The sequence below is a fragment of the Paenibacillus sp. Soil750 genome (assembly GCF_001428045.1).
Classification (GTDB): Bacteria; Bacillota; Bacilli; order Paenibacillales; family NBRC-103111; genus Paenibacillus_E; species Paenibacillus_E allorhizoplanae.
Genome location: NZ_LMSD01000013.1, coordinates 1 through 108071, shown reverse-complemented (window position 1 = coordinate 108071; position 108071 = coordinate 1). Strand labels below are relative to the sequence as shown.

The following is a 108071-nucleotide window of genomic DNA, read 5'->3' as shown; positions in this document are numbered from 1 at the left end:
CGGATAAGAGCCGTAGTATCATCGTATCGGTATGTCCGCGGAGCAGGTCGGATGTAATTTTGTTCTCGCTCATATCATCACCTCACATTTATTATAATAAGGCATAGTACTATGATTGTCAAGGTACTATTTTAAATAAAATACCTTGTTTGAAATAAAGCTCAATCCACCTGCCCATCGCCGAGCGGATAGGGCTTCTCCTCGTCTTTTCTTCTTCCCCTCATCACGAGTATAACAATGACTATACGGTGTTTGATGATGACTACCATGCGGCGAAAACCCTTGGTATGACAGGCTTTGCACGTTCGCATGAAACACGTGCAGGAATGACTATGGACGGCAATGGCGCGTGTTCCCTATGATGCAGAGGTAGCAATTGACGTGTTCGAACATGAACATCACCACTTCAGTCTGATAGGAAAGGAAGTGCAGTTATGCACACGGAATCAGCCCTAGCCGCGAGCAAGGCGTCCGCGACATCCGCGAGAGGGATACATCGTAAGCAACATGTGAAACGCTTGCTGCGTAACCGATGGCTGTATCTGATGCTGCTCCCTGGCATCTTATATTTTCTCATTTTTAAGTACGTACCTATGTACGGCGTTCTTATCGCTTTCAAGAATTACCAGCCGTTTCTCGGCTTCTGGGGCAGCGAATGGGTGGGGATGAAGCACTTTGATCGTTTCTTTGGAGACCCGCTGTTCTGGCGGCTGCTCAGCAACACGTTCATATTAGCGATCTATAATATTGTTTTCTTTTTCCCATTACCCATTATTATCGCGCTGATGCTGAATGAACTTCGCATTGAGCTGTTCAAAAGAACGATTCAAACCGTGGTGTACATCCCACATTTCATGTCCTGGGTCGTCATCGTATCCATTGTCTACTTGTTCTTCACAACCGAAGGGGGACTGGTGAATGAGGGGATTAAGTCACTTGGTGGTGAAAAGATTAACTTCTTGCTCAGCGCGGATTGGTTCCGAACGTTCATCACAGCAGAGGTGATCTGGAAGGAAACAGGCTGGGGGACGATCATTTTCCTAGCTGCGTTGTCGGGTGTGGACCCCCAGCAATATGAAGCTGCTCGCATCGATGGTGCGAACCGCATGCAACAAATGATGCATGTGACGTTTCCGGCTATTCGCTCCACGATTGTGATTCTGCTCATCCTGCGGCTTGGACATTTCCTGGACACCGGATTTGAACAAATTTGGCTCATGCTGAATGCGATGAATCGCGAGGTAGGCGAAGTGTTCGACACGTATGTGTATTCGACAGGGATTTCGGAAGGACAGTATAGCTATAGCACGGCTGTAGGATTGTTCAAATCAATTGTTGGACTGGTGCTTGTGGCAGCTTCGAACTTTATCGCCAAGCGAATGGGCGAGGAAGGTGTCGTGTAAGACAATGGAACGGAGGTTATCCCATGGTAAAAGATCGTTCGTTTGGCAGTAGACTGTTTGATACGGTCAATATCACATTGTTAACGGTGTTTGCATTAGTGACATTGATCCCTTTTATTTATATCGTTGCGGGATCGTTTGCGACCCAAAAAGAATTACTGCAGAGAGGCTTTATCCTGTTCCCGACGGAATTTTCGATGAGTGCCTATGAGTACATCTTCTCCACCGGTACGTTGATGCGCAGCATGGGCGTCACAATTTTCATCACGATTGCAGGTACGCTCATTAATATCATAATGACGTGTTTGATGGCCTACCCGCTGGCGCGGAAGGATTTGGATTACCGCAAACCGATTCAGATCGCTGTCATTTTCACCATGTTGTTTAGCGGCGGTATGATTCCTACGTTTCTGGTGATTAAGCAGCTGGGCCTGATTGATACGTATTGGTCTTTGTTGATTCCAGGCGCGATTAGCGCATTCAATCTTATCATTATGCGGAATTTCTTTCAGCAGCTGCCCGATGGCTTAGAGGAATCTGCCAAGATCGATGGCTGCTCCGATCCGGGAATTTTGTTCCGCATTGTCATTCCGCTTTCCCTGCCGGCCATTGCCACCTTCTCACTGTTCTACGCGGTGGGCCATTGGAACACTTTTTTCAGTGCCGTGCTCTATATTAATGATTCCACGAAATGGCCGATTCAGGTGCTGCTCAGACAGATTGTCATCATGTCAGATGGCGGCGGGCTGGGGGATTCGACTTCACTCGCAGCTGATTTCGTACAACCGCCTGAGCAAAGTGTGAAGATGGCTGTTATCGTTATTTCCACATTGCCAATCCTCATTGTGTATCCGTTTTTGCAAAAACATTTCGCCAAAGGCGTGTTGCTGGGTTCTGTTAAAGGGTAAACTGTTTCCACAGTTTCTCGATAGATGTATCATATAAAAAGGGAGGACGTTTATCATGAAAAAAAGGTTACATCCGAAAATGAGTAAGTCCATCGCATTAGCTTCTCTTCTAACACTGACTGCTGGGGTTGCTGCAGGTTGTGGCGGAGGAAGTAAGGAAGCGGTAAGTACCGATGCAAGCGCGAAGCCATCCGGTGCAACAACGGAAGCCGCGAAGCCCACAGCTCCTTATAAAATGTCGATCATGATGCCGAGCTTCAATCCGGAGCCGATGGCAACTGATGGTGAGATTTTCAAGAAAATTCAAAGCGTGACGAACACAGAACTGAAATTGAATTGGGTGCCATCTGCGACCTATTCGGATAAATTGAGTGCAACGGTGGCTTCAGGTGAGCTGCCGAGTGTAATTACCGTTTTGAATCAGAAGGTACCTTTCATCGTGAATTCCGTCCGCTCAGGCATGTTCTGGGAGCTCGGTCCTTACTTGAAGGATTACAAAAACTTGGGCCGCATGAACCCGATTGCCTTGAACGCGATTTCTATCGATGGGAAAGTGTACGGGATTTATCGAGAGCGCGATTTGGCAAGAGACGGGATTACCCTGCGTAAGGATTGGTTAGACAATCTGGGCCTACAGGTACCGAAGACGATTGATGATTTTTACAATGTGCTGAAAGCTTTTACGAATAATGATCCAGATAAAAATGGTAAAAATGATACGGTCGGACTCGTCGAGCAGCAAACGCCAGCGGGTTGGAGAGACATGTTGGCTTGGCATGGTGGACCAGCAGACTGGGAATTGAAAGATGGCAAGATGAGCCCAGCGCACCTGTCACCGGCGTATTTGGAAACGATGAAGTTCTACAAAAAGCTGTACGATGAGAAGCTGATCAATCTCGATTTCGCTGTAGTCAAAGACGGTCGCCAAGTGATGAACAAAGGAACAGCTGGAGCTTGGGTTGCTAACTTGAATGATGCGAACGGAATTGAAGAACAAGCGAAGAAGGTAGATCCGAAAGCTAAAGTCACAATAATTGGTGCATTGGAAGGGCCGAAGGGACTTCGCAGTATTGCTGGAACAGGATCCTATGGGATTTTCATGATTCCCAAAACATCTGTAAAAACAGAAACTGAACTGAAAGCGATTTTGAACTATTTCGATAAATTATCCGATAAAGACATGCAGAATATGCTCTATAACGGAATTGAAGGCCGTCAATACACGGTTGAAAACGGGGAATACAAGAAAACAGCAGATCCTAAATTACTCGTAGAATACGGGATGGGCGATTCTTCTCAGCTTGCTGTATTGAGAGATCAAGTGACAACCTTCGGTCCTGAGCTTGTTCACCAACGGGACAATGTATGGAAAGAAAATGCGAAAATCGCGATTGAGAATCCGGTAAATGCTTTTATTTCGGACACGGCTAGCGAAAAAGGCAAGGAACTGGATAAATTGATCGAGGACGCGAGAACGAAATTTATTATGGGCGCGATTGATGAGAACGGCTGGAACAAAGTAGTGGAACAATGGAAGCAAAATGGCGGCAGCAAGGTAATCGAAGAGTACACAGCCGAATATAACAAATCAGCCAAGAAATAATAAAAGTCTTGTGCCCCGCTGTCAGGGTCTGTGGTTTTCCCCATGACACAGATCCTATTTGTTATACTAGAGGAATTGGCAGTAACCGAGACTAGCCTGCTGAAGGAGACAACCGGGGCATGAAGACACATACTTACTTACGCAAATTAATCGTGCTGACGCTCGTTGTGGGGGCTTTTCCAGTTCTTATTTTGGGGTGGTACTCCTATACGTATTCCTCTCATACCGTTCTGGAAAAGGTAAACGAAAGCAACGCACAAATCTTGCGTCAAACGCAGCTGCGCGTCGAGCAAACCTTGAAGACTATCGATTACACGGCGTCGCAATTGCTGAATACCCCCCTGATGGCGAGCGCGATTGGCAAGCGGCTTACCATCACGGATGCGGAGCTTATCAACGATCTCTATGATAACCTTCTGGGGATACAGACCTTCGAGCTTGGGATCAAGGACGTCTTCCTGTATAGCCTGGAGAATGACTGGTTAATTAACAATTCAGGTTTTAACGAATATAGTCATGTGAAAATGAAGGATCTGTTGCGTGAGTTCGCTACGATGCAACCTGGCTCCAAGTGGGTCAGCATGGACTTATCCGAGCGCTATGATGCGGAATCATTGGTCGTGAGCAATAACTATACGATTATGAATGTGAAAAAGTGGCCGATCAACTCCCTGAAGCCTCAGGGGATGATGGCGGTTCTGTTGTCAGGGAAGGAAACGAACAACCTGATCGATTTAGAAGACGACAACATGGGGCAAATGTACATCGTGGATGAAATGAACAAGCTCGTTGCTCATCGGGATCGAACGTTGATCGGTCAGGATATGTCGCAAGAGGTGTTCATTCGGCACATTGCGGAATCTAGCGAGCCAACAGGACTGTTCAAGTCCAAAGTGCAAGACGAGGACATGTCTATTTCTTATCGTAAATCAGCCTACAATGGTTGGACTTACGTATCTGTGCTCCCAATCAGCGAGATGACGAAGCGGGCCAAAAGCATTGCATGGACGTCCTTATGGGTCAGTGTCATCGCTTTATGTACGTCTGTAATCATCGCGGTACTTGGTACACGCAGCGTGTATAGGCCTGTAAGGAGCATTTATCGCTCCCTTGCAGATGCCAAAACTTCCCGTGAGGCGAAGGACGAATTAGGCGTTATCAGCGAAGGCATACAATCGCTTTTGTCCAATCAATCGCGTATGCAATTTCAGTTAGAAGGCCAACAGGAGCATATGACGGAGCTGCTTGTTCGTAAAATGCTCACGGGCGAGGCGAAGTCATCCGAGATTCAAGAGCGACTCCAGTATTATGGCTATACCTTGGAATGGGATAAAATGCGCGTGCTGCTCTTCCAAATCGATGATTTAGCGGAAAGTCGGTTTGATGAGAAGGACCGTGATTTACTGCTCTTCGCTATCAGCAATATTGTTTCGGAACTAGTGCCAAGTCAAGAGCGACTAGCTCCAATCGTTTTTCAAGATGCGGTGCTATTGATTGCTGGGACGCAGACAGGTTCTGAAGAAGCCTTCAAGAATAAAGTGTTCGATATGGCCGTAGCGATTCAAGAAGCGGTGAAAGGTTACTTATCCGTAGAAGCGAGCGTAGGCATTAGCCGGAGCTTCACGCATTGGATGGATGCGGAGCAAGGCTACGCGGAATGCGTAGTAGCGCTGAAATACCGCGTACAGCTTGGGAGGGAGGCGGCATTGTTCATTGAGGACGTGCAGCCTAAGAAAGGCAAGGAGAGTCAATATCCGAAGGAAGCTGCAGCGCAGTTAATAGATGCGATTCAGTCGTCAGATAAGACGCGTGCACATGAGTCGTTAGCGACATTCATTGAGAATGCCTCCAAATCCGTCGATAACCACAATGATTATCAGCTTTCACTCGTGCGTCTGTTGGTCGATTTGATCCGTCTGTTACAAGATTCCGGCATCTCGTTATATGCGCTGAATCAGAAGGAGCGTTCCTTGTTCGATGAACTGCTGCACCTTCATGCTGCCCGCGAGATTGAAGCTTGGTTCTATGAGCAAATTGTGGAGCCTAGCATCGGCTTGCTGGAAGAGCGGAGAGATACGCAGTTCCGCACGATTTCGGATGAGGTGAAGCGACTAATTGAGGAAGCGTTTGATACGGATTTAACGTTGGAAAAATGCGCTGCACGCATTAATTATCACCCACAGTACATCAGTCGGGTGTTCCGTCAGGAGACGGGGATTAACTTTGCCGAGTACTTGGCTCAATACCGTCTCGATATTGCCAAACGTTGGCTGCGTGAGACGAATATGACGGTCACGGATATCGCCGAGAAGCTCAAATACAACAATCCGGCGAATTTCATTCGCTATTTCCGCAAAATGGAAGGCATAACCCCTGGACAGTATCGGGGTAAACCAGAGAAGTAATGGAAAGGACTTTAGGAACAGGTAGTCTGCTGACCTAAAGTCCACCTTCATCACGATTTGGAAAGCGCTTCCTTATTATATATCCAACTATTTTGATGGGAACAGGAGGTAATTTGGTGTTAATAAAACGATTAACAAGTATGCTATTGCTCTTCGTATTGCTCTTCACGGGAAGCATTGTCGATGCAGCTGAGCCCTCAACGAGCCTTGCTGCGATCGGACAGAAAAAGCAGGGCGAATCGTTGACGATTCAAGGAATAACGAGCTTGCAGGAAGTCCTCGTTCAGATTATGCGACCGAATCAAACGATGTTGGAAATGGACCAACTGACGAAGGCGGAGCTGCTCGCGGGAATGACGGTAACATTGCCGACGAATGCACCACTGGGGGGTTATACGGTGAAGGTTGGTTCTGGAAGCGATGTGAGTGTGGCAACGTTCTTAGTCATTGCAAGTGGGGGCGGTGATCCAGATCCAGGGACGGATCCGGGAACAGATCCAGGTACAGACCCAGGAACAGATCCAGGTACAGACCCAGGAACAGATCCGGGAACGGACCCAGGTACAGATCTAGGAACAGATCCTGTAACAGATACCACGACAAAGCCTGAGCTTCCTGCCGTGAGGCCTGACGGCATCGGTGAGCTGAAGCTTCAAGCTGTGAGTAGACCTGACGCAGCTGGCGTGGCGAAAGCGGCTGTGACACTCGAAGCGCTAGACAAGGCCTTCGCCAACGTGCAGGGCGCTGCTTCGTCCAAACTGACGCTGAACGTGCAGAAAGTAGATGGTGCGCTAGCCTATGAGACGACCCTTCCGGCGGCTGCACTAACCGCAGGAGGCAGGGTCCGACAGCTGACGCTTCAAACCGAGTTCGGTACGATAACTTTGCCTAGCAACATGTTTACGACAGAGGAAATGGCAGGGAAAGCAAATGTGTCTATCACATTGCGTCATATCCAAGCAGATAGCTTCTCGGGGCAAGTGAGGGAAGCAATTGGCAATCGGCCCATCGTGGACGTTCATGTGAAGCTTGATGGTAAACCTGTGCCTTGGACTAATGTCCAAGCGCCTGTCAACGTATCGATCCCGTACCAACCTACGGTAACGGAGCGGAATCACCCGGATAACATCACGGTTTGGTATCTTGATGAGAGTGGAAAGCCCGTACCTGTGACAAGTGGCAAATACGACGCGGGCACTGGGCTAGTGACGTTTACCACCACACATTTTAGCCAATATGCCGTCGTCTACGTGACGAAGACGTTTGGAGATATCGCCAAATTTCCATGGGCTCAGAAGCAGATAGAGGCCCTCGCAGCCAAAGGAATCATAGCAGGAACTTCGGAGCAGGATTTTTCTCCAGCGGCCTCGATCAAACGGGCTGATTTTGTCCTGCTTCTCATGCGGACATTAGGAATGACAGCGCCAGCTGGGGAAAGCTTCGCAGATGTTAACGCCAGTGATTACTATCACGATGCGATTCAGACGGCAAGAACGCTTGGCATTACCCATGGCTTTGGCGATAACCAGTTCAAGCCGAACCAAACCATTTCCAGACAGGAAATGATGACGTTTACAGCGAGAGCACTGACCATCGCGGGTAAGCTGAAGTCTGCCGGATCTGGTATGAATTTGGCCGCATTCAAGGACGCAGCTGATGTAGCGGGCTATGCTTCAGAGAGCATCAAAGCACTGATTCAGCAAGGGATCATCGAAGGCAGCGATGGCTTGCTGTTACCGTTGGCTAGTACGAGCAGAGCGGAAGCAGCCGTTATGCTGTACCGGATTTATCATTTATCGGGAGGTAGGTAAGGATGGGATTATTTAAAAAGCATTGTGCTGCGCTGACCGCAGCCCTCATGCTCAGTTCAGTTGCCATTAGTTTTGCCCCGCAATCTGTCCATGCAGCGAGTGTAAACATGGAGGCGGACTATGCGGTCTCCGAAGGGCCGCTCGTAAGAACGGAGCAATTTAATAATACGAATTACACCCCTTTGCCTGTTCATGTCGTGGATGAATTGAAAGGGATTAAGACGAAGGTCGTAAGGGATTTTGTCAAAATCAACTGGTATTACAATAAAGATAGTGCGAACAGTGATTATTTGGCCTACTCCATCGACGATGCACGAAATGCGACGAATCCAGATTTGCTGAGCGCACGCAAAGAAACGTATGATTTCATGTCACAATTTTCTGATTCCCTCCTCATCTCCCTGGCGTATTCCTATGGCGGCGATGCGAATCCGGAGAAGAACCGTTTGATCGCGGGCGAAACGACGATGAATTGGCCGGAATTTGACAAGGCCATGAAGAAAATTATTTATACGTTGAAGGAAAAGAATCCAGAACTTGAGTACATCGAGGTCGGCAACGAACCTAACCTAGAGCCAGCATTTTACGGGCATACGAAGGATGACATTCCCGGTTATATGCGCATGTATCAAGGCATGTCGGAAGCTGTGAAATGGGTCAATACACAAGGACTCACGGGCCATTCCGTTAAGGTTGGAGGACCGGTGTTATCCGGATATAACTTTGACAAGCAGAAGCAGTTTGTTGATATTGCTTATGCCAATGGGTATCAAGTGGATTTCGTTTCTTGGCACCGCTATCAAGAGGATGTGCGGATGAATGAGACACAGGAAATTCAGATGAAGGGCTACCTGCATCAGTTTTATCCGAATGCGACCACGATCGTGAGTGAGTACGGTTGGAAGGGCGGTGGAGGCTTAAGCGATGCGACGAACAATGTCGGCCTCGCCAAGCAAGCGGCGTTCATGACGGATTCGGCCTACTTCTATGCGCGTGGAGGCACTGACATCCCGATGAACTGGGTCGCAGTGCACACGCTTAACGCCTATTTCAAAAACCAATTCGATGTCGACTATGCGTTAAGCAACGGGGATACGATGAATTGGCAATCTTTTACCAATAGCGATCCTAGATCCTTGCAGTATTTGAACTTACGCGGTTGGCGTGAATCCGCTTCGACCTCGAAGCCGATGAAGATCAAAGAGATTCGTTTCTTTGACAGCAGCAATAATCTAATCCCGATACCGAATGCGCTAAATGATCCTAGCATTGCTGCTGTAACAGACAATGACGATGCCACACAATTTACGCAATCCGACTATTGGACGTGGTTGAAGTTTGATTTAGGCTCCAATGCACCAGCTATCGCGAGAGTTGATATTAAATGGGGGAACACGGATATCAATACGTTTCAACTCATCGGAACGAGTGATAAGCTGAAATATTACGAGGTGCTCGGTCATACCTTTTTCACACCTTATTTCAACACAATGCGCATGTTTGCTCAGTTGGGGGATACGCGCGTTAAAGCTAGCGGCGGAAGTACGGACATCTATGGGACACGGATGTTAGCCACGAAGAATAACGATACCAAGGCTACGATGATGGTTTGGAACAAGCAAGGTGACGGCACAGCATCCGCCAATGTGGATATTAGCGTGAAGAATTTACCTGCGGGCTTCCAAGGGAAAAGTGTGCGGTACAAAAAAATGCTTGTTGATGAGTCCCACAGTAATCATGCGTATAACAAAATAGATGACCTGCAAATGGTTGATGAAGGGATCGTCAATCTCACTGACACAATCGTGCTAAGCCAAACGCTAGAGAAAAACGCGGTCATGCTCATCGAGCTGGAAGCCGTGGATCCGAGCATTAAGAATATCGTGTCCGCAGGTAAAACGGTAACCCTATCTCCCGGCATGACGGGCGGGGCCAACCTGGTTGATGGCTATGAGACAACGGCAGCGGTCGCCGCCACCAACACGTATCCGCAAACGGTAACCGTCGATCTAGGGAAGTCTTACCAGCTTGCGGGGATGGGCATCGATTGGACGAGTAGTGCTTCTAGAGGGTACACCTATAAAATCGAGACTAGTTTGGATGGTGTCAATTTTACACTAGCATCGGATATGACATTTAGCTCGAACCCCGCCTACGTGCCGCCTTTGGGAAATAGTCTGGCGTGGTTCACCGGGAAAGCGCGTTATGTCAAGCTAACGGTAACAGGCTCTACGTACGATGGCCCGCTATCGATCAATGAAGTAAAAGTATTTGCAGATGGGATGTACAAAAATGGCTTCGAATCCGTCGCGGATCGGGATACTTCCGCTTGGACGATGACAGGGTATAGCAGCGCCTCCACACCGTGGACATTCGCAACCGACAGCGTGACGAACAACACTTACGCAATTCCGGTAAATACGTATGGCACAACGCCTAGCTTTGCTATCCTTGGGGATGACTTAAAGGACTACGGGGTGGAAGCGCGTGTAAAGGTGACGAATAGCAGTTACACAGGTAATGTGCAGATGGGGTTGCTGGCTAGAGCGAGCACGTATAATAGTCAGTATTATTTTAAATTAATGAGAACGAGTACGACGAATCAAGCTATTCTGGAAAAAAGAATCAGCGGAACGACGACGGTTCTTGCGACGATTGATTTATCAACACCGATTGACTCGTCGAAATGGTATAAGCTCAATCTGGAAACGATCGGTACGACAATTAAAGGGTATGTCGATGGTGTTCTTGTCATTGAAACGACGGATACAAGCCGTACGAGTGGTAAATTCGGATTGCGCAGTCATGATGCTTTAGCGAGCTTTGATGATGTGAGGGTATATCCGATCGTACCGTTGCTTGGCAGTATCCAAGTAGATGGCGTGACGATCAATGGCTTTGATCCTAAAATCAACAGCTACACGGTACTTGTGCCTTCTTCGACGAGCACGGTGACGGTTACTGGCTCAGCCTATGGGACTGGCAGCATCTCCGTTTCGCCAGCTTCAGGGCAAGTGACGTTTGATGCGGTAGGACAAGAGAAAACCTACACGATTGCTGCCTTATCCAGTGAAGGGAATGGCGCGAATTATTATTCGCTTAGGCTTAAGCAAGCCAGCTCTGATGCGACGCTAAGCAGCTTGAGGCTGTCCGTTGTCACTGATCCATTGACATCTCCAGGTCAGAAGCTGCCAGCCATGAGTATTGCACTCATCCCAGGGCAAACGGAATATACGATTCACGTACCTTCCAGAACGAATTATGTCAAAGTCGTTGAGGCTGTACCGACAGCGAGCAATGTGTCAACAGCGCAGATCTCAGATGGCGTTATGGTAAATGGAACAGGTACTGCGAAGGTGACGGTTACCTCGGAGGCCGGCACAACTACGGTATATACGCTGCATTTGGTAGCGAATGCAGAGGCTCCGACCGGAGCGGTGCTTTATCAAGAAAATTTTGAAAATGGCAGCTTCAATTCCGATCCTTCTACAGGGTGGAACAATGGGGCAACACCGAATGGTGCCTCCTCGCATTTGCGAGTCGTGGATGAAGATCAAGGTAAGGTGGTTGAGAAATATACAACGACGAGTATGGCCTTTACCGTGGGCCAAAGCGCATGGACGAATTACGATGTGCGGGCAAGAGTCAAAGCGCAAGTCGGGACGTCACTGCCAGGCGTGATTGCGCGGGCTTCTGATGATGCGAAGAACTTCTATATGCTGCGTATTCACAATGGCACCAATGGCTTAGCGGGCGGCAGTACGGGCTATGTGTCCTTGGGCCGCATGGTGAATGGCAGTCTGAAGGAGCTGGATAGCAAAAAAATTCCTTATCCTTACATCGTCGGGAATTGGTATCAATTGAGGCTGGTCGTGGATGGCAGTCATCTTAAGGGCTATGTCGATGACAACCTCATTTTCGATGAAATCGATAATGGCGCCTTGTTTTCCGTGAATCCGCCTGCATTAACACAAGGGAAGGCGGGTATCCGAGTCGCCAACCAAGCAGCTAGAATCGACGATTTTCTTGTGACCGAATTGACAGATGACGTCGTTGTCGTGCCGCCAGTTGAAACGCCAGTACCATTTTCCATAGAAGGTCAATTGAACAGAAGTAATGGGCTTAGTGCGAGTGTACTTGTTAGCCGTACACCAAATGCAACTGATCATGCGGGTACGGAAGTTGTCTTTTTCCAACTGCTCAAAGGCACAACACCTGTTTCTTATGTCGCAATGGAAAACGATATTGGCACCGGGAATCGTGTAGTTGGACACTTTGATGTAGCGGACCCTGATAATCTGAGCTATCACGTGCATGCATTCGTGGTTAGTTCATGGGATCTTCTGAATGAAAGCTTGCCGGTTTCGTTATCGAATAAGCTGGACATGAAATAAATGAAATAGACAGGCTGTAATCCGACATAAGCGTCGTGGTTACGGCCTGTTTCTGATGAAAGTCGTGATATGACTATAGACGACTACATTTGAATCCGCTTACAATTACGTTGTCTTCAGCGGTACGCGCGGCCGAGGGAGTACGCTATAGGTGAGGAGTGGTAATCAATTGAACATGAATCGTTCGAGCTTTTCGATCAAAGTAGTGATGATGCTTTTTACTGTTATGATAGGCTTCACGTGCTTACCGCTCAGTATCCCGATTGCCGCAGCAGCCGATACGATTACCCTTACGAAAGGGACGACATACCAGGCGATTGATGGTTTTGGAGCGGCGGCGAATAAGCCCGTGTACGACTTGCAGCACACTATGAGCACGGCGAATCAAAGCGCCATTCTAGATAAACTTTTTCTCAATAGCGGCTCTAATGCTGGACTTACGATGATTCGTTGGGAAATCAATCCTTACAAGCTAAGTGAAGATTCATCAGGCATTGAGATTTCCTATTGCGGATGGAACAATTGTACAGAGGACTGGACCACGGATTCTCACCAACGGTGGTTTGCAGACCAGGCGTTGTCGCGCTACAGTGCTATGCAGTTCTATGCCGTTCCATGGAGCCCTCCTTCGTGGATGAAAGACACAGCTACTGTAAAAGGCGGCCATTTGCTTTCTGCCCGCTATGCGGATTATGCGAACTATGTGGCGAGATGGGTCCAGAAATATCGGGGAGATTTTGGATACAACATTAAATGGTTAAGCGTTCAAAATGAACCGGATTATGAGAATCCCCTATGGGCAACTGCACGGTACTTTAACGCAGAAATGGACAGTGTCATTGGTGAGGTTGACAGCGCTCTAACCAGCAAAGGGATTAGGTCGCAGGTCAAGCTAACGTCTCCTGAGGCCACATCGGAGAATGTCGCGATGAATTTTCTGAACAATATGCCAACGAACAAAAGCCTCGTGGACTATGTGGCCTATCATAATTATGGCAATGACAATAGCACGCTTTATGCTGAAACAAAGCCAAAATTAATGTCGGAATATAATTTTAAGGACGAGACGAATAATCTTTGGGATCCTGGCAACACGACCTACGATAACCAACAAGCGATTGATCTCGCAGTCCGTATTCATCGTGCACTGACCACCGGCGGCTCGAATGCGGCCAAAGGGTTCTTGTATTGGTGGAGTGTTGGCAGCAATGAGAGCCTGGCACAACAGTTGATTAATCTGGACACGAGCGGAGGCACGTACGAAACGAGTAAGGTTTTGTATGCGATGGGCAATTTCAGTCGAGTAATGAGGCCTGGCTATGTTCGTATTCAAACGGTATCCAGCAACCCGTCTTTATTGGTCGTGGCGACGAAAATCAACTCAACCAGCAAAGCGCAGCTCGTCGTCATCAACACCTCATCGTCGGATATCACGGCTACCGTGAGTGGGTTCAGTACATCCGCTACTGCAGCCTCCAAGCTTAAAACCAGTGCTACCGATAACCTTACCAACATGACCGATGTGACACTTGTAGGGGGATCGTTTACGCAAACCTTTTCAGCCAAATCGGTCTATTCTTTTTCGGAGAAATAGGATCAGTTAGTCCTTCCGTACCTTTCGTTGCGGGCCAACTGCTGCCGACAAAAAGCGCAGACTTTAACGCATCAAGCCAAAGGCTGCTTGGCCAGCGGTATGCGGATGAAATTTTGAATTCATAGTAAAGGGTTATGGGGCTGCTCCTTTGGGGTAGCCTCTTTTGCTTATTGTTCAACAAGTCGAGGTATTGGTAAAATGAGAAATATAGGAAATATTCAAGACATATATGGAAAATATAATAAAAGCCGGAGTGGTTCTATAGGGAGGTAAGATGCGAATTCATATAATGATTATTCTTTTTCTAATTATAATTACTGGGTGTATTACTACAACCAAAGCATTGACCCTTGAGCAAGTAATTGCAGCTTTTCAGGATGAGGGGATGCAACTCCATAAAGCAGATGGAAATGAAGAGAACATATTCCAGCAAGGCATAAACGAGGTAACTCCGAGCTTTTACCAGTTGTCTGATGGCGTAATTTACTTTTATATATTTAATTCAGAGAAAGAACGGATGAAAGGTCTTGAAGATTTTTATCATAGACCCGTTGATTTTGTAAAACATAAAGCGTTCGTTATCAATAATGTGCTTATATTTTATGTCTATGGGAAGAATCAAGGCAATGAAATGGATGAAAAAATTAATGTTACTCTCGCAAAACTGAAGAGAACTAATTAGCTAGTATGAATAAACAAGCCACTCCATTGGAGTGGTTTTATCTTTATATACGGATGATGTGAAAAAGTCAAAATTTTGGAGTGAAATGTCATATTATTGGAGCCTACCAGGAAAAATCATAAAATATAATGAAAAAGCGCATTGGAAAGCGCTTTCTTATTTGGGGCGATACCAACATTTTAGGGAGGGGAAAAATTGAGCAAGAACTTACAGCAGTTATTCGCATTTATCCTCATCGTAGCGCTCATGTGCAGTGCTATTCCGAGTGGCAAAGCTTATGCTTTGGAGAAAAGCGAGGAGCCAGGATTGCTGGCTTGGTACAAACTGGATACACCTTATGATCTTAACGGCAAGAACGTGGCAGAGGATTCCTCCGGACAAGGCCATCATTCCATCACTGCAAACGGCACTTGGGTCGAGGATGGCGGTGTACACGGAGGAGCTCTATCGTTTAACGGCGTATCCGATCTGATTCAGCTGAATTTGGGGTCGACGCCAGCAGGATCGTACCTGAAAGATGCCTTCACTGAGCATTCCGCTTCGTTATGGTTTAAAGCCAACGATACGCAAAAGCTGCAGGTACTGTACGAACGTGGAGGCAATGCGTCGGGTATGGCGTTGCAATTGAATGCGAACAGGCTAGAAGCCGCAGTTGCGAGCGCCGACGTGAGGGGTATTGTATCGGTCGATTTTACGGATACTGCCTCTTGGCATCATGTGATGGTTACATTCAATAATGGCGTGTTCACACTGTACCTGGATGGGAAGGTAGCGGCCACTAAGACCGTGCCATTTACAAAAGTGAACACGGCGCTTAACGAAGCGGCCATCGGTGCAAAATTCGCGGTCTATGCATTCGGTGGGGATAACCAGACTGGGGGTTGGTTCAATGGGATGATCGATAATGTACGTTTGTACGACAAAGCGGTTACACCATCGATCGAAGTGACCGGTGTAAGCTTGAATAAGGCGCAGTTGACCACGACGGTTGGCGAATCGGTGTATCTGGGCGCTTCTCCCCAGCCGTCATTCGCGACGAATCGAAATATCACCTGGACTTCCAGCGATGAATCTGTCGTGACGGTTGCCGTTTACGGTTCAACACAAGCAGCTATTGAAGGCAAAAAAGCGGGCAGTGCAACCGTTACCGTGACAACGGAGGATGGAAATTATACGGCTGCAAGCGTTGTAACCGTACTTCCTGCACGGATTTCCATGCCCTTCGAGGGATTGGACGCCTGGTACAAGCTGGATGCGCCATACAGTTATAACGGCAAGCAAGTTGCAGAGGATTCCACAGGTAATGGGCATCATTCTGTAAGCGCTATCGGATCTTGGCTGCCGGATGGTGGTGTTGACGGGGGAGCCTTCTCTTTCAATGGATCGACAAGCACCATTCAACTCAATACAAATACAATGTCCTTCTTGAGGGATGAGTTTTCCGCATTCACCGCTGCGATGTGGTTCAAGCCGACAGATTTGAACACCAGACAGGTATTGTTCGAGCGCGGAGGCAATGGGGCAGGATTGGCTATTCAAATTAACGGAGGGAAGCTCGAGGCAGCGATTGTGAATAACAAACCTGCTATTGATCGCGTCATTCTTTCCACAGCGCTGACTGGTGCAGACCAATGGCATCACGTAGCTGTCGCATTTGGCAACAAATCCTTTAAGTTATTCCTAGACGGACAATTGGCGAAAGAAACCACGACGTCTTTCGATAAAGTTGCCGCAGCCGCTAACGAAGGGGCGCTCGGTGCGAGATTCGCCGTTGACGCTTTCGAAGGACCGGCAACCGGGGCCTATTATAACGGGGTTATCGATGATGTACGATTGTACAATGCCGCTGTCGAGCCTATCTTAGGTGCCGTCCACCCGCAAAGCGTCAGTCTGGATCGGGCAGCGGTCACGGTTGGGGCCGGCCTTACGCAGGTTCTGACTGCAACAGTTTTCCCGAGGCATGCGACGATTCAGGATGTAATCAGGACTTCCAGCAATGAATCCATTGCGAAGGTGATGTCGAAGGGCAGTCTGAAGGCATCTGTGCAAGGGGTATCGGTAGGTACAGCGACAATCACCGTGACGACGGTCGATGGGAAATACTCGGCGCAGAGTAGCGTAACCGTTGAGAATATTCCGGTAGCGGGGGTCGGTCTTACACCTGCGGCAGCAGAAATTCTGATAGGAACGACACAGGCCTTAACATCGACAGTCACACCGACGAATGCAACGAACCAGAGGGTGAATTGGTCTTCTGACAACCCAACTATCGCATCGGTTAACGAAGCGGGTGTCGTTACGGCACTTCAGCCAGGTACAGCGACGATTATCGTAACGACAGTAGATGGCGCTTATACGGCTTCTGCGGTTATGACAGTTAAGGGGATCTCGGTCTTGACGATCTCTCCGAATCATTCGAAAGTTGAGTTATCGGTGGGGGGGACGCATTTGTTGTCAGCCGTCATCTGGCCTAAGAACGCCACGAATCGGAATGTATCCTGGTCAACCTCCGATGCTTCTGTGGCAACGGTTGATATGAACGGCTGGGTGACAGCTGTCGGACTGGGCAGAGCGTTCATCACGGGAACAGCGGAGGACGGAGGCTTGTCGGCGAGCAGCGAAATTACTGTAATCCCTTCCGCCATTGAGAAAGTAGATAACCTGTTCAGAGTCGGTTCGGGGTCCGACCTTGGCAAGAAGGCTACCCTCTATGATGGAACGATTGAGAAGTATAACGGTTACTATTATGCGATGGGAACCGGAACTTTGGGGAAGGTGTATCGCTCGAAGGATATGATTCACTGGGAAAGCCCGTATCGGTTAATTTCGAATGACCCGAGTACGATGCCGCAGGCGGTGACTCCATCCGATCACAACGAATTAGGCGCATCCGATTTGTTCTTCCATAACGGGGTGATGTTCTATATCTACAATGGTACCTCACTGATCTACGGGGACCCTAGCAAGATGAATACGTCGCCGAATTTCGAGTATGCCCTCAAGGATAAGAAATATGATGATGGGATTGACCCACAATTATTCGTTGCGCACAACGGAGATTTAATCTTACTGCGCAAGGTAAATCCGGACGAGGTAGACCCTAATACCGGGGCAGCAAAGCCGGCGAATGCCGGTGCATGGCTCTGGGACGTGCAATCCTTCTTTAATGAGAAGGGCAATCCGGGCCGAAGCAAAGCGATCGAAACGGTTCATACACAGAAGGGCCACTGGGCTAATGTGAACTTCGTGAATTTCGAAGGACCGGAGTTATTTTACCATAATGGCGAGTATTACATGCTGTATGTCGGAAATCAAATGTTCCCGGAAACAGGACTGTATGAGACCGGGGTAGCGCAAGCCGATAGCTACGATAAAATAACGAATGCTTCCAAATATCCAGGTAAGCTGCTGGCACGCAATATTGAGGGGCTGCTCCTGAAATACAACGTCATCCTGCCGACGGCCGAGCATGGCAGCCAGCCATATCAATATACCTTTAATGCGCCTCAGGTAGGCTGGAACACGGTTGGCTCAGATATGAACGGTTGGACGACTGGAGAGGGCGGCTTCGGCTGGCCGGATACGAGAACGGGGAAAATCCCAACTATTTATAACAACGGGAAAACAGCGCCATCCGAGATTTGGGCACACCCGAGCGGTCAAGACTCCATGTGGGCAAAACGCTCCTTCCATCTGGATGTAGTACCTGAGACCACGGTCCTTCGCTACCGTCTGGAAGGGTATGGCAAGTTGTATGTAAACGGCAAGCCATTCTACACATTCGGTGGTCAGCAGCGAGCCTATAAAATGGTTGAAGTTCCCGCTGATATGCTTCAGCCCGGCGAGAATGTGATCGCCGTAGAGATCAGTAAAAATGGCGGGGCATCTTTGAATTACTACCATCTAGATTTTGGTCTGTATGATACGAACGGGCATCCTGTGGAACCCGACATTATCGGACCATCGCAACCGAATATGATTAAGGGGCCGAATGGTTTTGAGGATTGGGTTACCTATAAAGCTTTTTGGAACAGTGATGAAGGGCAAGGGAAGGATCGTGTCTACTTCTGGGATCAAGAGATGGTCGTTGATGGACCAACCTCCTATGATTCGGAAGGCATTCATCCGGAGGCTTGGACACCAACGTTCCAAGACAGGTTCGATTCGGAAGACAGCTTGCAGCATTACGAAATGCCGGAGACTGGCGTATCGATCGATAGCGAGGCGTTATATGTGAATGCGCCTGGCGATTCGAAACAAGTGCTGCTGAACGGATACGAAGCGGAAAATGTGTTTGTAGAGGCTAATCTTCGATTCAATGACAACGATTTTGGAGATGAGGGGCAAGCCGGTATTGTTGCCTGGCATCAGGATGAGAACAACTATGTGAATGTGTTGATCGATCGCAATGACCGGAAACTTATCGTCGATTCTCGCATAGACGGTGTTTCGGAAAGTGCGATCACAGATTTACCTTCGAAGTTCGCGTTCATGGAAAATGACTCGCGTGTTAAAGACTTTGCAGAGCAATATCATACGCTCAGAGTGTACAAGAACGGGTCCAAATTGTTTGCGGAATTGGATCATTACACGCTTAACGACGATCGGCCGGTGTTTGAGCAGGAGGCAATGGCTGCTCCTGGGCGAATCGGCTTGATCAGCAACAAGGCGAACGTTCGGATGGATAACGTAACCGTAACGACTGGTTGGAGCGAATACGGTACGTACATCAACGGTTGGGATGAATCATGGTCGGTTTCGGAGAAAGGCTTGCAGTCCCCTGCTGCCGGGGAAGCGATCACGGTCAAGGGTGATCGGACGCTCGGCCATGAACTTTCGGTCAATGTAAATTCGGGAGCCTTGCCAGACAGTGGGAAAGCGGGCGTCATGCTGGAGTATGTCGACGACCAAAACTACGTGACGGCAAGTACGAACTATGCCACGAACGAATTCGAGTTGCGCAAGGTCGTGGATGGTCAGGAGGAGGTCATGGCCGTCGCTCCCACAGCGAGAGATACGATCTATGGGCACAGCAACTACGCAGAGAACGGCCAGCGTGAGTATGTGTACGATCTGCGTGCAGAAGCGGAAATTTCATCGGCAAAAATTTTGTGGTTCAATGGCTTGTTCCCATACATGAACAAGAACTTTGAGCTGCCCGATTCAACATCGGCAAATTTCAAGTTCGACAGTCAGAAGGACGGTTGGAACTCGGTACCATTTGCGTATCAAGAAAAGGGAAAAGGCGCGTATCATATCGCCGACTTTACGGATCCTGTAAAAACTAGTCAACTTCGACTGAGCGTGCCTTCAGATTTGAATCGCCCGTTCTCCTTCGCCCTTCGGGAAGAGATTAGCGCGCAAAACTTCTATAAGGTGGTTCGGTCAAAGGGGAAAATCTATGTCTGGGTGAACAACAATCTAATCTTTGATGCAGAGGATCCTTTCGAAAATAGACCCGCACAGGCTGGCCTTTATTCAGATGGGATTCAGGCGACTTACAACGCCTTTACCAGCTTCGACGTATCGGGACAACTCTCCACTAGCGACAACGGCGGTGCTTCCTTGGCCGTGAAAGCGGAGGTTACCGGTGAATCCGGTAGCAACAGATGGTACGTTTCGGATGTACAGGTTACTTTGCGTCCGGAAGGCGAAGGCTCGGAACGTGCCAACATGTTCTACAGCCTAGATGCGGGAGACACATGGCAAGCGTATAGCGAGCCGATAACGATTTCCGCTGAAGGCCTCAATGAGCTTCGCTATCACGCTGATGATGGAGCCGGTAATAAAACGGAGACCGCAACGTTGACCATCAGCATTGATAAGACGGCGCCGGTCATCACGTTAAATGGACAGTCCAACGTGACCGTACCATTCGGCAGTACTTATCGCGATCAAGGCGCAACGGCAACAGATAATATCGGTCCAGTAGGCGAGATTATTGTCACAGGCGAAGTGAATACCAGCACAGCAAGTACCTATACGCTGCGATACAATGTCATCGACCAAGCAGGGAACGCTGCTGTGGAAGCGGTACGCAAGGTGACGGTCGAGGAGGAAGAGGATTCTTCCGGAACAGAGGAGCCTGTCGACGAAGGCAACCAAGCGGAGGAAACCCCTGTCGGAGAAAGTACTGCGCCCCCATCTTCCGGGAGCAAGGAACAGCAAACGGATGTGAGCCCGGAAGAAAGCAAACAGTTGGAGCTGGAAGGCGGAGTAAAGATTCAAATTCCTGCTGGCGCCGTGTCATCGAAGGGGACGATCCATATCGCGGTCGTCGCACCAGACCAGATTCCCGCGAATGGCGATCTTCAATCGGTCAGTCAAATTTTCGAATTATCCAGTACGACGGGCGATCGGTTTTCAAAGCCGCTTGAGCTTTCATTCGTCTACGAAGCCAAGCAATTGAAGCCAGGGAGCCAACCGGCAGTCTACTATTATCACGAAAGCCAGAAGCGTTGGATATTCATCGGCGGAACCGTAAATGAAGACGGAACGATTAGGGTGAATGTCGATCACTTCACAAAGTTCGCTGTCTTCTCCCATGAACCAGCAGAGATGAAGGATATGGCGAATCATTGGGCAACAAGCTACGTTCGTCGTCTCGCAGGGATGAATGTCGCAGCCGGATACCCTGATGGAAGCTTCCGACCGGACGCAACCGTGACGAGGTCCGAATTCACTAAGATGCTGGTTTCGGCATTAGGTGTTGAAGTGGCTTCCCGCGACACGAACTTTTCGGATGAAGCGGTTATCCCATCTTGGGTGAAGCCGCACATCGTGGCCGCAGTGGAAGCGGGCCTGATTCAAGGTTACGAGGAAGCCGGCACGATTAGCTTCAAAGGCGATCTCACCGTGACGCGGGCGGAAGCAGCCGTGATGACGGCAAGAGCTTTGCAGATTTACGGAAACGGTACCGCGGGCTTGACGAGTAAAACATTGAGCCTGAAAGACGCTTCGGACATTCCGTTCTGGGCGAAACCATCGATCGATAGGGCTCTATCCGCGGGCATCCTGAATGGTTACGAGGATGGCACTTTCCGTGCGGGCCAAACAACGACGAGAGGCGAAGCAGCTGCCATGATTTACAAATTGCTGGCCGCGTTGGGAATATAGTTTTAAGCAACACACATACACACACATAGAGACCATCTCCACTAAGGAGATGGTCTCTAACGTTTGAATACATAACAAGGTGCAAATACAAACTGGATGATCCTATTCTAAGACTTTGGAACCCCAAGGTAGAACAGCATCCTTATCGACTGCAATAATTCCTACCCCTCCTGGGATATAAACGGCTACCGTATCTTCATCAACATTTGTATAACGGCCAGGAACCAGAACACCATGGACAAGGGTGTGAACAACGCCATTCTGATAAGTGTAGTATGGTGCATCAGTCTCGGTTGCGGCGCTAATGACGCTTGGAACCATTAAACACGATGTTGCAAGAAGCACAGCCAATTTTGTTTTAAGGAATTTCATTTGAACCACTCTCCCAGTCTGTAATATTTATTTTAACTTTATACAACATAAGTAAACCAACTAGATATAATTGAATCATCGTATTACGAATAAATTATTGAAGGAGCCGAATTATCTCTTTTTTGGCAATTAGGTGATGTACAAATCTATCCCGGCACATTATTATAGTAAAGTGGTAAACTATTAACGCAGTGAAATAAAGGAGCGTGTTTTTATCTATGTATAAAGCAGTATTTCTTGATTTCTACGGTACACTCGTGCACGAAGATGATGTTTTTATTGAGGATATATGCCAAAGGATTTTGACATCGACATCAACGCAAACTACGACAAGAGACATTGGGAACTATTGGTGGAATTCTTTCTCTAGCAATTTTCAATCATCTTATGGTGATAACTTTAAAACCCAACGTGAGATCGAAATTTGTTCTTTAGCGGATACAGTAGCTTTCTACAAGTCGTCTGAAAATCCAAAAGAACTTAGTGAAATTTTATTTAAACACTGGCAATGCCCACAACTATTTGAGGATGCAAAGACTTTCTTGGATAGTATTAGAACTCCGATAATCATACTGTCTAATATCGACCGAAAAGACATTCTATCGGCAATTCGTCATCATGGATTATTCTTGGAGAACATGATTACGAGTGAAGACGTTAAATCATATAAGCCAAGACCTGAAATGTTTCAGAAAGCACTTCAGAAATATAATCTTCACCCCACAGAGGTTCTTCATGTTGGTGATTCTTTGACTAGCGACGTTGCAGGTGCCCAGAGAGCAGGAATTAAGGTTGCATGGATTAATCGAAGAAATAAAGAGTTACCACAATACGTTTCTCCAGATTATGTTGTTAATTCGTTAGAAGAATTGATACCTTTGTTGGCGTAAGGACTCCAACATGCTTGAAGTCTGCAAATTGAATTTGCAGGCTTTTTAGTCATATGCTGCTTGCGAGTGGTTGGAATGTGGGGAGTGGAAGTGAGATTTCCATTTAGAATGATTCACATGATAAGTCGGAGGACTCCAAAAGGTTCACAGACTGTTCACTTATGAAGAGGGTCCTGCTACCGCTATACTAACAAGGGAAAACAGAAAGGATGATGGAACGTGCCAACAACGAAGAAAGAAGAATTTTATTTTGGATTGATGATGTGCTTTGGCATGGTTGTATTCATGACATTTTATAATCTATTTACACACGGTTTGCTGGGTAGCATATCAGTGAGGGGGATTTTCGCTCAACTTTTACAAATCTTTATTATTGCAACCTTATTGGAATTATTTATTGTTGGTCCAGTGGCCAAAAAAATGGCTTTCTCGTTACCCTATGACAAATCTAACAAGCTGTATGTGATTCTCTTCCTAGCCTTTTTTATGGTGAGCGGAATGGTTCTTTGTATGTCCTTGTATGGATTGGGGAGTGCTTATTTTTCTAATAGCTTGCAGGGAGAGTCTTTGCTGGGAAGTTATTTTACTTTAGTATGTCAAAATTTTATTTTCGCTTTTCCGCTTCAACTCATCATTGTAGGGCCTCTTGTTCGGTATGCCTTTATAAAGTTAGTTAAAACGACTTCTTTTAGCGGAAAAACGATCTGAGGTTCGTTGCCGCGAATTTGACTCCACGTGGTCTGATCCATCCAGCCGCATTCGGTCCATATGGGAAATCTGTCCTAATGCCGAACTGGTTGGCTTGACACTCGTAACCATGGTACATGATGAATCGACATGGAGATCAGCACCTCGAAGATTCTTGAAAACGGGGGGTGCTCGCGGGGGAATAAATCTGGAGGAGTTTGAAGCTAGAGTGAAGAAAGCAGCCGGTTATGGCTGCTTTTTTTGCTGGAGATAGTCGATAAAACCGACTATCTCCAGTGAAACCGAGGTCTACAGTCCGGAGATAGTCGATAAAACCGACTAACTCTAGTGAAACCCAGGCTGCGGCCCGGAGATAGTCGATAAAACCGACTAACTCTAGTGAAACCCAGGCTGCGGCCCGGAGTTAGTCGATAAAACCGACTAACTCCAGCGAAACCCAGGGCTACAGCCCGGAGATAGTCGATAAAACCGACTCACTCCAGTGAAACCGAGGTCTGCGGCCCGGAGATAGTCGATAAAACCGACTAACTCCAGTGAAACCGAGGTCTACAGCCCGGAGATAGTCGATAAAACCGACTAACTTCAGTGAAACCGAGGTCTCCGGCCCGGAGTTAGTCGATAAAACCGACTAACTCCAGCGAAACCCAGGGCTGCGGCCCGGAGATAGTCGATAAAACCGACTAACTCCAGTGAAACCCAGGGCTACAGCCCGGAGATGCACTGCTTTGCTTGATTCAACTTACCAGGGGAACGAAAATCGGTGGCGCGTACTTTTTCGACTCAGTGTACCCGTGAATACGAGTGTGGCGAAATAGAGAAACAGGGAACAGACGATGGAAGTGATTACGCACCATAATTGTGGCATACCATTGCTGACAAAATAGTGATAGGTCCAGTTTCCGCAAAGCATCATCAGTATCATGGAGAGCGCAACCTTGACATATGGACGAATACTCCAATAAAATCCGATCGAGCTTGAGATGGAAAAAAAGTTCAGCAGTGTTTGTAACACAATGCCGATACCGATGCCGTACGCAACGCCAATAATACCATATTGGCTGCCGAACACGAAGATCGAGACGCTCTTGAATAGGGTGGCTATTACGTAGTTCCACAGGGTAGCTTTCGCGCGGCCGAGCCCAAGTAGAATCGCATGAAGTGGCGCGTCGAAATAATGCAGGAAAAACATCGGCGCCAGTATTTGTAGCAGCACACCTGCTTCCGGCGCATGATAGACAAGTGTGGTTAGTGGAGTTGCCCACACGTACAGGATAACGGTCGCTGGTGCGCCGATCAGGAGTCCCAAAATCATCGCTTGATTCATCCGCTCATGTATGAGCAGACTGTTCTTGTTCGCTGCGGCCTCGCCAATTGCAGGAATGAGAGCGGTGGACAAGGACTGCGTGATAAAACTTGGCATGAACAGCAGCGGAAACGCATAGCCAGCCAACATCCCAAATTGCTTCGTGGCTAACGCTGTGCCGATGCCGGCCAGTGCTAGGCTGGTCGTAATGAGCAGCGGTTGGAAGGTGCTGTACAACGAATGAATAACGCCGTGCCCCGTCGTTGGCAATCCGATTTGAAGCAGCTCGCCGAGCGTGCTTCTTCCTTGTTTCAAGTGGCTTGCCCAAGTCTCTCCAGGCATCTTGGATTCGCCGTAAAGCTTGTAGCTTGCCACTAGAAATAAGAGGCTGATTGCTTCGCTGACGACAGAGGCAGCCATCGCTCCGGCAGCCGCATAAGCGACGCCATAAGGGAGCAAGAGGTGGACTAGTGCAAGTACGCAGGCAATTTGAACCGTATGCTCCAGTACATCGGAAGCGGCAATGGTTTTCATTTGCTGCATACCGCGGAAATATCCTTTCAAAACGGCTGAAACAGCGACAATCGGCGCGATCGGCGTAATGGCCAGCATCGCGTAATACGCGCGTTGGTCGCTAAGCAGAATGGATGCGATCCACTCCGATCCGAATAACGATATGGTCGTGAGTGCTACGCTTAAGAAGCCCGTGACTGCGAGAGAGACATGCAGGATGCGCCTTACCTTCATCCGTTCGCCGCGAGCGTTGGCCTCTGCGACCAATTTGGAAATGGCGACCGGCAATCCAAGCTCCGTAATCGTAATGACGAGCGGGACGAGCGGATGAGCCATCATCAAGATGCCGATTCCCTCTGCGCCCAGCACGCGAGCGATATACATGCCGCTGATAAAACCGAGAATACGGTTGATGAAAGCAGCGACAGACAAGACGAACGTTCCTTTCATGAACGATTGCCCATGTTGTGACATGATTTGTGTCCTCCTGGTTATCGAATACTTACATATGTATTCAATAATTGGAAAAGCATGCGAACAAGCCGATGATGATGTATTTTTTGCCTAGTTATTTACGACGATCGCGGGTTGCCATGCGGAAGATAACATGTTATCATTGTCCTGACGAACGTTCGGAAGGAATGATGATATGACGGCAACACGGATCAAAGAAGTAGCGCGCACTCATTTTGCTAAAAATGGCTATGAAGGTGCATCGCTTGCAGATATTGCTACGGATGTAGGAATCAAAAAACAATCCATTTACACGCATTTTAAAGGGAAAGATGAATTGTTTCTTGCTCTGTTTGATGAGGTGCTAGCGAAAGAATTGCATTTTGTTCATACGTATCTCGACAACAATAAGCATCTTTCAATTGATCAACTTCTTTATGAATTTCTGATCCAATATCAAGACCGTTATGAACAGGATGATAACACGAAATTTTTCTTGCGCGTGGCCTTTTTCCCGCCGTCCCATCTCTATGATGAGATCGTTAAGCAAGGTTACGATTATCTAGATAAGATTGAAACCATGATAATGCCGCTATTTGATCAGGCTTTGTACAATGGGAGCATTAGCCCTGAAGTTAGCAGCGATACGGCCACGGTTGCTTTCTCTGCGGTATTAGATGGCATGTTTGTGGAATTATTATTTGGGGGTTCTGCTCGGTCGATGAAAAGGATTGAATCTTCCTGGTTCGTCTTTTGGCGTGGTATCAAAAAGTAAAAGCAACAGGGGGTTTGTACACATGAATCGTTATTGGATCTATATTTTCGTTGGTGTCATTTTTGAAGTCATATGGGTGACAGGATTAAAACATTCGGATACAACATGGACGTGGATCACTACGGCCGTTGCCATATATATTTCATTTCATCTTGTTATTAGTGCGTCTACCAAGCTTCCAGTGGGAACCGTATATGCCGTATTTACAGGGATGGGGACAGCCGGGACAGTTATTGTGGAAATGCTATTTTTCGGAGAGCCATTCCAGTTTCTTAAAGTATTCCTAATTCTACTTCTTTTATCCGGTGTATTTGGATTGAAATTTGTGACAAACGGTGAGAAAGGAGCTGCAGCCTAATGGGTTGGTTTTTTCTAGTATTTGCTGGGATGTTCGAAGTTGTAGGTGTTGTCGGTATGAATCAAATCAATAAAGCGAAGAATATTCGTAGCTTTGCTATTTTCATCGTAGGTATCATTATGAGTTTTGGATTTCTAAGTCAAGCAATGAAAAGCTTACCAATGGGTACCTCTTACGCGGTCTGGACAGGGATTGGGACGGTTGGAGGTGCAGTCGTAGGAATGCTGTTCTATGGGGAATCTAAGAACTGGAAGAGAATGGTGTTCATCGCGATGGTGCTAAGTGCTGCAGTAGGATTGAAATTAATAGCTTAACCATTAGATTGATAATGTGAAAAGACTAGGCACTCCGAGAGGTGAGGCTTGGTCTTTTTTGCGTTGGCAGTGGCTTGTTGGTGCTATTTGGTGCTATTCAGCTGCATGAATTCCTTCAGAATCCAGTTACTTTCAAGTAACTACGCACATAGAAGTGCCTACTTTTCTGATGAGCGGCATGGCCCTACAATGGGTCTATGGCATTCACCAGAATTGCAAATAGAAGGAGAGATTCTCGATGGAATTGCAACTAGCTTTAGATTTAGTGGATATTCAAGGAGCGAAAGAGATTGTAAATGAAGTGGCAGCTTATGTTGATGTCGTGGAAATTGGCACACCGGTTATCATTAATGAAGGTTTACGTGCTGTCAAAGAATTGAAAGCCGCATATCCTCATGTACAAGTACTGGCAGATTTGAAGATTATGGATGCGGGCGGTTATGAAGTCATGAAAGCATCTGAAGCGGGAGCGGACATCATAACGGTGCTGGGGGTATCAGATGATACAACCATCAGCGGTGCCGTGGCTGAAGCAAGAAAACAGGGAACTAAGATTATGGTCGACATGATCAATGTGCCTGATATGGCAAAACGGGCAAAAGAAATTGATGCACTGGGCGTCGATTATATATGCGTTCATTCCGGTTACGATCACCAAGCGGCTGGGAAAAACTCGTTAGAAGACTTAGCCACAATTAAGCGAGTGGTTAAACATGCTAAAACGGCTATCGCCGGAGGCATTAAGCTGCACACACTACCCGAGGTATTGGCGGCTAGACCTGATTTGGTTATTGTCGGGGGAGGCATTACGGGGCAAGAGAATCGACAAGCAGCTGCTGCGGAGATGCAGCGGCTGGTTCAAGCGGCAAGGTGAGTCCATGATTCCTTCTCAAACGGCAGGATTATCAAAAGTAGCGACTGAGCTTTATCAAGCACTTCAGCAAATTAATGAAGGTGAAGTTGCAGGGCTTGCCGAGCGGATTATAAAAGCGAAAAGGGTTTTTGTAGCGGGAGCGGGAAGATCGGGACTCATGGGACGTGCTTTTGCCATGCGACTCATGCAGTTGGGTATTCCTGTTTATGTTGTTGGAGAAACCGTTACACCCGCAATAAAGGCCGGCGATCTACTCGTTATTGGTTCAGGTTCAGGGGAGACGCCCCTACTTGTCGCCTTTGCCAACAAATCCGCTTCGCTTCATGCGGAGGTCGTCTTGATTACGCTCTCTGCACACTCGACTATCGGGCGAATGGCGAATCATACGATTACGCTGACAGGGGCTCGCAAAGATCAATTTGATGCAGCAGTCTCCTTACAGCCTATGGGGAGTTTGTATGAGCAAACGCTGCTTTTATTTTACGATGTTGTCATCTTAAGCCTCATGCAGAAGCTAGAGATGGATACGAGCAGCATGTATGCAAATCATGCAAATTTAGAATGATGTTATGAGGTAGAAGGCTTCTTCCTAACTACTGTATAATGGGTATGTAGAGAGGAGGCCGCAACAGAATGGCACTTGAAGTCAAAGAACGCATTAATTTGCAGGATATTAATTGTGAGAAAGAGCTTACGCTTGCTGTTATCGGAGGAAAGTGGAAGTTAATTATTATGTGGCATCTGGGATTGGAAGGGACGAAGCGCTTCGGAGAGTTAAAGCGGCTGATCCCCGGCATTACTCAGAAAATGTTAACGAATCAACTTCGCGAGCTGGAAGAGGACCTTCTGATTTGCCGTGAAGTATTCGCGGAGAATCCGCCTAAAGTGGAATATTCCCTGACTGGGTATGGGCAAAGTCTGATGCCTTTACTGCAGATGATGTACGATTGGGGCAAAAGCTATAGAGAGAACGTCATTCAAAAAGGCGATTCAGTTAGAAAGTAAAGAGAGGTCATTTACATGACTTCTCTTTTTTTTGCTTATGATTGCCAGTTGACCTTATATAAGATCAGGAAATAAAGATATATGGTGAATGTAGGCAATATTTGGTAACATAAATCTTGACAAAGGAGTCTGAAAGCGCAGACATCTGTCTGAGGAGGAACTGAGCATGATTCAAGCGATCCGGAGTTCATTGGAATGGAAGCTTATTCTAATCATCTTTGCCACTATTTTTATAACGGTAACCGGGGTCAGCACATTCAGTTTCATTAAAAGCTCTGAGGCGATCAATAATGATGTGGTGCGTTTCAGTAACCAGATCCTGAAGCAAGCGAACCTGAACCTGAGCCGATATATCAGGGATAATGAACAGTTCTTTCGCACGATTAGCGGAAGCAGAGAGTTTCAGGATTGGTTAAAGACAGGACCTAATGATCAATATGGCCTCTTCGATAGCTACCAAAAGATAGAAAAAACATGGATTACCCCTTTTACCACCTATCACCCAGAGACCTTGTCCATTAAGTTGTATAACGAGAATGGGAACGAGAGCACATATCGTAATGAATACATGTGGGAGTCCATTTTAGCACCTTATTATTCGATGAAAAATGAATCGTGGCTGGGCAGTATGGAACTGACAGGGAAGATTTCCCGCCATTATGGTATGGACGATCATTACACCGATAAAGCGGGGAGGTCGAAGAGCATCCCTATTTTAACGTATGCGCAAAAGTTTCGTTTTGCTGAACAGAACGGTTACTTGGCCATCGATATCTCCCTTCTAGCGACACAAGAAATATTAAATGAAATCCAGCTTGGCGAGCACGGGCTTGGCATGATTGTTGATCAATCTGGCACGATTGTGTCCTATCCCGACCCGGGGCAAATCAATTCCAAGCTAGATCCAGTCATTTTTACGAATATCAGCTCTAACCTCTCTGGCTCCTATTACAAAGCGGAAACGAAACAAATGATTGTGTATCAAACGATCACAGGCACTGACTGGAAAGTTATTGTTATCGTACCTTACGGAGATTTGGCTAAAAGCATATCCAATATTCGTCATTTGACGATAACGCTTACAATTGCGGGACTGTTGATTGCTTCCATTCTTGCCTATTTAACTTCTCATTCCATAACGCGAAGACTTAAACAGCTGCGCAGGACGATCAAAATGACGAAACTAGATCAATTCGATGTCCGTGCTGAAGTGACCGGAATTGATGAAGTGGCTGAGCTTGCATCGGCCTATAATTTACTCCTAGATCGCATAGAAAATTCGATTCTTCAGCTTGCTGAGACCCGTCTCGTCCAGCAGCATGCTGTCTTATCTGCGTTACAATCGCAAATCAATTCCCACTTTCTATACAATGCACTTGAATCGATCAATTCCATGGCTCATTTGGCCGAACAACCCGATATTCAACAGACAACGATCGCGTTGTCTAACATGCTGAGGTACACATCCAATTATCAACAAACCATTGTGACAGTCAAAGATGAGTTTGATCACTTAAAAAATTACTTTTATATCATTCGTATCTTGTACGGTGACAATATATCGTTAAGTTTTGAACAGGATAGTTCCGCCCTGGATGCGCAATGTCTGAAAGCCATTATTCAACCCTTTGTTGAAAACAGTGTTAAACATGCTTATGAAGTGACAGGAGAACGCTTATTCATTCGGATTTCGACGACCCGTTGGAAGGATCGATACGTCCAAATCGTCATTGAGGATAACGGAATCGGATTTACCGACGAAAGGTTGAACACGATTCAACAAGCGTTGAGCATCGGTCAGACGGAACAAGATTATATGCGTTTTTCCCGAATCGGCGTGCTGAACGTCCATTATCGGTTAAAAACATTTTATAACGAGCCGGATACAGGCGTTTTTGTAGAGCGATTACTGCCAGGAGGCGGGACACGTATTATCATTCGTTTTCCTTATCGAACCTAAGGGGGGGCCAAGTATGATTCGAGTGCTTATTGTAGATGATTCCATGTTAATTTGTAACAGTTTATCTAAATATGTATCGGGCTATAACGACACAACGGTCGTTGCTGGAACTGCTTCAAACGGTGTTAAAGCGTTGGAATGGCTAGAAGACTATTATGCGGATTTGTGTATCACAGATATCCGAATGCCAGCTATGGATGGGTTAGAATTAATTGAGCATATCAATCGGCTATATCCATGGATGAAGTGCATGGTCGTTTCCAGTTATGACGATTTTCAATATGCGCAACGTAGTATGAAGCTATCTGCGCTGGATTATATTTTAAAACCGATTAATCCGCATGCCATTCACGATTCTTTGAGCTCGGCAACGGGGCGAATTATACAGGAACGAAAGCACGAGGCTGCACAATTGATATTGCGCAAACTGCCGATGAACCGATCATGGATCGAACGATGGATCGAACATATCCAAATGTTGCGGAATGATAGGATGCCGCTGCTCATTGTCGAAACGCTTGAGTTATTGGAAGGATGGGCAGCAGGTAACAACTACTTATTACATGTGCTTTCCAATCTATGGCTACAAACCGTCATTGAAGAGATGGCAAAGGATAAGCTTCGACTGGAGCTGGATGAGGGGAAGGATTTGGGACTTGGGGAGGATCTGCTGTCTCTTCACGCCACTCGAAGTTATTTTCGCTTATGCGCAGTTAGAAGACTGGAAGAAGGGGCTAATAGCTTGATGTCGGTCATGCACGGCATCCGTGGCAATCAGTCGAGTAAGGTTGTGGACATGATGAAACAATATATACGGGGCCATTACGGAGAAAAAATCAATTTACAAGATTTGGCGGACATTGTATCGCACAATAAAACGTATATGTGTACCTTATTTAAGCAGGAAACGGACATGACCGTTTGGCAATTTATCGTTGTGGAACGGATGAATCATTCGCGTGACTTCTTGCTGAACTCCCAATTAAAAGTATATGAAATCGCTAACCGTGTCGGCTATGAAGACGTCGACTATTTCACGAAATTATTCAAAAAACATTTCGGTTTGAATCCGTTGGATTACAAAAAGCGAATGGAATCCTAATTATCTTACACACCGAGCGGTGTGTTTTTTTTTCTCAATCTCCCGAATATCGTCAGGTATAAACGAACGCTTATCCTGTATGAGGTAACTTTCCAGTCCCTTATAATAAGTTTAAACAGATAGAGAAAGGAATGGAATGGATTGAACAATAAGTTGCTATCAACAAAGCATGAGGCATTACTTGCAGGAGCATCTGAAGGCTCCACAAGTGTTGTTAAGTCGTCGCTTTTCCGATACCTAAGGAGAAATCATCCGTTGTACTTGATGCTGCTGCCGGGAATTTTGTATTTTGTTGTATTTAAATACATTCCATTGCTAGGAAGTGTCATTGCGTTCCAAGATTACAATATTTACAAAGGATTCCTTAAGAGTGATTGGGTCGGATTCCAATGGTTCGAGCAGTTAGTTACGTATCCACAATTCAAGCGATTAATCGCTAATACGATCATCTTAAGTTTTTATCAAATTATCTTTGCGTTTCCTGCTCCAATTATACTCGCTTGTTTGTTGAATGAACTGAGACATTTCGCGTTTAAACGCATGGTGCAAACGTTGCTTTACTTGCCTCACTTTCTATCCTGGACGATTGTATACGGCTTAGTCTATATGATGTTCTCCAGTCAGACCGGTTTCGTTAACATGGTGTTGGTATGGATCGGATATGAGCCAATCAGTTTCTTGCAAATGCCGGAATACTTCCGCACGTTGCTAATCAGTTCTGGCATCTGGAAGGAGATGGGGTGGAGTACAATCATCTTCTTGGCAGCCTTGGCGGGGATAAGCCCTTCCTATTATGAGGCAGCGAGAATTGATGGGGCAGGACGATGGAAGCAATTCGTGCATGTCACATTCCCAGGACTTCTACCAGCTATTGTTATTCTACTGCTGCTCAAAATTGGCCACGTACTGGATGTTGGCTTCGAGCAAGTGTATTTATTCTTAAACCCAACCACGCTTAAGGTAGGTGAAGTGTTGGATACTTATGCCTATCGGCAAGGTATCTTAGGGGGGCAATACAGTGTCACAACCGCGATAGGGCTGTTTAAATCGGTCATCGGCTTCACGCTTTTAATTATGGCAAATCAAATCAGTAAAAAAGTTTCTGGGGAAGGGTTATTCTAGGTGGTCGTATATGAAAATTAGAAAATCATTCGGTGAAAAGGTTTTCGATGTCTCTAACGTCAGTTTTCTCATCCTGATTACAGTTGCAGCCATGCTCCCAATCCTTTACGTTATCGCAGGCTCGTTCAGTTCTTCGAACGCACTTATTCATAATAGGGTCATCTTATGGCCGGTAGAAGCGACCCTTGATAATTTCAAACTAGTCGCGAATAATAGCACTTTCTGGAAGGCAGGTTGGATGACAGTCCAAATCGTAGTGATAGGTACCATGGTCAATATGGTACTAACGATGATTACAGCTTATCCGTTATCCAAGATGGATTTAAAGGGAAGAAAGTTTTTTATGCTGTTAATCATTTTTACGATGATTTTTAGCGCGCCAATCATACCATCGTATTTGCTTGTGAAAAATTTATTTCTGTTAAATTCCATATGGGCCCTCATTCTGCCGGGTGCCATTAGTGCCTTTAATATGATTCTATGCATGACGTTTTTTCGTACGGTACCCGATGATTTATTCGATGCAGCTCGTGTAGATGGCATGAGCGAATACGGCATGGTATGGCGTATCGTAGTACCCTTGTCCATGCCGATTGTCATGACACTTCTTTTGTTTTATGCAGTGGGCCATTGGAACAATTATTTTGGGCCGCTCTTGTTTATTAATGACCGCAACAAACAAACGCTGCAAATGTACCTATACTCGCTGATTGCCAATGGAGATTCGGACTCGACGGCAGGTGCGGCTGCAGAAGGCGGCATCAAGCTCTCTCCGGTCGCCATTCAAATGGCCACGATTGTCTTAGCCACCGTGCCCGTTGTACTGATTTATCCTTTTTTGCAGAAGCATTTTGTTAAAGGAGCGCTGCTTGGTTCTGTCAAAGAATAACTGAATATTCAGGCATATGCCTTTATAGATCATTAAGAAATCCTAGGGAGGGTAAGAATATGAGCTTCAAAAAGAAATGGGGGAGTACGGCTTGCTTAACAATGTCTACAATCGTGCTTCTCACAGCATGTTCTTCGGGTAATGAGGGCAGCAGTTCTAGCGCAACACCGAGTCAAACAAGTACGCAAACAAGCGCTTCGCAAGCGCCTGCCACTCCAGCAGCACCGGTCAAAATCCGCGTGTTCGCAAGTGATGTTAACCAACCGATTCCTGGTGGGAAGACGATGGATGACCCAACGATGAAATACCTGGCTCAAAAATCGAATACGGATCTGGATTGGGTATTCCTACCGCATGGGCAGTATGGGGAGCAGGTTAGAATTAAATTTGCCAGCGGTGATATCCCCGATGTCGTCGGAGGTTGGGGTATTAATTATGAATTATTGCAAAATGAACAGATTATCCCATTAAACGATTATATTGATAAATACGGCCCTAATTTGAAAAAGGTGATATCGCAAGCCGCTTGGGACGAAGTCACAACGAATGGTAAAATCATGGCGATTCCAGAAGGACAGCTAGGAAATAATGTTCTATACGTCCGTAAAGACTGGATGGATAAGGTTGGTATTGCTAACCCGCCGCAAACACCTGATGAATTGTTGACAATGCTGCGGGCATTCCGTGATAAGGATCCGAATGGCAACGGCAAAAAAGATGAGATGGCGATCTCGGGTCGTGAGAAGTTTAGTTGGGTTGACAATGTGATGACCATGTACGGTGTGGATGCTTTCAACCGTGTATTAGTGAATGGCGAGGTAGTTCCATCGGTTATTAGTCCTAATATGAAGCAAGCGCTTGGATTTTTCCGGACATTGGTTGATGAGAAGCTGATTGATAGCGAGTTTCTGACAAACAAACGGAATGTCTGGGAGCAGAAGATTCAGAATAACTTGGTTGGTACTTGGGTGCACACACCTTCGCTTGCTTGGGATTGGCAAGACAAATTGAACAAGTCTCTTCCGGGTATAGGAGCGAATGTGATTGCCATTAAAACGCCAAAAGCGCCGGGCGTAGAAAGTTCTGGCACTTCGGTTCGTGCATCGAATAAGTCGTTCATGGTCACCAAAGCCGCGAAAGATCCAGCAGCGATCATCAAAATGTTTGATTGGCTCGTTACTCAGGAAGGTCAAGAGTATGTTAATTTTGGGATACCAAACGTAACGTACAAGAAGGATGGCGGCAAAATTACCTATGATATCAAAAAGGATACAGATGACAAAACGGCACTTTGGCGTCCAAGTACCTTCAATCTGGTCACCTACAACAGAGACTTCCTGGAAATTCAATTGGGCAGCAAGGAAGCAGCCGACAAAGTGGATTCGGCTTATAAAGTCGCCGCTTCAGAAGGAATGAAGAGTATTGTGGCGGGTCTCCCTCCTACAAAATTACCCGCAAAGCCTGAATTAGAATTCAGCGGTACGCTTTTCCAAGAAGCAGCCGCTCAGATCATGCTTGGCAAACAACCGCTCGATTACTTCGATACGTATGTGAAGCAATGGAGAGCACAAGCCGGTACTGAAAGAATTAAATATGAAACCGACTATTATAATAGCAAGAAAAAATAATTCGTACATGGAACAATAATTCTATAAGAGAACAGAAGACGGAAGAAGTGGCGGTATTGCGTAACATACCCAATATACGCTTCCGTCTTTTCTTTCTTCCCACTGTATGAATGCTATAAGGAATGAAAGGGGGGAAATCATATGCCGAAGCTGTTACTTACTAGTATTGAAAGCGCATTCATTTTGTTGGAAGCTGGATAACACTTGTTCCGCTTTATAGTACGCGCATTTCGTTTACCTTCAGTTTTGACGTAGATGTTTAAAGTAATTTTGAGAGAAGCGGTGGTGTTGATATGTTGAAGAGGTTTAAACAAAAATTAGGCGTCTTATTAATTATTACGCTCTTATTTTCGGTCTTTGGCCAAGTAGGTTTGCGTAGTGCAAGTGCGAATGATGTGTATGATGATTTAAGAACAAAGTATGAGGCGACCATAACCGGAGGTACTGGATATAGCACTTCTGATCCCGATGTTGCTTATAAAGTCAATTTGTTAGCTCAATCCAGCTGGGGCACCTTGAATAAAGCACCTGGCAGGCTTTATTTATGGGCAGATATATACGATCCGGCCAATATCGGTAAGCCATTGCATCTTACTCAGAACTATACTCGAATTAAAGAAATGGCGATTGCCTACAAAAGCGTTGGATCCAGCTTCTATGGGAATCAAACGCTTAAAACTGACATCCTCGATGCCTTGGAATGGATGTATATGAATCGGTACAACGAAACGGTATATCCGGTGTCTTCATGGGATTTATGGTATGACTTAGAGATCGGTACCCCCCTTCAACTCTCAGATGCTGTTTTATTAATGTACGATGATCTGTTAGCTACGCCAGACAGAATTACGAAATATATGAATATGATTCAACATTTTTCTCCCGATAATACCAAAATGAGCATAGACTTAACGGAACTTACAGGAACTAACCGTGTTTGGAAAGCATCCTATTTGGCTGTGCAAGGCATTATTATGAAATCGGATACAATGCTGTCTAATGCAAGAGACGCCTTGTCTAAAGTGATGGACTATGTGACAACGGGTGATGGATTTTATCAGGATGGTTCTTTCGTGATGCATGGCAGGTTTGCTTATAATGGAGGTTATGGAGCAGCCCTAATCCAGGATGTCGCGAAAATCTTAAACTTACTGGGAGGAACGCAATGGTATCCTACCTACAGCGGCATTAATAATGTTTATCAATGGGTATATGACTCCTATGAGCCGTTTATCTACAAAGGTGCCTTGATGGATATGATCAGAAGTCGAGAAGTGGCGAGAAATTATTATCAAGATCAAGTTCCAGCTCATAAAGTGATGGGAGCTATATTGCGCTTGTCGGAATCTGCGCCGCCTGCAGATGCGCAGAGAATGAAAGCTATGGTGAAGTATTGGATGCTTCAAAATAGCTTGAGTAATTTCTACAAAGATATCGATTTAAGTACGATGCTGCTGGCTAAGGCTGTAATCAATGATCCCAATATTATTCCTAGAGATGAGAAGGTTCTTACCAAAGTGTTTGCGGGCATGGACAGAGCCGTCTCCCTTAAGCCGGGCTTTGGCTTTGGGGTCAGTATGTCCTCCAGCCGAATTGCCAATTATGAGTCGATTTCGAATGACAATAAAAAAGGTTGGTATACGAGCGAGGGAATGACTTATTTATATAATCAGGATCTGAATCAATATACCGATTTTTGGCCAACCGTAAACCTGTACCGTTTGCCGGGTACCACGGTGGATACGATGACCAGAGCTGATAATTCCAATATGAATTATTTAAGTCCTAATCCATGGACAGGAGGCAGCGAACTTAATAATCAATACGCTGCGGTAGGCATGGATTTGAAAGCCGCGAGCAGCTCCCTTAAAGCCAGAAAATCCTGGTTTATGTTTGACGATGAAATTGTCGCCATCGGCAGTGGTATTAACAGCGTGGACAATCGAAAAATTGAAACAACGATCGAGAATCGCATGCTGAATAAAGAAACGGTTTCCAAAAGTATCGATCTGGCTTCTCCTGTTTCAACGCCAATTGCCGGCGAACCGCTGCGTCTGAAAGTATATGCAGTAACCGGTAACAGCAATGATGGCAATGTGCCGCAGCATACATTAGACAATAATCTGGATTCGAAATGGTCATCCCTGGGTGACAATCAGTGGATCCAATATGATCTTGGCAAATTGCAATCCATTGGCTATGTGGGCCTCAACTTCCAGAGCCAGACTTCCAGAACAACCGCCTTCGATATTCAAGTTTCAACCGATAATTCGGTGTGGACCAATGTGTATAGCGGAAGTTCCATTCCTGGTGGGAGCGCTGCTGATATCAAAGTGTACGATTTCCCTGATGTGCAGGCAAGATATGTGAAAATTATTGGACATGGCAACACTGCGAACCAATTTAACCACATTCTAGAGGCGCAAATTTACGCTCCTAATGCGCAAGGGCATGGGATTATTCCACTCACGGTCGCTCCTTTGAATGCTTTGTCCACAACCAACAAAACGGAAACCACAGACTCCGATATTACGACATATTATTCTTCCGTGGGTGACGGACAATCACTTGTCTACGATCTTGGTAGCAATGTTCAGGTGGGTTATGCAGGCATAAGCTTCTTCGATGGCCTTACTAAACATTATTCATTTGATCTTCAAACGTCGACCAACAACTCGACTTGGACGACCGTATACAGCGGTCAAAATAGTGTATTAACCTCTGAAATTAGCGCCTATGACTTTCCGGATACCACTGCGAGATATATGAAAATTGTATTTCACGGAAACAATCTCGATCTCACTAATCGTCTTTCAGAGATTCAATTTTATGCGCCAAACACACTTGGGGCTGTATTAAATCCTGTACATCACAATTTTCTTAAAAATAATGGTGATGAACAGCTTGTGGTCAATGGCGTCACAAAGCCATCTGGACTAGGCTGGTCAGAGGACATGACGAATGTTTCGTCCGTTTATTTGGAAGGCACAGGCGGCTACTATTTCCCTCAACCTGCGTCAATCAAAGGATTGAGAGAAACAAGAAAAGGGACTTGGCAGGCGCTCGGCAATACGGGTCTTGGCACAATTACCAAAAAATATCTGACACTCTGGTATGATCATGGCAGCAATCCGGTAAATAAGGACTATTCCTATGTCTTACTGCCGAACAAAACATCGCAGGAAACGACGTCGTACGGCAACAGTCCCGATATTGAAATCCTCATGAACAATACGGATGTGCATGCGGTGAAAGAAAAAGTCCTGGGCATCACAGGGGCAAATTTCTGGAATGCAGGCATGGTTGGGGGTGTGATATCGTATAATTCATCTTCCATGATGCTGAAAGAGCAGGCTGGCGTATTGGATTTTGCGATTTCCGATCCGACACATAAGCAGAATAAGTTAACTTATGAAATTGAAAAAACGGGCGTTTCAGTTGTAACAAAGGATCCGACGATTACGATCCTGCAGTTAAGCCCAACGATCAAGTTTGAAGTGAACACAGGAGCTAAGGACGGGATTTCCCATACATTGTCCATTCAGTATGATCCGTTGGCAGCACCTCCAGCTGGAGCCGGCACTGTGACTGTGACAGATGATGTGTATGATTTTACGAATATGTTCGATCATACGGCTAATTTTAGATTTGACACAGGCAACGCATCTAAGATGGAAGGTGATGCTTCCCGTTTAACCAGAACTAAAAACTTGAATGAATATGTGATTTATAAGTCGTTTATGGATATGGATATAGATAAATTTGCTGCGGACACATGGTATTTGAATAATGGGCCGTTTACCGATTATCAATTTTTTTCCTCACCAGACAACATCACCTATACGCCAGTCACACCAATCAGGACTGGTGTGCTTAAAGCAGTTGGAACCTGGAATAAATTTAGCTACAACGAATCGCTGCCGGTAGGTACGAAGTACCTGAAAATCGTATTCATGCATGATTCAACTAATGCCTATGTTACACAGCTTGGTAAAGTCTCGATTACGAGTAAACCCGGAGCACCCGTGATACCGCCTGCTCTACCTACGAATGTGGCATTGAATAAGACAGCCATTACATCCAGTTCCAATGCCCAAAATAAAGTACGACTGACAGATGGAGATAAGACCAATGCTAACTTTGTAGATATGTATTCCAGCTCTGTCAATTGGATACAGCTAGACCTCGGAGAGAGCTATGATATTAACGACATTAAATTGTGGCACTATTTCGGAAGCGGATGGAAATACCGTGATGTTGTCGTCCAAGTATCGAATGATCCTACCTTTGCGACGAAGACAACGGTATTCAACAATGATGCGGACAATAGCGCCGGGCAAGGCATAGGAACAGACGCAGAGTACGTGGAAACAAGCGGCGGGAAGGATATCCCTTTTGCCATTACGAATGCACGGTATGTACGGTTATGGTTGAATGGCAATTCAACGAATGTGTACAGTAATCATGTGGAGCTTGAAGTTTGGGCTCCTCCTGTAACAACGCCAACACCAATCACAGCACCAGCTAATGCTACACTAGCTGCTGATATCACAACGCCGACCAACGCCAATGTGACGGTATCTATCAGCTATCCGGCTGACGCAGCGGTGAAGGAATATAAAGTGGGCGAAAATGGTACATGGACGGCTTATACAGCTCCTGTTGTCGTTACGGCAAATGGCACGGTATTTGCTAGAGGAACGAATACGGCGGGCAACGTATCTAATGTCACCAGCTATATCGTAAACAATATCGATAAAACAGCACCAGTTACGGGTGCAAGTGTATCCCCAGTAGAGCCGGATGGACCCAATGGGACATTCGTGAATCCCGTCACAGTAACATTGCATAGTACCGACAATTCGTCGGGTGTGGCGAGAACCGAGTACAGTCTGGATAATGGGACAACATGGCAGCTGTACACATCAGCTGTTACGCTAGATAAGCAAGGTCAGATCAGCTTGATGTATAAGTCAACAGATCAAGCAGGGAATGTAGAGCCTCCACAGACTCTTAGCTTTACGCTTGCTGCGACAGCTGTGAGGGTTCAACTCAAAGACAGCAATGGCAATCCATTGAGCGGCGGTACAGTTAAATATTATGACGGTGGATGGAAGGATTTTGGCATAACGGATGCTTCCGGAATGGTAAGTAAATCCTTACCGAATAAAAGCTATACGTTTGCGATGAGTTATGAAGGAACGTACAAAGAGAAGGTACAAAATACTGGGACCGATGCCGTAGTTGTCTTCCAGACGGTGAACGTCAAGGTGCAGCTGAAGAATAGTCAAGGGAATGGGATCGACAGCGGCAATGTGACCTATTATGCAGGAAGCTGGCGGACGATCGGCCATACAACCAGCGGTGAAGTCAGCAAAGAGTTGCTGCCTGGATCTTATACCTTCGGTATGACTTATGAAGGAACGTACAAGGAGAAGGTGCAAAATACCGGAACCGACGCCGTGGTTGTATTCCAGACGGTAAACGTGAAGGTGCAGCTGAAGAATAGTCTAGGTAATCCGATAGACATCGGCAATGTGACCTATTATGCAGGAAGCTGGCGGACGTTCGGAAATACGAGCGGCGGCGAGATTAGCAAGGAGTTATTATCCGGATCGTATACGTTTAGCATGACGTATGAAGGGACGTACAATGAGAAGGTGCAGAATACGGAAACCGACGCCGTGGTTGTCTTCCAAACGGTGAACGTCAAGGTGCAGCTGAAGGATAGTCAAGGCAATCTAATAGACACTGGCAATGTGACCTATTATGCAGGAAGCTGGCGGCCGTTCGGAAATACGAGCGGCGGTGAGATCAACAAGGAATTATTATCAGGCACCTATACCTTCAGCGTGACCTATGGAGGCGCGACGAAAGAAAGTGTAAATGATATCACTGCAAATCCAACTATCGTATTTCAAGTGTAAAATTCGGTAGACCGCCACAGCTGGTCGAACGATCTTATAAGGTGCATGAAGTCACCCTTACTGAATAATATCGGATACTTCGGGTATCGAGGAGCCGCCAGCTTTGGCGGCTTTTTGGCGTGCACGGAAACGCCGGACCTTCAACAAGTTGCCGCACAATTTATCGTCACAGAACCGTTTGGAACGGTTTCGGGTTTCGTCGTAGTAGACGGCCAGGCAATCTGAATTTTCGCAAATGCGCAAGCGAGACGGCTCGCAATCGGTAAGGATGTGACCGAAGGAAGTCGCCACCTCCGCTCCGATACGGGACCAACCAGCTTGTAAAGGGATGGATTCTAGACGGAAATCTGAATCCGATTCCGCGATACGCAGATACATCGGTCCACCGGACAGTGCCCGATTCAGCCCCTCCAGATCCGCGGGATCCGCAGACTCGTGCACCGTCAGCTTCTGAACGATACGACGCATATGCCCCCTCAACCATCTCAGTTCATCCAATTCTTTCGTCGACGGAGCGCCTGGATAGGGAAGGTTGTGGATAGCCAGCCATTGTTCCAACCATCCTGGCTTGTCTAGTCGGTCTTCGGAATGACCAGTGCCTCTCCAATCGTGATAGTCGCTTTTCATAAAATCGTCCCATAGCATCACGCCGCAACTCCCTTGTTTTCAAAATATAGATTTTATATGTTTCACATACTAATTTGTCTATATTTCTCCATAAACACTGCGATACGTCCTCGAGGGACGGCGTAGTCGTTTATTTTGTGTGGAATGATTTTATTGTAACATCCAAAGCATTCCTAAGCTAGTGTCTTCTAAATTATGTAAAAAATACAAGTAACATTCTAAATGAATTTAGAGAGTTACTTGCGTTCCGATATAGTTCGTGCTATATTACGTTTCGTAACCAATAAAAATTAATTAGAAGGTTACATTAATTGCGGAGGGATCGTAAGATCCGGGTAGAATCATTACTTTTTTTCTATGATAAGTTCCCAAATGTGCTATTCATGTCCGTTATGATCACGGTCTTTCCTAGCGATATCCACGCAAAAAAAACAATCAAAAGGAGATTAAAAAATGACACAACCAAGTACTGACAACAACGCGATTCGTCCATTTCATGTCCATATTCCGGAGGAAGAAATTATTGAATTGCGTAGACGTATTAACGCGACTAGATGGCCTGAGAAGGAAACCGTCACGGATCAATCGCAAGGCGTACAGCTAGCTACGATTCAGGAACTTGCTCGTTATTGGGCGAATGATTACGACTGGCGTAAGGTTGAGGCTAAGATTAACGCCATGCCTCATTTCATTACCGAGATTGATAGTCTGGACATTCACTTCATCCACGTTCGTTCGAAGCATGAAAATGCGATGCCGATCGTCATTGCGCACGGCTGGCCGGGTTCGATTTTCGAGCAAATGAAGCTTATTGAACCACTGACCAATCCTACGGCGTTTGGCGGAAGTGCAGCGGATGCTTTCCATGTGGTTATTCCCTCGATGCCTGGTTACGGGTTCTCGGGCAAGCCGACCACAACTGGCTGGGATCCTAAACGCATCGCGAGTGCTTACGGAGAGCTGATGACTCGCCTTGGCTACACGAAATATGTGGCGCATGGCGGTGACTGGGGTGCGATTGTTGTTGATTTCATGGGTGTTCAGGAGCCAAAAGGATTGATCGGCCTTCACACCAACATGGCTGGTGTCATTCCGTCAGACGTTGACGCGGCGATTTGGTCTGGCAACCCGCTGCCATCCGGTCTCTCTGACGAAGAGAAGAAAGCATGTGCGCAAGTTCTCGAAAATAAATTCGCCTACGCGTCCATGATGGGAACTCGCCCGCAGACGCTGACTGGATTGGTGGATTCACCTATCGGTTTGGCAACGTTTATGCTTGACCACGATTGGAAGAGTCTTGCCTTGATCGCGAGATCTTTCGCGGGAGTCCAAGAAGGTTTAACGCGTGACGATGTTCTCGATAACATCTCGCTCTTCTGGTTTACGAATTCAGGCATTTCCGCATCCCGTATCTATTGGGAGAATGGGAAGGCTGGCATTTCCTTCTTCGGAGTCAAAGGTGTTAAACTTCCGGTTGCCGTAAGCGTCTATCCAGATGAGCTATATGAAGCACCGAAGAGTTGGGCAGAGAAAGCTTATCCGAATCTGCTCCACTACAATAAACTTCCTAAAGGCGGACATTTCGCAGCTTGGGAGCAGCCAGAGTTCGTGACTTCAGAACTTCGCACGGCATTCAAGACGCTGCGCTAAACAACTAATGGTTGGATAGCAAGAAAGGTGAAGATCATGGATCCAGCAGAAAAAGAGCTTATGGAATCACGGTTAGTTCAATTAATCAAAAAGTACCCAGGCATTACACCAGAAATGGAAGCTATGTTTTACATCGCCTATACACGAGGATTTAGTGATGCATGGTGGGGGCAACAATATAATAATCAACAGGTGATACACTAAGAAATAATCATTTAGAAATCGGAGACCCGCAGCCTCGTGCTGTGGGTCTTTTTGTGCTTGGTATTAATAGGACAACGTAATCTGGTTAAGACTATATCAATAGGGTATAAATTCCCTTGCATGGCGTCACATGAGAAGGGAGTTATCGATGATCCCGAAAGTTACGGATATGGTCTGGAAAAATCCTGCTTCGTTGAGGTGGCTGTTCGGGCTGAAGCTCGTTTATGATTTGGTTCTGACAGGCATGTTTTATGTTGAAAACTCGATTACGATCTTTTGGAGATTAAGTTTTGTTGTACTTTCCGTGTTCGTTTTTCTTTTCGTGAATCTGTATTATGCCAAAATGAAAAAGCAGTGGCTCTTGTTCCTCTTAATCATCGATTTCTTGTTAACCGCTTCTTACGGCTATGTGTATATTGGCGGTCAAATCCCCAATCATTTATTTAACGGCATTACGGCTTTAGCAATTTGCATGTTTGTCAAGAATACTCGTTCGCTGATTCTAACGGGCATATGTTTATTAGTGATCTATTTAATTACGATGGGCAGCATTGATTGGTATATGTATGGGCGATTTGATAAAACAAGCTATTTTATTTCCTCTTCGTTCATTGTGTTCGCATGCATAGTAAGTTATTTGATTCATTTTTATCAAAGGGCAAGTAAAGAAACCATGCAATTGTATACACAATTGATGCAATCTCACGAACAACTGCAGGCCTATGCAAGCCAGACGGAAGAGTGGGCAGCCGCGAGGGAAAGAGTACGTATTGCACGGGATATCCATGATACGGTTTGTCATAAACTGACGGCATTGTTGGTCCAAATGCAAGTGGCACGCAAGCTAAGCAAAATGGATCCTTTACGCAGCGAACAAACCTACTTGGTATGTGAAGATTTAGTTAGGTCTGCCTTGCAAGAGGTACGTCTTTCCGTAAGGGCCATACGTGACGAATCGATTACATCAACTTCATTAGAAGAAAGCCTGACCCGTATAGCAGAAGAGTTCACCCAATTTGCCAAGGTTCAAACGGTTCTTGAAGTCGAGGGGACCCCTGTTGCCCTCCCGGGAGATCTTCAACTAACGGCTTATCGAATTGTACAAGAATCGCTTACGAATGCGCAGAAGCATGGCCATGCGGCCCATGCAGTCATTTCGCTGGCTTTTGCCGAAAATGAATTTTCACTAAGCATACGGAATGATGGCAAACTGCCTACCGAACTGAATCTAGGGTTTGGTTTACTGAATATGAGGGAAAGGGTGAGGGAGTGGGAAGGAGATGTACATTTTGGTATCGATCAGAAAACAGGCTTTTCGGTTGAAGTGAAGCTTCCCTATGCCCAAACAGAAATGGAGGGACATCCTTGAGAATCCTGATTGTCGATGATCAGCGGCTGATGCGAGATGGCCTTGCCACAATCATTAATTTGGAGCTAGGGATGGAGGTAGTTGGCACCGCCGAGGACGGTAGAGATGCCTTTGCCAAAGTCGCCGAACTGCGACCGGATGTTGTGTTGATGGATATTCGAATGCCGGGAATGGATGGTGTTGAAGGTACGGAATTGATTCTGAAACACTATCCCGAGACGAAGGTGTTAATTTTAACTACTTTTGATGACGCGGAACTCATTATGAAGGTGTTGGAAAAAGGCGTTCATGGCTTTTTACTGAAGGATATGCCCTCGGAAGCGATCATCAGTGCCATTCAAACGGTGTACAATGGCGGAACGGTACTTCAACACGATATCACGTCGATGCTGCTCAAAGAATTAATTACCATGTCGGATAGGCACCCTAATCAGACACACATATTAAGTAAAGCAGAGCCAGAGAAGCTAAGTCCATTGACTGACCGAGAGAAGGATGTGCTCGCCTTATTGGGACGCGGGCTTAATAATAAAGAAATTGCAGGCATGCTATATCTGACAGAAGGTACCGTGAAGAATCACGTTTCTAGTTTAATAGCAAAATTGGGGCTTCGTGACAGGACACAAGTAGCTCTATTTGCAGTACGTCATTTACTGGGTTGAATGGGCATGACTTTTGGCATAGAAGCATGAAAATTATCATGCTTTGCTATCCAAAGTTTTGCCTTTTTTCGTAGGCAGTTCATGACTTTTCACAGCTTTTTTTACAATCTATTCATGTTATACTCTTCGAGCATAAAGGTAAAGGAAGTGAATGGATGAAAAAAGGCTGGTTTGAACTGGACAAATTCAAGCATGAGGATTGTTATTGTTGCGATTGTCCTGATTGCTTGAAAACATGGAAAATTCATATTTATTCTTACGATGCCGACGACGATTCAGCACCTGACGTTACCTTGATTTTGAATAAGTCAACAGGTACCGGCAACGGATATTATGTCATGGAGTATTCGATTACTTATGTGGGGCGTGCGATTATGTTTGATGAAGCAACTGCCATGGTCAAAAAGATAGATGAGGTCAGTAGCACCAATGACGCAATGGGCTTGACCGATCATTTGGTCATCTGCCGCGAATTCTTTGATTGCGGGAAAATGATTAGCTAATTGGTATCAATCTGGTAAATCATGCAGCCCATAGTATAGTTGGGTTGCTTGTTTACGAATCGATATTGTAACTATCATATTTAATATAGAGGGTTACTTGTAATCATTCGTTTTTCGTGATATATTCGTAACCAATAAAATGATTCTAAATAGTTACACATTTGAAGTGCGATTCACAAATTCATGAAAAAGGGGTTTTCCGCTATGCGAAAAAAATTCATTATATTTCTTCTCATTATTTTAGCTGCGGGCTCTTTTTATGAAATTAATTGTTTTTTGAACAACTGATTCGGGGAGGGGAACAATAAAATGAGAGCTGAATTCGCATTGCGCTTATTGGATAAACACATTAATCAATTCATACATGCATGCAACCAGTGTCCACCGGACAAGCGCAGTATCATTCCGGAAGGATATAAAAACAACATACATTGGCATCTGGGTCATGTTCTTTACATTGCACAATTCGACGTGCTTGGTCTTTCCAAGCGTCATCTAGTTCTTCCGGAAAGCTATAAAAGCTTTTTCGCTTACGGTACGAAACCAAGTGATTGGAGGGAAGAACCGCCGGAGTGGAACGTATTAATCGCTCATTTGAAAGAACTCCGCAATCATATCCACGATACCTTACAAGATAAACTGGATGAGCCCGTGAGCGAGAATTTCCTGCATGCCCAGAATATCGGTGAACTCATCTACGCGACTACGTTGCACATGTCCTATCACCAAGGCATCATTTACGGCATGAATAAATCGCTGAGGTCGCATACGAGCGAGGATCAAGATGTTTTGTCGGCGGATAATGAAAGCTCATCTCCGTCTTCAGATACCGCTATCTTTGCTGGCGGCTGCTTCTGGCACATGGAAAAGTCGTTCCGAGAGCTTGAAGGCGTTACAGATGTATACACCGGCTACACGGGTGGAAAAGATGACAAACCGACGTACAAAAAAGTCGTTTCCAAAACGTCCGACCATCTTGAGTCGGTAGAGATTCATTATGACCCGAATGTGATTTCGTATGGGGAGTTGCTCCAGAACTTCTGGAAAAACGTCGATCCAACGGATGCTGGCGATCATTCCGCTATTTTTTACACAAGCCATGAACAAAAAGGGATCGTGGAAGCATCTCGAAAGGAATTGGATGCATCCAAACAGTTTTCTAAACCCGTTGTAACGAAGGTCGCCGCTGCATCAACATTTTACAAAGCCGAGGACGAACATCAGAACTATTACAAGAGAGTTCGCTTATCGGTAAAGAATACGATGAACAAGTACTTCTCCGATCCGCGGTATCTGGAACAAAATATGTGGGAATGGGAGTGATGAAACATGAGTACGAACTCAAAGCAAAGTTATCATGGCGATTTTAATAAAGAAGAAAAGTTAAAAACGCTGACCAAACAACAATATAATGTAACCCAGCATGGTGTGGACGAGAGGCCGTATGAGAATGAATACTGGGATAATGAAGCTGAGGGTATTTACGTAGATATCGTTTCAGGCGAGCCGCTGTTTAGTTCGAAGGATAAATTCGATGCACGTACAGGCTGGCCGAGTTTTACAAAACCACTAGATTCCACTAACGTTGTTCTGAAAAATAAAGGATTCTTTTCTGGGTGCGAAGTCAGAAGTCGAAATGCGGATTCCTTCCTAGGTGATGTGTTTAATGACGGACCAGGCGAGACAGGATTGCGATTCTGTGTGAACTCTGCATCCATGAAATTCATTTCAAAAGATGAGCTTGAAGAAAAAGGATACGGTGCCTATCTCGCGCTATTTAGCGAGGTATAGCATCAAACCTCTATAAGGAGTCTATCACCATAAATGGAGATAGACTCCTTACTTTGTTTCTTCACTTACAACTAACGTTCGTATTTTTTAATGGTTACATAATGCACCTAAGATCATTTTGATTTTCCGATATGAGTCAGATCTACTTTTACTTTTACTTTAATATTCAAGTTTGAATAAGTCATATTCCAGTTCATATTGTTCCATCTTTCATATGATAAATGATTGCGTACCACCTTTCCTATTCCGATAGGATCTGTTTGAACTTTTTGTAATTTGGCTAACAGCTTTTCTGAACTGGTTAGTATATATTTTTCAACCTGTTTTTCCAATTCTCTTTGATACTGCTCTTGAGTTATATCCATGGTGCCTGTGTATTCAAGGACGCTTCCTTTTATATCTAAAATGACTTCGACCGACATATTTCCTGTGTTCATTTTTTTATCATTTTTAGAATTAATATTATTTAACAAAAGCTGATAATTTTCTCCTGACTCTTCAGGATTCATATTAATCATTAATCTGCCATTTTTGATGTCACCCATTAATAAATTAAAGATCTGTGTTTCACTTAAGGTTAGGCGTGTAACATATTGATCTCCTTTAAAAATACCCAATCCTTTTAATTCAATGCTCTCGCCTTCAGATGAAAAAACGGGTAGTACCGGATCAATACCATCGTCATAATAATCTCTTAAAAAACGATATTTATTTGTAATGAAAGCTTTATTTTGTTTGCCCGCCTTATCCAAGAACGTGTAAAGAAACTCAGCATTATCTTCGACAGAGGGTAACTTTTTTTTAAGTAAATTCCCTGCATTTCCCTCCACGATAGCAAATTTAACGCGAGTTCCGATTTCTGGATCCCTTGTAAATGACTTCACAACATTGATAAGACCTTTTTTCAACAGTTCCTCACCAAAGAGAATCGTACCCTGACCTCCAACTAACTTTAAATTCGTTAAATTTTGAATTTTTAGGAAAGTATCATGAACGGATTTACCATTTGCAGTAAGCGTCATTGTATCAACCAATCCTTCTTTAGTAACAGTGGGAAAAAGGACTGTTGTTCTAATTGGATTTACATCACTTTCCGACAAATCGTAAGCACCAGCTTCAAGTATGGCCAATTCTTCAATAATATTTCTTTCTGCACAACCTGTTACTAACAAACAGCATATTGCGATCAATACAAGTTTTTTATTTTGCATGATCTGTCTCCCTAGGCATCTTTTTTTTAAGAATTTGAATAGACAGGTTGCATAATACGAACATAGGTAATGCCCAAGCAATTCCGATTGAACAATTACTCAACAAGTTCAACCATTTTTTAACATCCAACAGAGAATCTGGAATCAATGCAAGTATAAAACCGCTTGCTAGTATGATAATAATCCAAACATTAGGTTTTACACTTTTTACCATATTCCCGAAAAATTGCTGAGCTCCCCAATAATAAATGATAGTTGTTGATAATACCTTGAAGGCATACACACAAAAACAAAGATTCTCGGCGCGTGAAATGAATGAAACTTCTGTATATTCAAACAATGTCATAACGGGGTATAGATCATTTAATATTTGATCGAAGCTAAAAAAGCCAAAGCTTATACAGGTGATAATTAAATAAATGAACGTTGAGAGCATATTTCCAATAAAAAGTGCTTTCGTCCATTTTTTTTCAACAAAAGGGAAAAAAAGAATGGAAACTTCAATACCTAAGAATGCTGAATAAACATGAAGAGTCCCCTTGAAAAAATCTGTATCTCCTTTAAAAATGAAAGGCGTGAAACGTGCAAAATCAAATTCTGGAATTAGGTAAAAAAGCAAAACAATCATTGGAATCACGACGAAGAATAAAGCCACAAGTGCTTTAGCAATATGGTAGATTCCACCTCTTAATAATAGAAAACTAAGAAGAGTAAAGAATATGACAAAAAATGTGGCAGGTAATGTTGGATAAAACATTATTTTCATGATGAAGATATATTCCCTCATAATCATGCTTGCCATTCCAATCCAAACACAAATGATAAACAAATAGAAAGGAACCATTACCCACTTGGGAACTGTTGCCTCTATGATTTCAAATATTGATCTTCCTTTGCCCAGCTTATAACTTATTGCAATCATCGTAATATTCATATTAACGAGTACGAAAATGAAAATAATACTTAACCAGCCATTTGTTCCAAAATATTCGGCAGTTACTCGAGGTAATGTATACAAGACAAGCCCATTTTGGATGCTATAGAAAAGTAAAGACAGTTGAAGTGGATTGAGCCGTTCTTTCATATTGTCACCATTAATTCCTCTCATTTTCACCATCGTTTTGCATCAAAGAATGTTTCGGTTGCTCCTTTTTAATTTTATAAAAAGGCCCTCTCACAATGCCCTCCATCAAATTTTTGAAGAAGGTGGCAGAAACAGGCTTAACATAAGGTGCTGATAAATTTGTTAACCCGGTTAAGTGGATGATAACTATTCCTAATGCGAAGAAAATGCCGATATTACCCAAAAACCCTGCCATTACAATAAATAGGAACCTAATGATTCTAACGGAAGAACTCATAATATAACTGGGTACTATGAATGAAGCTATCGCCGATACAGAAACAACAATGATTAAGATATTGCTGGTAACCCCAGCTTCAACAGCTGCTTGGCCAATCACAATACCGCCTACTACGCCAATTGTTTGACCAATTTTTGTAGGCAGCCTCGCACCCGCCTCTCTTAAAAGTTCAATTACTATTTCTAAAAACATAGCTTCAACGAAAGGTGCAAAAGGCACTCTACTTCTAGACTGCATAAGGCTTTGTAGTAGGGATTGTGGAATCATTTCGTAATGAAACGTACAAATAGAGACATAAAAAGCTGTAAGTACTAAGGTAATAAATAAAGCAAAGTATCGTAGAATCCTAACCGCTGTTCCTATAGTCCAACGCTGATTATAGTCATCTGGTGACTCGAAAAAATCAGAGAAACTGGAAGGCGTACAAAAAATGTTTGGACTATCTTCGACAAGTCCAATTATCTTTCCAGCATATAGTTTTGTCACAGCAATATCTGGTCTTTCCGTGGTATAAAATTGAGGGAATGGGGAGTTTTGATGATCATCTAACATTTGAACCAAAACATTGGAGTCAGTTATGGAATCAACTTTAATCGATTGAATCCTTTCTTTCAGCTGATTCACAACATCCATTTTTGCAATACCCTCAATATAGATGATAAGAACTTTTGTTCTTGAAATTTCCCCGACAGATAACGTAATCATTTTTAAGCGAGAACTTCTGACTCGTCTTCTAATCAACGATACATTCGTTTTTAATGCCTCATTAAAAGAGTCATGTGGCCCACTGATTACAGTTTCTGTTTCAGATTGTGAAATGGCACGTTCTTCAAATCCAGACACATTTATTAAATAGGTATACTCCCCAGTGAACATTGTCACATTGCCGTCTAATATTCCTTGTATGATTTCCTCTTGATTATTTACTCGTTTATAAAGGGATTGTTGAAGGGAATTTCCGAAATCATTGAATGACATTTCTCTTAATGGTGAAAGTATTTCCCACTCTAATGTGTTGGAATCTACTAATGAATTTAAATATATAAGGTGAATAGTACCTTGATGAAATGAACGATGAACAAGGTCAAAACTATCCCCGAATTTCGCAAGTGTCTTTTCCATATTAGCTTCTGTTATTGTTTTTTCATTAGAAGCTTTTATATTATTATTCGACTTATGCATATGATGTGGATTCCTAGAATCTGTATCTGAATCCTTTAGGATAATTTTTTTGATTTTTGTTCGAAAGCTCCCCATGTAAGTACCTACCTTTGAAAATAACATTTGTTATAATATGGACCATAAATTCTACAAATATGTATATAGACACCAATGTCAGCTTTAAGGCCTATTTTATTTGGAACCTCTCTTTGAAAGGCTATTTTTCGCTTTTGCTATTTTTGGGACAATATAGGGTTTTCAGTTCTCGGGATTAGGAAGTGAAGTAGGGTATGGATTTGAGTTTTCATTTGGATTTATTCAACACAACAATAAGATCCTCTATATTTAACTGATCATTTAAAAAGACTGTTAATTAACGTTATATATCTGAAGATAATCGCGTAGAGATCTCCTCGATTTCATTCCTATAATAGACATGAATGTAAATTCATTGTACAAGGAGAGATGTTATGAGAGATAGGATCGCGAAATGGCTAATTGTGTTCATGCTTATGTTAGTCGCGTTGCCAGCCAACGCGGGTATTGGCGTTCAAACCGCGTATGCGGAAGGTCAAACCTACGAAGCAGAGGCGACAGTTAATATCCTAAGTGGAAACGCATCAGTGGTTGAATGTACCGGATGTTCCGGAGGTAAGAAGGTAGGCGGTCTCTATCAAGGAAGTTCGTTGCAATTTAACGGCGTAACTGTGAACGAAGCTGGAAGTTACAAGATGTCGGTTTCTTATATATCCGGCGATCCCCGTTCGGTGAACATCCGTGTAAATGGTGGGAGTGCGGAAAATTACGATTTGCCCAAAACGGTGGATTGGAGCACGGTTGGCACTTTTGATATTACGCTTCAACTCAACGCTGGTGAGAATGCCATCGTGTTTGACGACGGTAATTGGTATGCGCCGGACATTGATAAAATCTTGATTACTCCCGCAGGTACACAGAATCCTGGAGATGGTGGAGGAGGTGACCCACCTCCGGTTTTCGCTCAGAATTACGAAGCGGAGTCTGCTATTAATTTGCTAACAGGCAAAGCTTCGGTGTCTAATTGCGGCTCGTGTTCAGGAGGCAAGAAAGTCGGCAATTTGTATCAAGGAAGCGCATTACAATTCAATCAAATCCAAGTGAATGCTCCCGGTATCTACTCGGTGAGGCTTTCCTATATTTCCGGTGATCCTAGGTCTGTTCAAGTCAGTGCTAACGGAGGGGCATTCGAGCTGTATGATCTGCCGAAAACGACTGATTGGAATACGGTCGGCACGTTTGACGTCGATCTTACTTTACAGGCGGGCAGCAATACGATTATCTTGTCTGATGGCAATTCGTATTCCCCGGATATCGATAAGATCTCTGTATCCCCCAAAAGTGTAACCTATGAAGCAGAAGCTTCCACGAACACACTTGGTGGCAAAGCAAACATTTCAAATTGCAGCAGCTGCTCGGAAGGCAAGAAAGTCGGCAATTTATATCAAGGCAGCTCCCTGCAATTTAATGGGGTAGAAGTGGCTTCAACAGGGAATTATCACGTAACGGTTTCTTATATTTCTGGCGATCCTCGCTCTATACAAGTCAGTGCAAATGGTGGAACGTCGGAGACCTATGATTTTCCCAAAACACCGGACTGGAACACGGTGAATACGTATGTGATTCCTTTGGCTCTAGTGGCTGGCAGCAACACGATCCAGTTCGCTGACGGCAACGGCTACTCCCCGGATTTGGATAAAATCGTCGTCGGTCCGAAGATTGAACAGAATCCTGGCGATGACGATTATGTCGACAGCAGTCTTGGCGAACCAAGCGAGTCCAAGCAGTACGGTGCCATTACCGTAACACATTATACGTATGGCGCGACTTTTTCGAATGGTGATACGACTATTACGTACCATACGGATAGCGGCATGGCCGATTATTCATGGAAGGATGCCAAAATTGTAAAAGGCGTTTACGGCAGCCTACAATTGGGCGAGCTCGTCACTAGCAAGAGTTATCCACAGCATACCTTATCAGACGCGGCGATCGTCCCCGTTCATGACGGTTTCGGCGTAGGAGTTCGTTTTACCGTCATTAACGAATCGCCTGGTAAACCTACGCTTCATCAAGTCTATACCTTGTATGAAGGGAAGAACTTCTTCCTGACTCAGTTAAAAGCGGCTAACACCGCATCCATGACGACGAATACCATAGCACCTATTGTTGTGAACAATAGTGGCGGCGTGGATATTGGCAGCTATGCGGATAATAGAGCGCTATTTGTCCCTTTTGATAATGATAATTGGATACGGTATAAAGCCCAATCGATCAACACGTCGAACACGGGTTATGAAGTAACGGCTATTTACAATAATGCGAATCGGAATGGTCTCGTGATCGGCTCTGTCACGCATGATATGTGGAAGACGGGTATTTCCTGGAACGGTTCCAATAATAAATTGAACAACCTCACGGTGTATGGCGGAGCATCATCCAACATTACACACGATACTGTGCCTCACGGAAGCATTTCGGGTACGGAAGTAACATCGCCAACTATGTTTGTCGGCTACTTTGCCGACTACCGTGATGGTCTCGAGGAATACGGGCGTGCGAACGCCGTGTTTACTCCGCCATTAAGCTTCCAGGGCTCAGTTGCCCACGAGGTTCCGGTTGGCTGGAACAGTTGGGGAGCCTACGGCAGCGATCTCACCTACCAAGATGTCATCGACACGTCGAATTATTTCAAGGAGCACCTACAAAACAAATCTTTTAACAATAAGGGCTCACTCTACATTAACTTAGACTCCTATTGGGATAATTTAACAGATACTCAGCTGCAAAATGCGGTGACAACCATTCACCAAAATGGTCAGCAAGCCGGTATTTATTGGGGACCCTTCGTCTACTGGGGCACGAATATGAGTCAGACGGTTGAGGGGACGAACAATCAATATACGTACGGAGACATCGTACTGAGAGATAGCACGGGGAAAATCTTACCTACGCTGGATGGCGCCTATGCACTTGATCCAACTCATCCGGGTACGAAGGCACGAATGGACTATTTTTTGGGTAAATTTAAGGCTTTAGGTTTCACGTATATTAAATTGGATTTCTTAACACACGGTTCTTTAGAAGGGAAGCATGCCGACCCGACTGTAACCACCGGTATTCAAGCTTATAATCAAGGGATGGCGTACGTGAATCATGTCATAAATGGCAGCATGTTCATTAGCGAATCGATTGCGCCGTTATTTCCTAGTCAATATGCGCACAGCCGTCGAATATCTTGTGATGTATATGGCAAAATCAGTGAAACTGAATATGAGCTGAACTCGCTCACCTATGGTTGGTGGCAGAACGGAACGATTTATCCTTACACCGACCCAGATCATATGTCGTTGTCGAGGGCAAGTTCCATGGATGAGGCGCGCAGCAGAGTAAATTCCGCCGTTATTTCGGGTACCGTTTTCTTGAATTCGGATGACGTTCATAATGAGACCGCACAAGCCTACATGAACGAATTATTGACAAACAAGGCAATCAACCAAGTCGCTATACTAGGTAAGGCTTTCCAAGCAGTGGAAGGAAATACGGGAGCGAATGCGGCCGAGACCTTCGTCTTGAATCACAATGGTTCGTATTATGTGGCTGTCTTCAATTATAGCGGAGCTTCCTCTGCGACGAAGTCCATTGATTTGGCCCGTGCTGGATTGAATGGCGCCAGTAACTATCTACGAACGGATCTATGGACAGGAGCCGAGGATAAGGTGAGCGGTATGCTGAATGTAACCCTGAAGCCCGCCGAATCTAAACTATTTAAGCTTCAGCTAGATACAGTTCCTCCTACGACCAACGTCATCTTCGACGGGATCAGCGGTGCCGGCACTTTTACCAATAAAGATATCAAGATGACCTTCAGCGCAGTGGATCAACTGGGAGGCACCGGCATACTGTTGACTGAATATCAGCTAAATAGCGGAAATTGGGTAACGGTTAATGGACCTGTGACGCTATCCACGGAAGGTGCTTACAGCGTTCATTATCGTTCGAAGGATCGATACGGCAATGTGGAGGCATCTAAGCAAGTGACGGTAGGCATCGATCGTACGGCACCCGTTGTCCAAATAAACGGTCCATTAACAATTTGGCAGACAGATCCGTTGAACCTATCGGTTCAGATCACGGATGCGTTAAGCGGCATAGGCAATAGCAACATTCAACTGGATAAGAAAAACTCGGGCAATCCAGTTCAAGCTGTCCCTGCATCCTTAGCCGTTGGAAACCATGTGATTGAGATCATCGGGACGGATCTGGCCGGCAATGTGACAGCAAATACGTATACGCTGCAGGTAGAGATGGATACCAATCATTTCATGGATCTCATTAATATCGGTGTTGCGAATGGTTCGATCACAATATCAGACAAGGGCAAGGAGTTGCTTGCCAAAGTGGAGGCGATTGTACGCAGCCATAATAAAGATGCGACTGTCCAGCAATTAAAAGCGCTGCGAATCTTTGTGCAAGTATTAACTGCCGGCAAGAAGATCACTAAAGAATTCTCTGACATCCTTATTGCCGATATTGATTATTTCATCCAAAAGACCAGTAAATAGCTAAAAGAAAGGGGCTCTCGCAAGAGCCCCTTTGTTTCACTAGTCGTATTTTTCAACTATGGTTAAGAATGAATACCGTGCAGAGGAATACGAATTTGCGCCTTCGTTCCGATCCCAAACTTGCTATACAGATTAACACCGTATTCGTCGCCAAAGGCTAATTTGATCCGCTGGTCAACATTGGTAATCCCATACCCCGAAATGTTATCGGTTTTATTTAGAGCAAGTCCAAGTGTTTCTGGCCGCATGCCCATCCCGTCGTCGATCACTTCCAGATAAATATCACAATCATCCCTGTACACCCTAATGATAATATTAATGCCCATTTCATCGTCCCAAACAGCATGATTGATGGCATTCTCTACAAATGGCTGCAAGGCTAGTTTAACTGTCTGATAAACAAGGACAGAATCATCAATGTCATAATGGAGTCGAAGCAGTCCTTCAAATCGATGTTGTTGAATGGCAAGGTAATACTTCGTGAGTTTGATTTCTTCACTGATGGGTAATATCATTTTTCCTTTATTCAATGAAATTCGATAAAACTTAGCGAGGTGCGAGACCATTTCGTTAATTCTGTTATCCCCATGCTTAATGGCTAATGCCGAGATAGAAGCCAGCGTGTTATATAAAAAGTGCGGATTGATTTGGGCTTGCAGCATGTTCATTTCCGCTTCTTTTTTTGCAATTTCCTTTTTGTAGACCTCATTGATCAATTCTTTGAGGCGACCTGTCATCTTTTGGAAGGCAAAGGATAGCTGTCCAATTTCGTCATGCCCCATAAACGTCATGTTGACATTAAAATCTTCCCTTTCTACCCGTCGGATGACTTGAAGCAGGGATTCGATTCGTTTGGTGAAGAACCGTGAGGTTATATAAATTAAAACAACGGAGATCGCTATACTGCTTAAAGCCATGAGTAGAACTCGTTTAGAGGCTTTTTGAGTATTCGTCATGAAGCTCTTGTAGGGGATAACGGAAATCGTTTTCCAGCCATTTTTAATCGTATTGTAAACGACGAGCGATTTTTCACCATTGTATATGCTGTCAAAGCTTCCTGATTGGTTCTCACCGAAAGTACCGGGGATCAAGGTGTCGATATTTTGATTCAGATACGCTTTATTGCGGTTGGATAAAATATTGCCGTTCTCATTGACGATATAAATATCTTTATGTTTATCTTCTTTCTCCATGAGCCGATAGATGTCGGCTTCGGCAATTTCGAACGTAAGAATACCGTAAGGAAAGTTAAGGCTGTTGTTATTGAGCAATCGCGCAAGGGTGAATACAGGCTCAGTGGCATCTGTATTTGTGGAAACACTGTAAGTCACATTACCATGAGAGTTGGCGATAGACGCGTACCAATTGGTTGCTTTGGCTGCAGCATCAATTCGCTTAATATATACGCTATCCGCAGGAAATGTGGTATTGCTTATGTAGATGGATACCGCCCGAATATCGGGATTCGTTGCCAATACATTTTTCATTACATTATTGAAGTAAATGTAGGAATCCACGTACTCTGTTTCGTCTTCAGAGTAATCTTTGATCAATAGCAGACGTAACGTATTATCCAAATAAATAGAAGCTGATATTTTCGAATAGGAATCAAGTTTCGTTTCCAAGTTCGTGTTAATTTGATCGGTTGTTGCAATCATATTGGAGTATATTTGTGTCGTTAACTCCTGTTTGGTCGTGTCATAGGAATATTTGACGAAAAACAATAAGGGTAAGATTGAAACGATGCAAAAGACGGCGAATAATTTACGATTCAAATTGAGATTAAGAAACGTTTTGGCTACAAATCGGAGTGGCCATGGCAATCGTCTCTGTTTCATAAAAGTTTTTTCCGGTATTCGTTAGGTGTCGTTCCTTTGAACTTTTGAAATACGGAGCAGAAATAAGAGACGTTTTCGTATCCAACGGATGCAGCAATCTCATGGATTTTTTTGGATTTATCCTTTAGTAACTCAGCTGCATGATGAATGCGTATGCGTGTCAAATATTCCAATATCGTTTCTCCCGTTTTTTCCTTAAATAAAGTTCGTACGTAATTGGGTGACAGATACACTTGTTTCGCAAGATCCTCGATGGTTAACTGTCTGCTGAAGCTGTTGTCGATAAGATGAGTAATTTGATGAATAATATAAAGATTCTTGTCCTTGTCCTTTTCTTTCATAAGGGAGAGGATGGCATGACAGACACCCAAAATGTGATTTTCAATTTCATTGATGGTTGAATAAGTGGCTATCCCCTTCCAATCGTCGACATACATGGCATTCACGGAGTCACCACCGATAATATTGGTGAAATGCTGCTCGATGGCGGTAATAAGGCGCAATGAGCTTGAGCAGACTAGGTCTCGATCGACCTTGGAGGTGCGCAATTCGTTAAAGAAGTCTTGAATAACAGTGCTGGCGGCAGCTTCTTGTAAATGGGAAATAGCATGACAAAGTGAAGCAATTGCCTGTTCAGGGTTCACCTCTTTGTACACCGGCTCGACAGCTTGATCGGCCCTTGTACATGTCCCCAAGCCGTAATAAAACTTGCTTTCATTCGCTCGTTTGGCGCCGACATATAGTTCGTATAGGCTGTCCAAGCCCATCTGTATGTCGGAGACACCGATTGAAATGATCACGTTATTATTGTCGTTGATATAGCGAATCAGTTGCTCCGCTGCATGGTATAGCTCGAGTGACGCTGTATCTTGCTTGTGGCAGAGAAGTAGGAAGGTTCCTTCTTTCATTTGACAGAGAAAGGAACGAGGGATTTCCGCCTGTGCGAAATTGCGGATCTGTGTTACGAGCTCCACACCATAATGGTTAACAGGGTCAATAGTTAGGTAGATCAATTGAAAAAGACCGCTTGAAGGGATCGAAGATGGCAGCAAGACTAGTTTCTCGATCCATTGGGATCTAACCAGAGGACTACTTTCCTGCACCAGCTCTCTCAGATAGGATTCTTTGAGGACTTCCGAGGTCTGAGAGGAAATCCGGAATTCCTCACACTTCTGTTTCACTTTCTCCATTAAAAGTTGAAGCTCTCCCATATCAAGTGGCTTCAACAAATAGCCGATCGCTTCAACGGACAGCGCTGCTTTAATATAGTGGAATTCATCATGACCACTTAGGAATACGACTTGGACATTGCGATTGATCTGTTTGGCTCGCCTGCTGAATTCCAGGCCATCCATAACAGGCATACGGACGTCGGTTAATATGATATCAGGTCGAAGTTCTTCCATGCGCTGAAGCGCTTCTCTTCCGTTCTTCGCTGTGCCAGCGACACGAATACCCATGTCACCCCAGCGAACGTAATCAGCGAGCATCTCGAGCTCCATTTTTTCATCGTCTACTAGCAGTATGCTGTACATTGAGAGCGCTACCACCTTTCTAAACGCCAGTTATAACACCATTTATTGTAAAACGTATAGCTCAAATAAACAATGACCAAACCCAAGGATCGTTCATTTGGAATACGTTTCGGAGGATGTTTGTATAGAATTGTTAATTGCCCATTCCTATAATGAGAATATACAAAATGATGATGGTTGTGATCGAGCGGCATTAGCCGTCGCAGCCTGGAAAAGGCGGGTTAACCACATGGAAGCGCGACTCAGAAGGATGAAGAGCCAAAAATACTTATACGTCATGATCCTGCCGGCTTTCATCTCTACCCTATTATTCTCGTATGGTCCAATGTTCGGCTTATACATGGCGTTTATCAATTACTCGCCCGGCGGAGGTTCATTTTTTCATCAGTTTTTTACAAGTAAGTTTGTCGGTTTCGAGTGGTTTCGGTACTTTTTTACTAGCGGTGATTTCTATATCATTATGCGGAATACGATTGCGCAAAGCTTCTTATCGCTGTTAATCGGATTTCCGGCCCCCATCCTGCTGGCTTTAATGCTCAATGAGGTGAAAACGGGTTTATTCAAAAAAGTGATGCAAACGGTATCCTACTTACCTCACTTTATCTCTTGGGTCATAGCAGCAAACATCATCATCACACTGCTTTCTTCACAGGGGCTGATCAACAAGATATTGATGCTCCTGCACATCACAGAGCAACCGGTGCAATTTTTCCAAAATGGTCATTATTTCTGGGGGATCATTGCCGTCTCGAATATGTGGAAGGATATGGGATTTAATGCAATCATGTATTTGGCAGCAATAGCCGCTATCAATCCCGAACTATATGAAGCAGCAAGAGTTGACGGGGCCAGTCGCATGCGCCAAATGTTCCATGTAACACTTCCGTCTTTACGCCCTACGATTGTCATTCTGGCTATTTTATCAATAGGGGGTATTTTGAACGCGGGGTTCGATCAGCAGTATTTATTGCAAAATAACACGATCTTGAAATATTCGGATGTTATCGATACCTATACGTACCGTTACGGGTTGCAAAATGGCATGTTTTCTTATGGAGCTGCTGTAGGGTTGTTCAAATCAGTCATTGCCTTCATCCTCGTGGTTAGCGTCAATTCGTTATCCAAGCGAATGAATCAGCAGTCATTGTTCTAACTAAGAAAAGATAAGAATGGGTGGGTTTACATGAGAACAAAATCGAAAGGCGATGTTTTCTTCGCTTGGTTCGTTTATGGGTTCCTCTTACTGATGTTTATCGCAACGTTCTACCCCTTCTGGAACATTCTTGTACTTTCTCTAAATAGTGCGGAAGATACGATCCGGGGCGGCGTTTATTTCTGGCCAAGAGATTTCTCCCTGACAAGCTATGCACAGATTCTAGGCGATCAGGAAATCATTAATGGGCTCAAAGTGACGATAGCACGTACACTGATTGGCACGCCACTCGCTGTTCTGGTCATCTGTCTGCTTTCTTATCCGCTGAGTAAGCGTGATTTGGTCGGTGGTAAATTCATTACACTGTTCTTCATATTCACGATGTACTTCGGCGGCGGCTTAATCCCTTACTATATGATTCTAAAGAGCCTGCACCTTATTGATACCTTCTGGGTGTACATTGCACCAGGACTTATGAATGTATTCTATATGATATTGGTACGTACATTTATTCAACAGCTTCCTGGGGAATTAGATGAATCAGCGAAGATAGACGGTGCGAACGATCTGCAAATCTTCGTTATGATCATATTGCCTTTAACAACGCCAGTGCTTGCAACAATAGGTTTGTTTACGGCGATCGGTCACTGGAATTCTTGGTTCGATTCCTATGTATTCACGTATAAGCCCGAATTGAAGACCTTACAGGCGGTTCTGGTCAAAATTTTGAATCAGTATCAGACGTCATCTATGGTGTCGGATGCGCAGCAAATGGCGGATTCGGCCAAACGTCTCGCCGTATCGTCGGATTCGATCCGCATGGCGGCAACGATCGTCGCAACGCTCCCGATTGTTATCGTGTATCCGTTCCTGCAAAAGTATTTTGTCAAAGGGATGACGGTTGGAGCAGTAAAAGCCTAAATCAGGTTCTCATTTCTGAAAGGTGGTGGTTGGGCGCATTCGTATACGTTAGGACGATATCCTAGTAAGTCATGCATGCATATGTTTCAAATACATTCAGTCAAGGGGGATTTTATTTCATGTTCAATACGAAGAAAACGTTCAATGTGCTGATTTCAGCGGTTCTTATGGGTTCAGTCATTGCTGGTTGTACGACCAAAGAAAATACAGCTTCCTCCAGTGATAAGCCAGCAGCCACAACCGATAACAAAGCAAATGATATGACACCGATCAAAATGACTTTTTTTGATAAAAATACGGGTGATGCGTTTACCAATGAAGTTGCTAAGGAAATTACGAAACGAACGGGAGTCACGATTGAAATTCAGCAGCCAACCGGTAATCCTTCCGAAAAGCTGAATCTGATGCTCGCCAGCAGCGATCTGCCGGATCTTGTTCTAATGGACCGCGGAGATATCGTTAGTAAGTACATAGCCGCAGGGGCCATTATTCCACTGGATGATCTCATTGCGAAATTCGGTCCTAACGTTCAGAAAATGTATGGGGACACTTTGAAAAAGACGCGTTTTACCGATGGTAAAAACTATTATCTTTCTAACTGGTACGGCCAAGAGAATGAACCTGTATTCGGCATAAATATGCGGAAGGATTGGCTGAAACAGATTGCTCCAGACAAAGCTGAAGGCGGAAAGCCGTTCACGACAGATGAATTCGAAGCTCTACTGAAGGATTTTAAAACAAAGCTTGGTAAGGTGGATGGCAAAGATGTATACCCGATGAGCTTCAACGGTGAAAACATGGGCGCTGTGCTCGGAACGTTTAAAGGCATGTGGGGAATGAGAGTGTACTACGAAGATAATGGAACGCTGAAATATGATGTGAAGGATCCGAAATATAAGGACATGCTGATGTATATCAATAAGTTGTACCGTGAAGGTTTAATTGATCCAGAATGGCCTGTTAATAAGAAGCAAACGTGGGAGCAGAAAATTTCCAAAGGTCTTGTATTTGCATCACCTGGCGCTTATTGGGATTTCGGCACGCCTAACGGTGTGCTGAAGAAAGAAGGCGGCATTGAGAAGCAGGTTTACCCGTATAAAATTGTCGGACCAGGCGTTGACCCTGCAAAAACGACCTTAGGGCCAAAAAGCTCGCTTGGTTGGGATGCAATTGCAATTACAAAGACGAATAAAAATCCGGAAAGAACGATGAAACTCATTGACTTCCTAGCTAGCGAAGAAGGGCAATACCTGCTGATGTGGGGAATTGAGGGAGTGCACTGGGATCAGAAGGACGGTAAACATACACCGCGTCCAGAAGTTCTTCAAGGTTTCAAAGACGATTGGGATAACTATGCGAAGAAAACAGGTATTCGCAAATGGACTTGGTTCGTGAAGAACGGTAAAGGCTCCGATGGTACGCCGTATGATTTGCCGGGACGTTACTCACGTAACGAGATCGACCAGATGGCACTGAAGAACTTGTCCGATACAGTGTGGGAAACAGCGGCGTATGATAATCTCGGCCCTGCCGGCGGTACCCCGGATGCGCTCGTCAGTCAGAAAATTTCAGATATCATGAGTCAGACCATTACGAAAGTGATCATTTCCAAAACGGAAACGGATGCAGCTGCACTGTTCGATAAAATGCTTGCCGATATGAAGACAGCAGGCGATGAGAAAGTGGAGAAAATCATCAACGACAACTATAAGAAACGCATGGATCTTTGGAAGTAAGAGACGGATTAGGAAGCCAAGAGACTGCTCTGGCTTCCTTCTTCATTTAAATAGGCATGAAGGAGCGAATAATGATGATAGCCAGTACGATTATCTTTCAAGAGTTAAACGGGCAAGTGGTTGTAGAAAATGGGTTGTGCCGAATTGTTGTTGATTTGGCAAGCGGATTAACTGAATATGAATGGGATTCCGGGAGCCGCTTGAGCAGTGCCTACAGTGCAGCGCGGGTCGAAGGCAAATACTTTGCTTCGACCGAATATTCGGAGCACAAACTGGCCGGAACGCAAATGATCCAAGATGATTTCGGCACGGGCTGTTGCTTCTCTGTGATTCATTCCGCTGAGCCGCTTCCGGATATGAAGCAGATTTATTGGCTATATGAAAAAGCACCATATTTTTTCATTCAAGTCGAGCTGGAAGGTGAATCGGAAGCTTTGGAGACGAACTATATTTCACCACTGACGGTTAATCCAGCTAAGGGATCATCAGCGATTTCTTTGGACATGGAGGAAAAGGAACTACGTGCGCTGTTGGTGCCTTTTGATAATGACAAATGGGTTCGTTACGAATCTGTCGCCATGCCGAATCAGCTGGAAAGCTACGAGGTAACGGCTATTTTTGAACCTGTATCGAGAGATGGGTTAGTTGTTGGTTCTGTTACCCATGATACTTGGAAAACCGGTATCAAAGTAGTCGGATGTGAAGGAACCGCCATACATCATCTGGAGGTATATGGTGGAGCAGCAGGTGAGTACACGCGCGATACTATTGCTCACGGTATGCTAATCGGCAAAACAATTGCTTCACCGCGCATCTTTGTGGGCATGTATTCAGATTACAGGACAGGACTTGAGGAATACGGGAAGGCCAATGCAGTGATGGCCCCACCACTTCAATGGAACCATGGCGTTCCGTTCGGATGGAATAGCTGGTCGGCGGCAGGGGGAGAACTCGACTACGAACTTTATACCCATACGTCGGACTTTTTAAAGAGTTTGCACGATGGCGGGTTTCATCATCACGGGACTGTCTATATAAACTTCGATTCCTTCTGGACGAACTTATCCCAGAAGCAGCTCGAGGACGCCGTGTGTCATGTTCGAAACAATGGTCAAAGACCAGGCATATATTGGACACCTTTTGCATTCTGGGGGAAAGATTTCGATCGAGTTGTGGAAGGTACTGATGGCAAATATACCTACCGAGATCTTCTGCTAAGAGATGATCAAGGGCAAATTTTACCTGAGTTGGACGGAGGGCTTGCGATTGATCCTTCCCACCCTGGCAATCTGATGCGAACGGAGTGGTATCTTGAACGGTTTGTAAGTTGGGGCTTCGAGTATATTAAACTCGACTTCCTTGGACACGGTGCATTGGAAGGCATGCATTTCGATAAAGAAGTTCGTACAGGACTTCAAGCGTACAACCTTGGTATGGCGTTAATCAAGACCAGGCTTGATCCTATGGTTATCGGGCGACCATTCTTTATAAATTTGTCTATCGCACCGATGTTTCCACATCAATACGCTCATAGCAGGCGCATTTCATGTGATGCTTTTGGTACACTGGAAGATACGGAGTATATGTTGAATTCACTCACATATGGTTGGTGGATGAATGGGACGCTCTTCCCTTACAATGATCCGGACCATACTGTACTCTATAAAAGCTTCAACCAAGAACCTACGATGATACAGGAAGGTAGAAGTCGTCTGAATGCTTCCTTAATAGCCGGGACGGTTCTCCTCATGGGGGATGATTTCCGAAATGAGGAAGCAAGAACTAGGGCAGAGGACTGGTTAAGTCGACCTGAGCTACTACAAATTGCAGAGACAGGAAAAAGCTTTGTTCCAGTTGAGGGAAATACAGATGCTGCTTCTGATAGTGTGTTTTTCTTAATGGCGGATAACGACTGTTTTATAGCCGCGTTTAACTTTAATAAAGATGCAATGATTGAGAAACAAATATCCATTGCACGTTTGGGCATGCCCAAAAATGCGACGTATTGGCTGCATGATCTTTGGGAGAAAACGGCCCTTCAGTCAACAGGAGATATAAGCGTTCAATTGGAACCGGCAGAGTCTAAGATTTTTAAGTTGGCCATTATTTGACTATTAATAAGTCGTATGGAGGATGTCCAAAGTCGAACTGGTAATAAACAACTGACGCCACCGAATTTCTCCGATGACGTCAGTTGTTAGGTATAGCAGTTTACTTTTCTATCTCCGTCTCAGTTTTCTCAAAACCGATATAGTTGCCGTAAAGTTCTTCTAACGCAACACCAACATGTTTGTGAGACTTTTGACCTTTCAAATCTGATTTTGCACCGTCACGTAGAGATCTTGCTCTCATGGACGAAGCAACAACTAGCGAATACTTGCTACCAATTTCAAGTAGTTTATCAATTGAAGGATATAACATTCAATTTACCTCATCCATTGTATGATTTTTTTGCTTCTCGACGATGACAGAATTAAATATACTCCGTCATTCCTTTTTCCTTCAGTAGGTCGACGATATCTTTAACCGATTGCGCTTTGTCTTTGGGACATATTAACAGTGCATCCCCAGTATCGGCAATAATGAAGCCGTCTATGCCAATTGTCGTGATTAGTCTTCCATTTCCGTATATGATTGAATTTCGTGTATCTATCCCCATATGGTTAGCTTTAATAATGTTTCCCGATGGATCTGGAGGGAAGATAGAACCGAGCGCATCCCAACTGCCTATATCATTCCAGCCAAATTGGCCAGATAGGACAACGACTTCATCGGAGCGCTCAAGGATCCCGTAATCAATCGAAATATTTTGAAGTGTTGGATAGATGTTATTAATGATTTCATCTGCTTGATCCGTGCCTAGATAATCGCTGATTGGAAGCATTGTCTTATAAAGCCGTGGCAGGTAACGCTTGAAATTATCTATAATGACGGAAGTTTTCCAAATGAAAATACCGCTATTCCATAAATAATTACCGGATGACAGATAGCCCTGGGCTTTCTGGAAGTTCGGTTTTTCTACAAATTCAGATACTTCGTATACAGCCACAGGATTTGAACTAATAGGTTCTTTATCAAAGGCGATATAACCGTACCCGGTCGATGGAAATGTAGGCTTAATTCCGATGGTAACGATTTTATCCGTCTCCATTGCGACCGTACAGGCTTCGTCTAACGTAAGCCGAAATTGTTCTTCATCGGTTATATAATGATCGGAAGGCAATACGACCATTAAGGAATCTCCGTGTGATTTTTCTATAGATAATGCCGCGAAAAGTATGCTTGCAGCTGTGTTTCTGGCAACGGGCTCGATCAAAATATTGCTTTTCGAAACACTGCTATGCATGATGCTCTCCATCAAAACCGCTTGAGAACGATTCGTAACAATAACGGTATTTTCCTGAGGGATAATGCCTTTGAATCGTTCGATCGTATCGTTTAGCATAATATCATTCCCGCTAATATTTAGAAGCTGCTTTGGAATCTCTTGTCTAGACAGTGGCCAGAAGCGGGTTCCGCCCCCGCCTGCAAGGATGGTAGCAAATTTATTCATGATGCATCACCAAATGGGCAATGGAGAAGGAAATGATGCTCTCAGAGCCTTGATTAAGGTTCAGTCCAGTGGCATGGATGCCATCATAACAAGCTCCTGTTTGAGGATCTATGAGAGAGGTTTGTAATGAATTATGGCCTAAATACCACTCATAGCATAAGGCAGCTATCTTCAGATAAGCTGGGTCTTGGAGCACGATCGCGGCTTCTTTACACGCAAGAAGCATTTCACAAGCTTCAATGGGCTGTTCATCGTAGAGGGTAGCTTTTTCATCACGCAACTGCCAGCCATGGCTGCCAATCGGTTTATAATATCCTTCTTTAGCAAAGGTTTTGGATACTAGAAAATCCAGACTTTCTTTAGCGGTTTCCTTGAAACTAATGTTATTGGAGATATGTGATGCTTTTAAAAGTGCCCATGGGAGCATGGAGTTTCCGTAAGTAAGGCTGTCTTCAAACCAATTCCAACCGTTTCCCTTATTACGTACATATTGATTGTGCAGTCGGGCCGCTATTTTTTCGATCAAATTGATGATGAATGCTCTTGGTAGAAAGGCCTTTTCCTCTGCGGTATTTGGCGTGTGGAGATAGGGGAAGGAGTAAGTTAAAGCATTAGAGATTTCTATTAAATAACTTAGACCGATTATCGCATAGGCTCCCGCACGAGGAGATCCTAGGTTTTCAATAAGTGGTAATGCCTGATTGATTAAATAACGACATGTATTAAGTACATTATCTGGCAGCAGGGAGGAATGGGTGAGGGCGAATCCTAATGCCCATAGTGTGCGTCCTTGACAATCCTCGGAACCGCTATCCTCGATGAATGAGCGGTTATAATTCATGAAGTTTCTAAAATTTCCATCTGTATTCTGTGCATGGTGAATGAAGGATACGTAAGTATGAATGAGATCTAATGTACTGGCATCTTTTTGGCTGCTATACAATAAAAGGGCTGCGATTAAAGCCCGTGCGTTATCGTCGGTCGTATAACCTTTGGAACGGTCGGGTACTCCAAACTTGGTATGTTGAAAAATGCCCGTATCATCTGTTATCCTTCGCAGGTAATCAGCCTTAAAATGCAGTATCGTTTGTACTTGCATTAAATCACTCCTAAGTGTTTTACTTTAGTTGATTTGGAATCAATTATTTTTTCTTGGAAGATGGCGGCATAGGTTTTGGCAATTTCGTTCCACAACATGGTTCTTCCGAGTTCAAGTGTACGATCTTCCATTTCAGTTATTTTTGAAGGGTCATTCAATAATTGAAGGATGCAAGCTTCCAAAGAGGCCGAATCGCGAAAGTTTGCCAATAAGCCCCTGCCATCCGCCAGCATTTCTTCGGCGTATCGATACGGTGTGGAGACAATAACCCGGCCATAGCCAACTCCGTACGCCAATGTGCCGCTAACAGCTTGATCCTTTCCTAAATAAGGCGTCATATAAATGTCTGACATGACCAGGGATTGAATGACTTCATCCTGTGTTAGAAGCTTGTCGACGAAGCGAACGTTATGCGTTAAATCAAATTCTTCAACAAGATTCATCAGTTTTTGTCTGTATACCTCGCCTGTTTCTTGTTTAACGACCGGATGTGTTTTCCCCCAAACTATATAGAGAGAATCCGGATGCTGTTTAACCACTCCCCGCATGGCTTCAATGCTATACTCAATGCCTTTGCCAGGGCTTAAAAAACCAAAGGTGGATAAAATTTTCCGATCTGCAAAGCCATACTGCTCCTTAAGCTCTGATCTTGATCCGGTTTGGACATGGGGGACGCCATGGTGAATGAAAGCAATTTTGGCGGCATCAACGCCATAAATGGAGATCAAATCAGTTACCGTAGACTGCGCCATCGTGACAACGGTAACACTTAGCTCTGCAACTCGATTCATGATGCGACGCTGCTTGGTGGAAGGTTTCGTTAATATGGTATGAAAAATGACGACAAACGGTATAGTCAGTCTCTCGACGAATGGAATCAAATATTCACCGCTTTCTCCACCATAAATACCGAATTCATGCTGAATAACAAGAAGATCAACGTCTGACGAGTTAAGATAATCGGCCGTTTCTATATAATCTGTTAGCTTATGTTGGCTAATTTCCCTCATCACTTGCTCTTGATAGTTATAAGTTTCGTTGTTATTGATTGCAATAATACGAGGCTTGTTAAAGCCTTTGATGTGCTGGAGTTCATCTAATAAATCTTGTGTGAATGTAGCTATGCCGCATTCTCTCGGTAGGCTAGTACCTAGAAAAACGATATTGCGATTGCTGCTTGTAAACTTCATATAAGAGGCCTCCATGTTGAATCACGATTTTTGGAACACAAAAAAAAGAATCTAAAGATAGATCTTTAATTCTTTTTGGGAGAAGGAGTATGTTGTTTTCAGAAAATTCAAAATTATTTCCTGTTCTCACTATAACATGACCATTTTTTCTTGTCAATTTATTGACTCTCCATGACATACCCTATATATTTATTGAGGGGGTGTATGTGTGTCAGTCATACGCAGTAAATTAAAAGAAGTCATGGAAAATCACGATCCTAAATTATCGATACGTAGACTCGCTAAAGAGATTAACTACCACTTTGACTCCGTTCGTCGTATGTATAAGGATGAGATGGTACAGTATCCTAGGGATTTATTGCTAAAGCTTTGTCTGTATTTTAATGTCCAGCCTGGGCAGCTCATTGGCATCGAAATGGATGAAGAAAGTGATTGGACGATAGATGCTTCGATGGATTATCAGGAGGACGTCAATGACAAAGAAATCGATTAAAACGGAGAGCTGTAAACAGCTTCTGGAAACGTTTTATGCAAGCCCTCGAGAAACAAAAGTACAGAAACTAGTGTTCTCAGGGGTTGGAAATCGCGATGTATACAATATAACTGCCCCGTTTCAGTACGACGGGGAGGAAGTCATACTAGGAAGAGTTGAGGAACGGGATAGTGAGTTCTCTCAAGTCTTCTTTTTTACATGCACGAATCAAATTTGGAGTCCCCGAATACATACACACACGTATAATTTGCAGGATCCATGTATGACCATCATCAAAGGTGAACTAATCGTTGGGGGAGTTGAAGTCATTACAGCTGTCGATAATCCAAGTAAGATTGTGTCGTGGGTTACTCAATTTTATCGCGGATTTCACATAGATACATTATGTCACTTCTCATCAGGGCCCGGTACGATGAAGGATATTCGACTCATTGAGCTTAAGGGCGGTAGAATAGGTGTATTTACTAGACCGCAAGGAGAAAGAGGCGGAAGAGGTCAAATTGGATTTACAATCATCAACTCGCTGGAGGAGCTCAATGAGCAAACCTTCGTCCATGCAGAAATTCTTAGAGAGCAATTCGTCTCCGAAGAATGGGGTGGTGCGAATGAAGCTCATTTACTGGGGAATGGTCATGTGGGCGTTCTGGGACATATAGCCTGCTTCGATACCATAGGAAACAAGCATTATTATTCCATGGTCTTTGCGATAAACCCTGAGACCTGTGAGAAAACACCAATGAAAATTATAGCGACAAGAAGTGATTTTCCAAGAGGTCCTGGCAAACGGCCAGATTTAGAGGATGTAATTTTTAGTGGTGGGCTTATACGGTCTGGCAATGGCCGCGCAGTCCTTTCTGTTGGTGTTAGCGATGCAGAAGCTTATCAGATAGAGATCCCTGATCCATTTATGGAGTATGAATAGGAACGAGTGGATTTTCATCAAAGTTTGACTAGATTTTATGGTCATGTTATAATCATTTTGACAAGAATTTATGGTCAAAGAGAGCAGGAAACAAACAAATGAGTAAATTTATTCAATTGAACAAGCGCACTGGTGAAACAAAGTCCCACATGAACCAAGCAAGAAAACAGGGACGCATCCCGGCTGTGTTGTATGGGATTGGTAAAGATACTTTGTCTGTAGAAGTAAATGAAAAAGAAATGCTGGATATTTTGAAGAAACATCCACGAGCTATCCTGCAAGGAAATACATCCGATGAGAAAGTGATTCCGGTCATTGTTCAGAGCGTTCAAAAGGATGCGATGTCGGGTAATCTGCTGCATATTGACTTTCATCATGTGAACATGACTGAAATGATGGATAGCAAAGTTACTATCCAGTTTTCTGGAGAGGCAATCGGAGTTAAATCCGGTGGGGTTCTGCAGATTGAAATCTATGAAGTAGAAGTGCGTTGTATGCCTGGTGATTTGCCTACTTCCATGGAAGTGGATATCAGTGGCCTTGATACTGGCGACAAGCTTCTCGTTTCTGACCTGATCTTCAAGGATGGCATTGAAGTGTTGACGGATGCGAATACGGTTATGATTCAAATCAAAACCGTGCATGAAGAAGTCGAAGCAACAGCATAATAGAAATCATCGCCTTACGGCGGAGAGTATTTGAGCTCATGAGCTTAGATACCTCCTGCAGTAAGGTTTTTTTGTTTTTCTTACCTTGCGATGAAGAAGCTTGCGGAAATTTAGTTGAATAAAATCTGAAAAACTTAATTTACATGGGTTGATGGACATATCAAAATTACAGCGAGGCGGTTTTTTATCGTGATAATGTCAGTAAAGAAAATTGTTTAGCAAGAAAACTCGGCATATATGGCATATCATTTCGAAGCCAAGCAACGATTACACCAATTAAGGCTGATGAACCATACCATATGGCGATGTCCTTTTGAATATTTCCCGTTGAAGAACAGGGATGACTCTGTGTATTTTCCATCTTTTTAATAATCAATTCTGACAGCAAATTCAACAGCCGTTCTGTAAAGATCGGAATACGGTTAGTAGCGAGAGTGGCTTTGTAAAATATTGCGTTTTCAGCAATATGATCAAGAAGCTCCACCAAAGGTAAATCTCTGTCTTCTACGGGAGTCGAACTTGTTGATGTCTTGTCACGAAGAATCTCATAAATGTCGCTGATCATTTCTTCCGAGATCTTGTCCACCATATCAGAAATATCCAAATAGTGCAGGTAAAAGGTAACACGGTTGATATTGGCGCGCTCTGCAAGGCGATTTACGGTTATTTTCTCAGGATCCATTTCTTGAAGCAAATCAACATAGGCATCCCTAAGCAATTGACGTGTACGGAGTTTGCGGGGATCTATTCGAGTTGCTTCTTTATTCATTTCTATCCCATCCTTTAAAATACTGAGATAATCATTAATTATTATAAATAGTGCATTTATTCCAATATTTCGGGATGAGCCCATTGAGTGGGAGTAAGCTTACCAGCGCTTGAGCCAGCATCGACAGTGATGGCTGAACCACTAATGTAACGAGCCAAATCCGAGGCTAAAAATAAGGCTAAATGTGCCACTTCTTTAGGATCTCCTAATCTTCCATTCGGAGACAATAACTTTGCATATTGTTGAATAACTTCTTCGGGTGCATTCCCCCAAATGGAAGTCTTGATGGTCCCCGGACATATCGCATTGACTGTAATGTTGTATGGTGCATAATCAAGTGCGGCACTTTTTGTAAGACCTACAACGCCATGCTTGGCCGAAGTATAAATAGCCATGGAACTATTGCCTAATATACCAGCTAAAGATGCAACATTAACTACGAATCCTGAAGATGATTTCGACTTGAGGATCGCTTCGATTCCAAACTTCATTCCCAGGAAGACACCCTTTAGGTCAATAGATGTTAACCTATCAAACTCAGATACTGAATACTCATGAGTCGGCCTACTCTCAGCGCTAATTCCGGCGTTATTTACAATACCGTCTAGACGGCCATAGGTTTCAATAGCAAAGTCGACCATTGCTTTTACATCTTCCTCTTGGCTGACATCCGTTCGAAAGAAAGATGCCTCTCCACCTGTCGCTTTAATTTCTTCTACTACCTTAGAACCCTTTTCGGTATTAATATCAGATACAATGACCTTCATCCCATTTTCTGCATAGCACTTTGCAATTGCCTTACCAAGGCCATCTGAAGCGCCAGTAACAATGGCAACTTTGTTTTGTACACTAGTGAAGTCTGTCATGAATCAAATCCTCCTAAAATTCAAATAGATTTAGTAATTCGGGTTTCACAGTATGACTTTTCAGTTTAACTTTACGTCAATCAATGTTTCTTCACTAACGTTTTAACGACTACATTATGGTACTGGAACGACAATTTTAAATAAGTTCTTTTTTATTGTAGGGGCCAAGGGTTCAGGTCTCTTTTTTTCGTTTTTAGAAAGTCGTCAAAACGTTAGTGAAGAGTCGTTGGATTGTTAGTTGCCACTATAGGATCCTTATAAAATGAGATTGCAGCAATTAATCGAAGTTGAGGAGGAGCAAACATGGCACATTTTCCAGAAGGCTTTTTATGGGGTGCATCCACTGCAGCACATCAGGTAGAAGGCAATAATACGAATTCTGATTTTTGGTTGATGGAAAACTTGGAGGGCTCGGTGTTCAAGGAACCATCAGGCAGTGCGGTAGACCACTATAACCGTTTTAAGAGTGATATTACTGAAATGGCTAACTTGGGATTGAATTCCTATAGATTCTCCATTGAATGGGCTCGAATCGAGCCAGAGGAGGGGCAATTCGAATCGTCAGAAATTGAACATTATCGGGAAGTTTTACTTGCGTGCAAAGAAAATAAGATAACTCCGATTGTGACTTTACACCATTTTAGCTCACCACAATGGCTCATTCGGCTAGGGGGTTGGGAATCGGCGGATACACCTGCCCGTTTTGCACGATATTGCACACATGTCATGCGTGAATTAGGCGAGTTGATCCCCTATGTATGTACAATTAATGAGGCGAATATCTCCATCGGGATTAAGAAGATTATGAAGCGATACGCAATGAAGTCTGGTTCTCCTGGTGCACAAGTCGGCATGAACATGGAGAATATGGCGGCTCAGATGCAAAAATACTTCATGGGGTTAAGTAAAGCATTTGGAGTACCTCCTACCGAAGTTCACTCGTTTTTAGCTCCACGTTCGGAGGAAGGCTTGGCAGTTATTTTTCAAGCGCATGTGGAAGCAAGAGCAGCTATTCGGCAGATTAGTCCGCAAACCAAAGTAGGAGTTACCTTGTCACTCTACGACATCCAAAGTGTTCCTGGCGGTGAAGAAAATGCGAGAGATGCATGGCAAGAGGAATTTGTTCAATTTGTTCCATACCTGAATGAGGATGACTTCTTTGGGTTACAAAACTATACGCGCGCTGTGTATGGACCAGATGGCCTTCTCCCCGTGCCTGATGATGCAGAGACGACACAAATGGGGAACGAATTTTACCCGGAGGCACTTGGGGCAGTTGTCCGTTATGTTAGCGAACATTTGAAAATGCCGATTATGATTACTGAAAATGGGATAGCAACGGATGATGATACCCGGCGTATTGCTTTTATTAATCAGGCCCTGAAAGGTGTTCAAGATTGTATTACGGACGGATTCCAAGTTTTGGGCTATATGCATTGGTCCTTGATGGATAATTTTGAGTGGCAGCTTGGGTTCTCCAAGACTTTCGGATTAATTGAAGTGGACCGTAACACGCAGGAGCGTACCACTAAGCCAAGTGGTATCCATCTTGGGAAAATTGCTAAAGAAAACGCGATCTAAAGAGAGGAGGAAGGGGATATGGGAATGAAACTACAAAATAAAGTAGCGATTGTAACAGGAGCAGCCTCAGGTGTTGGCAAAGCGATTGCAGAACTGTATGCGGAGGAAGGCGCCAAGGTCGTGGTAGCGGATATGAATGAAGAAGCCACCTTAGCAGTTGTTAACGCGATTAACCAAAATGGCGGTACAGCTATAGGCGTTGTCGCTAATGTCATGAAGGAAGAAGACATCCAGGCTATGGTGGAAAGGGCTGCCGAAGCATTCGGAAGAGTCGACATTCTCGTGAACAACGCAGGAATCATGGATGGCTTCAGATTAATCGAAACAATCGAAGACGATTTGTGGGACCGAGTAATAGGGATTAATTTGACAGGTCCAATGCGCGCCATTCGTAGAGCTCTTCCGTTCATGTTGAAACAGGGAGAGGGTGTCATTGTAAATATTGCGTCCGCCGCTGGAATAACTGGGGGCAAAGGTGGAGTTGCTTATACATCCTCTAAGCATGGACTAGTGGGGCTTACCAAAAATGTTGGTTATATGTACGCGAAATCCGGCATTCGCTGTAATGCTATTGCACCAGGAGGTGTTCTAACCTCTATCATGAATTCAATGGGCAATATGGACATGGCAGCTTTGCAGGAGTTCCAAAATGGAGCGGGTACTCAACGGCGCGAACCTGTAGATCCTAGTGAGATTGCTACCGTTGCTCTATTCCTTGCATCTGAGGATTCAAAGTTTGTGAATGGGACTGTCATAACGGCTGACGGTGGTTGGACGTCGTATTAAAGCAAATGAACGGCTGAACGGGATTTTCCCGATCAGTCTTTTTTTTCGAAGAAGCGAAAGTCGTTAAAACGTTACTATGTGGTCGTTAGATTGTTAGATGGACGAGATCGTATCCCTTAAAATCAAGGTAAGACATTAGAGAAATAATAAACAGAAAGGAAGGGTTTCTAAGATGGAAAAAGCATCAGCAACTGTACTACGGGCGGGTATCCCGTACAAGAAAAAAGAAAACCGTTTCCGTAAATACCTGCCACTTCTAATTATGATGGCCCCTGGACTTCTGTACCTGTTGTTCAATAATTATATCCCGATGCTCGGGATCGTCATTGCCTTCAAAAAAATAAATTTTGCTAAGGGCATTTTAGAGAGTGACTGGATTGGATTTAAAAACTTTGAATATCTCTTTAAGACATCGGACGCTTATATTATTACCCGAAACACGATTCTCTACAATTTATTGTTTATTGTTGTTGGAACTTTCTTGTCCTTAGCCTGTGCGATCTTGTTGAACGAGATCAAAAATAAAGTATTGCTTAAGTTTTATCAGAGTGTGATCACTCTGCCGCATCTAATTTCCATGGTAATCGTCAGCTATTTGGTATATGCCCTCTTAAGTGCAGATACGGGATTCATGAATCACACCGTACTTCCATGGTTCGGAATAAAAGATGGCATTTCTTGGTATACCGAGGAAAAGTATTGGCCTTGGATTTTAACGTTGGTTCACTTCTGGAAAAGTGTTGGCTATTCGAGCATTGTTTTCTTTGCAGCATTGATGGGAATTGATGAAGAGTATTATGAAGCTGCTAGACTCGACGGTGCAAGCCGATTGCAGCAGATACGTCATATTACCTTGCCGATTCTAACACCAGTCATTATCATGTTGACACTGCTCAGTATCGGAAGAATTTTTTACTCTGATTTCGGTTTATTTTATCAGGTTCCAATGAATTCGGGTGCATTATTTAATACAACAGCCACGATCGATACGTATGTATTTAAAGGTTTAACGGGCAACGGGGATATTGGCTTGTCCACAGCCGCAGGAGTGTATCAATCTCTCGTTGGATTTTTACTTGTTATGCTTGCAAACTATATGGTGCGACTATACAGCAAAGATAGCGCATTGTTCTAAGCGGATGCTTCCGAAGCGAGTTTTCTGCTCGTCAAGATGCATAATCAGGAAGTAACGCAGAAAACTTTAAGGAGGTAGACACCCATGAAAAAAGAGAGCAGAGGCTTGACATGGTTCAGCCATATCACGATGTTTTTGTTCACCGTCATTTGTATTCTCCCGTTCATACTGCTCATATCAGCTTCGTTAACGGATCAGAATGATATTATCGCGTATGGTTATTCGTTCATCCCTCATACGTTTAGTACGGCTGCGTATGTGTATTTATACGAAAGAGGGGGAGAGATCGCTCGGGCTTACGGAGTGACAGTCTTCGTTACGATAGTCGGAACTGTTTTAGGGGTATCCATGACAGCTCTTTTGGCTTATCCGTTATCCAGAAGTGTTACGCCTTATCGCAATTTGATTATGTTTATCGTCTTCTTTACCATGTTGTTTCATGGAGGACTGGTTCCCTCCTACTTGGTTTATACACAGATCTTTCATATTAAAAATACAATCTGGGCATTAATTGTACCGGGGCTTCTGATGAACGGATTTTACGTGATGTTGATGAGAACCTTCTTCCAGACGACGATTCCTAGTGCTTTGATCGAATCCGCACAAATAGACGGAGCAGGCGAGTATAGGACCTTATGGTCCATCGTGCTTCCGCTCTCGGGCCCTATATTGGCAACGATTGGACTCTTCGAATGTATCATGTACTGGAATGATTGGCAGCTAGGCATGATCTACATTACCGATCCTAAACTATACAGTGTACAAAATCTGCTGAATCGAATCATGCAGGATATCCAATTCATAAGCACGAATATGACGAATAATGCAAGTGATGCTATGCAACAAATGCCTACAGATGCTGTGAAAATGGCCATTGCCGTCATTGGGGTCCTTCCTATCTTGGTGGCGTACCCATTTTTCCAAAAATACTTTATCAAAGGAATTATGATTGGTGCTGTAAAAGGATAAAGCACCGGTTGGATTCTACTATATGCGATGGCGCCACAACTGACTTATTATGGTTGTGGCGTTGCCAGTTCTTATAAGAGTATGATAGATCTGGTATTTAAATTTGAGTAACAAAGGGAGCCGAAACGACATGAATACACCCGCATGGTACTGGAGACGAGCTTCTTTGAGAGTTAAGTTAATCGTCAGCGTGTTCATAATGACGATGCCGCTGGTGGGGATGCTCTTATACAACAACTACTATGCTATTCATGTCGTTAGGGGGCAGGTTGCGGATTCTTATAAGAATACGTTGAACCTGTATACGGACCAGAGTGACTCTCATTTAGACGACATCGATTCGTATATGCGTACGGTTGCCGGTACAGGATACGATTTGTTATCGCTTAGCCAAGAGGTAGCTGATGGAGAGTATTACAGTGCTAAAATATATTTGTTTAACAAGTTAAGTAAAGATATTAACTTGTACGACCCGATTACTTCATTTTTTGCCTATACGGATCATCGACAAGATTTCTTAACTATTTCTAAGAAGAATGCTTCAGATATTAAGGGGAATGACATTATTGAAAAATATCTGATTGACTATATGCATTCTGAGTTATTTGCGAAGGGGAGTTCCTCTAAGGTATGGAAATATGTGCAAATTAACCAAGTTAATTACCTAGTTGATATTGTGCGTGCTGGGGACACTTACCTTGGAGCTTTGATTAATACGGAGGAATTGGTAAACCCCCTTCGTTCGCTGCAAATTGGAGAAGATGGAGAGGTTTTATTAGCTAATACACAAGGCGAACCTATTTCTAATTCAAAACTTGTAAGTGAATATGGGATTGAACTTCAACAGAAAGTAAACGAATATTATATTTCAGGTACGAAAAAGAAATTTCTTGTAGTTGGTGCACTGTCTAATCGAGGGGATTTCAGTTTAAATGTATTGATACCCGATCATTATATATTAGCTAAGCTTCCCTATCTGCAGTCCATTGTGTGGTTTATCACGATCGCTGCATTTCTCTTTATTCCAATAGGTTTGTATGCCATGAGGCAATCTGTTCTGGTGCCACTTTATCGATTACTGCGCACAATGAAAAAAGTTCGAGAAGGAGACTGGAGCAGCAGGGTAGAGCTTAGCAATACTTCGGGGGAATTTCAAATAATGGGTGGGGCTTTTAATGCCATGATGTCCGAGGTTGAGCGGCTCCGCATTAACGTCTATGAGGAGCAATTAAATAAGCAAAAGGAGGAATTACAGCGGCTTCAGCTGCAAGTTAATCCTCATTTCTTTTTGAATACTCTTAATATTATTTATAATCTGGCTAAAATTAAGAATTATGATTTGATCTTGGATATGACCATGTCTCTAATCGAATATTTCCGATTTATGTTCCGGAGCAATACGTCTTTCGTACCGCTTAAAGACGAGCTTGAACATACGCGTAATTATTTAAAAATCCAGAACTTACGCTTTCCGGAAAAATTGAAATGGACGATCCACTCACCAGATTACTTATTAGATGTCCCGATCCCTCCACTCGTCATTCAATCCTTTGTTGAGAATTCAATTAAGCATGCCGTTACGTTGGATGAGCCGCTCACGATTGAGGTTCAGATTGAATTTCTGATTGAAGAGCACGGCTCCAGAATGAAAATAAGCATAAGAGATACAGGACCAGGATTTAAGAACGACATACTTGAAAAACTGCAGGCAGGCAGAAGTGTGGAAAATGGACGCGGTGAGCATACTGGGATTTGGAATGTGGAACGGAGATTACGACTTTTGTACGGTGAACTCACATCTATCGTATACGATAACGATGGAGATACCTTTGGAGCGAAAATAGAAATAATTATCCCTACAAACCCAGGATTGGAGGAAACCAGATGAAATATCATCTTCTCATTGTAGACGACGAAGTTCTGGCTATTGAAGGGGTTAAATCTGACCTTGATCTAAATAAATTAGGCATTAGCAGACTGCACACAGCCATTAATGTCAGACAAGCAAAAGACTTATTCGTAAGGGAAAGGATCGATATTTTGTTGTGTGATATCGAAATGCCCCAAGGCAGTGGTTTTGATTTGCTGACTTGGGTGAGAGAGCATCATCCGAATACAGCAACGATCTTCTTCACAAGTCATGCTGATTTTAAGTACGCGAAAGAAGCGCTTCAACTGGGTAGTGTTGATTATTTACTTAAGCCTGTCCGTGCCACTGATTTGGAAAATGCCATTCGAAAGGCGCAGGACATCATAAAGCGAAACAGTGAGTTCAATAGAAACAGTCAATCCCATCAACTATGGCTCAAGCACCATTCCTTTATTATCGAAAGGTTCTGGGTGGACTTGATCAACCATTCAATACCTAGCCAGCCCTCCGCGATACGAGATCAAGTGGAGTTGCATCACATTCCTATAACGGAAGAATCGGTCTTTCTCCCTATTCTCATTTCAGTTCAAAAGTGGAAGAAAGAGTTAAATCGAAGAGATGAGAAGATTCTAGCGTATGCCCTTAAAAATTCAGCCGAAGAAATGATAATTGGTGAAGGTTCAAATGGCATATGTTTTCACTTGGATCGGGGAATGCTCTTATTGATCATGGTCGCAAATAGGGGGACGAATTGGGAGTACGAACATCTATTCCGAGCTTGTGAAGAATATATCGATTCGTGTAACGATTATTTTTACTGTGATCTCTCATGTTATTTTGGAAACGCCGTAGAAGCTCATGAAATGGCCGATCTGGTAGGCGAGCTAAGGAGACAAGACCAGAATAATGTTGCCTTCGTGAATCAAGTCTATCTTCATCATGATAACGACACCTCTAAGCCTCATGCAAAGCTGCCAGCACTCAGCGTGGTCGCCTCGCTAATGAAAACAGCGACGAAGGATGCAGTCGTTCATGAAGTTGAAACGATTTTGGACAGTCTCGTCCACAACTACGTAATTAATGCTGATATTTTACACCAATTCAATCAAAATTTTACCCAAGTCGTTTACTCCTTTCTGAACTTAAAAGGCATAGAAGCCAATCAATTATTTGGTGATGAAGAATCTAGACATATCTCGGAATCGGCGGGGCGGTCCATCATGGATATGCTCATCTGGGCTCGTCATGCTGTTAACAAAGCGATGATTCACGCGGAAGCGATCAAAGAGACAGAAAAAATAGTCCAAATCGTTAAAACATTTATCTCACATAATTTGGATCAGGATATGACACGTGAAATGATTGCAGACCAAGTCTTTCTCCATCCCGATTATTTAACGAGAATTTTTAAAAAAGAGACGGGTTTCGTCTTATCTGATTATATCGTTCTTGAAAAAGTCAAAGTCGCCAAAGAGTTATTATCACATACGGAGCGTCCTGTAAGTTCCATTGCATCGACGCTGGGGTATACGAATTTCTCCTATTTTACAAAACTATTTAAAAAACACGTTGGATTAGGGCCAATGGAATATCGAAGTCAAAATAACAAAGATCAATAAGTCGTGAAAACGCTATTATGATGTCGGTAGAGTGTTAGTCGCCCACTTCATTGAAGGATATGATGAAGGTGTAAATGATTGATACTTTGGGGGGGATACGAGATGAAAAGGAAATTAAAGTTGGCGACATTGTCGCTTGTCACAGTTATGTTAACGGGCGTAATTGCTGGATGTTCATCTTCGAAAACGGATGGAAATAGTGGTGCAACAGCAACTCCGGCTTCTAGTACAAGTAATGCAACCAAAGAGCCTTATGAGATCGCAATTGCGATGCCGGCATTCGGAGCAGTTCCGAAGGATACGCAAGCCGTGCAAGATGAAATAAACAAAATCACAAAGGCCAAAATTAACGCAACAGTCAAAATCATACCTATTAGTATCGGGGCCTGGGCTCAACAAAAGAATTTAATGACATCTGGCCGTGAAAAACTGGATTTGTCTTTTGAATTTGGTGCAGGGTACAGCTCGAGTGTGGCGACTGGAACTTTAGTCGCGATTGACAATCTGTTGGATAAGTATGGCGACGGTATTAAAAAACAGATCGATCCTGCCTATCTTTCTAGTGTAAAAATTGAAGGGAAGACCTATGGTGTGCCTGTCTATAAGGATTACACGACAGGGGTTCCTGGGGTATTAATGCGGAAGGATTTGGTTGATAAGTACAAAATTAATATAGGATCCATCAAGACGATTGATGATTTGGATCAAGTGTATAAGACGATTAAAGAAAATGAGCCCAATATCGCTCCACTTGGAGCCGGGTTATCCATGCCGTCGGATGTTTATGTTTGGTATGATAAGCTGGGAGATCGCTTAGGTGTGTTGCCTGGGTATGACAATGGTTTAAAAGTGGTGAATTTGTTCGAAACCAAGGAGTATGAAAACTATTTGAATAAAGTCCATAGTTGGGCTAAAGCGGGATATATCAACAAGGATGCTGCTACAACGCAAGCTAACGCCTCTGATTTGTTGAAGGCTGACAAGGCCTTTTCTTATTTTATCGGCCTTAGACCGGGCAATTTGGAATCGGAAATCCGTGCGAATGGCAAAGAACTCGTTTATGCGCCCTTGATGTCTACTATTTATTCGACTACGTCCAATACGCAAGGGGGTTTGTGGACTATATCCGTAAATTCTACTAACCCAGAACGCGTCATGATGCTTATGAATCTGATGTACACGGATAAGGATCTTGCTAATTTATTTATCTATGGGATTGAAGGGAAGCACTATGTGAAGGCGTCGGAGAATTCAATCGATTACCCTGCAGGTATTGATTCCAAGACAGTTGGATATTCGATCCAAAGTTGGATTTACGCTAATCCATCCATAGCCTATCTAATGAAGTCAGACTTGCAGGATATGTGGAAATTGACTGCAGAAGCCAATCAAAAAGCGATTAAATCAAAAGCACTTGGATTTACATTCAATTCGGAACCTGTTAAAAATGAGGTTATTGCTCTTAAAAATGTAACAGATCAGTATGCAAAAGGTTTAGAGTCAGGAACTCTCGATCCGGCCGATAAATTGCCTGACTTCAGAGCTAAACTGAAAGCCGCGGGTATTGATAAGGTTATTGCAGAGAAACAAAAGCAGCTTGATGCTTGGGCGGTTGCAAACAAAAAATAGGTACGTTAAGACCAGGTTTCCATTTTAATGGGCCTGGTTTTTTAATTGCCACTTTAGGCTAAAAAGGAAGTCGGTAAAACGTTATGGATACGTCGTGAGAGTGTTAGTGAGTTACTTTGATTGACATTAAGATGTTAATAGAGCTGTAACAAAGAAAGGGCGATCAAAATGACGGAGTCAACGATTCAATATTCAAACCCGGTAATCCCCGGCTTTCATCCTGACCCAAGTGTTTGTCGGGTAGGTGCAGATTTTTATCTGGTTACAAGTTCATTTGAATACTTTCCTGGCGTCCCAATCTTCCATAGCCGAGATCTCGTTCATTGGAAGCAGATTGGACATTGCCTCACCCGCCAAAGCCAGTTGGATCTGGAAGGGTGCAGAAGCTCAATGGGTATCTATGCGCCAACTATTCGCTTTCATAACGGCCGTTTCTATATGATTACAACGAATGTTAAAATGTTTCGCAATTTCTATGTATGGGCTGAAAGTCCTGAGGGCCCATGGTCTGAACCGATATGGCCAGACTGGCCAAGCGTGGATCCGTCCCTATTTTTTGATGAAGATGGGCGCATTTACATTACAGGAACTGGCGGTTTTTTCGGGGACGAGCCGAAGGGGATTTATCAAGCGGAAATCGATCTGGAGTCCGGAAAGCTGTTATCTGAACGACGTCTCATCTGGCAAGGCACGGGTGGTAAATCGGCGGAGGGCCCTCACTTGTATCGCATAAACGGGAAGTATTTCTTGATGATTGCAGAGGGAGGAACCGAGTACGGTCACATGGCTACAATTGCAAGGAGCGATTCGCCATACGGGCCATTTGAGAGCAATCCTGACAATCCAATTCTGACGCACCGGAGTACGGGGAGTTCCATCCAGGCAACGGGCCATGCGGATCTCGTTCAATTGGAGGATGGAAACTGGTGGGCCGTGTTCCTAGGAATCCGTCCCGTATCTGTTCCGTTTAGCGGGAGGCACCATCATTTGGGGCGAGAGACCTTCCTAGCTCCAGTTACCTGGACTGAGGATGGATGGCCGGTGATTGGGGATGGCGGCAAGATTGCCGAGAAAATGGATGCTGGTACGCTTCCGCTTGCAGTCGATGTGTCGGCTGTACCTGAGACTGATGACTTTAATTCTAGTCGGCTGCAGCTGGAGTGGAATTTCTTAAGAAATCCTCAGGATGAGGACTGGTCTCTGGAAGAAAGACCGGGCTATTTGACGCTTCACGGCTCAGCATTGACCTTAAATGATATCGGTTCTCCTGCGTTTGTCGGACGGAGACAGCAGCATTTTCGATGCAGCGTTTCTACGCTAATGTCATTTGATCCTTTACATGAAGGCGAAGAAGCTGGGCTTACGGTTTATATGAATGAGCGGTTCCATTATGAAATAGCACTGACCTGTGGGGTTGAAGGACGTCGCCAAGTAATCTTTCGCAGGCGAATTGGTTCACTATGGAAAGTGGAGCTGGTAGAAGATTTTGAAGGATCGGACATTATCCTCGGTTTGGATGCAGAACCATTCCAATACTCTTTTTTCTACTCATTACCGAATGGAGAACGTAAGGCTTTCGGTTCAGGGGAGTGCTCGCTTGTCTCCACCGAGGTAGCTGGCGGCTTTACAGGTGTGTTTTTCGGATTGTATGCGACGGGGAATGGTAAATCATCCAAAGCTCCTGCCTCGTTTGATTGGTTTCAATATATTAAATCGTGATTTGGGAGGTTACCAACATGTTGAAAGTAGTATCATTACGAACAGAGTATTTGGAAAATCCGTTGGGGTTGGATACCAAAAAGCCACGTCTGAGCTGGAAACTCCATGGTAACGGTCGGAACATCATACAAATCGCTTATCAAATTCAAGCTTCGGCAACCCAGAGCTTTACTAGCCTGATTTGGGATACCGGCAAGGTTGAGACGGATCAGTCACAGGTTGTTGTGTATGAGGGTTCGGAATTAAAGTCGATCGAACGTATCTATTGGCGTGTCAAAGTTTGGAGTAATCATGCAGAGGAGTCGCCGTTCAGCGAGACGGCGTTCTTCGAGACCGGGTTATTGCAAACTTCGGACTGGAAGGCCTACTGGATTCAACCGGAGAAGGAAGTAGATATTGACGCCTATAAACCAGCTTCTTATATCCGGAAGGAATTTACTGTAAAGAAGGGGCTCGTCTCAGCTAGAGTTTGCCTGACATCGAAGGGTTTGTACAGCCTTTATTTGAATGGTGTTGAGGGTACAGATCATCTATTTACACCAGGGTTCACTTCGTACTACAAGCGCTTGCAGGTGCAAGTATACGATGTGAAGCATCTTCTGCACGAAGGCTCCAATGCACTCGGCGTTATTCTCGGGGATGGCTGGTGGAGAGGGACTACCGGCGGCGCAAGTCTGAAGAACAATTTCGGGTATAAAGTTGCCCTCTTGGGACAACTGATGTTGGATTACGAAGATGGAAGCCGCGAGATCATCGGCAGTGACGACTCTTTTAAGACTTCCCATGGGCCTTTGTTGAAGTCGGATATGAAGGCGGGAGATCTGTATGACGCTAGAATCAACCTTGATGGTTGGAATGAACCATCTTATGACGATTCTTCTTGGGAAGAAGTGACGGTCACGGAGGATGGTTACGACAACTTGATCGGTTCTCGAAGCGTACCGGTAAAACAGAAGGAAAGATTTACACCGAAAGTAATGCGGACACCGAATGGAGAGACGATTCTCGATTTTGGCCAAAATATCGCAGGTTGGGTAGACATGAAGGTACAAGGTGATGCAGGGACTGAGATTGTTCTAATCCATGGGGAAGCCTTAGATAAGCATGGAAATTTCACCTTACAAAATCTCTCAGATCATGGAACTTTGGAGGATTTCCAAGAGGTTCGTTACATTACGTCTGGACATGGTGTAGAGAGCTATCGTCCACGTTTTTCGATCTTTGGATTCCGTTATGTTCTCGTTAAGAATTATCCGGGAGAAATAACACCTGAGAGTTTTACAGCAGTGGCCGTATATTCCGATTTAGATGAAACGGGAGATTTCACTTGTTCGAATCCGCTCATTACGAAGTTAGTATCTAACTCTAAATGGAGCCAGAAGGGGAACTTTATGGAGGTGCCTACCGATTGCCCAACCCGGGAAAGAGCGGGATGGACAGGGGATGCCCAAGTATTCTGTCGAACGGCTTCTGATTTCATGAACGTGTATCCATTCTTTGAAAAGTGGATGGCCGACGTTGCAGCGGAACAATTTGCTGACGGTTCAGTCGGCAGCACAGTGCCAACCGTTATTGGGCATCACAGCGCGGAGGAATGGCAAAGATTCATGGAGCAAAATAACAACCCGATGGTGACCATGCGCAGGCCCAAACCCGGTACAGCCAGTATTCTTGACGGTTCTGCAGGCTGGGGCGATGCGGCTGTTATCATTCCCTGGACGATGTACCTTTGTTATGGAGACAAGAATATCTTAGAGAGGCAGTTTGATTCAGCGAAGGCATGGGTCGATTACATGGCTGCTTGCGCGAAGAATACGAATGAGCTATACCAACATACGCCTGCTTATCAAAATTATACAGACGGAGAACGCGATGCGGATTACATCTGGGATACAAAGTTCCATTGGGGAGAGTGGCTTGAAACGGATACGGAGTTCAGTGATCTCATGGCCGTTTTGAGCAAAACCAAAGGGAACCATCCGGATGTATCAACCGCCTACTTTGCCTATTCTACACGATTATTGGCCGATATGGCAGGTGTGCTAGGGAAGACAGAGGAAGAAGCGAAGTACCGAGCTTTGCATGAGAAAATTAAACGCGTATACAATTTATATTTTATTCATGAGGATGGCTCAATATTGGAAGGCAGACAGGCGCCAAATGTCCGTACGCTGGCTTTCGGGTTGGCTTATGAAGATCACAAGCAAGCCGTTGCCGACAGACTGGCACATTTGGTCGTCGAACAGAACTACCACTTGAACACAGGTTTCCTTTCAACTCCTTTCATTCTTCAAGTGCTGGCGGATTACGGACATACGGATATCGCTTTCCGATTATTAGAGCAGGATACATGCCCTTCGTGGTTGTATGCCGTCAGCAACGGTGCGACAACGATTTGGGAGAGTTGGAAAGGCATTAAGCCAGATGGAGAATTGTCAGGGTCACTCAATCACTATTCATATGGAGCTGTTTGCGACTTCCTCTTCGCGGGCGTTGCGGGTATACGTCCTGTCTGGGAAAAGCCAGGCTACAAGCACTTTATTTTGAAACCAATCGTTGGAGGTACATTGACACAAGCATCCGCTACGTACGAGTCTCAGTATGGAACCATTGCATCTAGCTGGGAAAAAACGAATGAGGCTGTACATTATCGTTTTGAGGTACCCGTGAATACGACAGCGACGATCCTGCTTCCAGGTAATCAAGAAGATCTTGAGCAAGTATCCATCGAATTCCCAGATGCCCGATATGAAGATGGCCGAATTGTATGTACGGTAGGGAGCGGCGAATATCAGTTTACAATTTTGACAGGGAGAGTGGCTGCACAATGAGAAAAAGTATAGAGATCAACGAGGTTTGGCGATTTATTCGTGAGGACGAAGAACATGCTGCAAACGAATTATACAAGGATGATCATTGGCATACTGTGAATATTCCCCATACATGGAACGCGATCGATGGAGCCAATGGCTACGAGTATTATCAAGGCGCGTGTTGGTACAGAAAATCTTTTGTGGTTGAGCCGACTTACGAGGGAAGTAAACTATTTATCGAATTCAATGGTTCCAACAGTATAACGGATGTCTATGTAAATGGTCAGCACCTGGGACAGCATAAAGGTGGGTACTCCACATTCAGGTTTGATATGACAGATGTTGTTAAACATGGCGATACCAATGTACTTGCTGTAAAAGTAGACAATACCGTTGTAGATGACGTTTATCCTCAGAAAGCAGACTTTACCTTCTACGGTGGGATTTACCGCGATGTGAAAGTGGTGGTTACGAATCCTGTTCATTTCGATTTGATGGACCATGGTTCGCAAGGTGTTTATGTGGTCCAGGAAGAGGTATCGAAGGAAAGTGCCCAACTCACCATTCGAACACATCTTGTCAATGACAGTAACGAAGAGAAAAAAGTTCGGCTGTGGGCAGATATATTCGATGCTGATCATCAAGTTGTAACTTATGCCTCTAAGGAAGTTATACTGGCTGCTGGAGAAACTCGAACAGAAGAGATGCCTTGTGTCATTGACCATCCAACACTTTGGCACGGTAGAAGAAATCCGTATATGTACAGTGCCAACGTATCGATGACTAGCTTTAATGACACGATCGATGAAGTATCAATTCCTTTTGGTGTCAGATACTTTCATGTTGATCCTGAAAAGGGCTTCTTCTTAAACGGCGAGCATCTGCCTTTGCATGGTGTATCTAGACACCAAGACAGGAAGGATATGGGCTGGGCCATTACGGAAAAAGAACAAGTTGAAGATATGGCTTACATTCGGGAAATTGGAGCCTCTTCCATTCGATTAGCGCATTACCAGCACAGCCAATATTTTTATGATTTGTGCGATAAAGAAGGTATGGTGGTTTGGGCTGAAATTCCATTCATTTCCATAATGTCGCAAAACGAGTTAGAAGGGATCAATGCCAAACAGCAGATGGTCGAATTGATCAGGCAGAACTATAATCATCCTTCCATCGTATTCTGGGGCATTCAGAACGAAATTCAAATCGGCGGTGAACGACCAGAGGTCAGAAGACTTGTTAAAGAGTTGCATGACTTAACGAAAAAAGAAGACCCGACTCGCCTTACGACAATGGCTAATGTTTTATTTGTCAGTGAGGAAGATGAATATAATCGTATGACGGATGTGATCGGATACAATAAATATTATGGTTGGTATCACGGTCACGCGGAAGACTTTGCACCTTGGCTTGATAAGTTTCACCGCATTAATCCTGATGTGCCGCTTTGTATTTCCGAATACGGGGCAGAAGGCATTGTCCAATACCATAGCGCTGATCCCAAGGTAAAAGACTACACGGAAGAATATCATGCTCTGTTCCATGAAACAGTTTGGAAGACATTCGAGAAGAGACCTTATCTTTGGGCAACGTATGTATGGAACATGTTTGATTTCGGAGCGAATATCAGAGATGAAGGTGGCGTTCAAGGAAGAAACAACAAAGGGCTTGTCTCCTATGACAGAAAGATCAAGAAGGATGCCTTTTATATGTATAAAGCGCATTGGTCAGAGGAGAAATTCGTTCATATCACGAGTAAGCGCCATGTGGATCGAGCAGAGAGCAGCATGACAGTTAAAGTGTACTCAAACTGCAACAACGTAGTGCTATATGTCAATGGAACTAAATTTCAATCTAAAATCAGCGCGGATAAAGTCTTCATTTTCGAACATGTATCCTTAGTTAAAGGGTTGAATGACATACGTGCAGTGGCCACCGAAGATAACGCGCAGTACGTTGATATCGCCAAATTTAACAAGGTGGAAGAACCGAATCCAAGTTATGAAGCTCCCATAGAGGAAAAAGGCGGAGAAGTTACGAACTGGTTCCAAATGCCTGATCTGGATGGAGAGATCGAGGAATTACAGTTCACGGACGATGTTTATTCTACGCGTTGCACGTTTAAAGAGCTTTTCGAGAATAAAGATGCGGCTGTGGTCTTAAATAAATATTTAGGAGAAAGTTTTAGGGAGAGACCAACATATAGCATGACGCAAGGATTTAAGATTGATACCTTGGCTGAAATGGCGCCCGAGCATTTCACTGACAAGCTATTATATGCACTAAATAGAGAGCTTACAAAGATTAAAATGAACAAGTAATATCTCACGAAAAAAAGTCGGTGACTCCGGCTTTTTTCGCATTTTCTCCAAAAGCAAGTACAATGTTGGGCTTGAGTCCTCGCAATGATATAATATTTTATTAGTTGCAAATCGAAAGGGGCAAGAAGATGGCAGTACAATCAAGAATGATGCGGATGATTGCATGGTTAGCCGCAAGCGCATTGCTTGCCCTAATAGCGGCAGGATGTACAAGTGCTAGTTCAGATAATAAGAATACTGTAGCTGATATAACTTCTGGGAGTGAACAAAAAAAGGAAGTTAAGACTGTGCACATTCTCATGTTCAGCGATTATGGGAGAATGCCTGGGTCAAACGATAAGCAGATGAAATATGTTACAGAGCAAACAGGTATTGGAGTTAACACATCAACGCTTCCTTGGAATGGTGGCACTGACTTTACAAAGGGTTTAAATGTTAAGATTGCTGCTAATGAACTACCGGATCTGTTCTTACCTCACGGGGTTGAAGACACGCTACTTAAGCAAGGTGCTTTACTTGCCCTGGATGATTTGCTGCCACAGTATGCGCCTACCTTATGGAAGGCAATTCCTCAAGATGTGTGGGAAAGTGTCCGAGCCAACTCTCCGGATGGAAAGATTTATTTTATTCCGAGAGTTAATTTGTATCCAAGATATAGTTCATTGATTCGCAAAGATTGGTTAGACAAGGTAAATATGAAGATACCGACAACAAAGGATGAATATGTTGCTGTCCTTAAGGCATTTCGTGATCAAGATCCCAACGGCAACGGTATAAAGGACGAGATTCCTACCAGCGGACGAGAAGCGGGGCGATGGATGGATGACATATTCTTGATGTACGGAGTTGCTATGGTAGAAGGTTATCCTGTTTGGGATTTATATAATAATGAACTTACGTACTCCGCTGTCACTCCCAATATGAAAGAAGCTCTTACATTTGCAAGAGAACTTTATAAAGACAAATTGCTGGATAATGAAACATTTTTGAATAAAGAATTGACATGGAAAGCGAAGATTCAGCAGGATAAAGTTGGCGTCTGGTATCATGTTCCGTATGGAATTAAGCAAAACTTTTTTGAGAATTTGCCCAAAATAAATCCGAATGCCTATATTGTCGGAATGCCGGTCCCCAAGGTAGAAGGGTTTGACAGTTTTACTCCAAGACCGCTTATCAATAATATGGAGTGGGCCATTCCCAAATCATCCAAGAACGCAATAGAAGCTTTGAAGCTCCTTGAATTTTATGCGAAGCCCGAGAATCGTAATTTTGCGTCTTTTGGAATTGAAGGCGAACATTATGAAATGAAGGATGGCATAAAAAAGCGGCTGCCTATCAGTCCGGATCAAACGTATCTGATCGACTTATTTCCAGTTATAACAACGGAACAGATGGCACTGACGCTTCAGGATCAGTATGAACCGAAGGTTGCCCAGATGATGATAGATGCCATGATGGTAGGTGGAAGAGACGGTAAACGGATTGCCGGCGATGGAATACCTGTATCGATCTATGATGGCTTCTCAGACATTAAATCGAACAAGCTGTATCAAGAATACATGTCCAAAATTATTGTCGGTGATTGGCCGATTGAAAAATTTGATGAATTTATTCAAAGATGGAGAAGCAGTGGCGGAGACGAAGTCACGAAGCGGGCGCGCGAGTGGTATGCAAAGAAGAAATAATGAGGGAAAACGGCAGGGGAAAGCATGAATGTATACAAGTACAAAGCGAAACTGATTTTCTCGAATATCAAAACAAGATTAATTCTCATACTGACATTGGTTATTTGCCTCGCTATTGCTTTGGTTGGTACTGTCATGTACAGCCTCGCCAGACATTCATTGCTAGAGGAGATTAAAGTTCCGCACCAGCAGATGGTGACCTTTGTCAGGGATGATGTTGACAGGAAAATGAACGATATTATGACAACGTCTATTTATGCAGTTCTCGATCCACTGACGATCGATTTCTTGCGTTATGACAATCATAAAAGTATGGATACCATCCTTGGGGTTGTGTCCATGTTGGATACATTAACTCAAAATAGTTCGATCATTGACAGTATCTATATTTATGATGAGAAAAATCGTCATGTTGTTGGCAGTTCTCCCTTCGGGTTTAATTCCAGTATTGAGACTTTTGGTGACAAGGGCTGGTTGTCTCAATTGTCTTTAGCTGAACAGGACGCAAACAATGTGACTTTCGCTAAAAGGATGAAAGACCAAGGCGAAATGATAAGTTTCATTAAACGGATATACGAAGATAACAAAATATCCGGATACCTTATCATAAACTTGAAATCTTCCAAACTATTTTCCCAGATCATTCCGGAAGGTTCTACAAACAATGAGGCTGTTCGAATCATTCAAGACTCCAAGGGAGAAACTTTATTCTCAATTGGTGAAAATAAGAAAGAGCAGGTTAACCCCAACAAATACTTTATTACTCGCCTGACTTCAACTTCAACGCAATGGAATTACGTGTATGCGGTTCCTCAAAAACAAATTTTCGGCAAATTGTATTGGATTCGGACCATGACTTTCGTTGTGTCCGCGGTTACTATGTTGATCGGAATGCTGATTATCTTCCAAGTTAACCGCATTACATTTAGACCTATTGAACGGCTGATTAAAACGGTTCGGAGCCATCGGAATGAGGCGTTAGAAGTTGACTTCACTCAATTGGAGTCCTATGTCGGCAGACTGCTCACGCAACTAACTTTTTTGCATGGCAGCAACAAAGAACTAAAAGCCAAATTTATACAAGATATGGTTTACGGAAGACTACGTCGTAAGGAATTTGATCGGAAATGGCGGCTGCTTTACTCAGAATGGCGTCCTGACCTACCTGTTTATGCTGTTATTGTTTCGGTGGATGCCTATTACAATTGGTTGAATGGGTACAAGCAAGATGATCAGTTATTACTTAAGTTTGCAGTAGGTAATATTTTCGAGGAAATTCTGGGAGAGAGTTTTAGGGTGCAGTTTGAGGATTTAACCCAGGATCGCAGTGCCCTCATTGTACAACCCTTGTCTTCTGATATGGATTTGCAAATGCTCTATGATAAACTTTCAAATGGGATTGAAATCGCAGAAAAACTATTGAAAATTTCATTATCAGTAGGTGTTGCCGAATCGCTATATCCGACTAGCGGTGATCTCAGCAGTCGCTACAAGCAAGCTGAAGTGTTGCTGCTGGATCGCTTGTATATGGGGTATAAAAAACTTCATGTGCCGGAGCAAGCATTACCCTACTCAGAAGCGCAAGGCCCTGGCTCTAAAAATGAAACCATGCATGAAATTGTTCAAGGGATTAAAGAAGGAAAGACGGAATATACAAACAACATCCTAGAGAAAATACGGATGGAGTGGGAAACGTCAAATGCAAAACCTCTGCACGTATACCGCTGGTATTCCAATGTAATTAAGGAAATGATAACGAAATTCAGAGACCCAGAAGATGAACAATTTCAGGAAATCATGGATTCGTTGGATTCCCTTCAAACGTTGACGTTTTCAGATTTGCATCAAATGACATTGGATGAAGCTACCTACCTAGCAGAAGAAGTGAAGAAAAGAAAACCAACAAAGCATGAGAATTATTTTAGGAAGATGGTCGAGTACATCCAAGAGCATTATCCAGAAAATATTGGCGTATCGCATGTAGCCGAGGCTGGAAGCATTAGTCAGTCTCAGGCAAATGTCCTTTTTAAACAAGAAACCGGAACTTCGATTTACGATTATATTACACAAGTACGAATTGAGAAAGCGGAAGAATTACTTAAAAATACGAATTTGAAGGTAATTGAGATTTCTGAGAAAGTTGGTTACGCTAGCGAAAATAGTTTTATACGTAACTTTAAAAAAATTAAAGGGATTACACCTGGCAAATTTAAAGAATAAAAGACTTATATGTGAAGCGGAGAAGCTGAAAAAGCATCTCCGCTTCTATTTTTTTTATCTTCATTTTCAACAATTCATAATTATATCCACCATTAATACGGTAATTTGTTGGATTCAGTGGTGGATTGGGCAACTTCAATGTTGAGTCTGGATACAGATGACCGTATTGTTGGATCAAACAGAAGTGGAGGGGTCAGGTAGAACTGAGCCGATCACAGTAACTAACAACTAAGAATCAGATTCAGGGGGGAATAAGTTGAAAGTAGTTGCATCTCATCGCATGAAGGTATTTTGGCCGCTGTATATCATGGCTATACCAGGTATAGTTTTTCTCATTATATTTAAGTACATTCCGCTTGCGGGCTCCGTAATCGCATTTCAAAACTATTCTGTATTCAAAGGATTCTTGGATAGTCCATGGGTTGGATTCAAAAACTTTGAAACCTTGTTCCAGTATCCGGATTTTATTAGGGTGTTCAGCAATACACTGGTGCTTGGATTTCTGCGCATTGTTATTGTGTTCCCAATTCCTGTCCTGTTGGCGCTCATGATCAATGAAATCCGGAAATCGGCTTTGAAGAAAGGGATTCAAACGGCTCTGTATGTGCCACATTTCCTTTCATGGGTCATCGTATCTGGCATTGTATTTGATATGTTTTCACTAAGCGGCCTATTTAACATCGTGATCGGGTGGTTTCACCATGATCCTACCTTGGTTATGCAGGAAAGTTCCTATTTCCGTATTGTATATGTGCTTTCTGCCATCTGGAAAGATGCGGGATGGGGAACTGTTGTTTATATGGCAGCCATCAGTTCGATAGATCCACAGTTGTACGAATCATCGATGATTGACGGAGCATCCAGGTTCAAGCAAATCCGGCATATAACATTTCCACTGCTGCTACCTACGGTATTAGTCTTACTATTATTAGAAATCGGTAATTTCTTGGATTTGGGCTTTGATCAAGTGTTTAATTTACAAACGCCAATGACGTATAGTGTTTCGGATATCTTAGATACTTACGTGTTCCGTACAGGCATTCAACAAGGTCAGTATAGCTTTGCGACAGCCGTCGGATTATTTCAATCGTTAATTGGATTTATCCTAGTATTTACTTTCAATAAGTTGTCGAAAAAAGTTTCAGACGGGGGGTTATGGTAAGTATGCTTGAATCCAGAGGGGAAAAATTATTCGGTTCAGTCGTTACTATCATCCTCCTACTTGTATCTTTCATCGCAATTATTCCGCTATTATCCGTACTCTCGACCTCATTCAGTTCTAAACGGATGGTGGACATGAATCTGGTCACAATTTGGCCAAAGGAATTTACATTAGCGTCCTGGGATTTTATGATGTATCGTCCTGATTTATGGAAGTCGTTCTTCTTAACACTGGGCACAACGGTGATTGGAACGATTTTGGCGCTGCTCGTCACGGCCCTTCTTGCATATCCGTTGTCTAAATCGGAATTTCGTTGGGGCCCTGTCATTATGATCGGTGTCGTAATTGCGATGATCTTCAAAGCGCCTCTAGTTCCTTATTTTCTAACAGTAAAAGGTATCGGACTTTACAATAATCCATTGGTGTTAATCATACCTCATATCTTAAATCCATTTAATTTGATCATCATGCGTACATTTTTCAAGCAGTTTTCCAAAGAGTTGGAAGAAGCTGCTTTTATAGAGGGCTGTGGATATTTCCGAATGCTGTTCCAATTTGTACTTCCGCTTTCCAAGGCTGTACTAGCTACTCTGGCTTTATTCTACGGTGTTGTGTTATGGAACCAGTTCCAGCATCCGCTGATGTTCTTGCAAGACACGAATCTATTCCCACTGCAAATTAAGATTCGGCAGTTCATCACCGACGACAACATATTGGTTACAGGAGCCGTTTCTACAGCTGGTTTAGCGTACAATGAGCGTACCCTTCGGGCGACAACTGTTATTTTTGCGATGATCCCTGTTGTGGCTGTATATCCTTTCTTGCAAAAATACTTCGTTAAAGGAGCTATGCTTGGCTCTGTAAAAGGATAATCCACATCGGTTTGTAGGCTCATTGAGTCTTAAACATAAACTATTTTAATAATTAGGGGGAACATGGAATGGTTATCAAAAAGATTGGGGTACTTGCGGCAGTCAGCGCCCTTGCTTTTACAGTAGTAACAGGTTGTAGCGACAAATCGAATTCTTCCGAAAGTGCAAGTTCTTCATCGACGGCGCCGAGCCAGGGGGCATCTCCCAAGGCGGAAGACATTGTTGATATTGAAGTCTGGGGAACTAACATCGGGTATAAACCAACTACCAAAGGCAGCAAATTGTATGAATTTTATAAAGAAAAATTAGGCGTTGGCGTAATTAGTCCATATGTGGAATGGAACGGTGGAACTGCTTATTTAAATACGTTAAACCTTAAGATTGCATCCGGAGAATTACCTGATTTGTTCTTGCCACAACAGGGCCTTGAAAATACGTTGGCAAAAAACGGAGCTATCGCTGATCTAACCGATCTGTTGCCTAAATATGCGCCTAATTTATGGGAAGCGATTCCGAAAGATATGTGGGATATTGTAAAAGCCAACGACCCTACCGGTCAGGGCAGAATTTACTATATCCCTGGTATGGTAGATTACGGAAGATATTCTGGCATGATCCGCAAAGATTGGCTAGACAAGCTAGGCTTACAGATGCCGAAGACGCAGGATGAGTATGTAAAGGTTTTAGAAGCATTCAGGGATAAGGATCCTAATGGCAATGGGCAGAAGGATGAGCTTCCGGCAGGTGGCCGTCAGGAAGCGCGCTGGATGGATCAATTGTTTGCGATGTACGGTGTAGCTATGTTTGAAGGCTATCCGGATTGGGACCTTTATGACGGCAAGCTAACTTATTCCGCGGTATCACCGAATATGAAGTCTGCCTTGGAGTTTATCTCCAAGATGTACAAGGATGGATTAATCGATAAAGAATCCCTACTGAACGATAAAGCGAAGTGGGATGGCAAGGTTGCAGCTAACAAGGTAGGTAACTACTTCCACTGGGCAGAACAAACCAATCTTTATTTAGATAACTTGCAAAAGAATAGTGGTGTCAAGGGTACTTTTGCTTCTCTTCCATTACCAGAGGTTCAAGGATATAAGGGCTTCTATACTTGGAAGCGGTTTACACCTCCGGCATGGGTTGTGAAGAACAACAAGGATCAAAAGAAGTTAATGGCTACATTAAAGTTACTGAACAACATGTATGACAAGAAAAATTGGAATGCCCTGTATTTGGGTGTTGAAGGTATGCATTATACGATGAAGGATGGCAAAGCCGTTAAACTTCCGGATGATAAAAGCACCCAGGAGAATCTCATCCTAGATCCTTATTCCAAAATTTCGACTCTTGATTTTACAAGTAATCTGCTGAAAACGACGTCATCGGAAGATAGAATGTGGGAGATTGATCAAACCGTTCAAATCATGCAGGATGCCCAGAAGTATGCGAAAGTCATTGCTGGAGACGGAATGCCGGCAAGCGTCTATGAGGGTTTCCCAGATATCAATAATCGTACACTCTATATCGAATACGCCAGCAAGATCATAACAGGACAGTACCCGATCAGCAAGTTCGATGAGTTTGTAGAAAAATGGAATAAATCGGGCGGCGAAGAGGTTACGAAGCGTGCAAGAGAATGGTATGCAAAAGTGAAAAAATAAATGGTAAACGCTAATATCCGCTCGGCTTCTCATCGAAGTCGAGCGGATATTTCAATCCAACTTGGGAATTGAAAGAACTGAGCCTAAGTTGCAATAGGGGGCTATACAATAATGAGTAATCGTATTAAGGAAGTACTTGAAGGTCAAGAACATAATTATATCCTTCCTTTCCTATGGCAGCATGGTGAGGAAGAACAGGTGATACGCGAAGAGATGGCCCGTGTTCATGAAGCTGGAATCGGAGCCGTTTGCATCGAAGCTCGTCCTCATCCTGATTTTTTAGGACCAAAATGGTGGACAGATATGGACATTATTATGGATGAAGCTCGGAATCGTGGAATGAAGGTATGGCTGCTTGATGATGATCATTTTCCAACTGGACATGCTGCAGGGAAAGTAAAGGAGGCTCCGGAGGAGCTTCATCGAAAGTTTTTGGCCGAACGCTACATCGATACACTCGGTCCTGCACAAGGAACCTCTTTATTGTTGGATACTTTGCTGATGCGAGGGCTTAGACCGACAATATCTCACACCGAACGAGCGACTGGCAAAAATAAATTAATCTCCGTTGTCGCGGTCCGTCGACATCCTTCGAATGGAGAATTACTTGATGAAAGTATTGATATCACTGATCTTGTGCAAGACGGTATCCTCTATTGGGATATCCCTGAAGGATATTGGCGCGTATTCATTATTTCCGAAAATAAGGATGGCGGCAGCCTACAGCAGGAAGATTATCTGAACCCGCTAGACCGAGATTCCGTTCGTATTTTGCTCGACACGGTTTATGAAGCTGTGTATGAACGATACAAGACAGATTTCGGGAAGACATTTGCCGGATTCTTCTCTGACGAACCGGGATTTTACAATGATAAGACCACCTTTGACTTTAATTCAAGACCAGGAAAACAAGGAGTGCCGCTCCCTTGGAGCAGTGAAATGCCGATCTTACTTGAGCAGGCATTGGGTGAGAACTACCGTAAGCACCTCTATCTACTCTGGCATGAGGGGGGAGAACAGTGCAATATTGTAAGGTACACCTATATGAATATCGTTAGTAAGCTCTACGCGGATAACTTTTGCAGCCAAATTGGAGAGTGGTGCAGAGACCGAGGAGTAGAATACATTGGACATGTCCTCGAAGACAACAATGTGCATGCAAGGCTTGGCTCTGGAGCCGGACATTTCTTCCGCTCTATGTGGGGACAAGATATGTCTGGCCTCGATGTAGTGCTATGGCAAATTGTTCCCGGCTTTGATGAATTGTCTTATAGCAAGCCTGGCGGGGATACGGATAGCGAATTCTTCCACTACGGCCTTGCTAAGCTTGGTGTATCGCTTGCACATATCGATCCGAAAAAACAAGGCAGAACCATGTGTGAAGTGTATGGTGCGTACGGCTGGGCAGAAGGTCTAAAACTAATGAAATGGCTCACAGATCATATGTTAGTTCGTGGTGTTAATTATTTTGTCCCGCATGCTTTTTCTCAAAAAGCTCCTGATCCGGACTGCCCGCCGCATATGTATGCAGGCGGAAAAAATCCGCAATACCGCTATTACAAACATTTAAATCATTACATGAATCGGATTAGTCACTTGATCTCAGGCGGAAGACATGTGGCCACTGCAGGCGTCGTATACCACGCTGAAGCCGAATGGTCTGGGGAAGCGATGTATTTCCAAAAGCCCGTGAAGCAATTGATGCAGCATCAGATCGACTGCGATGTGCTTCCCATTGATATTCTTCTAAGTGACGCAGGTGTGCTAAACAACAAGCTGCATGTCAATAACGAGGATTTCCAATGCCTTATCTTCCCTTATGCAGAGGCAATTCCCGCAGCGATGATTAGGCGATTAGTGGAGTTTGTCGAGCAAGGGCTAGCTGTTCGTTTTGTAGACGGACTACCGGAACGATCTAGTGAGGGCTCCGAGGTTTCTGACGATCTAGCTTACCTTGCCGATCACAAGAACGTAAAGGTTGTTGACTTAGAAGATCTGGTTCAAGTACTTATTACTGACGGACATTATGAAATTAGTGTGGACGAACATGAGCCATATCTTCGGAACTATCACTATAAGCATGATGGGTTAGATGTGTTTATGTTCTTTAACGAACATCCGCATCAAACGATCCGTAGGGAAATAACTTTGCCAGTTCAAGGTGATGTATATGCTTATGATGCATTTCGTAATCAGTTGACCAGTTTACATGTAACACATGAGAATGGTGCGAATGCGGTGGAGGTTGTTCTTCATCCGTATGAGTCCATCGTACTGCTGCATGGTACTAACCTTGAAGGTTATGAGGCATTGCCGCAGCATACAATTGGTTCTGGCGTTGAGTTGAAGGGTGAATGGAGCGTATCCACTGCAGAGTCTGTGCACTATCCTCATTTTAAGGAATGGGGGAAATTAGAGGTTTTAACGAATATGAGTGGTCCTAATTATTTACCTCAATTTACAGGTACCTTCCGTTATGAGACTGAATTTGAGTGGAACGAATCTGCTGACCAAGCAATTTTAGACTTGGGTGAGGTCTATGAGACAGCGCAAGTGTGGATCAATGGTGAGGAAGCAGGAGTACGCATTTGTCCGCCTTACCGTGTTGAGATTCATGGCTTAATAAATAGGGGTAAAAACAAGTTAGTTATCGAGGTTACGAATACGTTGGTGAAAGAACAACCTGATTTCTTGTCGGCATTTGCGCAGCAAGAACCAAGTGGACTCCTTGGACCTGTAAGAGTGATCCAAGTAGAATAGAGATACTCCGATTGGTTACCAGGCGAACGTAGTCGTAGCGAGAAGCTCATTGGGGAATGGATGAAGTCGCGTAAGAATCGCAGCAAGATCGTTCTCGCGACCAAAGGAGCTCACCCTGAGTTAGAGACGATGCACCTACCACGCTTAAGCAGGGAAGATATTATTAGCGATGTGGAACAGAGTCTCCTTCATTTACAAACAGATTATATTGATCTGTACTGGTTACATCGGGATGACCCACAGCGTCCAGCCGATGACATTATGGATACGATGAATTTGTTGGTACAACAGGGCAAAATTAGATATTTCGGTTGCTCTAATTGGAGATCGGAACGAATAGAAGTTGCACAGCATTATGCAGGAAAGAAAGGAATACAAGGGTTTGCTGCCAGTCAAACCAAATGGAGCCTTGCTTCGTATTCCCCTGGAAATGATCCCACGACAGTTACAATGGATGAAAGTGAGCTAGCGTATCACGAACGTACGGGAATGCCTGCGATTCCTTATAATTCACAGGCATCTGGCTTTTTCAGTGGTCGATACAAGAGCGAAATGCTGCATGAGCCGAATAATGATAATAAAAATGTATGGAAGCTTTGTAATGAAAAAAATATACAGAAACTAAAGTCTGTCGAAGCGATTGCCCAGCGTCTAGATCTTACGATGACCCAAGTATCTCTAGGCTACTTACTTAAGCATCCGTTTCCTGTCTTTCCAATTTCCGGTTGCAAAAATAACAATCAATTGGACGATTCCTGTGCTGCAGGCGATGTTCATCTTGATGATCAGGCTTATGCTGAGCTGCGGGGCATTTAATAGAAAATATGTGGAACAAGTTCTGGTAACCAGATAGAAACGGCGACAGTTTTAAATTTTTTCATCCATGACTGTCGCTGTTTCAATTTGCCATGTTATAAGAGAGTTTTGGTCATTATAATATCTATTTGTTCTTCATCACCCATATAGAAAGAGTGGGCTCCTGTTTGTACAAAGTCCATTTTTTTATAAAAGGTAATTGCGCTCTCATTTTCTTCCCAAACCCCTAGCCAGATCTTCTGTTTTTTCAGTTCTACCGCTCTTTCTATGGCTATATTGACTAGATATTTGCCAAGCCCCTGTTTATGATGGTTTTTCCTTATATAAATCCTTTCGATTTCAAGCGAATCATTGCCCATTATTTCAGTTTGAGCATCATGGGTGTTTACCTTTAAGTACCCGGCAATTTCCTCATTAGCATAAATAAAAAAGAATTCTGTAGAGAGATTTGATAATTCTTTTTCTAATTGTTGTAAGTTAAATGCTTTTTTCAAGTATGCATTCATATTTTCAGGTGAGTTTTGATTTTTGAATGTTTCAGTAAATGTTTCAACGCTAATTTCTTGAAGTAAATCTAGATCTTTCAATGTGCACTTCTTTATGTGTACAGTCATTTTTGTGCTCTCCTTTAAAAATCAATAAATTCTCTTGTTTCCTTTTTTTACAAACTCCCAGTCTTTTTCTACGTTTTTTCTGACTCTTTGTAGCAGATTATAAATCGTTTCTATTTCATTTTCGGCTAATCCAGAAAGTGCGACTGAATTGGAATAATCGGTTTCCTTCTTTATAAAAGGATAAACGGTCTTCCCTTTCTCTGTAGGAAATAGTTTTTTAATTTTTTGGTTAGATGGATCATCATTCTTTTTAATAAATCCATTAATTTCCAGTTTCTTTATTGAGCGAGCAGCTGTTGTTCGGTCTACCTTTATCATTTCAGCTAACTTTTCTTGAATAATTCCTGGATTTTCACATATTCGTACGAGGTATAAGTACTGACCTTTTGTAAGGTCATAATTTTTAAATTCTATGTTACTTATAGAATCCAAAGCTCTAGCAATCATCCCAACCTCACGTAGAATTTCCTTCATAATGGCAACTCCGCTGATATTTTATTTTCAAACATAGTAGAAATAGTATATCGTTTTTGTTGTATTTGCAATAAAAATTCGTTGCAGTTCCATAATATTAAGATTAAAGATAGATAATGTCTTATTTACAGCCAATTTAATTGTATGGTATTCTATGAATCAAACTTCGCTCTATTACATAAAAGCGTTAAAGCAAAAAGTTAAACGAGGAGGTAATCTGGATGACAGAACTAGATAAATTGAGAAATGATATTGACGAAATTGACCAAAAAATAATAGCTTTATTAGCTAAAAGATTTAAATATACAGAAGAAGTTGGCATATATAAAGCGAAGAATCAGCTAAATGCACAGGATACTAACCGTGAAAATCAACAGTTTCAAAAAATTATTCAGCTCTCAGAGCAGAATGGTTTAAATCCTGAATATGCATCAGAAATATATAGACGTATAATCGATATTGTAATTTCTCGGCATCAAGAGTTACTTACAAAATAATAATTATTACACCTAATGGGAAACGATGTTGAATGACTTAAGAATAAGAAGGCTGCCGACCGTAATTGTTCGGCAGCCTTTTCAGGTTACCGGCAGGACTTGGAAAATACTTATTTCATGGCTGATTATTATTTTTGGAGTTCTAGGAACGATGGGGAAGTCAAATGTAGCGTCTACTGCGAATCCGAAGATGAAGTACAGGTTGGGGACATGGTGAGGATCTTAGAATATGCTCACTGGAATAATGGCGAGGCATTTTATCGTACAGCCATTTGCTCTACAATGGTTGACCCAGAATTTTTTAAAAAATCTAGATATTATCCAACATCTAAGACCTGGAAATCTAAATATCAAAATGCAGGGCTAACTCGATGGGATTCTGAAGGTAATAAGTATCAAGAAAAGTATCAAAGAATAAATAACCCAATCAATGGCCTGTCTGTTACTCATTCAGCGCATCCTCTAACTCCCACGTATCGCCAATCCCACACACCTTATAGCAGGTGCCCTCCAACGAGCTCGAGCCGTGGAAAGATTAACAGCCAGCTCTCCTCATTGTTCTCGTATCGAATGGGCGCACTTTCACATCTGGGTTAATGCACATACCAGCATCTCTACTATTTCTTCAACTCCGCGACTAGGTTTGGAGGAATTTCGCCTTGCAGGCCTTTCACCAAATTATTTGCAGCAAGCATCGCCATATCGAAACGAGTCTGATGTGTAGCCGATCCGATATGCGGCAGGGTTACGACGTTAGGTATTTGCAATAGCTTGTTGTCTGGATCTACTGGTTCTTGCTGGAAAACATCAAGACCTGCTCCACGGATGTTTCCTTTTTCCAAAACTTCAATAAGTGCTTCTTCATCCACAGTTTGCCCACGGGACGCATTAATAAAGATGGCTGTATTCTTCATAAGAGCCAGCTCTTCACGGCCGATGAATCGAGTTGTTTCAGGTGTTAATGGCGTCATGACTACAACAAAATCAGACTCTCGCAATAGTTCCTGCAATGAGCGATAGACGACGCCAAGCTTCTGCTCGGCTTCCGTTTTTCTGGTGCGATTGTAGTATACGACATCCATACTAAATCCAAACTTTGCCCGTCTTGCAATCGCTTCCCCGATACGGCCCATGCCAATAATCCCGAGATTAGCATGATGAACGTCAATACCGAAAATGTGCTCATCGCTTCCTTTTTTCCATTTTCCAGCCTTCACGTAAGCATCAAGCTCTGGAATTCTTCTCGCTGTAGCCAAGATAAGTCCGAAGACCGTATCGGCTACTGTTTCATCCAGTACACCCGGTGTGTGAGTACCCATTACATCCCTGGCTTTCATTGCCGTTGTATCGAAATTATTGTAGCCAACCGAGACATTGCTAACTATTTTGAGCTTCGGTGCATGTTCCAATAGTTCCTGATCAATGCTTCCGCCGGTTATTAAAAGTCCATCTGCATCGGACAGCTCTTCTAACAGCTGGTTACGAGGGATTTCCTCTTCCCTGTCCCACTTTCGATAATCGCAGTGTTGAGCAATGTACGCTTCCACTTCAATTGGAACTTGCTTTGCAAGAAATACTTTTGGCCGCATTTCCATAACTCCCTTCCATTCTATGGATGCATCATACCAAAAAAAATAGTCAAAGAAGTTTTTTTTGCCGACCTTTCACAGAAAAAAATACACACATCAGAAAGAGAAGAAAGTTCTAGACACTACTCACCTCTACGTGGTATCTTATTGGTATTATATTGTTTTTGAATGGTATTACCCGGATTGGTGGTTTGTACTTATGGAGAAATCTCCACTTATTAAAGAGAAACTCGTCGAACAGCTTCGAATTCAAATTCAATCCTTGCAAAAGGATCAGCTTGTCAAAATCCCCTCTGAGCGAGATTTGGCTGATAATTTCGAAGTGAGTCGGGTAAGTGTTCGCGCTGCAATCAAAATATTGGTTCAAGAAGGCTTGCTCGTTCAATTGCAGGGCAAAGGTACTTACATCGTGCCAGCAGTCCGGTTAGACACACTTTATGTCATGTGTTCGCCTGATATTAAAGGCAATGACCCCTACTACACGAACTTCCTTGTTGAAATTACGAATCTAGCTGCGAAGCAAGCAATCAAGATTTCGATGCTGCACTATGATCAGTCAAAAGAACTCCCAAGTCCGCTCATTCTGATCGGGCAAATGGAGGACGAGCAGCTGGATCGCCTTAGCCAGTCATCTGCCCAGCTGTTCTCCGTTCAGAGATACGCGCATCGAGAGGACATCATCCAAATTTATTTTGATGATTATCGAATCGGCAGCAAAGCGGCCAAAACATTGTACGATGCAGGACATCGGACGTTCACCTTGCTTGCTGGCCCAGATAAATACGATTCCTCTAGGCTGCGCAAGCAAGGATTTCTCGCGTATTGCCAAGGGCAGAACGCCAACGTCGAAGTCATCACGGAGAAAATGAACTGGGAGGGCGGCCGCCGAGCCGCAGATCTCTTACTCGCGACCGGCTTGCCGCAAGCTATTTTTGCAGTAAACGATTGGATGGCTGTCGGATGTATTCAAGGCCTTCGTGAGAATGGCCGCGCCGCTCCGGGCGATGTGTCCATCATCGGCTGCGACGATATTCCACTTGCTGCGCAAATCTCACCTAGACTGACGACGTTCAGCTTGGATGCCAAGCATCTCGTCGAAGAACTGCTATCCGCGATTCATCGCAATCACGCGCAAGAGTCCATCGCGAAGAAACAAATCATACTTTCGGCTGCTCTGATCAGTCGGGAGTCGGTTTCCAATATCAATCAATAAGGAGTCGATACTTTTCATGGCTAAGCTGACTATTCATTCGGATTCACCTCAACACACAATTAATCGCAATATTTACGGTCATTTCTCTGAACATCTGGGACGCTGTATTTATGAAGGCATCTGGGTTGGACATGACTCTCCGATCCCTAACACAGAAGGTATGCGGAACGATGTGCTAGAAGCGCTGAAAAAGCTGCAAATTCCCGTTCTTCGTTGGCCGGGAGGCTGCTTCGCGGACGAATATCACTGGAAAGATGGCGTCGGTCCCGCGGAAAAGCGTAAACGCATGATCAATACCCACTGGGGCGGTGTACTGGAGAACAACCATTTCGGGACACACGAGTTTCTGCGTTTATGCGAGTTGATCGGTGCTGAGCCTTATATCAGCGGCAATGTTGGAAGCGGTACCGTCGCTGAAATGTCGGAGTGGGTTGAGTATATGACCTTCGACGGTGAGTCGCCGATGGCGAACTGGCGTCAAGAGAACGGCCGCGAGAAGCCGTGGAAGCTGAAATATTTTGGCGTAGGTAACGAGAACTGGGGCTGTGGCGGGGATATGCGGCCTGAATACTATGCAGATTTGTATCGCAGATACGCTTGCTATGTTAGGAATTATGGAGATAATAAAATTTTCAAAATCGCTTGCGGCGCCAACAGTGCTGATTACAATTGGACCGAAGTGTTGATGCGCGAAGCGACCAAGTACATGGACGGAATCAGCCTCCACTACTATACAGTGCCAACGGGTGTTTGGAAGGATAAAGGCTCCGCAACCGATTTCAATGAACAAGACTGGTTTAAAACCCTGGAAAAAACGTTATTCATGGATGAACTCATCACTCGTCATTCTGCCATTATGGATACTTATGATCCGGACAAAAGAGTCGCCCTCATCGTCGATGAATGGGGCACTTGGTACAATGTGGAGCCTGGCACGAATCCTGGCTTCCTCTTTCAGCAAAATACGATCCGCGACGCACTTATCGCTGGCATTAACTTAAACCTCTTCCATCAGCATAGTGATCGTGTGCGTATGGCCAATATTGCTCAGGTCGTTAACGTTTTACAATCCGTTATCTTAACGGAAGGCGCTGACATGCTGCTTACGCCGACTTATCATGTTTTCGATATGTACAAGGTGCATCAGGATGCGAGCCACATTGCTGTAGAAGCTGAAAGTCCTGCTTACGCCATGGACGGCAAGCAAATCAGCCAACTCAGCGCCTCCGCTTCCCTCAATGCGGACAATCAATTGCATGTTTCTCTTTGTAATTTGCATCATGAGGAACCGCTTGTGGTTCAATGCGAATTGAAGGGTTCGCAGCGCGGTACGATCTCTGGTACAGTCATCACATCTGATACGATGCAGGCACACAACACCTTCGAGGAACCAGATGCCGTGCAATCACAACCTTTTACCGACTACCGTATCGAAAATGATGTACTCTTGGTTACCCTTCCTGCTCGTTCCGTGGTCACACTTTGTCTGACGTAGGAGCTTAACTTGATGGATAACTGGGCTGAAACTAGATCAGAAGTCGGCACTGATTGTAAAGGCTGTTCGGCCTCCGTTCACGTGACACCAGAGGAAATAGCCAAGCTTTTCGGCGAGACGCTCCGCGTTCGTAACCTGAAACTGACAACAGAAGCGGAATATGACCGTCGAATCGCCGTCTGCACAAGCTGCAGCGACTACCAGTTGGGCACAACATGCCGACACTGCGGTTGTTTAATGGGCATAAAAGCGAAGCTTAGCAGCGCTCGCTGTCCTTCTCCGTTTGGTAGTAAATGGTAACTAAATGCTAGCAATTTGATAGTAAAGTGATGAGGAAACCCCTTGTGAAAGGGGGTTTTTCTCGTCCTCAAAATTTTTTTAATTGCGCTTACAACTCAGCAACGATGGGTAAGTAAAGTAAAGAGTTGTACATTGTTCAGCTCTGGTGTGGGTCCTATAATGAAAGCGTACACATTATACAGTGTCACAGTAAGAGAATCGTTAAAACTAGAAATGGGGGATGTTCATGAAACTTATGAAGCACAAAATGAAAACGTTATCCGTTTCAATCTTAGC

The 108071-nt window shown here is 44.0% G+C and carries 75 protein-coding genes and 2 pseudogenes; 59 read left to right on the top strand and 18 right to left on the bottom strand.

Features of this window, described 5'->3' with window-relative positions; genetic code table 11:
- A pseudogene (locus ASL11_RS38000) lies at positions 1-73 on the bottom strand (PadR family transcriptional regulator); the annotation flags it as partial.
- 361 nt (positions 74-434) lie between these two features.
- On the opposite strand from ASL11_RS38000, the gene ASL11_RS17665 reads away from it, so the two are divergent.
- The 9 genes from ASL11_RS17665 (at position 435) to ASL11_RS17625 (ending at position 21916) form a co-directional block, all read left to right on the top strand.
- On the top strand, positions 435-1403 hold the full coding sequence (locus ASL11_RS17665) for an ABC transporter permease (protein WP_056617383.1): 969 nt from the start codon (positions 435-437) through the stop codon (positions 1401-1403).
- A 23-nt stretch (positions 1404-1426) separates the two neighbouring features.
- Positions 1427-2311 (top strand): carbohydrate ABC transporter permease, encoded by an 885-nt coding sequence (locus ASL11_RS17660; protein ID WP_056617380.1) that lies wholly within the window; start codon positions 1427-1429, stop codon positions 2309-2311.
- 55 nt (positions 2312-2366) lie between these two features.
- On the top strand, positions 2367-3914 hold the full coding sequence (locus tag ASL11_RS17655) for an extracellular solute-binding protein (protein WP_056617376.1): 1548 nt from the start codon (positions 2367-2369) through the stop codon (positions 3912-3914).
- 119 nt (positions 3915-4033) lie between these two features.
- Entirely contained in the window at positions 4034-6319 is a 2286-nt protein-coding gene (locus ASL11_RS17650; protein WP_056617373.1) for a helix-turn-helix domain-containing protein, read from the top strand.
- A 116-nt stretch (positions 6320-6435) separates the two neighbouring features.
- A complete protein-coding gene (locus ASL11_RS17645; RefSeq protein ID WP_056617370.1) occupies positions 6436-8130 on the top strand; it encodes an S-layer homology domain-containing protein in 1695 nt (564 codons plus the stop codon).
- A 2-nt stretch (positions 8131-8132) separates the two neighbouring features.
- Positions 8133-12524, top strand: a complete 4392-nt coding sequence (locus tag ASL11_RS17640) for a family 16 glycoside hydrolase (RefSeq protein WP_056617367.1) — start codon at positions 8133-8135, stop codon at positions 12522-12524.
- Between the two features lie 175 nt (positions 12525-12699).
- Positions 12700-14118: a glycoside hydrolase family 30 gene (locus tag ASL11_RS17635; RefSeq protein ID WP_235550503.1), complete on the top strand. Its 1419-nt coding sequence runs from the start codon at positions 12700-12702 to the stop codon at positions 14116-14118.
- Between the two features lie 274 nt (positions 14119-14392).
- Entirely contained in the window at positions 14393-14800 is a 408-nt protein-coding gene (locus tag ASL11_RS17630) for a hypothetical protein (RefSeq protein WP_056617361.1), read from the top strand.
- A 195-nt stretch (positions 14801-14995) separates the two neighbouring features.
- On the top strand, positions 14996-21916 hold the full coding sequence (locus tag ASL11_RS17625) for an Ig-like domain-containing protein (protein ID WP_056617358.1): 6921 nt from the start codon (positions 14996-14998) through the stop codon (positions 21914-21916).
- Positions 21917-22018: 102 nt separating this feature from the next.
- Here ASL11_RS17625 and ASL11_RS17620 read toward each other — a convergent pair whose 3' ends face one another.
- Positions 22019-22288, bottom strand: a complete 270-nt coding sequence (locus tag ASL11_RS17620) for a hypothetical protein (protein ID WP_056617353.1) — start codon at positions 22286-22288, stop codon at positions 22019-22021.
- A 218-nt stretch (positions 22289-22506) separates the two neighbouring features.
- Here ASL11_RS17620 and ASL11_RS17615 point away from each other — a divergent pair, with 218 nt between their 5' ends.
- The gene (locus ASL11_RS17615) at positions 22507-23178 is read left to right on the top strand and encodes an HAD family hydrolase (RefSeq protein ID WP_056617351.1); all 672 of its coding nucleotides are present in this window, start codon (positions 22507-22509) and stop codon (positions 23176-23178) included.
- A gap of 219 nt (positions 23179-23397) precedes the next feature.
- Positions 23398-23886 carry a hypothetical protein gene (locus tag ASL11_RS17610; protein ID WP_056617348.1) on the top strand — a complete coding sequence of 163 codons (489 nt, stop codon included), beginning with the start codon at positions 23398-23400 and terminating at the stop codon, positions 23884-23886.
- A 739-nt stretch (positions 23887-24625) separates the two neighbouring features.
- On the opposite strand, the gene spoVB is transcribed toward ASL11_RS17610, so the two are convergent.
- On the bottom strand, positions 24626-26176 hold the full coding sequence (gene spoVB, locus ASL11_RS17605) for a stage V sporulation protein B (protein ID WP_056617345.1): 1551 nt from the start codon (positions 26174-26176) through the stop codon (positions 24626-24628).
- Positions 26177-26351: 175 nt separating this feature from the next.
- Between spoVB and ASL11_RS17600 the strand changes: the two genes are divergently transcribed.
- The 12 genes from ASL11_RS17600 (at position 26352) to ASL11_RS17545 (ending at position 42109) form a co-directional block, all read left to right on the top strand.
- On the top strand, positions 26352-26930 hold the full coding sequence (locus tag ASL11_RS17600; protein WP_056617342.1) for a TetR/AcrR family transcriptional regulator: 579 nt from the start codon (positions 26352-26354) through the stop codon (positions 26928-26930).
- Between the two features lie 22 nt (positions 26931-26952).
- The gene (locus tag ASL11_RS17595) at positions 26953-27288 is read left to right on the top strand and encodes a DMT family transporter (protein ID WP_056617339.1); all 336 of its coding nucleotides are present in this window, start codon (positions 26953-26955) and stop codon (positions 27286-27288) included.
- Positions 27288-27602, top strand: coding sequence for a DMT family transporter (locus tag ASL11_RS17590; protein ID WP_056617336.1), 315 nt, complete (start codon positions 27288-27290; stop codon positions 27600-27602). Before ASL11_RS17595 ends, ASL11_RS17590 begins: the two co-directional genes overlap by 1 nt.
- 238 nt (positions 27603-27840) lie before the next feature.
- Positions 27841-28476, top strand: coding sequence for a 3-hexulose-6-phosphate synthase (gene hxlA, locus ASL11_RS17585; protein ID WP_056617333.1), 636 nt, complete (start codon positions 27841-27843; stop codon positions 28474-28476).
- A gap of 4 nt (positions 28477-28480) precedes the next feature.
- The gene (hxlB, locus tag ASL11_RS17580; RefSeq protein ID WP_056617329.1) at positions 28481-29041 is read left to right on the top strand and encodes a 6-phospho-3-hexuloisomerase; all 561 of its coding nucleotides are present in this window, start codon (positions 28481-28483) and stop codon (positions 29039-29041) included.
- Positions 29042-29109: 68 nt separating this feature from the next.
- Positions 29110-29481, top strand: coding sequence for a winged helix-turn-helix transcriptional regulator (locus ASL11_RS17575; RefSeq protein ID WP_056617326.1), 372 nt, complete (start codon positions 29110-29112; stop codon positions 29479-29481).
- Between the two features lie 166 nt (positions 29482-29647).
- Complete coding sequence (locus ASL11_RS17570) at positions 29648-31441, top strand: cache domain-containing sensor histidine kinase (protein WP_056617323.1); 1794 nt, start codon at positions 29648-29650, stop codon at positions 31439-31441.
- Positions 31442-31454: 13 nt separating this feature from the next.
- Entirely contained in the window at positions 31455-32543 is a 1089-nt protein-coding gene (locus ASL11_RS17565; RefSeq protein WP_056617320.1) for a response regulator transcription factor, read from the top strand.
- A gap of 141 nt (positions 32544-32684) precedes the next feature.
- Positions 32685-33665 carry an ABC transporter permease gene (locus ASL11_RS17560; RefSeq protein ID WP_235550502.1) on the top strand — a complete coding sequence of 327 codons (981 nt, stop codon included), beginning with the start codon at positions 32685-32687 and terminating at the stop codon, positions 33663-33665.
- A gap of 10 nt (positions 33666-33675) precedes the next feature.
- Positions 33676-34554, top strand: a complete 879-nt coding sequence (locus tag ASL11_RS17555) for a carbohydrate ABC transporter permease (RefSeq protein WP_056617315.1) — start codon at positions 33676-33678, stop codon at positions 34552-34554.
- A 59-nt stretch (positions 34555-34613) separates the two neighbouring features.
- Positions 34614-36182, top strand: coding sequence for an extracellular solute-binding protein (locus ASL11_RS17550; RefSeq protein WP_056617312.1), 1569 nt, complete (start codon positions 34614-34616; stop codon positions 36180-36182).
- Positions 36183-36475: 293 nt separating this feature from the next.
- Entirely contained in the window at positions 36476-42109 is a 5634-nt protein-coding gene (locus ASL11_RS17545) for a polysaccharide lyase family 8 super-sandwich domain-containing protein (protein WP_056617309.1), read from the top strand.
- A 57-nt stretch (positions 42110-42166) separates the two neighbouring features.
- Here ASL11_RS17545 and ASL11_RS17540 read toward each other — a convergent pair whose 3' ends face one another.
- On the bottom strand, positions 42167-42754 hold the full coding sequence (locus ASL11_RS17540; protein ID WP_056617306.1) for a CGNR zinc finger domain-containing protein: 588 nt from the start codon (positions 42752-42754) through the stop codon (positions 42167-42169).
- Positions 42755-43189: 435 nt separating this feature from the next.
- Here ASL11_RS17540 and ASL11_RS17535 point away from each other — a divergent pair, with 435 nt between their 5' ends.
- The 7 genes from ASL11_RS17535 to msrB all read left to right on the top strand — a co-directional run bounded on the left by ASL11_RS17535 (position 43190) and on the right by msrB (position 48915).
- Complete coding sequence (locus ASL11_RS17535; protein ID WP_056617303.1) at positions 43190-44386, top strand: epoxide hydrolase family protein; 1197 nt, start codon at positions 43190-43192, stop codon at positions 44384-44386.
- Between the two features lie 36 nt (positions 44387-44422).
- Positions 44423-44590: a hypothetical protein gene (locus ASL11_RS36545; protein ID WP_157256961.1), complete on the top strand. Its 168-nt coding sequence runs from the start codon at positions 44423-44425 to the stop codon at positions 44588-44590.
- A gap of 148 nt (positions 44591-44738) precedes the next feature.
- Positions 44739-45959: a sensor histidine kinase gene (locus tag ASL11_RS17530; protein ID WP_056617301.1), complete on the top strand. Its 1221-nt coding sequence runs from the start codon at positions 44739-44741 to the stop codon at positions 45957-45959.
- Positions 45956-46621, top strand: coding sequence for a response regulator transcription factor (locus ASL11_RS17525; RefSeq protein ID WP_082595567.1), 666 nt, complete (start codon positions 45956-45958; stop codon positions 46619-46621). The genes ASL11_RS17530 and ASL11_RS17525 overlap by 4 nt, the downstream gene beginning before the upstream one ends.
- A 155-nt stretch (positions 46622-46776) precedes the next feature.
- Complete coding sequence (locus ASL11_RS17520; RefSeq protein WP_056617298.1) at positions 46777-47124, top strand: hypothetical protein; 348 nt, start codon at positions 46777-46779, stop codon at positions 47122-47124.
- Positions 47125-47433: 309 nt separating this feature from the next.
- Entirely contained in the window at positions 47434-48447 is a 1014-nt protein-coding gene (msrA, locus tag ASL11_RS37490; RefSeq protein WP_056617295.1) for a peptide-methionine (S)-S-oxide reductase MsrA, read from the top strand.
- 6 nt (positions 48448-48453) lie between these two features.
- A complete protein-coding gene (msrB, locus tag ASL11_RS37485; RefSeq protein ID WP_056617294.1) occupies positions 48454-48915 on the top strand; it encodes a peptide-methionine (R)-S-oxide reductase MsrB in 462 nt (153 codons plus the stop codon).
- A gap of 113 nt (positions 48916-49028) precedes the next feature.
- Here the strand turns inward: msrB and ASL11_RS17505 are convergent, their stop codons facing one another.
- Genes ASL11_RS17505 through ASL11_RS17495 form a run of 3 tightly spaced genes read right to left on the bottom strand, consistent with a single transcriptional unit; the run spans position 49029 to position 52747 of the window.
- Entirely contained in the window at positions 49029-50126 is a 1098-nt protein-coding gene (locus tag ASL11_RS17505) for a Ger(x)C family spore germination protein (RefSeq protein ID WP_056617289.1), read from the bottom strand.
- Complete coding sequence (locus ASL11_RS17500; RefSeq protein WP_056617287.1) at positions 50116-51243, bottom strand: GerAB/ArcD/ProY family transporter; 1128 nt, start codon at positions 51241-51243, stop codon at positions 50116-50118. Before ASL11_RS17500 ends, ASL11_RS17505 begins: the two co-directional genes overlap by 11 nt.
- On the bottom strand, positions 51221-52747 hold the full coding sequence (locus ASL11_RS17495; protein ID WP_056617284.1) for a spore germination protein: 1527 nt from the start codon (positions 52745-52747) through the stop codon (positions 51221-51223). Before ASL11_RS17495 ends, ASL11_RS17500 begins: the two co-directional genes overlap by 23 nt.
- 374 nt (positions 52748-53121) lie before the next feature.
- Here ASL11_RS17495 and ASL11_RS17490 point away from each other — a divergent pair, with 374 nt between their 5' ends.
- Positions 53122-57252 (top strand): carbohydrate-binding protein, encoded by a 4131-nt coding sequence (locus tag ASL11_RS17490; protein WP_056617280.1) that lies wholly within the window; start codon positions 53122-53124, stop codon positions 57250-57252.
- Positions 57253-57314: 62 nt separating this feature from the next.
- Here ASL11_RS17490 and ASL11_RS17485 read toward each other — a convergent pair whose 3' ends face one another.
- Positions 57315-59090 (bottom strand): cache domain-containing sensor histidine kinase, encoded by a 1776-nt coding sequence (locus ASL11_RS17485; protein WP_056617279.1) that lies wholly within the window; start codon positions 59088-59090, stop codon positions 57315-57317.
- Positions 59087-60625 (bottom strand): response regulator, encoded by a 1539-nt coding sequence (locus ASL11_RS17480; protein WP_056617276.1) that lies wholly within the window; start codon positions 60623-60625, stop codon positions 59087-59089. The genes ASL11_RS17485 and ASL11_RS17480 overlap by 4 nt, the downstream gene beginning before the upstream one ends.
- Before the next feature lie 229 nt (positions 60626-60854).
- On the opposite strand from ASL11_RS17480, the gene ASL11_RS17475 reads away from it, so the two are divergent.
- From ASL11_RS17475 to ASL11_RS17460, 4 genes are all read left to right on the top strand, one after another.
- Positions 60855-61778, top strand: coding sequence for an ABC transporter permease (locus tag ASL11_RS17475; RefSeq protein ID WP_056617396.1), 924 nt, complete (start codon positions 60855-60857; stop codon positions 61776-61778).
- 30 nt (positions 61779-61808) lie between these two features.
- Positions 61809-62699 carry a carbohydrate ABC transporter permease gene (locus ASL11_RS17470; protein WP_056617273.1) on the top strand — a complete coding sequence of 297 codons (891 nt, stop codon included), beginning with the start codon at positions 61809-61811 and terminating at the stop codon, positions 62697-62699.
- Between the two features lie 119 nt (positions 62700-62818).
- Positions 62819-64435: an extracellular solute-binding protein gene (locus tag ASL11_RS17465; protein WP_056617270.1), complete on the top strand. Its 1617-nt coding sequence runs from the start codon at positions 62819-62821 to the stop codon at positions 64433-64435.
- A 71-nt stretch (positions 64436-64506) separates the two neighbouring features.
- Entirely contained in the window at positions 64507-66546 is a 2040-nt protein-coding gene (locus ASL11_RS17460) for an alpha-galactosidase (RefSeq protein ID WP_235550501.1), read from the top strand.
- A 100-nt stretch (positions 66547-66646) separates the two neighbouring features.
- On the opposite strand, the gene rpoZ is transcribed toward ASL11_RS17460, so the two are convergent.
- Genes rpoZ through ASL11_RS17440 form a run of 4 tightly spaced genes read right to left on the bottom strand, consistent with a single transcriptional unit; the run spans position 66647 to position 70277 of the window.
- The gene (gene rpoZ, locus ASL11_RS17455; protein WP_056617267.1) at positions 66647-66856 is read right to left on the bottom strand and encodes a DNA-directed RNA polymerase subunit omega; all 210 of its coding nucleotides are present in this window, start codon (positions 66854-66856) and stop codon (positions 66647-66649) included.
- A gap of 52 nt (positions 66857-66908) precedes the next feature.
- Positions 66909-67988, bottom strand: coding sequence for a mannose-1-phosphate guanylyltransferase (locus tag ASL11_RS17450; RefSeq protein ID WP_056617265.1), 1080 nt, complete (start codon positions 67986-67988; stop codon positions 66909-66911).
- Positions 67981-69087 carry a hypothetical protein gene (locus tag ASL11_RS17445; RefSeq protein ID WP_056617262.1) on the bottom strand — a complete coding sequence of 369 codons (1107 nt, stop codon included), beginning with the start codon at positions 69085-69087 and terminating at the stop codon, positions 67981-67983. Before ASL11_RS17445 ends, ASL11_RS17450 begins: the two co-directional genes overlap by 8 nt.
- Entirely contained in the window at positions 69087-70277 is a 1191-nt protein-coding gene (locus tag ASL11_RS17440) for a glycosyltransferase family 4 protein (protein WP_056617258.1), read from the bottom strand. Before ASL11_RS17440 ends, ASL11_RS17445 begins: the two co-directional genes overlap by 1 nt.
- Before the next feature lie 208 nt (positions 70278-70485).
- Here ASL11_RS17440 and ASL11_RS17435 point away from each other — a divergent pair, with 208 nt between their 5' ends.
- From ASL11_RS17435 to ASL11_RS17425, 3 genes are all read left to right on the top strand, one after another.
- On the top strand, positions 70486-70770 hold the full coding sequence (locus ASL11_RS17435; protein ID WP_235550500.1) for a helix-turn-helix domain-containing protein: 285 nt from the start codon (positions 70486-70488) through the stop codon (positions 70768-70770).
- The gene (locus tag ASL11_RS17430; protein ID WP_056617255.1) at positions 70751-71692 is read left to right on the top strand and encodes a DUF1861 family protein; all 942 of its coding nucleotides are present in this window, start codon (positions 70751-70753) and stop codon (positions 71690-71692) included. Before ASL11_RS17435 ends, ASL11_RS17430 begins: the two co-directional genes overlap by 20 nt.
- A gap of 98 nt (positions 71693-71790) precedes the next feature.
- On the top strand, positions 71791-72360 hold the full coding sequence (locus ASL11_RS17425; protein ID WP_056617252.1) for a 50S ribosomal protein L25: 570 nt from the start codon (positions 71791-71793) through the stop codon (positions 72358-72360).
- 184 nt (positions 72361-72544) lie between these two features.
- Here ASL11_RS17425 and ASL11_RS17420 read toward each other — a convergent pair whose 3' ends face one another.
- Complete coding sequence (locus ASL11_RS17420; RefSeq protein ID WP_056617249.1) at positions 72545-73129, bottom strand: TetR/AcrR family transcriptional regulator; 585 nt, start codon at positions 73127-73129, stop codon at positions 72545-72547.
- A 56-nt stretch (positions 73130-73185) separates the two neighbouring features.
- Positions 73186-73995 carry an SDR family NAD(P)-dependent oxidoreductase gene (locus ASL11_RS17415; RefSeq protein ID WP_056617246.1) on the bottom strand — a complete coding sequence of 270 codons (810 nt, stop codon included), beginning with the start codon at positions 73993-73995 and terminating at the stop codon, positions 73186-73188.
- A 303-nt stretch (positions 73996-74298) separates the two neighbouring features.
- On the opposite strand from ASL11_RS17415, the gene ASL11_RS17410 reads away from it, so the two are divergent.
- The 17 genes and pseudogenes from ASL11_RS17410 to ASL11_RS17330 form a co-directional block, all read left to right on the top strand.
- On the top strand, positions 74299-75576 hold the full coding sequence (locus tag ASL11_RS17410) for a glycoside hydrolase family 1 protein (RefSeq protein ID WP_056617242.1): 1278 nt from the start codon (positions 74299-74301) through the stop codon (positions 75574-75576).
- 24 nt (positions 75577-75600) lie between these two features.
- Positions 75601-76362, top strand: a complete 762-nt coding sequence (locus tag ASL11_RS17405) for a glucose 1-dehydrogenase (RefSeq protein ID WP_056617389.1) — start codon at positions 75601-75603, stop codon at positions 76360-76362.
- 172 nt (positions 76363-76534) lie between these two features.
- Positions 76535-77497 carry an ABC transporter permease gene (locus tag ASL11_RS17400; protein WP_056617240.1) on the top strand — a complete coding sequence of 321 codons (963 nt, stop codon included), beginning with the start codon at positions 76535-76537 and terminating at the stop codon, positions 77495-77497.
- Between the two features lie 84 nt (positions 77498-77581).
- On the top strand, positions 77582-78466 hold the full coding sequence (locus ASL11_RS17395; RefSeq protein WP_056617237.1) for a carbohydrate ABC transporter permease: 885 nt from the start codon (positions 77582-77584) through the stop codon (positions 78464-78466).
- A 130-nt stretch (positions 78467-78596) separates the two neighbouring features.
- The gene (locus tag ASL11_RS17390; RefSeq protein ID WP_063795611.1) at positions 78597-80354 is read left to right on the top strand and encodes a sensor histidine kinase; all 1758 of its coding nucleotides are present in this window, start codon (positions 78597-78599) and stop codon (positions 80352-80354) included.
- A complete protein-coding gene (locus ASL11_RS17385; protein WP_056617232.1) occupies positions 80351-81955 on the top strand; it encodes a response regulator transcription factor in 1605 nt (534 codons plus the stop codon). The genes ASL11_RS17390 and ASL11_RS17385 overlap by 4 nt, the downstream gene beginning before the upstream one ends.
- A 102-nt stretch (positions 81956-82057) precedes the next feature.
- Entirely contained in the window at positions 82058-83584 is a 1527-nt protein-coding gene (locus ASL11_RS17380; protein WP_056617229.1) for an ABC transporter substrate-binding protein, read from the top strand.
- Positions 83585-83752: 168 nt separating this feature from the next.
- The gene (locus ASL11_RS17375; RefSeq protein WP_082595565.1) at positions 83753-85303 is read left to right on the top strand and encodes a glycoside hydrolase family 43 protein; all 1551 of its coding nucleotides are present in this window, start codon (positions 83753-83755) and stop codon (positions 85301-85303) included.
- 17 nt (positions 85304-85320) lie between these two features.
- A complete protein-coding gene (locus ASL11_RS17370; RefSeq protein WP_056617226.1) occupies positions 85321-88134 on the top strand; it encodes a family 78 glycoside hydrolase catalytic domain in 2814 nt (937 codons plus the stop codon).
- Positions 88131-90437: a glycoside hydrolase family 2 protein gene (locus ASL11_RS17365; protein WP_056617224.1), complete on the top strand. Its 2307-nt coding sequence runs from the start codon at positions 88131-88133 to the stop codon at positions 90435-90437. The genes ASL11_RS17370 and ASL11_RS17365 overlap by 4 nt, the downstream gene beginning before the upstream one ends.
- 128 nt (positions 90438-90565) lie before the next feature.
- Positions 90566-92122, top strand: a complete 1557-nt coding sequence (locus tag ASL11_RS17360; RefSeq protein WP_056617221.1) for an extracellular solute-binding protein — start codon at positions 90566-90568, stop codon at positions 92120-92122.
- A 24-nt stretch (positions 92123-92146) separates the two neighbouring features.
- Positions 92147-94342: a helix-turn-helix transcriptional regulator gene (locus tag ASL11_RS17355; protein WP_056617216.1), complete on the top strand. Its 2196-nt coding sequence runs from the start codon at positions 92147-92149 to the stop codon at positions 94340-94342.
- Between the two features lie 256 nt (positions 94343-94598).
- Complete coding sequence (locus ASL11_RS17350) at positions 94599-95504, top strand: ABC transporter permease (RefSeq protein ID WP_056617213.1); 906 nt, start codon at positions 94599-94601, stop codon at positions 95502-95504.
- Positions 95505-95506: 2 nt separating this feature from the next.
- A complete protein-coding gene (locus ASL11_RS17345) occupies positions 95507-96376 on the top strand; it encodes a carbohydrate ABC transporter permease (RefSeq protein WP_082562226.1) in 870 nt (289 codons plus the stop codon).
- A gap of 68 nt (positions 96377-96444) precedes the next feature.
- Positions 96445-98037 (top strand): extracellular solute-binding protein, encoded by a 1593-nt coding sequence (locus ASL11_RS17340; RefSeq protein WP_056617204.1) that lies wholly within the window; start codon positions 96445-96447, stop codon positions 98035-98037.
- Positions 98038-98148: 111 nt separating this feature from the next.
- Entirely contained in the window at positions 98149-100797 is a 2649-nt protein-coding gene (locus ASL11_RS17335; protein ID WP_056617201.1) for a glycosylhydrolase-like jelly roll fold domain-containing protein, read from the top strand.
- Positions 100798-100842: 45 nt separating this feature from the next.
- Positions 100843-101613 (top strand): annotated as a pseudogene (locus tag ASL11_RS17330) (aldo/keto reductase); the annotation flags it as partial.
- A 95-nt stretch (positions 101614-101708) separates the two neighbouring features.
- On the opposite strand, the gene ASL11_RS17325 reads toward ASL11_RS17330, so the two are convergent.
- Both ASL11_RS17325 and ASL11_RS17320 read right to left on the bottom strand, forming a co-directional pair.
- Positions 101709-102227, bottom strand: a complete 519-nt coding sequence (locus ASL11_RS17325) for a GNAT family N-acetyltransferase (protein WP_056617194.1) — start codon at positions 102225-102227, stop codon at positions 101709-101711.
- Between the two features lie 21 nt (positions 102228-102248).
- Positions 102249-102701 (bottom strand): MarR family winged helix-turn-helix transcriptional regulator, encoded by a 453-nt coding sequence (locus ASL11_RS17320; RefSeq protein WP_056617190.1) that lies wholly within the window; start codon positions 102699-102701, stop codon positions 102249-102251.
- Between the two features lie 221 nt (positions 102702-102922).
- Here ASL11_RS17320 and ASL11_RS17315 point away from each other — a divergent pair, with 221 nt between their 5' ends.
- Positions 102923-103198 carry a chorismate mutase gene (locus ASL11_RS17315; RefSeq protein ID WP_056617187.1) on the top strand — a complete coding sequence of 92 codons (276 nt, stop codon included), beginning with the start codon at positions 102923-102925 and terminating at the stop codon, positions 103196-103198.
- A gap of 617 nt (positions 103199-103815) precedes the next feature.
- Here ASL11_RS17315 and ASL11_RS17310 read toward each other — a convergent pair.
- Positions 103816-104787: a 2-hydroxyacid dehydrogenase gene (locus ASL11_RS17310; RefSeq protein WP_056617185.1), complete on the bottom strand. Its 972-nt coding sequence runs from the start codon at positions 104785-104787 to the stop codon at positions 103816-103818.
- 199 nt (positions 104788-104986) lie between these two features.
- On the opposite strand from ASL11_RS17310, the gene ASL11_RS17305 reads away from it, so the two are divergent.
- The 3 genes from ASL11_RS17305 to ASL11_RS38155 are packed head-to-tail and all read left to right on the top strand — an operon-like array spanning position 104987 to position 107795.
- The gene (locus ASL11_RS17305; protein WP_056617181.1) at positions 104987-106000 is read left to right on the top strand and encodes a GntR family transcriptional regulator; all 1014 of its coding nucleotides are present in this window, start codon (positions 104987-104989) and stop codon (positions 105998-106000) included.
- A 16-nt stretch (positions 106001-106016) separates the two neighbouring features.
- On the top strand, positions 106017-107495 hold the full coding sequence (locus ASL11_RS17300) for an alpha-N-arabinofuranosidase (RefSeq protein ID WP_056617178.1): 1479 nt from the start codon (positions 106017-106019) through the stop codon (positions 107493-107495).
- A 12-nt stretch (positions 107496-107507) separates the two neighbouring features.
- Positions 107508-107795 (top strand): DUF6171 family protein, encoded by a 288-nt coding sequence (locus ASL11_RS38155; protein WP_436243801.1) that lies wholly within the window; start codon positions 107508-107510, stop codon positions 107793-107795.
- The last annotated feature ends 276 nt before the right edge of the window (positions 107796-108071 follow it).

Bases quoted from the DNA above. Each gene is read 5' to 3' on its own strand.
- ASL11_RS17665 (WP_056617383.1), top strand. From the start codon at position 435: ATGCACACGGAATCAGCCCTAGCCGCGAGCAAGGCGTCCGCGACATCC.
- ASL11_RS17660 (WP_056617380.1), top strand. From the start codon at position 1,427: ATGGTAAAAGATCGTTCGTTTGGCAGTAGACTGTTTGATACGGTCAAT.
- ASL11_RS17655 (WP_056617376.1), top strand. From the start codon at position 2,367: ATGAAAAAAAGGTTACATCCGAAAATGAGTAAGTCCATCGCATTAGCT.
- ASL11_RS17650 (WP_056617373.1), top strand. From the start codon at position 4,034: ATGAAGACACATACTTACTTACGCAAATTAATCGTGCTGACGCTCGTT.
- ASL11_RS17640 (WP_056617367.1), top strand. From the start codon at position 8,133: ATGGGATTATTTAAAAAGCATTGTGCTGCGCTGACCGCAGCCCTCATG.
- ASL11_RS17635 (WP_235550503.1), top strand. From the start codon at position 12,700: ATGAATCGTTCGAGCTTTTCGATCAAAGTAGTGATGATGCTTTTTACT.
- ASL11_RS17630 (WP_056617361.1), top strand. From the start codon at position 14,393: ATGCGAATTCATATAATGATTATTCTTTTTCTAATTATAATTACTGGG.
- ASL11_RS17620 (WP_056617353.1), bottom strand. From the start codon at position 22,288: ATGAAATTCCTTAAAACAAAATTGGCTGTGCTTCTTGCAACATCGTGT.
- ASL11_RS17615 (WP_056617351.1), top strand. From the start codon at position 22,507: ATGTATAAAGCAGTATTTCTTGATTTCTACGGTACACTCGTGCACGAA.
- spoVB (WP_056617345.1), bottom strand. From the start codon at position 26,176: ATGTCACAACATGGGCAATCGTTCATGAAAGGAACGTTCGTCTTGTCT.
- ASL11_RS17600 (WP_056617342.1), top strand. From the start codon at position 26,352: ATGACGGCAACACGGATCAAAGAAGTAGCGCGCACTCATTTTGCTAAA.
- ASL11_RS17595 (WP_056617339.1), top strand. From the start codon at position 26,953: ATGAATCGTTATTGGATCTATATTTTCGTTGGTGTCATTTTTGAAGTC.
- ASL11_RS17590 (WP_056617336.1), top strand. From the start codon at position 27,288: ATGGGTTGGTTTTTTCTAGTATTTGCTGGGATGTTCGAAGTTGTAGGT.
- hxlA (WP_056617333.1), top strand. From the start codon at position 27,841: ATGGAATTGCAACTAGCTTTAGATTTAGTGGATATTCAAGGAGCGAAA.
- hxlB (WP_056617329.1), top strand. From the start codon at position 28,481: ATGATTCCTTCTCAAACGGCAGGATTATCAAAAGTAGCGACTGAGCTT.
- ASL11_RS17575 (WP_056617326.1), top strand. From the start codon at position 29,110: ATGGCACTTGAAGTCAAAGAACGCATTAATTTGCAGGATATTAATTGT.
- ASL11_RS17570 (WP_056617323.1), top strand. From the start codon at position 29,648: ATGATTCAAGCGATCCGGAGTTCATTGGAATGGAAGCTTATTCTAATC.
- ASL11_RS17565 (WP_056617320.1), top strand. From the start codon at position 31,455: ATGATTCGAGTGCTTATTGTAGATGATTCCATGTTAATTTGTAACAGT.
- ASL11_RS17555 (WP_056617315.1), top strand. From the start codon at position 33,676: ATGAAAATTAGAAAATCATTCGGTGAAAAGGTTTTCGATGTCTCTAAC.
- ASL11_RS17550 (WP_056617312.1), top strand. From the start codon at position 34,614: ATGAGCTTCAAAAAGAAATGGGGGAGTACGGCTTGCTTAACAATGTCT.
- ASL11_RS17545 (WP_056617309.1), top strand. From the start codon at position 36,476: ATGTTGAAGAGGTTTAAACAAAAATTAGGCGTCTTATTAATTATTACG.
- ASL11_RS17540 (WP_056617306.1), bottom strand. From the start codon at position 42,754: ATGCTATGGGACGATTTTATGAAAAGCGACTATCACGATTGGAGAGGC.
- ASL11_RS17535 (WP_056617303.1), top strand. From the start codon at position 43,190: ATGACACAACCAAGTACTGACAACAACGCGATTCGTCCATTTCATGTC.
- ASL11_RS36545 (WP_157256961.1), top strand. From the start codon at position 44,423: ATGGATCCAGCAGAAAAAGAGCTTATGGAATCACGGTTAGTTCAATTA.
- ASL11_RS17530 (WP_056617301.1), top strand. From the start codon at position 44,739: ATGATCCCGAAAGTTACGGATATGGTCTGGAAAAATCCTGCTTCGTTG.
- ASL11_RS17520 (WP_056617298.1), top strand. From the start codon at position 46,777: ATGAAAAAAGGCTGGTTTGAACTGGACAAATTCAAGCATGAGGATTGT.
- msrA (WP_056617295.1), top strand. From the start codon at position 47,434: ATGAGAGCTGAATTCGCATTGCGCTTATTGGATAAACACATTAATCAA.
- msrB (WP_056617294.1), top strand. From the start codon at position 48,454: ATGAGTACGAACTCAAAGCAAAGTTATCATGGCGATTTTAATAAAGAA.
- ASL11_RS17505 (WP_056617289.1), bottom strand. From the start codon at position 50,126: ATGCAAAATAAAAAACTTGTATTGATCGCAATATGCTGTTTGTTAGTA.
- ASL11_RS17500 (WP_056617287.1), bottom strand. From the start codon at position 51,243: ATGGTGAAAATGAGAGGAATTAATGGTGACAATATGAAAGAACGGCTC.
- ASL11_RS17495 (WP_056617284.1), bottom strand. From the start codon at position 52,747: ATGGGGAGCTTTCGAACAAAAATCAAAAAAATTATCCTAAAGGATTCA.
- ASL11_RS17490 (WP_056617280.1), top strand. From the start codon at position 53,122: ATGAGAGATAGGATCGCGAAATGGCTAATTGTGTTCATGCTTATGTTA.
- ASL11_RS17485 (WP_056617279.1), bottom strand. From the start codon at position 59,090: ATGAAACAGAGACGATTGCCATGGCCACTCCGATTTGTAGCCAAAACG.
- ASL11_RS17480 (WP_056617276.1), bottom strand. From the start codon at position 60,625: ATGTACAGCATACTGCTAGTAGACGATGAAAAAATGGAGCTCGAGATG.
- ASL11_RS17475 (WP_056617396.1), top strand. From the start codon at position 60,855: ATGGAAGCGCGACTCAGAAGGATGAAGAGCCAAAAATACTTATACGTC.
- ASL11_RS17470 (WP_056617273.1), top strand. From the start codon at position 61,809: ATGAGAACAAAATCGAAAGGCGATGTTTTCTTCGCTTGGTTCGTTTAT.
- ASL11_RS17465 (WP_056617270.1), top strand. From the start codon at position 62,819: ATGTTCAATACGAAGAAAACGTTCAATGTGCTGATTTCAGCGGTTCTT.
- ASL11_RS17460 (WP_235550501.1), top strand. From the start codon at position 64,507: ATGATGATAGCCAGTACGATTATCTTTCAAGAGTTAAACGGGCAAGTG.
- rpoZ (WP_056617267.1), bottom strand. From the start codon at position 66,856: ATGTTATATCCTTCAATTGATAAACTACTTGAAATTGGTAGCAAGTAT.
- ASL11_RS17450 (WP_056617265.1), bottom strand. From the start codon at position 67,988: ATGAATAAATTTGCTACCATCCTTGCAGGCGGGGGCGGAACCCGCTTC.
- ASL11_RS17445 (WP_056617262.1), bottom strand. From the start codon at position 69,087: ATGCAAGTACAAACGATACTGCATTTTAAGGCTGATTACCTGCGAAGG.
- ASL11_RS17440 (WP_056617258.1), bottom strand. From the start codon at position 70,277: ATGAAGTTTACAAGCAGCAATCGCAATATCGTTTTTCTAGGTACTAGC.
- ASL11_RS17430 (WP_056617255.1), top strand. From the start codon at position 70,751: ATGACAAAGAAATCGATTAAAACGGAGAGCTGTAAACAGCTTCTGGAA.
- ASL11_RS17425 (WP_056617252.1), top strand. From the start codon at position 71,791: ATGAGTAAATTTATTCAATTGAACAAGCGCACTGGTGAAACAAAGTCC.
- ASL11_RS17420 (WP_056617249.1), bottom strand. From the start codon at position 73,129: ATGAATAAAGAAGCAACTCGAATAGATCCCCGCAAACTCCGTACACGT.
- ASL11_RS17415 (WP_056617246.1), bottom strand. From the start codon at position 73,995: ATGACAGACTTCACTAGTGTACAAAACAAAGTTGCCATTGTTACTGGC.
- ASL11_RS17410 (WP_056617242.1), top strand. From the start codon at position 74,299: ATGGCACATTTTCCAGAAGGCTTTTTATGGGGTGCATCCACTGCAGCA.
- ASL11_RS17405 (WP_056617389.1), top strand. From the start codon at position 75,601: ATGAAACTACAAAATAAAGTAGCGATTGTAACAGGAGCAGCCTCAGGT.
- ASL11_RS17400 (WP_056617240.1), top strand. From the start codon at position 76,535: ATGGAAAAAGCATCAGCAACTGTACTACGGGCGGGTATCCCGTACAAG.
- ASL11_RS17395 (WP_056617237.1), top strand. From the start codon at position 77,582: ATGAAAAAAGAGAGCAGAGGCTTGACATGGTTCAGCCATATCACGATG.
- ASL11_RS17390 (WP_063795611.1), top strand. From the start codon at position 78,597: ATGAATACACCCGCATGGTACTGGAGACGAGCTTCTTTGAGAGTTAAG.
- ASL11_RS17385 (WP_056617232.1), top strand. From the start codon at position 80,351: ATGAAATATCATCTTCTCATTGTAGACGACGAAGTTCTGGCTATTGAA.
- ASL11_RS17380 (WP_056617229.1), top strand. From the start codon at position 82,058: ATGAAAAGGAAATTAAAGTTGGCGACATTGTCGCTTGTCACAGTTATG.
- ASL11_RS17375 (WP_082595565.1), top strand. From the start codon at position 83,753: ATGACGGAGTCAACGATTCAATATTCAAACCCGGTAATCCCCGGCTTT.
- ASL11_RS17370 (WP_056617226.1), top strand. From the start codon at position 85,321: ATGTTGAAAGTAGTATCATTACGAACAGAGTATTTGGAAAATCCGTTG.
- ASL11_RS17365 (WP_056617224.1), top strand. From the start codon at position 88,131: ATGAGAAAAAGTATAGAGATCAACGAGGTTTGGCGATTTATTCGTGAG.
- ASL11_RS17360 (WP_056617221.1), top strand. From the start codon at position 90,566: ATGGCAGTACAATCAAGAATGATGCGGATGATTGCATGGTTAGCCGCA.
- ASL11_RS17355 (WP_056617216.1), top strand. From the start codon at position 92,147: ATGAATGTATACAAGTACAAAGCGAAACTGATTTTCTCGAATATCAAA.
- ASL11_RS17345 (WP_082562226.1), top strand. From the start codon at position 95,507: ATGCTTGAATCCAGAGGGGAAAAATTATTCGGTTCAGTCGTTACTATC.
- ASL11_RS17340 (WP_056617204.1), top strand. From the start codon at position 96,445: ATGGTTATCAAAAAGATTGGGGTACTTGCGGCAGTCAGCGCCCTTGCT.
- ASL11_RS17335 (WP_056617201.1), top strand. From the start codon at position 98,149: ATGAGTAATCGTATTAAGGAAGTACTTGAAGGTCAAGAACATAATTAT.
- ASL11_RS17325 (WP_056617194.1), bottom strand. From the start codon at position 102,227: ATGACTGTACACATAAAGAAGTGCACATTGAAAGATCTAGATTTACTT.
- ASL11_RS17320 (WP_056617190.1), bottom strand. From the start codon at position 102,701: ATGAAGGAAATTCTACGTGAGGTTGGGATGATTGCTAGAGCTTTGGAT.
- ASL11_RS17315 (WP_056617187.1), top strand. From the start codon at position 102,923: ATGACAGAACTAGATAAATTGAGAAATGATATTGACGAAATTGACCAA.
- ASL11_RS17310 (WP_056617185.1), bottom strand. From the start codon at position 104,787: ATGCGGCCAAAAGTATTTCTTGCAAAGCAAGTTCCAATTGAAGTGGAA.
- ASL11_RS17305 (WP_056617181.1), top strand. From the start codon at position 104,987: ATGGAGAAATCTCCACTTATTAAAGAGAAACTCGTCGAACAGCTTCGA.
- ASL11_RS17300 (WP_056617178.1), top strand. From the start codon at position 106,017: ATGGCTAAGCTGACTATTCATTCGGATTCACCTCAACACACAATTAAT.
- ASL11_RS38155 (WP_436243801.1), top strand. From the start codon at position 107,508: ATGGATAACTGGGCTGAAACTAGATCAGAAGTCGGCACTGATTGTAAA.